Origin of the sequence: Actinoplanes campanulatus (assembly GCF_014647795.1) — a bacterium.
Taxonomy (GTDB): Bacteria; Actinomycetota; Actinomycetes; order Mycobacteriales; family Micromonosporaceae; genus Actinoplanes; species Actinoplanes campanulatus.
In genome coordinates this window covers 1-114922 of the sequence record NZ_BMPW01000009.1, presented here as the reverse complement: position 1 = coordinate 114922, position 114922 = coordinate 1, and the positions used below count along the sequence as shown (strand labels likewise).

Annotated in this window: 97 protein-coding genes, 1 tRNA gene and 6 pseudogenes (1 of these 104 cut by a window edge); 44 read left to right on the top strand and 60 right to left on the bottom strand. The window is 69.8% G+C overall.

What is annotated here, in order from left to right; genetic code table 11:
- The 4 genes from IEZ13_RS18725 to IEZ13_RS18710 form a co-directional block, all read left to right on the top strand.
- Positions 1 to 810, top strand: the 3' portion of a protein-coding gene (locus IEZ13_RS18725) for a thiolase domain-containing protein (protein WP_183219456.1). The gene continues 342 nt to the left of window position 1, outside the view; the window shows 810 of its 1152 coding nt (coding positions 343-1152); its start codon lies beyond the left edge, outside the window; its stop codon occupies positions 808 to 810.
- The gene (locus tag IEZ13_RS18720) at positions 786 to 2384 is read left to right on the top strand and encodes an FAD-dependent oxidoreductase (protein ID WP_183219454.1); all 1599 of its coding nucleotides are present in this window, start codon (positions 786 to 788) and stop codon (positions 2382 to 2384) included. The genes IEZ13_RS18725 and IEZ13_RS18720 overlap by 25 nt, the downstream gene beginning before the upstream one ends.
- Positions 2385 to 2583: 199 nt before the next feature.
- A complete protein-coding gene (locus tag IEZ13_RS18715; protein WP_183219452.1) occupies positions 2584 to 4383 on the top strand; it encodes a 3-keto-alpha-glucoside-1,2-lyase-like domain-containing protein in 1800 nt (599 codons plus the stop codon).
- A 65-nt stretch (positions 4384 to 4448) separates the two neighbouring features.
- Positions 4449 to 5660: an MFS transporter gene (locus tag IEZ13_RS18710; RefSeq protein WP_183219450.1), complete on the top strand. Its 1212-nt coding sequence runs from the start codon at positions 4449 to 4451 to the stop codon at positions 5658 to 5660.
- Here IEZ13_RS18710 and IEZ13_RS18705 read toward each other — a convergent pair.
- Entirely contained in the window at positions 5638 to 5862 is a 225-nt protein-coding gene (locus IEZ13_RS18705; RefSeq protein WP_183219448.1) for a hypothetical protein, read from the bottom strand. The two genes, IEZ13_RS18710 and IEZ13_RS18705, sit on opposite strands and share 23 nt — an antisense overlap.
- A 139-nt stretch (positions 5863 to 6001) precedes the next feature.
- Here IEZ13_RS18705 and IEZ13_RS18700 point away from each other — a divergent pair, with 139 nt between their 5' ends.
- Entirely contained in the window at positions 6002 to 6754 is a 753-nt protein-coding gene (locus tag IEZ13_RS18700; RefSeq protein ID WP_372441826.1) for an SIR2 family NAD-dependent protein deacylase, read from the top strand.
- A gap of 80 nt (positions 6755 to 6834) precedes the next feature.
- On the opposite strand, the gene IEZ13_RS18695 is transcribed toward IEZ13_RS18700, so the two are convergent.
- The 4 genes from IEZ13_RS18695 to IEZ13_RS18680 are packed head-to-tail and all read right to left on the bottom strand — an operon-like array spanning position 6835 to position 10526.
- Positions 6835 to 8310 carry an acyl-CoA synthetase gene (locus tag IEZ13_RS18695; RefSeq protein WP_183219444.1) on the bottom strand — a complete coding sequence of 492 codons (1476 nt, stop codon included), beginning with the start codon at positions 8308 to 8310 and terminating at the stop codon, positions 6835 to 6837.
- Between the two features lie 10 nt (positions 8311 to 8320).
- Positions 8321 to 8779: a MaoC family dehydratase gene (locus tag IEZ13_RS18690; protein WP_183219442.1), complete on the bottom strand. Its 459-nt coding sequence runs from the start codon at positions 8777 to 8779 to the stop codon at positions 8321 to 8323.
- Complete coding sequence (locus IEZ13_RS18685) at positions 8776 to 9648, bottom strand: amidohydrolase family protein (protein WP_183219440.1); 873 nt, start codon at positions 9646 to 9648, stop codon at positions 8776 to 8778. The genes IEZ13_RS18690 and IEZ13_RS18685 overlap by 4 nt, the downstream gene beginning before the upstream one ends.
- The gene (locus IEZ13_RS18680; RefSeq protein WP_183219438.1) at positions 9645 to 10526 is read right to left on the bottom strand and encodes an SDR family NAD(P)-dependent oxidoreductase; all 882 of its coding nucleotides are present in this window, start codon (positions 10524 to 10526) and stop codon (positions 9645 to 9647) included. The genes IEZ13_RS18685 and IEZ13_RS18680 overlap by 4 nt, the downstream gene beginning before the upstream one ends.
- Positions 10527 to 10635: 109 nt before the next feature.
- On the opposite strand from IEZ13_RS18680, the gene IEZ13_RS18675 reads away from it, so the two are divergent.
- On the top strand, positions 10636 to 11055 hold the full coding sequence (locus IEZ13_RS18675) for a MarR family winged helix-turn-helix transcriptional regulator (RefSeq protein WP_183219436.1): 420 nt from the start codon (positions 10636 to 10638) through the stop codon (positions 11053 to 11055).
- A gap of 32 nt (positions 11056 to 11087) precedes the next feature.
- Here IEZ13_RS18675 and IEZ13_RS18670 read toward each other — a convergent pair whose 3' ends face one another.
- From IEZ13_RS18670 to lexA, 3 genes are all read right to left on the bottom strand, one after another.
- Positions 11088 to 12113, bottom strand: a complete 1026-nt coding sequence (locus tag IEZ13_RS18670) for an aldo/keto reductase (RefSeq protein WP_221245398.1) — start codon at positions 12111 to 12113, stop codon at positions 11088 to 11090.
- A 34-nt stretch (positions 12114 to 12147) separates the two neighbouring features.
- On the bottom strand, positions 12148 to 13326 hold the full coding sequence (locus tag IEZ13_RS18665; protein WP_183219434.1) for an MFS transporter: 1179 nt from the start codon (positions 13324 to 13326) through the stop codon (positions 12148 to 12150).
- A 178-nt stretch (positions 13327 to 13504) separates the two neighbouring features.
- Positions 13505 to 14158 carry a transcriptional repressor LexA gene (gene lexA, locus IEZ13_RS18660; RefSeq protein ID WP_183219432.1) on the bottom strand — a complete coding sequence of 218 codons (654 nt, stop codon included), beginning with the start codon at positions 14156 to 14158 and terminating at the stop codon, positions 13505 to 13507.
- A gap of 125 nt (positions 14159 to 14283) precedes the next feature.
- Here lexA and IEZ13_RS18655 point away from each other — a divergent pair, with 125 nt between their 5' ends.
- The 3 genes from IEZ13_RS18655 (at position 14284) to IEZ13_RS18645 (ending at position 19059) form a co-directional block, all read left to right on the top strand.
- Positions 14284 to 14799 carry a hypothetical protein gene (locus IEZ13_RS18655; protein ID WP_183219430.1) on the top strand — a complete coding sequence of 172 codons (516 nt, stop codon included), beginning with the start codon at positions 14284 to 14286 and terminating at the stop codon, positions 14797 to 14799.
- Positions 14800 to 15035: 236 nt separating this feature from the next.
- Positions 15036 to 18011: an AfsR/SARP family transcriptional regulator gene (locus IEZ13_RS18650; RefSeq protein ID WP_183219428.1), complete on the top strand. Its 2976-nt coding sequence runs from the start codon at positions 15036 to 15038 to the stop codon at positions 18009 to 18011.
- A gap of 52 nt (positions 18012 to 18063) precedes the next feature.
- The gene (locus IEZ13_RS18645) at positions 18064 to 19059 is read left to right on the top strand and encodes an aldo/keto reductase (protein ID WP_183219427.1); all 996 of its coding nucleotides are present in this window, start codon (positions 18064 to 18066) and stop codon (positions 19057 to 19059) included.
- Between the two features lie 70 nt (positions 19060 to 19129).
- Here the strand turns inward: IEZ13_RS18645 and IEZ13_RS18640 are convergent, their stop codons facing one another.
- The gene (locus tag IEZ13_RS18640) at positions 19130 to 20026 is read right to left on the bottom strand and encodes a phytanoyl-CoA dioxygenase family protein (RefSeq protein WP_183223461.1); all 897 of its coding nucleotides are present in this window, start codon (positions 20024 to 20026) and stop codon (positions 19130 to 19132) included.
- 442 nt (positions 20027 to 20468) lie between these two features.
- Between IEZ13_RS18640 and IEZ13_RS18635 the strand changes: the two genes are divergently transcribed.
- The 9 genes from IEZ13_RS18635 to IEZ13_RS18595 all read left to right on the top strand — a co-directional run bounded on the left by IEZ13_RS18635 (position 20469) and on the right by IEZ13_RS18595 (position 35159).
- Positions 20469 to 20648 carry an MbtH family protein gene (locus IEZ13_RS18635; RefSeq protein WP_183223459.1) on the top strand — a complete coding sequence of 60 codons (180 nt, stop codon included), beginning with the start codon at positions 20469 to 20471 and terminating at the stop codon, positions 20646 to 20648.
- Between the two features lie 44 nt (positions 20649 to 20692).
- Positions 20693 to 23869 (top strand): non-ribosomal peptide synthetase, encoded by a 3177-nt coding sequence (locus IEZ13_RS18630; RefSeq protein ID WP_183223456.1) that lies wholly within the window; start codon positions 20693 to 20695, stop codon positions 23867 to 23869.
- Positions 23862 to 27791, top strand: coding sequence for a non-ribosomal peptide synthetase (locus IEZ13_RS18625; RefSeq protein WP_183223454.1), 3930 nt, complete (start codon positions 23862 to 23864; stop codon positions 27789 to 27791). Before IEZ13_RS18630 ends, IEZ13_RS18625 begins: the two co-directional genes overlap by 8 nt.
- The gene (locus IEZ13_RS18620) at positions 27788 to 28378 is read left to right on the top strand and encodes a 2OG-Fe(II) oxygenase (RefSeq protein WP_183223452.1); all 591 of its coding nucleotides are present in this window, start codon (positions 27788 to 27790) and stop codon (positions 28376 to 28378) included. Before IEZ13_RS18625 ends, IEZ13_RS18620 begins: the two co-directional genes overlap by 4 nt.
- Before the next feature lie 50 nt (positions 28379 to 28428).
- Positions 28429 to 29625 carry an MFS transporter gene (locus tag IEZ13_RS18615; RefSeq protein WP_183223450.1) on the top strand — a complete coding sequence of 399 codons (1197 nt, stop codon included), beginning with the start codon at positions 28429 to 28431 and terminating at the stop codon, positions 29623 to 29625.
- A gap of 223 nt (positions 29626 to 29848) precedes the next feature.
- The gene (locus IEZ13_RS18610; RefSeq protein WP_229794799.1) at positions 29849 to 31534 is read left to right on the top strand and encodes a 2-isopropylmalate synthase; all 1686 of its coding nucleotides are present in this window, start codon (positions 29849 to 29851) and stop codon (positions 31532 to 31534) included.
- 138 nt (positions 31535 to 31672) lie between these two features.
- Positions 31673 to 33178 (top strand): amino acid adenylation domain-containing protein, encoded by a 1506-nt coding sequence (locus IEZ13_RS18605; RefSeq protein WP_229794783.1) that lies wholly within the window; start codon positions 31673 to 31675, stop codon positions 33176 to 33178.
- A gap of 4 nt (positions 33179 to 33182) precedes the next feature.
- Positions 33183 to 33440: an acyl carrier protein gene (locus tag IEZ13_RS18600; protein ID WP_183223444.1), complete on the top strand. Its 258-nt coding sequence runs from the start codon at positions 33183 to 33185 to the stop codon at positions 33438 to 33440.
- Positions 33441 to 33500: 60 nt separating this feature from the next.
- The gene (locus tag IEZ13_RS18595; RefSeq protein ID WP_183223442.1) at positions 33501 to 35159 is read left to right on the top strand and encodes a DUF885 domain-containing protein; all 1659 of its coding nucleotides are present in this window, start codon (positions 33501 to 33503) and stop codon (positions 35157 to 35159) included.
- 338 nt (positions 35160 to 35497) lie between these two features.
- Here IEZ13_RS18595 and IEZ13_RS18590 read toward each other — a convergent pair whose 3' ends face one another.
- On the bottom strand, positions 35498 to 36793 hold the full coding sequence (locus IEZ13_RS18590; RefSeq protein ID WP_183223440.1) for an MFS transporter: 1296 nt from the start codon (positions 36791 to 36793) through the stop codon (positions 35498 to 35500).
- A gap of 126 nt (positions 36794 to 36919) precedes the next feature.
- On the opposite strand from IEZ13_RS18590, the gene nudC reads away from it, so the two are divergent.
- The 4 genes from nudC to IEZ13_RS18570 all read left to right on the top strand — a co-directional run bounded on the left by nudC (position 36920) and on the right by IEZ13_RS18570 (position 40373).
- Positions 36920 to 37828 carry an NAD(+) diphosphatase gene (nudC, locus tag IEZ13_RS18585; protein WP_183223438.1) on the top strand — a complete coding sequence of 303 codons (909 nt, stop codon included), beginning with the start codon at positions 36920 to 36922 and terminating at the stop codon, positions 37826 to 37828.
- Between the two features lie 198 nt (positions 37829 to 38026).
- Entirely contained in the window at positions 38027 to 38905 is an 879-nt protein-coding gene (locus tag IEZ13_RS18580) for a HalD/BesD family halogenase (protein ID WP_183223436.1), read from the top strand.
- A 14-nt stretch (positions 38906 to 38919) separates the two neighbouring features.
- Positions 38920 to 40062 carry a fatty acid desaturase gene (locus IEZ13_RS18575; RefSeq protein WP_183223434.1) on the top strand — a complete coding sequence of 381 codons (1143 nt, stop codon included), beginning with the start codon at positions 38920 to 38922 and terminating at the stop codon, positions 40060 to 40062.
- 53 nt (positions 40063 to 40115) lie between these two features.
- Positions 40116 to 40373, top strand: a complete 258-nt coding sequence (locus IEZ13_RS18570) for a hypothetical protein (RefSeq protein ID WP_183223432.1) — start codon at positions 40116 to 40118, stop codon at positions 40371 to 40373.
- A gap of 58 nt (positions 40374 to 40431) precedes the next feature.
- Here the strand turns inward: IEZ13_RS18570 and IEZ13_RS18565 are convergent, their stop codons facing one another.
- On the bottom strand, positions 40432 to 41049 hold the full coding sequence (locus tag IEZ13_RS18565; protein ID WP_183223430.1) for a hypothetical protein: 618 nt from the start codon (positions 41047 to 41049) through the stop codon (positions 40432 to 40434).
- Positions 41050 to 41110: 61 nt separating this feature from the next.
- Here IEZ13_RS18565 and IEZ13_RS18560 point away from each other — a divergent pair, with 61 nt between their 5' ends.
- A complete protein-coding gene (locus IEZ13_RS18560) occupies positions 41111 to 42097 on the top strand; it encodes an ArsR/SmtB family transcription factor (protein WP_183223428.1) in 987 nt (328 codons plus the stop codon).
- Between the two features lie 2 nt (positions 42098 to 42099).
- Here the strand turns inward: IEZ13_RS18560 and purU are convergent, their stop codons facing one another.
- The 12 genes and pseudogenes from purU to IEZ13_RS18505 form a co-directional block, all read right to left on the bottom strand.
- Positions 42100 to 42960 (bottom strand): formyltetrahydrofolate deformylase, encoded by an 861-nt coding sequence (purU, locus tag IEZ13_RS47950; RefSeq protein ID WP_372441828.1) that lies wholly within the window; start codon positions 42958 to 42960, stop codon positions 42100 to 42102.
- Positions 42961 to 42993: 33 nt separating this feature from the next.
- Positions 42994 to 44253, bottom strand: a pseudogene (locus IEZ13_RS47945) (methylaspartate mutase); the annotation flags it as partial.
- Positions 44250 to 44702 (bottom strand): cobalamin-dependent protein, encoded by a 453-nt coding sequence (locus IEZ13_RS18550; protein ID WP_203833634.1) that lies wholly within the window; start codon positions 44700 to 44702, stop codon positions 44250 to 44252. The gene IEZ13_RS18550 and the pseudogene IEZ13_RS47945, both read right to left, overlap by 4 nt.
- Complete coding sequence (locus IEZ13_RS18545) at positions 44699 to 45133, bottom strand: rhodanese-like domain-containing protein (RefSeq protein WP_183223424.1); 435 nt, start codon at positions 45131 to 45133, stop codon at positions 44699 to 44701. The genes IEZ13_RS18550 and IEZ13_RS18545 overlap by 4 nt, the downstream gene beginning before the upstream one ends.
- Positions 45134 to 45161: 28 nt before the next feature.
- Entirely contained in the window at positions 45162 to 46430 is a 1269-nt protein-coding gene (ectB, locus tag IEZ13_RS18540) for a diaminobutyrate--2-oxoglutarate transaminase (RefSeq protein WP_229794782.1), read from the bottom strand.
- A gap of 43 nt (positions 46431 to 46473) precedes the next feature.
- Positions 46474 to 47799: a phosphoribosylamine--glycine ligase gene (gene purD, locus IEZ13_RS18535; protein WP_183223421.1), complete on the bottom strand. Its 1326-nt coding sequence runs from the start codon at positions 47797 to 47799 to the stop codon at positions 46474 to 46476.
- Positions 47796 to 49106 (bottom strand): glutamate synthase-related protein, encoded by a 1311-nt coding sequence (locus tag IEZ13_RS18530; protein WP_183223418.1) that lies wholly within the window; start codon positions 49104 to 49106, stop codon positions 47796 to 47798. The genes purD and IEZ13_RS18530 overlap by 4 nt, the downstream gene beginning before the upstream one ends.
- Positions 49103 to 50110 (bottom strand): asparagine synthetase A, encoded by a 1008-nt coding sequence (locus IEZ13_RS18525; protein ID WP_183223416.1) that lies wholly within the window; start codon positions 50108 to 50110, stop codon positions 49103 to 49105. The genes IEZ13_RS18530 and IEZ13_RS18525 overlap by 4 nt, the downstream gene beginning before the upstream one ends.
- The gene (locus IEZ13_RS18520) at positions 50107 to 51360 is read right to left on the bottom strand and encodes an ATP-grasp domain-containing protein (RefSeq protein WP_183223414.1); all 1254 of its coding nucleotides are present in this window, start codon (positions 51358 to 51360) and stop codon (positions 50107 to 50109) included. Before IEZ13_RS18520 ends, IEZ13_RS18525 begins: the two co-directional genes overlap by 4 nt.
- Positions 51357 to 52700, bottom strand: a complete 1344-nt coding sequence (locus tag IEZ13_RS18515) for an ATP-grasp domain-containing protein (RefSeq protein WP_183223412.1) — start codon at positions 52698 to 52700, stop codon at positions 51357 to 51359. The genes IEZ13_RS18520 and IEZ13_RS18515 overlap by 4 nt, the downstream gene beginning before the upstream one ends.
- Positions 52701 to 52749: 49 nt before the next feature.
- The gene (locus IEZ13_RS18510) at positions 52750 to 54000 is read right to left on the bottom strand and encodes an ATP-grasp domain-containing protein (RefSeq protein WP_183223410.1); all 1251 of its coding nucleotides are present in this window, start codon (positions 53998 to 54000) and stop codon (positions 52750 to 52752) included.
- A 40-nt stretch (positions 54001 to 54040) separates the two neighbouring features.
- A complete protein-coding gene (locus IEZ13_RS18505; RefSeq protein ID WP_183223408.1) occupies positions 54041 to 55270 on the bottom strand; it encodes an ATP-grasp domain-containing protein in 1230 nt (409 codons plus the stop codon).
- Between the two features lie 442 nt (positions 55271 to 55712).
- On the opposite strand from IEZ13_RS18505, the gene IEZ13_RS18500 reads away from it, so the two are divergent.
- The gene (locus tag IEZ13_RS18500; RefSeq protein WP_183223406.1) at positions 55713 to 56708 is read left to right on the top strand and encodes a helix-turn-helix transcriptional regulator; all 996 of its coding nucleotides are present in this window, start codon (positions 55713 to 55715) and stop codon (positions 56706 to 56708) included.
- 346 nt (positions 56709 to 57054) lie between these two features.
- Here IEZ13_RS18500 and IEZ13_RS18495 read toward each other — a convergent pair.
- From IEZ13_RS18495 to IEZ13_RS18480, 4 genes and pseudogenes are all read right to left on the bottom strand, one after another.
- Positions 57055 to 58170: pseudogene (locus IEZ13_RS18495) on the bottom strand (MFS transporter); the annotation flags it as partial.
- A gap of 64 nt (positions 58171 to 58234) precedes the next feature.
- On the bottom strand, positions 58235 to 59581 hold the full coding sequence (locus IEZ13_RS18490; protein WP_183223404.1) for a hypothetical protein: 1347 nt from the start codon (positions 59579 to 59581) through the stop codon (positions 58235 to 58237).
- Positions 59578 to 60438, bottom strand: a complete 861-nt coding sequence (locus IEZ13_RS18485) for a hypothetical protein (RefSeq protein WP_183223402.1) — start codon at positions 60436 to 60438, stop codon at positions 59578 to 59580. The genes IEZ13_RS18490 and IEZ13_RS18485 overlap by 4 nt, the downstream gene beginning before the upstream one ends.
- Positions 60435 to 61490 (bottom strand): hypothetical protein, encoded by a 1056-nt coding sequence (locus tag IEZ13_RS18480; RefSeq protein WP_183223400.1) that lies wholly within the window; start codon positions 61488 to 61490, stop codon positions 60435 to 60437. Before IEZ13_RS18480 ends, IEZ13_RS18485 begins: the two co-directional genes overlap by 4 nt.
- A 234-nt stretch (positions 61491 to 61724) precedes the next feature.
- On the opposite strand from IEZ13_RS18480, the gene IEZ13_RS18475 reads away from it, so the two are divergent.
- The gene (locus tag IEZ13_RS18475) at positions 61725 to 62597 is read left to right on the top strand and encodes an alpha/beta fold hydrolase (RefSeq protein WP_183223398.1); all 873 of its coding nucleotides are present in this window, start codon (positions 61725 to 61727) and stop codon (positions 62595 to 62597) included.
- Here the strand turns inward: IEZ13_RS18475 and IEZ13_RS18470 are convergent, their stop codons facing one another.
- Genes IEZ13_RS18470 through IEZ13_RS18440 form a run of 7 tightly spaced genes read right to left on the bottom strand, consistent with a single transcriptional unit; the run spans position 62598 to position 67831 of the window.
- Complete coding sequence (locus tag IEZ13_RS18470; RefSeq protein WP_183223396.1) at positions 62598 to 62912, bottom strand: transcriptional regulator; 315 nt, start codon at positions 62910 to 62912, stop codon at positions 62598 to 62600.
- Positions 62909 to 63304 carry a type II toxin-antitoxin system RelE/ParE family toxin gene (locus tag IEZ13_RS18465; protein ID WP_183223394.1) on the bottom strand — a complete coding sequence of 132 codons (396 nt, stop codon included), beginning with the start codon at positions 63302 to 63304 and terminating at the stop codon, positions 62909 to 62911. The genes IEZ13_RS18470 and IEZ13_RS18465 overlap by 4 nt, the downstream gene beginning before the upstream one ends.
- 19 nt (positions 63305 to 63323) lie before the next feature.
- Positions 63324 to 64301: a branched-chain amino acid ABC transporter permease gene (locus IEZ13_RS18460; protein ID WP_183223392.1), complete on the bottom strand. Its 978-nt coding sequence runs from the start codon at positions 64299 to 64301 to the stop codon at positions 63324 to 63326.
- Positions 64298 to 65158 carry a branched-chain amino acid ABC transporter permease gene (locus IEZ13_RS18455; protein WP_183223390.1) on the bottom strand — a complete coding sequence of 287 codons (861 nt, stop codon included), beginning with the start codon at positions 65156 to 65158 and terminating at the stop codon, positions 64298 to 64300. Before IEZ13_RS18455 ends, IEZ13_RS18460 begins: the two co-directional genes overlap by 4 nt.
- A complete protein-coding gene (locus IEZ13_RS18450; protein WP_183223388.1) occupies positions 65155 to 65838 on the bottom strand; it encodes an ABC transporter ATP-binding protein in 684 nt (227 codons plus the stop codon). The genes IEZ13_RS18455 and IEZ13_RS18450 overlap by 4 nt, the downstream gene beginning before the upstream one ends.
- The gene (locus IEZ13_RS18445; RefSeq protein ID WP_183223386.1) at positions 65835 to 66671 is read right to left on the bottom strand and encodes an ABC transporter ATP-binding protein; all 837 of its coding nucleotides are present in this window, start codon (positions 66669 to 66671) and stop codon (positions 65835 to 65837) included. Before IEZ13_RS18445 ends, IEZ13_RS18450 begins: the two co-directional genes overlap by 4 nt.
- Positions 66668 to 67831, bottom strand: a complete 1164-nt coding sequence (locus IEZ13_RS18440) for an ABC transporter substrate-binding protein (RefSeq protein WP_183223384.1) — start codon at positions 67829 to 67831, stop codon at positions 66668 to 66670. Before IEZ13_RS18440 ends, IEZ13_RS18445 begins: the two co-directional genes overlap by 4 nt.
- 90 nt (positions 67832 to 67921) lie before the next feature.
- Here IEZ13_RS18440 and IEZ13_RS18435 point away from each other — a divergent pair, with 90 nt between their 5' ends.
- The 4 genes and pseudogenes from IEZ13_RS18435 to IEZ13_RS18425 all read left to right on the top strand — a co-directional run bounded on the left by IEZ13_RS18435 (position 67922) and on the right by IEZ13_RS18425 (position 71061).
- A complete protein-coding gene (locus IEZ13_RS18435) occupies positions 67922 to 68719 on the top strand; it encodes a PaaX family transcriptional regulator (RefSeq protein ID WP_183223382.1) in 798 nt (265 codons plus the stop codon).
- Between the two features lie 106 nt (positions 68720 to 68825).
- Positions 68826 to 69005 (top strand): annotated as a pseudogene (locus IEZ13_RS46600) (serine hydrolase); the annotation flags it as partial.
- A gap of 46 nt (positions 69006 to 69051) precedes the next feature.
- Positions 69052 to 69735 carry a serine hydrolase domain-containing protein gene (locus tag IEZ13_RS18430; protein WP_229794781.1) on the top strand — a complete coding sequence of 228 codons (684 nt, stop codon included), beginning with the start codon at positions 69052 to 69054 and terminating at the stop codon, positions 69733 to 69735.
- A 138-nt stretch (positions 69736 to 69873) separates the two neighbouring features.
- A complete protein-coding gene (locus tag IEZ13_RS18425) occupies positions 69874 to 71061 on the top strand; it encodes a cytochrome P450 (protein ID WP_183223380.1) in 1188 nt (395 codons plus the stop codon).
- On the opposite strand, the gene IEZ13_RS18420 is transcribed toward IEZ13_RS18425, so the two are convergent.
- The 11 genes from IEZ13_RS18420 to IEZ13_RS18370 form a co-directional block, all read right to left on the bottom strand.
- The gene (locus IEZ13_RS18420; RefSeq protein WP_183223378.1) at positions 71038 to 72750 is read right to left on the bottom strand and encodes a sensor histidine kinase; all 1713 of its coding nucleotides are present in this window, start codon (positions 72748 to 72750) and stop codon (positions 71038 to 71040) included. The genes IEZ13_RS18425 and IEZ13_RS18420 overlap by 24 nt on opposite strands.
- A gap of 76 nt (positions 72751 to 72826) precedes the next feature.
- Positions 72827 to 73522: an HAD family hydrolase gene (locus IEZ13_RS18415; RefSeq protein ID WP_183223376.1), complete on the bottom strand. Its 696-nt coding sequence runs from the start codon at positions 73520 to 73522 to the stop codon at positions 72827 to 72829.
- On the bottom strand, positions 73519 to 74664 hold the full coding sequence (wecB, locus tag IEZ13_RS18410) for a non-hydrolyzing UDP-N-acetylglucosamine 2-epimerase (protein WP_183223374.1): 1146 nt from the start codon (positions 74662 to 74664) through the stop codon (positions 73519 to 73521). Before wecB ends, IEZ13_RS18415 begins: the two co-directional genes overlap by 4 nt.
- Positions 74664 to 76802 carry an ATP-grasp domain-containing protein gene (locus tag IEZ13_RS18405; protein ID WP_183223372.1) on the bottom strand — a complete coding sequence of 713 codons (2139 nt, stop codon included), beginning with the start codon at positions 76800 to 76802 and terminating at the stop codon, positions 74664 to 74666. Before IEZ13_RS18405 ends, wecB begins: the two co-directional genes overlap by 1 nt.
- Positions 76799 to 78130 (bottom strand): glycosyltransferase family 2 protein, encoded by a 1332-nt coding sequence (locus IEZ13_RS18400; RefSeq protein ID WP_183223370.1) that lies wholly within the window; start codon positions 78128 to 78130, stop codon positions 76799 to 76801. The genes IEZ13_RS18405 and IEZ13_RS18400 overlap by 4 nt, the downstream gene beginning before the upstream one ends.
- On the bottom strand, positions 78127 to 78807 hold the full coding sequence (locus IEZ13_RS18395) for a PIG-L deacetylase family protein (RefSeq protein WP_229794780.1): 681 nt from the start codon (positions 78805 to 78807) through the stop codon (positions 78127 to 78129). Before IEZ13_RS18395 ends, IEZ13_RS18400 begins: the two co-directional genes overlap by 4 nt.
- Positions 78804 to 79352, bottom strand: coding sequence for a hypothetical protein (locus tag IEZ13_RS18390; RefSeq protein WP_183223366.1), 549 nt, complete (start codon positions 79350 to 79352; stop codon positions 78804 to 78806). Before IEZ13_RS18390 ends, IEZ13_RS18395 begins: the two co-directional genes overlap by 4 nt.
- Positions 79353 to 79426: 74 nt before the next feature.
- Positions 79427 to 80200: a slipin family protein gene (locus IEZ13_RS18385; protein ID WP_183223364.1), complete on the bottom strand. Its 774-nt coding sequence runs from the start codon at positions 80198 to 80200 to the stop codon at positions 79427 to 79429.
- A gap of 180 nt (positions 80201 to 80380) precedes the next feature.
- A complete protein-coding gene (locus tag IEZ13_RS18380) occupies positions 80381 to 81256 on the bottom strand; it encodes a DUF6929 family protein (RefSeq protein ID WP_183223362.1) in 876 nt (291 codons plus the stop codon).
- 20 nt (positions 81257 to 81276) lie between these two features.
- Positions 81277 to 81708, bottom strand: coding sequence for a PPOX class F420-dependent oxidoreductase (locus IEZ13_RS18375; RefSeq protein ID WP_183223360.1), 432 nt, complete (start codon positions 81706 to 81708; stop codon positions 81277 to 81279).
- Between the two features lie 317 nt (positions 81709 to 82025).
- Positions 82026 to 82361: a Trp biosynthesis-associated membrane protein gene (locus tag IEZ13_RS18370; RefSeq protein ID WP_183223358.1), complete on the bottom strand. Its 336-nt coding sequence runs from the start codon at positions 82359 to 82361 to the stop codon at positions 82026 to 82028.
- Between the two features lie 176 nt (positions 82362 to 82537).
- Between IEZ13_RS18370 and IEZ13_RS47940 the strand changes: the two are divergent.
- A pseudogene (locus IEZ13_RS47940) lies at positions 82538 to 82621 on the top strand (IS6 family transposase); the annotation flags it as partial.
- A gap of 85 nt (positions 82622 to 82706) precedes the next feature.
- Here IEZ13_RS47940 and IEZ13_RS48225 read toward each other — a convergent pair.
- Positions 82707 to 84008 (bottom strand): EAL domain-containing protein, encoded by a 1302-nt coding sequence (locus tag IEZ13_RS48225; protein WP_183223356.1) that lies wholly within the window; start codon positions 84006 to 84008, stop codon positions 82707 to 82709.
- A gap of 175 nt (positions 84009 to 84183) precedes the next feature.
- On the opposite strand from IEZ13_RS48225, the gene IEZ13_RS18355 reads away from it, so the two are divergent.
- Complete coding sequence (locus IEZ13_RS18355) at positions 84184 to 84444, top strand: bifunctional DNA primase/polymerase (RefSeq protein WP_183223354.1); 261 nt, start codon at positions 84184 to 84186, stop codon at positions 84442 to 84444.
- A complete protein-coding gene (locus IEZ13_RS47925) occupies positions 84441 to 84896 on the top strand; it encodes a hypothetical protein (RefSeq protein ID WP_183223352.1) in 456 nt (151 codons plus the stop codon). The genes IEZ13_RS18355 and IEZ13_RS47925 overlap by 4 nt, the downstream gene beginning before the upstream one ends.
- A 320-nt stretch (positions 84897 to 85216) precedes the next feature.
- Here the strand turns inward: IEZ13_RS47925 and IEZ13_RS18345 are convergent, their stop codons facing one another.
- On the bottom strand, positions 85217 to 85609 hold the full coding sequence (locus IEZ13_RS18345) for a hypothetical protein (RefSeq protein ID WP_183223350.1): 393 nt from the start codon (positions 85607 to 85609) through the stop codon (positions 85217 to 85219).
- Here IEZ13_RS18345 and IEZ13_RS18340 point away from each other — a divergent pair.
- Positions 85593 to 86906 (top strand): polysaccharide deacetylase family protein, encoded by a 1314-nt coding sequence (locus IEZ13_RS18340; RefSeq protein WP_183223348.1) that lies wholly within the window; start codon positions 85593 to 85595, stop codon positions 86904 to 86906. The two genes, IEZ13_RS18345 and IEZ13_RS18340, sit on opposite strands and share 17 nt — an antisense overlap.
- A 158-nt stretch (positions 86907 to 87064) precedes the next feature.
- Here the strand turns inward: IEZ13_RS18340 and IEZ13_RS18335 are convergent, their stop codons facing one another.
- On the bottom strand, positions 87065 to 87673 hold the full coding sequence (locus IEZ13_RS18335) for a hypothetical protein (RefSeq protein ID WP_183223346.1): 609 nt from the start codon (positions 87671 to 87673) through the stop codon (positions 87065 to 87067).
- Positions 87674 to 87884: 211 nt separating this feature from the next.
- On the opposite strand from IEZ13_RS18335, the gene IEZ13_RS18330 reads away from it, so the two are divergent.
- Together IEZ13_RS18330 and IEZ13_RS18325 are read left to right on the top strand one after the other, a co-directional pair.
- Positions 87885 to 88034: a hypothetical protein gene (locus IEZ13_RS18330; RefSeq protein ID WP_189285748.1), complete on the top strand. Its 150-nt coding sequence runs from the start codon at positions 87885 to 87887 to the stop codon at positions 88032 to 88034.
- Positions 88031 to 89143, top strand: a complete 1113-nt coding sequence (locus tag IEZ13_RS18325) for an ISAs1 family transposase (RefSeq protein ID WP_183223344.1) — start codon at positions 88031 to 88033, stop codon at positions 89141 to 89143. Before IEZ13_RS18330 ends, IEZ13_RS18325 begins: the two co-directional genes overlap by 4 nt.
- Before the next feature lie 1287 nt (positions 89144 to 90430).
- On the opposite strand, the gene IEZ13_RS18320 is transcribed toward IEZ13_RS18325, so the two are convergent.
- Positions 90431 to 90973 carry a DUF3592 domain-containing protein gene (locus IEZ13_RS18320; RefSeq protein WP_183223342.1) on the bottom strand — a complete coding sequence of 181 codons (543 nt, stop codon included), beginning with the start codon at positions 90971 to 90973 and terminating at the stop codon, positions 90431 to 90433.
- 459 nt (positions 90974 to 91432) lie between these two features.
- Here IEZ13_RS18320 and IEZ13_RS18315 point away from each other — a divergent pair, with 459 nt between their 5' ends.
- Positions 91433 to 92032 (top strand): hypothetical protein, encoded by a 600-nt coding sequence (locus IEZ13_RS18315; RefSeq protein WP_183223340.1) that lies wholly within the window; start codon positions 91433 to 91435, stop codon positions 92030 to 92032.
- A 107-nt stretch (positions 92033 to 92139) separates the two neighbouring features.
- Here IEZ13_RS18315 and IEZ13_RS18310 read toward each other — a convergent pair whose 3' ends face one another.
- Positions 92140 to 92580 (bottom strand): hypothetical protein, encoded by a 441-nt coding sequence (locus IEZ13_RS18310; RefSeq protein ID WP_183223338.1) that lies wholly within the window; start codon positions 92578 to 92580, stop codon positions 92140 to 92142.
- Between IEZ13_RS18310 and IEZ13_RS18305 the strand changes: the two genes are divergently transcribed.
- The 3 genes from IEZ13_RS18305 (at position 92570) to IEZ13_RS18295 (ending at position 94525) form a co-directional block, all read left to right on the top strand.
- Positions 92570 to 93046, top strand: coding sequence for a hypothetical protein (locus tag IEZ13_RS18305; RefSeq protein ID WP_183223337.1), 477 nt, complete (start codon positions 92570 to 92572; stop codon positions 93044 to 93046). The two genes, IEZ13_RS18310 and IEZ13_RS18305, sit on opposite strands and share 11 nt — an antisense overlap.
- An 84-nt stretch (positions 93047 to 93130) precedes the next feature.
- Positions 93131 to 94117 carry a hypothetical protein gene (locus tag IEZ13_RS18300; RefSeq protein ID WP_183223335.1) on the top strand — a complete coding sequence of 329 codons (987 nt, stop codon included), beginning with the start codon at positions 93131 to 93133 and terminating at the stop codon, positions 94115 to 94117.
- A gap of 132 nt (positions 94118 to 94249) precedes the next feature.
- Positions 94250 to 94525 carry a pectate lyase gene (locus IEZ13_RS18295; protein WP_229794778.1) on the top strand — a complete coding sequence of 92 codons (276 nt, stop codon included), beginning with the start codon at positions 94250 to 94252 and terminating at the stop codon, positions 94523 to 94525.
- 84 nt (positions 94526 to 94609) lie between these two features.
- Here IEZ13_RS18295 and IEZ13_RS18290 read toward each other — a convergent pair whose 3' ends face one another.
- The 6 genes and pseudogenes from IEZ13_RS18290 to IEZ13_RS47920 form a co-directional block, all read right to left on the bottom strand.
- Positions 94610 to 96904, bottom strand: coding sequence for a transglutaminase TgpA family protein (locus IEZ13_RS18290; RefSeq protein ID WP_183223333.1), 2295 nt, complete (start codon positions 96902 to 96904; stop codon positions 94610 to 94612).
- Positions 96898 to 98007, bottom strand: a complete 1110-nt coding sequence (locus IEZ13_RS18285; protein WP_183223331.1) for a DUF58 domain-containing protein — start codon at positions 98005 to 98007, stop codon at positions 96898 to 96900. The genes IEZ13_RS18290 and IEZ13_RS18285 overlap by 7 nt, the downstream gene beginning before the upstream one ends.
- 43 nt (positions 98008 to 98050) lie before the next feature.
- On the bottom strand, positions 98051 to 99025 hold the full coding sequence (locus tag IEZ13_RS18280) for an AAA family ATPase (RefSeq protein WP_183223329.1): 975 nt from the start codon (positions 99023 to 99025) through the stop codon (positions 98051 to 98053).
- Entirely contained in the window at positions 99019 to 101550 is a 2532-nt protein-coding gene (locus IEZ13_RS18275; RefSeq protein ID WP_183223515.1) for a fibronectin type III domain-containing protein, read from the bottom strand. The genes IEZ13_RS18280 and IEZ13_RS18275 overlap by 7 nt, the downstream gene beginning before the upstream one ends.
- 149 nt (positions 101551 to 101699) lie before the next feature.
- Positions 101700 to 102233, bottom strand: coding sequence for a fibronectin type III domain-containing protein (locus tag IEZ13_RS46585; RefSeq protein ID WP_229794804.1), 534 nt, complete (start codon positions 102231 to 102233; stop codon positions 101700 to 101702).
- A 984-nt stretch (positions 102234 to 103217) separates the two neighbouring features.
- A pseudogene (locus IEZ13_RS47920) lies at positions 103218 to 103448 on the bottom strand (tetratricopeptide repeat protein); the annotation flags it as partial.
- 173 nt (positions 103449 to 103621) lie between these two features.
- On the opposite strand from IEZ13_RS47920, the gene IEZ13_RS18265 reads away from it, so the two are divergent.
- Positions 103622 to 103706, top strand: a tRNA-Leu gene (locus tag IEZ13_RS18265).
- A 525-nt stretch (positions 103707 to 104231) separates the two neighbouring features.
- Here the strand turns inward: IEZ13_RS18265 and IEZ13_RS18260 are convergent.
- Entirely contained in the window at positions 104232 to 104522 is a 291-nt protein-coding gene (locus IEZ13_RS18260) for a hypothetical protein (protein ID WP_183223325.1), read from the bottom strand.
- A 155-nt stretch (positions 104523 to 104677) separates the two neighbouring features.
- Between IEZ13_RS18260 and IEZ13_RS18255 the strand changes: the two genes are divergently transcribed.
- Positions 104678 to 105295, top strand: coding sequence for a response regulator transcription factor (locus tag IEZ13_RS18255; RefSeq protein WP_183223323.1), 618 nt, complete (start codon positions 104678 to 104680; stop codon positions 105293 to 105295).
- Here the strand turns inward: IEZ13_RS18255 and IEZ13_RS18250 are convergent.
- From IEZ13_RS18250 to IEZ13_RS18240, 3 genes are all read right to left on the bottom strand, one after another.
- On the bottom strand, positions 105288 to 107834 hold the full coding sequence (locus IEZ13_RS18250; protein WP_183223321.1) for a tetratricopeptide repeat protein: 2547 nt from the start codon (positions 107832 to 107834) through the stop codon (positions 105288 to 105290). The two genes, IEZ13_RS18255 and IEZ13_RS18250, sit on opposite strands and share 8 nt — an antisense overlap.
- Positions 107835 to 108144: 310 nt before the next feature.
- On the bottom strand, positions 108145 to 109272 hold the full coding sequence (locus tag IEZ13_RS18245; RefSeq protein WP_229794777.1) for a tyrosine-type recombinase/integrase: 1128 nt from the start codon (positions 109270 to 109272) through the stop codon (positions 108145 to 108147).
- On the bottom strand, positions 109269 to 109820 hold the full coding sequence (locus tag IEZ13_RS18240) for an AbrB/MazE/SpoVT family DNA-binding domain-containing protein (protein ID WP_183223319.1): 552 nt from the start codon (positions 109818 to 109820) through the stop codon (positions 109269 to 109271). Before IEZ13_RS18240 ends, IEZ13_RS18245 begins: the two co-directional genes overlap by 4 nt.
- Before the next feature lie 386 nt (positions 109821 to 110206).
- Here IEZ13_RS18240 and IEZ13_RS18235 point away from each other — a divergent pair, with 386 nt between their 5' ends.
- The 3 genes and pseudogenes from IEZ13_RS18235 to IEZ13_RS18225 form a co-directional block, all read left to right on the top strand.
- A complete protein-coding gene (locus tag IEZ13_RS18235; RefSeq protein ID WP_183223317.1) occupies positions 110207 to 111721 on the top strand; it encodes a DUF2397 family protein in 1515 nt (504 codons plus the stop codon).
- Positions 111718 to 113019, top strand: a complete 1302-nt coding sequence (locus IEZ13_RS18230) for a DUF2398 family protein (RefSeq protein WP_183223315.1) — start codon at positions 111718 to 111720, stop codon at positions 113017 to 113019. Before IEZ13_RS18235 ends, IEZ13_RS18230 begins: the two co-directional genes overlap by 4 nt.
- Positions 113012 to 114922: pseudogene (locus IEZ13_RS18225) on the top strand (hypothetical protein); the annotation flags it as partial. The gene IEZ13_RS18230 and the pseudogene IEZ13_RS18225, both read left to right, overlap by 8 nt.

Below are 114922 nucleotides of genomic sequence, written 5' to 3'. Positions count from 1 at the left end.
CAGTCGGAGTCGAACGCGATGTGGGCGCTGTCGATCCAGCCGCCGTTCAGCGCGCCGATCACCGCGGGGGCGGGAGGCTACTTCGCTCCCCATATTCGCTCATATATCCGGAAGTCTCATGCTCCGGAGCACATCGGTGCGCTGGTGGCGGTGAAGGACCGCCGCAACGGGGCCCTCAACCCCCACGCGCATCTGCAGCAACCGGACATCACGCTTGAATCGGTGCAGCGGTCCCCCATGCTGTGGGATCCGATCCGGTACGACGAGACGTGCCCCTCCTCCGACGGCGCCTGCGCCGTGGTCATCGGCGATCAGGCGGCCGCCGAGGCGTCATCGCGGCAGGTGGCCTGGATCAGGGCGACGGCCATGCGGACCGAGCCGACGTTCTATTCCGGTAAGGACCACGTCAATCCGCGCGCCGGATCGACGGCCGCGCGCGCCGTGTTCAAAGCCGCCGGCATCGAGGACCCGCTCGACGATATCGACGTCGCTGAGCTTTATGTTCCTTTTTCATGGTTCGAGCCGATGTGGCTGGAGAATGTCGGATTTGTCGGACAGGGGCAGGGCTGGAAGCTGGTCGAATCCGGTGAGACCCGGATCGGCGGAGCGCTGCCGGTCAACCCGTCCGGCGGGGTCCTCTGCTCCAACCCGATCGGCGCCTCCGGCCTGCTGCGGTTCGCCGAGGCGGCCATGCAGGTGATGGGCCGGGCCGGAAAGCACCAGGTGCCGGGCGCGGCGACGGCGCTCGGGCACGCGTACGGGGGCGGGTCGCAGTTCTTCTCCATGTGGGTGGTCGGGAGGCAGCCGTGAAACGCCGGACTCTTCTGCAAGCGAGCGCGGCCGGGCTGTTCCTGCCCGGCCTGGCCCGGCGCAACCTCCAGGGCCGGACCGCCCTGGTGATCGGCAGCGGGTTCGCCGGCGCGGTGGCCGCGTACCGGCTGGCCCAGGCCGGGATGGAGGTGACCGTCCTGGAACGGGGCCGGCGCTGGGATCTGGACGGCTCCGGGAACACGTTCTGCACGATCAGCAACCCGGACTGGCGGTGCGCGTGGTTCGCCGACAAACCGCCACTCGGCCTCGACGTCAGCAAGACCATCGAGCGGGGCGCCGGGCTCATCCAGAAACACGTGGGCGACGGCATCCAGGTGATGTGCGGAGCCGGGGTGGGCGGCGGGTCGCTGGTCATCGGCATGTACCTGCCGCAGCCGCGCCGCGCCGACTGGGAGCGGGTCTATCCGGCCGAGCTGTCGTACACCACGTTCGAGGACGTCTACTGGCCGCGCGCGCGGCAGAATCTGGGCGCCGCGCCGATTCCCGCCGACATTCAAAATCAGCCGGGGTACGCGGGGGCGCGCGCGTGGCTGGAGTACATCGCGGAGTTCGGCCGCACGCCCGTACCGGTGCCGTTCGGGGTCGACTGGAACGTGATCCGGGATGAGCTGGCCGGGCGGGTGCGGGCCTGCCACACGATCGGTGAGGGGCCGTTCGGCAGCAACTCGGGCGCGAAGAACAGCGTCGACCACAACTATCTGGCCTGGGCCCAGCAAACCGGACATGTCACTATCTATCCGCTGCACGAGGTGACCGAACTTCGCGAGGTATCCGGATCCTCGATGATGGAGGCGGCCGCCCGGCAGATCGACGAGCGCGGTGGGGTCCTCGCGAGCAAGACGTTCACGGCCGAGTTCGTCTTCCTGGCGGCCGGCTCACTGAACAGCACATCACTGCTGCTCACCTCCCGGGCGCGCGGCCGTCTCCCCCGGCTGACCAGCACCGAGGTGGGCAAGGGCTGGGGCAACAACGGCGACTTCCTGATCGCCCGGCTCAACCTGCGCAAGGCGGTCGGGCACGCCCAGGGCGGACCGGGCAACGTGCGGTTCTTCGACGACGCGAACCCGTACGCGCGGGCCGCCATGGCCTGGGAGGCGGCGCCGATCCCGTCCTGGCTGCCGGCGACCACCGCGCATCTGATCACCACCCTGATCCCGGAACGTGGCGAGATCCGGTACGACGCGGCCACCGGCGCCGGGAAGGTCTACTGGCCGTACGCCGAGATGGAGACCGCCGGTGACAAGGCCGGGCGGGATCTGGCCACCCGGCTGTGGTGGCGTACCGAGGGCTCGAAGGGTTCGCTGCTGACCGGGCTGCCGTCCTACGACCGGAACACCGGCATGGGTCTGGGGTCGCGCAACACCTACCACCCGCTCGGCGGTCTGGTGATGGGCAGGGCCACCGACTTCACCGGAAAGGTGGCCGGATACCAGAACCTGTACTGCGTGGACAGCGCCCTGCTGCCCGGCTCCGCGTGCCTCGCCAACCCGGCCCTGACGGTCACCGCGAACGCCGAGCGCTGCCTGGACGAGTTCCTCGCCGCCAACGTCTGAAAGCATTACTGCAACAAACCTGCAAATGGATTCCGTTGACGGGCGGTAATGCCCGGTGGCAGATTCCAACTCGGAATCCGTCCCCAACGGTGCCCCCGCCGGAACATCCCCCACGCTGCACGTCCGCCGCCATTTAATGCGATCGCGGACGGCTGCACCGCGCCCGGCGGGGATCCCTTTGCGACAAGGAGAATCCCCCATGTCATCCCATCCACGGGCCCGCGGACTGCGCCGTTCGCTCGGCGCCGCCGGACTCGCCGGCCTGGTCGCGGCCGGTGTCTTCGTCACGATCGGCACCGCCGAGGCGGCCACCCTGTTCTCCGCCGACTTCGAGGCCGGCAGCACCAGCGGGTGGTCGAAATCGGGCGGCACCTGGTCGGTGGTGAGCGACGGCACGCAGGTGTTCCAGCAGTCGGACAGCACCAACACCAGGGCCCGGCAATTCGCCGGAACGACCTCGTGGACCAACTACTCGGTCCAGGCGAAGGTGAAGGCGACCACATTCGGTTCGACCTCCGGCGTGGTGGCGCTGACCGCCCGCGCCGCCGGGGCGACGAAGATGTACCGGCTGTCGCTGACCGGCGCCAACCGGGTCCAGTTGGAGACCATGAACGGCAGCAGCGTCACGGTGCTGGGCAGCCTGAGCCAGACGATTTCGGCGAGCACGTTCTACACGCTGAAGCTGACCGTCAACGGGACCACGATCAGCGGGTCGGTCAACGGCACGAGCGTCGGGTCGGCCACCGACAGCACCATCACGGCGGGCCGGATCGGGCTGCTCACCGAGTACGCGGCGGGCCGTTTCGACGACGTCCTCGTCGACGACGGAGTGTCGACGCCGACGTCGTCGCCGACCACCTCTCCGTCGACGTCGGTCTCACCGTCGGCCAGTTCCTCCTCCCCGCCGCCGTCGAGCAGCGCCCTCTACGTGGCGCCGAACGGCACCGACAGCGCGGCCGGGACGGTGGCGGCACCGACCACGCTCACCTCGGCGATCACCCGGATCGCCGCGGGCGGCACGATCTACCTGCGCGGCGGCACCTACGCGCACTCGTCGACGGTCACCATCGCGCCCGGCAACAACGGGTCGTCCGGTGCGTTGAAGACGATTTCCGCGTACCCCGGTGAAGTGCCGGTCTTGAACTTCTCGGCGCAGGCCGAGGACACCGCGGCCCGTGGTCTCGCGGTCAACGGCAACTACTGGCGGGTCTACGGCATCGTCGTCGAGCGCGCCGGCGACAACGGCATCTTCGTGGGCGGCAGCAACAACATCCTGGAGCGCACGATCACCCGCTTCAACCGGGACACCGGTCTCCAGTTGTCCCGGATCGCGTCGGACACCCCGGCCGCCCAGTGGCCGGCGAACAACCTGATCCTCAGCGCCGAATCACACGACAACGCCGACTCGGACGGTGAGGACGCGGACGGCTTCGCGGCCAAGCTGACCGTCGGATCGGGCAACGTCTTCCGGTACGCGGTCTCGCACAACAACATCGACGACGGCTGGGACCTCTACACCAAGACCGACACCGGGCCGATCGGCGTGGTGACCATCGAGGACTCGCTCGCCTACAACAACGGCACGCTCAGCGACGGCTCGCAGGCCGGCAACGGCGACCGCAACGGCTTCAAGCTCGGCGGTGAGGACATCGGGGTCAACCACATCGTGAAGCGGACCGTGGCCTACAAGAACGGCAAGCACGGGTTCACCTACAACAGCAACCCGGGATCGATGACGATCTCCAACAACCTGAGCATCGACAACACAGAGCGCAACTTCAACTTCGACGCCGGCACGTCGGTCTTCACCAACAACACCTCGTGCCGCAGCTCCAGCGGCACGAACGACCGCATCATCGGCACCGCGGACAGCACCAACCAGTTCTGGTCCGGCACGAACGGCGCCCGCTGCGCGAACTTCACCGGCGCGCTGGCCTGGTCGTTCGCCTCGGACGGCCGCCTGGCCATCACCCTCGGCGGCAAGGCCGTCTCACTCTGATCGGCTGACTCGCCCGCCTGCCACTTCCGGCAGGCGGGCGATTCCTTTTGTACGGGAAAGCCGCCATGCCATTGAACAACGCCCTGATCGACGTCTCCCCGCTGCGCACCTCACCTCACTTCCGCCGCTGGTGGATCGGGCGCGTGTGCTCCGGGCTGGGCGGCCAGATGGCGCTGGTCGCGGTCCTCTACCAGGTGTGGGAGACCACCCGGAGCCCGGTGTGGACCGGAGCGGCGGGGCTGGCGTCCGGGCTGCCGCTGCTGGTGTTCGGGCTGTTCGCGGGCACACTGGCCGATCACGGGGACCGGCGCCGCTTCTATCTGATCTGCGTCGCCGGGCAGACCGTGTGCGCGGGGCTGCTGGCTGTGCAGGCGTTCGCCGGCGGGCTGCCGGTGGGCGTGCTGCTCGGGCTCGTCGCGGTGCAGTCGTCGTTCGCGGCCGGGGCCGGGCCCGCGTCCCGGGCGATCCTGCCCCGGCTGCTGCCCGCGCCGGAACTCGCCGCCGGCCTGGCCCTGAACCGGATCGCCTTCCAGGCGTCGATGCTGCTCGGGCCGGCGCTCGGGGGGCTTCTCATCGCCTCGGCCGGGGTGGGCGGCTGCTTCCTCGCCGACACCCTGTCCTTCGTGGTGATGCTGGGCGCCGCCGCCACGCTGCCGCCGATGCCGCCGGCCGGCGAGGCGTCCCGGCCCGGGGTGCGGGCGGCGCTGGCCGGGCTGCGGTTCCTGGCCGGGCACCGGGCGGTTCGGGGCGCGCTGCTCACCGACCTCGCGATGACCGTGCTGGCCATGCCGGTGAGCCTGTTCCCGGTGCTGAACGCGGAACGATTCGGCGGCGATCCCCGTACCCTCGGATTGTTGTTCTCGGCCCTGGCCGTGGGTGGCGTCGCCGCCTCGCTGTTCTCCGGGGTCTTCACCCGGCGCGCCCGGCCCGCGCCGATCATGTTCGCGGCGGCGGCCGTCTGGGGCGCGGCGATCGCCCTGCTCGGCGTCGCGCCGCTCATATCGGTCGCGTTGCTGCTGCTCACCGTGGCCGGGGCCGCCGACACCGTCGCGGTGGTCACGCGCGGCACGGTCGTCCAGACGCACACCCCGGACGCGATGCTGGGCCGGGTGTCGGCCGCCGAACTGATCGTCGGCCACTCCGGCCCGGAACTCGGCAACCTCCGCGGCGGCCTGCTCGCATCCGTCACGTCGGCAACGTTCGCCCTGGTCAGCGGTGGCCTGTTGGGCGTGACCGCAGTGGCGGTGCTGGCGCTCAGGAGCGGGCGAACCAGATGACCAGCATGGCGGCCAGAAAGAGGATCCCGGCGGCCGCGGTGACCGCGCCGACCAGGGTGCTCATGCTCGACTCCGACCACTCCGGACGCTGCGGGCCCGGCGCGGTCCACTCGCCGACGACGGTGAGCAGACGGTCGCCGGCCGCGCGCAGACGGCGGGTGCGGTCCGCGCCGGGGGGCGGTTCGGTGGCCTCGTCACTCACCGGCATCCCACTTCGGACATTCGACCGACCACCTCCGCGCGCTCTCCGTGAGTCAACGACCCATCTGCTCCCGCGGTGATGCGACACTCGTTCGTGCTGGTAATACGTTCGGACGGCGCTGGGGGATCGAATGGTTGAGGTGCGCGAGGCCGCGAAGGTCCTCTCTCAGGCGCGACGGGTGGTGGTGTTCACCGGCGCGGGGATCTCGGCGGAGAGCGGCGTGCCCACCTTCCGGGACGCGCTGACCGGCCTCTGGGAGCGCTTCGACGCTCAGGCACTGGCCACCCCGCAAGCCTTCCAGGACGACCCGGACCTGGTCTGGGGTTGGTACGAGTGGCGCCGCACCGTGATCCGCCGGGTCCACCCCAACCCCGGCCACGAGGCGGTCGCCGCCATCGAGGCGCGCACCCCGCGCAGTGTCGTCATCACCCAGAATGTGGACGACCTGCACGAACGCGCCGGGTCGGCGGGCCCGCTGCACCTGCACGGCAGCCTGTTCGAGCCGCGCTGCGCATCATGCGCCCGGTCCGCCCCGATGCCCGACGGCGAGGAGCCTTCGGAGGGCCGGCGGCTGGCCCCGCCACGCTGCGAGCACTGTTCCGGCCCGGTGCGCCCGGGCGTGGTGTGGTTCGGCGAGGCCCTGCCGGAGCAGATCCTGGAGACGGCCGTCCAGGAGGCGACCGACTGCGACGTGCTCCTGACGATCGGCACGTCCGGCCTGGTCTACCCGGCCGCCGAGATCCCGAAGGTGGCGGCCATGTTCGGCGCCACCGTGATCCAGGTGAACCCGCAGCCCACCCCACTGGACGCGGTCGCCGGCATCAACCTGCACGGCCCCGCCGCCACCGTCCTCCCGGCCCTGGTCACCGCCGCCTGGCCCAGTCTTTCATAACCACGGTTATCATAACCGTGGTTACGAAAGAGGGCCGCCACCGCGGACACCGGCGTCGTCCTGATCGATCTGGCCACCCTCTATCGAGCGGGCTGAGACAGGGGGAGGTCGCGGAGGGGGCCCTTGCGGACCTTGCCGGAGCCGGTTCTCGGGAGGTCGGTGACGATGTCGACGTACACCGGGATCTTGTATCTGGCCAGGCGCCCGGCCAGATGGGCCGGGATGTCGCCGGGGTTGAGGCCGGCGCCGGGGACCGGGACCACGAAGGCGCGGCCGACCTCGCCCCACCTCTCGTCCGGGACGCCGACGACGGCGGCCTCGGCGACCGCCGGGTGTTCGAAGATGGCGGCCTCCACCTCGGCCGGGTAGACGTTCTCGCCGCCGGAGATGTACATGTCCTTGGTGCGGTCGACGATGCGGAAATGGCCGTCCTCCCCCACGACGGCCAGGTCGCCGGAGCGGAACCAGCCGTCGGTGAAGGCGGCGGCGGTGGCGGCCGGGCCGTTCCAGTAGCCGGGGGTCACGTTCGGGCCGCGGACCAGCACCTCGCCGGGTTCGCCGGGCGGGGCCGGGGTGAGGTCGGGCCGCACGCAGCGGACGTCGGTGAAGAAGACCGGCAGGCCGGCCGATCCGACGTGGTCGCGGCTCTCCCGCGCCTCCAGGAAGGTGGCGCCGGGCGCGGTCTCGGTCATCCCGTAGCCCTGGCAGAACGCGAGGCCCCGGTCCTGGTAGGCGCGGATCAGCGCCTCCGGGACGGCGGCGCCGCCGGTCATCAGGCAGCGCACCGAGGACAGGTCGGCGGTCGGCCAGCGGGGTGACCGGGAGAGGCCGGCGAACATGGTGGAGACGCCGAACATCCAGGTCACGCCGTACCGGGCGATGGCGTCGAAGCAGCCGTCGACGTCCCAGCCGGGCATGATCACCGAAGTGCCGCCCTTGAGGAACGTGGGCAGCAGGCACTGGTTGAGCGCCGCCACGTGGAAGAGCGGGGCGCTGAGAAGGGTGACCTCGTCGCCGGCGACGTCGACGCAGACGAGCAGGTTGTAGCAGTTCCACACCAGGTTGCCGTGGGTCAGCACGGCGCCCTTGGGGTGGCCGGTGGTGCCGGACGTGTAGAGGATGCAGGCCACGTCGTCGAGCGTGACCGGCTCGTCGAAGCGCGCGAGATCCGAGAGGAAGTCCTCGTATCCGGGGAGTCCGACTTTGATCGGGACTTCCAAGGACACCGGCAGGGCGTGGATCAACGCGACCGCCCCGCTGTGCCGGAGCTGGTACTCGATCTCCGGTTCGGTCAGCCGGAAGTTCATCGGCACGAAGACCGCGCCGAGCGCCCAGGTCGCGAACATCGTCTCGACCAGGGACGGATGGTTCGGGCCGAGGTAGGCGACCCGGTCCCCGGGCCGAACCCCGGCGGCACGCAGGGCCGCGGCCAGGCGCGAGGTGCGTTCATGCAGTTGGGCGTACGTCGTACGCCGCTCCTCGAAGATCAGGGCGGTGCTGCCGGGCGACATGGCCGCCCGGCGTGCCGGCCAGGACCCCAGCCCCGCGTTGCGCATGTCCGGTCCTCTAGGCGTAGTGGCGGTAGACGGGGCGGGCGACGCAGGCGGGCTTGTCCTGGCCCTCGACCTCGACGGTGAAGTCGAAGACGCTCTGCACGCCGTTGCCGGCCACGTCGTCGACGCTGACCACGGTCGCGGCCAGCCGGATCCGGGAGCCGACCTTGACCGGGCTGGGGAAGCGCACCTTCTCCAGCCCGTAGTTGACGCCCATCGTGATGCCCTCGACCACGAGCAGTTCGCCGAAGAGCGGGATGACCAGGGACAGGGTGAGGTAGCCGTGGGCGATCGGCGCGCCGAACGGGCCCTGCGCCGCCTTCTCCACGTCGACGTGGATCCACTGGTGGTCGCCGGTGGCGTCGGCGAACGTGTTCACCCGCTCCTGGGTGATCTCCAGCCATGCGCTGCGGCCGAGGTCCTTGCCGGCCAGGGACTTGAGGCCGTCGAGGCCGTTCACGGTGGTGGTCATGGGTTCTCCCGGAAGAGTAGGCGGGCTGCGTTGGCTTTGAGAATCTTGGGGCGGACCGTCTCCTTGAGGTCGAGCTTCTCGAAGTCGGCGAGCCATCGGTCCGGGGTGATCACCGGGTAGTCGGAGCCGAACAGCACCTTGTCCTGGAGCAGGCTGTTCGCGTACCGGACCAGTTGCGGCGGGAAGTACTTGGGTGACCAGCCGGACAGGTCGATGTGGACGTGCTCCTTGTGGGTGGCGACCGCGAGGGCCTCGTCCTGCCAGGGGAACGACGGGTGCGCCAGGATGATCCGCAGGTCGGGGAAGTCCACGGCCACGTCGTCGACCAGCATCGGGTTCGAGTACCTGAGACGGATCCCGCCGCCGCCGCGGACCCGGGCGCCGATGCCGGTCTGCCCGGTGTGGAACAGGGCGACCGACCCCAGCTCTTGAATCGTCTCGTAGAGCGGGTAGGCGATCGGGTCGTCCGGCGCGAAGCCCTGGATGCTGGGGTGGAACTTGAAGCCCCGGACGCCGTAGTGCTCGACCAGGCGGCGGGCCTCACGGGCGCCGGCCCTGCCCTTGTGCGGGTCGATGCTGGCGAACGGGATGAGCACGTCCGGGTGGGCCGCGCAGTCCTCGGCGATCTCCTCGTTCGGGATGGCCGGATGCCCGGTGGCGTGTTCGGCGTCGACCGTGAAGACGACCGCGGCCATCCTCCGCTCGCGATAGTAGGCGGCCGTCTCGTCGATGGTGGGCTGCCGGTGGCCGTGCGCCTTGAAGTAGTCGGCGGACGCGCCGAGCAGGGCGGGGCTCAGCGACGTGCGGCCGTCGCGGCCCACCTCGGCGTGCGTGTGCACGTCGATGGCGGTGAGCTCGTCGAGGTTCATCGCTTCGGCGCCGGGATGCCGTAGGTCTCCAGCGGGAAGTCCCACCCGGCGGCGATGGCCTCGGCCGTCCAGCCGCCCTCGGCGTACCGGATGGTCTTCTCGCTGGGGTGCGCCCAGAGGGCGAGTTTGTCGCCGCCGATGCCGATCGCCTGGCCGGTGATGCCGTTCGAGGCGTCCGAGGCGAGGAAGGTGATCAGGCCGGTGACGTCCTGGACGGTGCCGAGGCCCTCGTCGTGGCGCATCCAGGCCGGCAACGGCTGCCCGGTCCGCCCGGCCTCCTCGATGGCCGGCCCGAACGCCGGGATCGTCCTGGTCATCTCGGTGGCGGCGATCGGGATGACGGCGTTGACGGTGATCTCGCTGCGGGCCAGTTCGAGGGCCCAGGTGCGGGCCATCGCGGCGATCCCGGCCTTGGCTGCCGCGTAGTTGGTCTGGCCGAAGTTGCCGCGCTGCCCGGCCGGGGAGCCGATCAGGATGATGCGGCCGCCTCCGGCCTGCTCGCGCATCCGGATCGCGGCGGCGCGGGCGCAGGTGAAGGTGCCGCGCAGGTGGACGTCGACGACCGCGTCGAAGTCCTCGTCGGTCATCTTCCAGAGGACCCGGTCGCGCAGGATGCCGGCGTTGGTGATCAGCACGTCGAGCCGGCCGAACGTCCCGACCGCGGTGGCGACGAGCTTCTCGGCGCTCGCGGTGTCGCCGACCGCGGCCGCCACGCCGACCGTGTCCCCGCCTATCCCGGCGACCGCGGCGTCCACGACCGTCTGGTCCACGTCGTTGACCACGACCGACGCGCCCGCGGCGGCGAGCGCTTCGGCATAGGCGAGACCGAGCCCCCGGCCACTGCCGGTGACGATGGCGACCTTGCCGGTCAGATCCATGCTCTTCAACCTCTCACGAACGGCCGGGCAGGCACAATCAACAGGATTCTTGGCAATCAGGTTTCCTGTCAATGGCGTAATCTGGCCCCACCCGCGAGAGGAACCCGCCATGACGACCGGCCCATCCCTGCTCTACCTGGTGAAACAGCTCGAACTCGCGGTCCGCGCGGGCCTCGACGATCTGGTCCGCCCGGTCGGCGTCACCGCCCTGCAATACACGGCCCTCACCGTCCTGGAACGCCACGACGGCCTCTCCGCGGCCCAGCTCGCCCGCGACTCGTTCGTCACCGCCCAGTCGATGGCCGACATGGTCCGCGCCCTGGAGACCCGCGGCCTGATCCGCCGCGAACGCAACGCCGGCAACCGTCGCGAACTGCTCATCCGCCTCACCGGCGAGGGCCGGGCGCTGCTCGCCGTGGTCGCCGCCGACGTGCGCACGCTGGAGACGCGCATGCGGGCGAAACTCACCGACGAGCAGGCCGCCGACTTCCGCCAGTCGCTCATCACGGCCTGGCAGTCACTCAGCTGAGCCGTTTCCGGCACAGCAACGGGAGCCCGGGATCAGGCTCCGGCCGCGTCCAGCCGGGCCAACTGTCCGGCGTCCAGCTTGACGCCGAGCGCGGGCACCAGATTCTCGAACTGCTCCGGCGTCCGCGGCCCGATCAGCGGCACCACGGTCGGCGCCGTCTGGTGCAGGTGCCAGGCCAGCACCGTCTGATTGGGAGTAGCCCCGACCTCGGCGGACACCTCGGCCAGCGCCGCCAGCCGGGCCTCGCTGTCCGGACCGGTGTAGGACGCCATCATCCAGTGTTCGGCACGGCGGGCCGCGTCGTCGTAGACGCCCTTGAGGATCGGCGAATAGGCGACCAGGCCCAGGTCACGGTGCTCGGTCAGGTAGTCCCACTGCTCGTCGTCGACGATCGACGCGTGCTCCAGGCCGGCCCGCCGCCGCAGGTAGGTGTGCTGCTGCTGCACGGCCACCGGGGCGGGCCAGTCGTACCGGTCGCACAGCTGCCGGATCCGCTCCAGCCGCCACGTCCGTACGTTCGACCAGCCGAGATACCGCACCTTGCCGGCGGCGACCAGCCCGGCCAGCGCCTCCAGGGTCTCCTCCAGCGGCGTCGTCCGGTCGTCGACGTGCACGTAGTAGAGGTCGACGTGGTCGGTGCCGAGCCGCTGCAGGCTGCCGTCCAGCGCGTGCCGCAGCGTGTCCCCGCCGGCGCCGGCGAAGGTGCGCCGGGCCAGCTCCCAATCCGGGGCGCCGTCCGCCTGCCACAGGTCGGGCGAGTAGGCCGGCAGCGCGCTGCCCTTCGTGGCCAGGAAGATCTCGTCCCGGTTGCCGCGGTCACGCATCCAGCGCCCCAGCAGTTCCTCGCTCTCCCCGCCCCGGCTGCCCCGCCGCGACCACCACTCGTAGCAGTCCGCGGTGTCGACGAACGATCCACCCAGTTCCCGGTACCGGTCGAGAATCCGCACCGACGACGCCTCGTCGGTGGCGTTGCCCATCTGCATGGCCCCGAGGGCGACGCTGCTGACCTGCTCTCCGGTCCGTCCCAGTTCGACAGTGGCGATTCTCGTTGCGCTCATGTGGACGACGCTATGACCTGGAGCGCGCTCCAGGTCAAACCCTCACCCGAGCACCGAGGGTCGCCGCGGACATGGCGGCCACGGCCAGGAGGCCGGCGATCGGGGCGAACGCGAAGCCGTACCGGATCCCGTCGGAGACCAACGGGCCGGTGATCGCGGCACCCGCCGCGCTGCCCACCGTGAAGGCGGTGATGATCCACGCGAAGGCCTCGACCGCGGTGCCGGGCGGCGTGAGCCGGTCGGCCGCGAGGAAGACCGCGGTCAGCAGCGGCGGCAGCGACAACCCGGACACCGCGAGCAGCACCGCCATCGGCGCCGGGCCGGGAACCAGCAGCAACGGTACGAAACCGGCCGCGAGCGCCGCAGCGGTCAGCGGCAGCCGCCCCGGCCCACCCGGCGCGGCCCGTGTGTAGAGCAGGCCGCCGATCAGCGCGCCGGCCGCCTGCGCGGCCAGCAGCCAGCCGCTCAGCGCACGGTTCCCGGCCGCCTCGGCATAGCCGGTGACGGCGACCGGCAGGCTTCCGACCGCCGCTCCCGCACAGATCACCCCGGCCACGATCACGACGAAGCGGGGTACGCGCAGAGGCCCCGCCCAGTGCCGGGCCCCCGCCTCGCCCCGCCAGGTCCGCACCACCGGGGTCAGCGCGAACCCGGCCACCCCGGCGAGTTGCAGCACCGCGGCGGCGAGCAGCCCCGCGGACGGCCCGGCGAGGCCGACCGCGGCGAGCGTCACCAGCGGCCCGGTCACGTAGATGACCTCCTGCACCGCGAGGTCCAGCGAGTAGGCGGCCGCCACGTTCTCGGCCGGAACCAGGTTCGGCCAGAGTGCCCGCAGGCAGGCCTCCAGCGGCGGCGTCCCGAAGCCGGCGCCCACCGCCCCGGCCAGCATGACCGGCACGCTGTGCCCGCTGGCGGCGACCACCACGAAACCGGCGCCGGACAGCACCGCCGACCCCCACAGCACCGGCGGCTGCCGCCATCGGTCGACGATCCGGGCCAGCAGGGGCGCGCTCACCGCCATCCCGGCCGTGTAGGCGGCCACGACCAGGCCGGCCAGCGTGAGCCCGTGCTCCTCACGGGCGAAGAGCAGCAGGGCCAGCGGCGCGGCGGCCATCGGCAGGCGGCCGGTCTGGCTGAAAACCAGAAGCCGGCGTACGAACGGGGCGCGCAGAACGGTCCGCAGACCGGACGGCGCGGAAACGGCAGAGGACATGACGGATCGCTCCCTGAATCCGAGGGGTGATGGGCGCTTCATGGACCGTCGGACGGTCCGGCGCCGATCAGGGAGCGAAGTCGGACCGGTCGTGATCGTTGCCGTAGAGCGGCAGGTCAGGCGTGATCCACCGCGTGTAGGCGGCGGCGATGGCCTCGACCGGGATCACGCCTGCACCCTACAGGCGGCGGAGGACGCAGACGACCTTGCCCAGGATCACCGCGCTGTCGGCCGGGATGGGGGCGTAGGCCGGGTTCCGGGGCAGGAGCTCGGCGTGCTCACCGGTGTGGTGGAAGACCTTGACGGTGGCCTCGCCGTCGAGCATGGCCGCGACGATCTCACCGTTCTCCGCGACCGGCTGCTTGCGGACCACGACCACGTCGCCGTCGCAGATCGCGGCGTCGACCATGGAGTCGCCCTTGACGTTCAGGGCGAACAGGGTGCCGCTGCCGACCATGCCGGCCGAGACGGTCAGGTAGTCCTCGACGTGCTCCTCGGCCAGGATCGGGGCGCCGGCGGCGATGGCGCCCAGCACCGGGACGGTCACCACGTGCTCGGCGGGCGGGGTGTCCGCGGCGGGGCGCAGCTCGACCGCCCGGGAGTTGTTGGGCTGGCGACGGATCAGGCCGTGCTTCTCCAGGACCCGGAGCTGGTAGGACACCGAGGACGGGGAGACCAGGCCGACGGCCGCGCCGATCTCGCGGACGGTGGGTGGGTAGCCACGCTCGCGGACCGAATCGCGGATCACCGCGAGGATGCGCAGCTGCCGGGTGGTCAGTGGCGGCTGCCCGGGATTGATCGGGGGCTGATCTGCACCGCTGTCGATGCTCATTGCCGCACCTTACCCCATGATTAGATCAGATGTACGAAACGTGACCGGTTTCCGCCCGTTCGGGGGACGCCCGGCCCGACCCGATGACCGATGCCGATCATGTCACCGAGCGTGAAGATTTGCCGATGCCGACCATCTGGGAGTACGCGGACCAGGTCGCGGCGGGCGACACCGGCCTCTGGCAGGCCGCGACCCGGCGGGCCGCCATCCTGCTCGCGCCGACACATCCGGTGATCTCGCTGCCGTACCGCATGCCGGTGCACCAGGTCCTGGTGCAGACGACGGCGCTGGTGGTCTACGGCCGCACCCGGACGGCCGGCGCTCCCGGCCACGTGGTGACCGGACTCGAGCTCGCCGCGTGGGTGGCCGAGCACGTCCTGCCCGGCACGGACGCCGGGCCGGGAGCGGTGGCGGCCGCGGTCCGGCGGCAGCTCGACAGCATCGCCGGGATGCTCCGCTCCACCGGCCATCACGTGCCCGAGCCGGGTCCGCGGGCGCTGCACCGCTACTCCCCCGACCCGGTGGTCCGCCTGTGGCACGACCTGGCCGACGTCGACGACGCGCCGGGCCTCGGCGGTTTCCCCCTGCTCTGCCTGGGCGTGGCCGCCATGTCCGACACCTTCGGCCCCGCCATCGTCTGACGATCAGCGCCGAAGGTGTGTACACCGTCGTCGGCGCCCTGTGGGCGCTGACCGGTGGGCTCTGAATCACGCGAAACGCATCGACGGCAAACAGTGCAAGATCTGTACCATCGCGCTGTGAGCCTCTTGCGGCTCGTCGGTGAGTTCGGGAGCACGATGCGATGTCGGGGGTTGTCGGCGATACGGTCCGCTTCAACATCTTAGGCTCTCTGGAGTGCTGGCACGGACCACGACGGGTGAGGTTCGGCGGGCAGCTCCAGGAGCGTGTTCTGACGCTGCTCCTCCTCCACGCCGGCCATGTGGTGACCGTCTCCCGGCTGATCGAGGCGGTGTGGGAGAACACACCGCCGCCGACCGCGATGCGGCAGGTCCGCAAGACGGTGGCCGAGCTGCGTCGACGGATTCCCGGTGGCGCGGAGCTGATCGCGACCGAGACGGCGGGATATCGGATCGTCGTCGGTGGCGGACAACTGGACCTGAACGACTTCCGGTGGAAGGTGCAGGAAGCCACGACCGAGGTGGCCGAGGGCCGGCCGCATCAGGCCATCAGCAGGCTCGGCGTGGCGACCGCGCTCTGGCGCGGTCCGGTCCTGTCCGGACGCGGCGGTCCGGTGATCGACGTCGCTGCCACGGCCCTGGAGGAGCAGTACCTGGCCGCACTGGAGCAGCTCTGCGAGCTCCGGCTGGCGGTGGGCGAGAGTGCCGGCCTGGTCAGCGACCTACGCCGGGCGGTCCACGCCCACCCGCTGCGAGAACGGCTGCGCGGCCAGCTCATGCTCGCCCTCTACCGTTCCGGCCAGCAGGCGGCGGCCCTCGCCGAGTACGGCACGGTCCGGGACCTGCTCGCCGCCGAGCTGGGGATCGACCCCAGCGCGGAACTGTCCCGCCTGCACGAGGACATCCTCCGCGGTGGCTCCGAGCCGCCGGCCTCATCACGTTCGGATCCGGTACGGCCGGCCGCTGACCCCTCGGTCGTGCCGTCCGGCGCCGAGATCCGTCCCTGCATGCTTCCGTACGACCTGGCCGATTTCGCCGGGCGGGAGCCGGAGTCGCGCCGGCTGGTGCGGATGGGCTCGGACGGGCGTACCGGTGTGGTGGGAATCGACGGCATGGGCGGGGCGGGGAAGTCGACGCTTGCCGTGCACGTCGCGCACCAGCTCGCCGTGTTCTTCCCCGCCGGCCAGCTGTACGTCGACCTCCGCGGTTTCACCCCCGGTGAGAAGCCACTGCAACCCGACTTCGTGGCGGCGATGCTGCTGCGCGAGCTGGGAGCGACGGACACGCAGATTCCCGACGACGCGCAGGGGCGGCTGGCGCTGTGGCGATCCTGGACGGCGAACCGCCGACTGTTGCTGATACTCGACAATGCCGTCGACACCGCACAGGTCCGGCCGCTGCTGGACGGGATGACCAGCGGGTTCGTCATCGTCACCGGCCGGGGCCGGCTGGTCGATCTGGACGGGATCCACTGGTTGTCCATCGGCAGCATGGAGCCGGAGCAGAGCCTCGGGATCCTGACCAGGACCCTGGGTGAGAAGCGGGTGGCGGCCGAACCCGAGGCCGCCCGGGAACTGGCCGAGCTCTGCGGCCACCTGCCGCTGGCCCTGCGCATCGCCACCGCCCGGCTTCGGAACCGCCCCCGATGGACCCTGCGCTACCTGGTCGGGCGGCTGAACGACGAATCCCGGCTGCTCAAGGAGCTCTCGTCCGCCGAGCGGAGCGTGGCCACCACCATTCAACTCTCCTATCAGGTGCTGCCGCCCGCCCAGCAGCGCGCGTTCCGGCTGCTCGGGCTGCATCCCGGCACCGATATCGACGCCCATGCGGCTGCGGCTCTGCTGGGGATGACGACACAGGACGCCGAGGACAGCATGGAGGCGCTTCTCGACGTGCACCTGCTGCGACAGCCCGCCATCGGCCTGTATGCCTTCCACGACCTGGTCCGTAGTTTCGCCCGGGAGCTGTGGCGGACGACCAGCGGGGACGAGCGGAGCCTGGCGCTGGCGGGACTGCTCGACTTCTACGTGGCGGCGACGGATCAGGCATGCCGGCTGTTGTTCCCGGGCCGGACCGAGTACGACGTGACCGGCGCGGACCCGTGCCCGATCCTGCCGCCGACGGCGACGCCGGCGGAAGCCCGGCAGTGGTTCGACCGTGAGTTGCGGGCCCTGCCCGCGTTCGTCACGGTCGGACTGGAGGCGGGCTTCGCCCGGCTCGCGGCCTACCTTGCCCGCAACCTGCTGTTCCCACTGCACGAGCGTGGCGACATCCGGAGGTACCGGGAGGTCGCGGAGGTGGGGTTGTCCGCGGCCCGCCGGGCCGGTGACCCTGTCGCGATGCGGTTCAGCCTGCGCAATCTCGTCGTCGGCCATTCCATGCTCGGCGAATTCCACGCGGCCGCCGACGGCATCGAGGAGGGGTTGCGGCTTTCCGTCGCGGAACGGAATCCGAAGAGTGAAGGTGTCTATCTCAGTCAGCTCGGCTGGGTGCACAGCGCGCTCGGCCGCCTGGCCCAGGGGCGAGAATTCCTGGAGAGAGCGGTCGCGGTGTGCCGGGCCACCTCCAATGACATGGAGGAGTCGATCGCCCTGTGCAACCTGAGTTCGGTGTGCCGGTGGCTGGGTGACGACGTCGCGGCGGTGAATGCCGCTCAGCGGGCGGTGGCCCTGAACCGGAGAACGCCGATGGGAATGCATCAGGCCGGCGCCCTGAACGACCTTGCCATGGCACACATATCCAGTGGCGACCACAACGCCGCATTGGCGAGTCTGGGCCGGGTTCTGGGGCTCGACGAGGATTCTCTGATGCCCCGGGACCTCGCCCTCACCTACGTTCTGATGGCTGATGTCTGCCAATGCGCCGGTCGCGACGAACAGGCTCTGCACTTCGTCGGCCGGGCGCTCGCGCTCGTCGAGCCACTCGGGACGAAGCCGTGGCAGTCCGAGATCGAGAACATCGCGGGCCTGATCCACAGTCGGCGCGGTGACCATGCCCGCGCGCTGCGGCTGCACCGCAGAGCATTCCTGCACGCCACTTCGGTCAGCTATCGGGTTCAAGTGGCCATGGCCTTGGCGGGTTCGGCGCGGGCGTCGGAGGGAATGGGAGACCTCGCCGCGGCCGAGGGTTTCCGGAACCGCGCGTACGAGCATTTCGCGGCCATGGGAATGCCGGCGCCGCAAGAGTTGTCCCGATGTGTTGGAAATCACCGGTAAGAAGGGTGTTCACACCTTTCGGTGGAGTGGGCGCCCGCCGTTGAGTTCCACCATGGAGAATCGGACTCTCGGCCGTGACGGCAAGCATGTCGGGGTAATCGGAACTGGGGCCTGGCAACTCGGCGGAGCCGACTGGGGGCGGGTCAGCGAGAAGGACGCCCTGGACACGCTGTCCGCGGCGCTGGAATCGGGAGCCACCTTCATCGACACCGCCGACGAGTACGGCGACGGCCGGAGCGAGCAGGTCATCGGAACGTTCCTGCGGTCCCTGGCGCGGTCGGGCGCGGCGCGGCCCGTCGTGGCGACGAAGATGGGCCGCCGGGTCGAGCAGGCCCCGGAGAACTACACCGCGGCGAATTTCCGGGCGTGGCTGGACCGCTCCCGGCGCAACCTCGGCGTGGAACGGATCGATCTGGTGCAGCTGCACTGCCCGCCGCATCAGGTGTACACCGACGACGCGGTGTTCGACGCGCTCGACGCGCTGGTCGAGGACGAGGTCATCGCGGCGTACGGGGTGAGCGTCCGCACCTGCGAGCAGGCCCTGATCGCCATGCGCCGACCGCGGCTGGCAATGATCCAGATCGTCTTGAACATGTTCCGCCTCAAGCCGTTGGAGCGGGTGCTGCCGGCCGCGGCGCGCTCCGGAGTCGGCGTCATCGCCCGGGTTCCGCTCGCCAGCGGGCTGCTGTCCGGCCGGTACACCGCCTCCACCGTCTTCGAGGCGAGCGACCACCGCAGCTACAACCGGCACGGCGAGTCGTTCGACGTCGGTGAGACCTTCTCCGGCGTCGACTTCGCGACCGGGCTGGAAGCCGTCGACCGCCTGCGCCCGATGGTGCCGCCCGGCGCGACGCTGGCGCAGTTCGCGCTGCGCTGGATCGTCGACCAGGAAGCGGTGAGCGTGGTCATCCCGGGTGCCCGGACCGCCGCGCAGGCCAGAGCGAACGCCGCGGCGGCCGCGCTGGCCCCGCTGAGCGAGACCACGCTCCGAGCGGTCCGGAGCGTCTACGACGAACTCGTCCGCGAGCAGGTACACCACCGCTGGTGACCGTTTCGCTGCCGCCCGCCGGGCGAGCCGGGTGGTGCGGGTCCGCCGGGGGGCGGCGGACCCGCACCACTCAGCGTGCGACCGATCCCTCGCGAAGCCGCGAGATCATCCGCTGCGTGACCTCGATCGGCGAGGCTTCGGCCGTGCCCGCAGTGGTGTCGACGACGTCGGGCCGGGCGTTCCACTCCTCGTGCCCGGCGAACGGAATCGTCTCGCCGGGGATGTACCGCGGAACGGCGCGGTAGTTGTTGATCCCCGGGACGGGCTCGCCCCGCACCAGGACGGGATCGAGGTACAGGCCGTCGCTGCTGATGCGGGTCGAGGTGGAGATGTAGCCGATGTCCAGGCCGCACCGCCGGTGCGGAGAGGTGTTGGCCTCGGAGTAGTGCAGCAGATGCGGGTGGTGGATCGAGACGTCGCCGGGATTGAGCTCGATGTCGACGATGCCTTCCTTCTCCACCCACTCGTTCACGATGTCCTCGTTGGACGTCGAGTACAGCATGTTCTCCGTGTCGGTGCGCAGGGACGGCGCGTGCAGCGGCAGGCGGTGACTCTTCGGGATCATCCGCAGGCAGCCGTTCTCGGTCGAGCTGCGGTCCACCGCCAGCCAGACGGTCAGCGCCTGCATCGGCTCCAGCTTCCAGTACGCGCCGTCCTGGTGCCAGAGCACCGGCTGCCCGTCGAACGCCGGCTTGCAGATGTAGTGCGCGGTGAAACAGGCCACGTTCTGGCCCAGGAAGAACTCACCGATGTCCGCGAGCCGCGAATCCGAGATCAGCCTGACCCAGAAGGCGTCGTTGCGGATCAGCGGGTGATGCAGGTGCTCGGGACGGACGTCCGGGTATTTCTCGATGAGCCACGCGATGTGTGTGCGCGCCTCCTCGATGAGGTCCATCGGAATGACGTCACGAATGATGGCGAACCCGTTCTCGGAGTACTCCTCCGCAGCCTTGCTGAAGTCACGCACGAGATCTTTGTCCTCCACAATTCTGGTCGCTGATTTCTTCCGCCGTCGGCGCCGCAAGTGTCGAACAGAGTGGTACCGGCAAGGTTCCGCATCGGTACCCCGGATGTTCCGGATGCGGAATCCGATGCCTTGACCTGCCGAAACGTCCTCCCGGTAGGTGCCGAATCAACCCCGGCGCATCTCGGCGCGTGGACATGAACGGGAGCCTGGAAAACGTCTGTTGACATTATCTGCGAATACCGCCTAGCTTCAGGAAGCGCCTCGGCCGGCAGATCGGCGAGAGCCGAGAGATTCGTTTTCCGGCCATTGCCGGCCGGGCGCCGGGAACCCGGTCCCGGCTTCGGCGCGGCCGTTCGCTGATTCATCGGCCAGACGGTCGGAACATATTTCCCGGGTGAACGGCGAGCGTACCGGAACGGTGAACTCAGAAAGGAGTCCGGACATGGTGGGAAGCCCAGATTGGCACGTTGTGCGCAACGCGGAGGAGCAGTACTCGATCTGGCGAGCGGCCCAGCCGGTCCCGGCGGGCTGGGACGTCGTCTCGACCTTCGCGACCAAGAACGAATGCCTCGACCACATCGGTCAGGTCTGGACCGACATCCGGCCGGCCAGCGCCCGCTGACCGCCGCCCCCGGCGTCGACGACGTTCTCGCACAGGAGCTGAGCATGGATACAGAGTTCGTAGCGGCCGAGCCGGGCCGGACGCCCGCCGACCTGATGACCTGTCCCGCTTCCAGCGGCCAGGAGCGGATCTGGCTCACCGCGCAGGCGGACGGCACCTCCGCTCCGTATGCGGCGCCCTTCGGCTATCACATCGCCGCACGAGTGACCGCCGATCGGCTGAGGGACGCGATGGAGGTCCTGACCGCACGACACGACGCGCTCCGCACCGGCTTGCACTGGACGGGCGACGGCCTGGCGCAGCAGGTCCACGCCACCGTGCGGCCCGACGTACGAGAACTCACCTGCGCGAACACGGAAGAGTTCGTCGCCGCGCTCCGGCTGGCCGCCGAGTCCCCGTTCGACCTGGCCCAGGCGCCGTTGCTGCGAACCCTGCACGCGGAGATCGGCCCGGCGGAGACCGCCATCGGATTCGTGTTCCATCACGCCATCTGCGATTCCTGGGCGCTGGAGCTCTTCCTCCGGGACCTGACGACAGTGCTCGAAGGCGGGACGCCGCAGGACCCGCCCGGCGATCACGTGCAATGGAGTCTGGATGAGCGGCAGTGGCTCGGAACCGACGAAGCGCAGGACGCGCGCGTGTACTGGAAGGAACGGCTGCGGCACGGCGCGGCTCCGCTCCGGCTGGGCCGGTACGATCGCCGGCCGTCGCGCCGTGGCGCCGTGCACCGGTTCTCGGTACCGGCGCCCGCGGTCCAGGAACTGGTCACCGAAATCGCCGCATCGCCGTTCTCCATCCTGCTCGCGGCGTTCGGAACGATCCTCCACCGCTACTCGCTGAACGAGCGGATCAGCATCGGTCTGCCCATCGCCCAGCGTGACACCCCGGAGTCCGAGCGGGTCCTCGGCTATCTGAGCAACACCATCGTCGCGCTGGAGCACTACACCGAGGAGACCACCTTCCGGGACGCCGTGAACTCGGCCTTCGAGCACGTGGCCGGCGGGCTTGAGCACGGACGGTTGCCCTACCAGGAGATGGTGCGGCTGCCCGGCGTGCGCCAGGACGGCGCGGCGTCTCTCTACCAGGCGATGTTCGGCCCGCAGAACACCCCGATCGAGGCCGCTCCGACGATCGGCGAGCACGTCTGGACCCGGCTCGCCGTGCACAACGGCACCGCGAAGAACGAGCTGACGCTGCTGGTCGAGCAGAAGCCCGACCGGTTCGACCTCGAGCTGGAGTACGACACCGGCCTCTTCGACCGGCCGTGGGCGGAGCGGCTGGCCACCGCGTACGCCCGGCTTCTCGCCTCGGCCGCCCTCGATCCGGATCTCCCGGTCGCCGAGCTGCCGCTGCTCACCGAGCCGGAGATGGCGGCCGCCTTCGCCGAGCGGGCGGACGCCGACAGCTACCCGGACGCCGGGCCGGTCCACATCGACATCGGGGCGCAGGCCGGCCGGACGCCCGACGCCGTCGCCGTGCGCTGGGCCGGCGAGCGCATGACCTATCGCGAGCTCGACCACCGGGCGAACGCGCTGGCGGCGCGCATCGCCGGCGCGGGCATCGGACGGGGCAGCCGGATCGGCATCATGCTCGACCGTGGTCCGGACCTCATCTGTTCGGCCCTGGGCGTCCTCAAGGCCGGCGCCGCCTTCGTGCCGCTGGATCCGCGCTTCCCGGTCGCCCGGGTGGAGGCGATCGGCCGTGACGCCGGCCTGGCCGCGATCGTCGCCGACACGGCCAGGGCCACCGAACTCGAAGCCGTGACGCCGGTTCTGGTGCCGGACGGCGCAGCCACCACGACGGCGCCGGATGTCCCGGTCGGCCCGGACGACCTGGCATACATCTATTACACCTCCGGGTCCACCGGCGTCCCGAAGGGTGTGATGATCGATCACCGGGACGCCGCCAACCGGCTCGCCTACTTCAAACAGGACTATCCGATCGGGCCGGGCTCGGCGGCGCTGTTCAAGACGCCACTGGCCTTCGACATCTCCATCTGGGAGATCTTCCTGCCGCTGCTCGGCGGCGGCGAGGTGCTGGTCGCCGAACCGGGGCGGGAGACCGACCCCGAGTACCTGAGCGCGACGCTGCGCGCCGAGCCCGTGGTGATGGTGCACTTCGTGCCGGTGGCGCTGGAGGCATATCTGGGTGCGGCGCAGGCCGGCCCGTATCCCGGGCTGCGCTGGGTGATCGCGAGCGGCGAGGCGGTGCCGGCGAGTCTGCACCGCCGGGCCCGGGACCACTTCGGGTGCGCCGTGCATATCCAGTACGGACAGACGGAGACGGCCGAGGTCACCGTCGGCGACGTGCCCGCCGTGGACGGTCCGGCGTCGGCGACCATGCTGGGCAGGGAGGTGGGCGTCTATTCGATGCGGGTCGTCGACCGCGCCCTCCAGCCGGTGCCCGACGACGTGCCGGGCGAACTGTGTGTCAGTGGTCCCGGCGGCGTCGCATGGGGGTACCAGAACCGGCCGGCGATCACCGCGGAACGGTTCCTTCCGCATCCGGGCAGCCCGGGTGCGCGGCTCTACCGCTCGGGAGACGTGGTACGGCGGCTCGGGTCCGGCGACTTCGAATTCCTGGGGCGGATGGACCACCAGGTCAAGATCCAGGGCTGCCGGGTGGAGCCCGGGGAGATCGAGAATGTGCTGAGCACGCATCCCGCCGTCTCGGCATGTGTGGTGATGCCCCGCAAGTCGGCCGACCGCGGGGTCCAACTGGTCGCCTACGTCGTCGCGGACGGTGACGAGCCGTCCCCGCAGGAACTGGCGGACTTCGCCGGCCGGCAACTGCCGTCGTACATGGTCCCGGCCGCCTTCGTTCTGCTGCCGGAGATCCCGCGTACGACGAGCGGGAAGATCGCACGCGAGAGCCTTCCCGAACCGGCCCGGCAGGCGTTCCCGCTGGAGGACGAGCTCGAGGGGCCGACAGGTCCGGTGGAGACGGAGATCGCCGCCGAGTGGTCACGAGTGCTCGGCGTCCAGGACATCGGCCGCCACGACGACTTCTTCCAGATCGGTGGAACGTCGCTCAGCCTGATCCGGGTGCTCGGGGCAGTCGGCAAGCGGTTCGGCGTCAGTCTTCGCGTGAGTCAGTTCAACAGCCGTCCCACCGTGGTGGCCCTCGCCGAAGCGGTGCAGCGCGGCATCGAGGAACTGGTCGAGGGCCTCAGCGACCAGGAGGCCCTCGACATGCTGGAGGCGCTGCGCACCCATGGATGACATGTCTACCCGCCGCAAGGAGCTCGTCGAGCTGCTCCGGCAGCGGCACGGCGTCCAGCGAGCGCCGGCGACACCGTCCCTGGCCGCCACCCGGCTCAGCCGTGACCAGCAGCGACTCTGGTTCCTGGAGCAACAGCATCCCGGCACCGCGCAGAACAACATCGCCATTCAGCTCGACCTCGACGACCCGCCGGAGCGGGCCGAGCTGGACCGGCTGCTGTACCGCCTGCAGGAGGTGCACCAGGCGTTACGGCTGCGGATCACCGGGCCTGCGGAGAACCCCGTCCAGGAAGTGGCCGCCGCCTGCCCCGTCGCGCTGACCTGGCACGACCTGCGCCGGGACGCGAGCCGTGCCGAGCATCTCACCGCCCTGGCCGCACGCCGGCCTCTCGACCTGCGGAAGCCACCGCTCTACCACGCGACCGTGATGCTGCTGCCCGATCGAGCCTGGCGGCTGGTGCTGGTCTTCCACCACATGGTGGTCGACGGATGGTCGGTCGGTGTGCTGCTCGAAGACCTGGCCCTGCTGCTCGCCGGCAAGACGTTGACCGAACCCGCTGCGACCTTCGTCGACTGGGTGGCCGGAAGCGCCGGCACGACGAGCCCGCCCTGGGTGCGCGCCTACTGGCAGGACCGGTTCGCGGACGCTCCGGCCCCCGGCACGCTCGCCGTTCGCCAGGAGATCGGCACGGACTCCGGCCTGCGCGGCGGCGTGATCCCATTCGAGATCGACGCCGGTTTGACCAGCCGTCTGCGGGCCTGCGCCCAGCGGCTGGGGGTGACCACGTACGCGGTGTGCCTGGCCGCCCTGAAGGTGCTCCTGCGCAGGCTCGGCGACTCCCCGGTCGTGGTGGTGGGCTCGCCGACGGCGGGCCGCAACGATCCCGACCTGGACCGGGTGGTCGGCTTCTTCGTACAGACACTCGCCCTGCGTACCGACATCGAGCTGACGGACAACTTCGCCGACGTGGCCCTCCGGGTGCATCAGGGCGTGCTGGAGGCGTTGGACCACCAGCCGATGCCCTTCGACGAGCTGGTGGAACTGGCCGGAGTCAGTGGTTCCGGATCCGGCAGCCCACTGTTTCGCACCATGCTCGCCTGGCAGGGTCTCGCGGGACAGCAACCGGAGTGGAACGGCCGGCTCCGGGGTATGCGGGACCTCGACAGCGGCACCGCCAAGTTCGACCTGACCGTCGCCCTCACCGAGCAACCGGCCTCCATCGCCGGGCTGGTGGAATGGGCCGAACGGGGAGCGGACGAGCTGGCGGCGGCCGGAGCGCTGGAGGCGTTCCTGGCGATCCTGCGGTCGGTCGTCGACCGGGTGCTGATTCCGGTCGCCGAGATCCCGCTGACCGAGATCGAGCCGCCTCCGGTTGCCGCGCCGGCGGGGCGGGCCTCCCGGACAAGTCTCGCCGACGGGTTGTTCCGTCAGGCGCGGCGCACCCCCGGCGCCGTGGCGCTGATCGACCGGCACGGGGGCGTGACGACGTACGCCGAGCTCGCCGATCGGGTCGCCCGTACCGCGGAGACGCTGCGACAACAGGGCCTGCGGCCCGGTGACCGGGTGGCGCTGCTGCTGGAACGCTCGACCGATGTCGTCGTCGCCGTCCACGCGGTCACCGCGGCCGGAGGTGGTTACGTCCCGATCGACACGACCGCACCGCCGGCCAGGATCGCCGAGCTGCTGGACGCGGCCGACACGGCGCTGCTGCTCTGTCACCAGCCGACCCGGTCGCTGGCGCCGGACGGACCGTGGCGGATCCTCGACGCCGGGTCGGGCCGCGACACGTCCCTGCCCGTGCGGTGGGAGACCACGCCGGCACCCGCCGGCGACTGTGCCTACCTGCTGTTCACCTCCGGCTCGACCGGACGGCCCAAACTCGTCGCGTTCCCCACCGACGCGTCGCAAGCCTTCCTGGACTGGCTGGACCGCAGCATGCCGCTGACCGCCGACGACCGGGTCCTGCTCAAGACGCCGTACGGCTTCGACGTGTCCGTCTGGGAGCTGTTCTGGCCGTTGCAGCACGGCGCCTGCCTCGTCCTGGCCGAGCCGGGCGGTCACGCGAACCCCGCCTACCTCGCGTCGCTGATCCGGCGGGAGCGGGTGACCGTGGCGAACTTCGTTCCCTCGGTGCTTGAGTACTTCCTCGAGCAACCGGAGGCCGGGCGGTGCACCAGCCTGCGATACCTGCTCTCGGCCGGTGAGGCGCTCACCCCGGCGCTGCGGGACCGGGTCCACGACACCCTCACGGCCACCCTCGTCAACCTCTACGGCCCGACCGAGACGAACGCGGTGACCTCCTACGTCTGCCCGCGGGACCGGCAGGAGCGAACCGTGCCCATCGGGTCCGCTCTTCCGCATACCCGGCTGCACGTGCTGGACGAGAACCTGCGCCCCGTTCCGCGCGGCCTGCGCGGCGAGCTCTTCATCGGCGGCGAACTGGGCACCGCGGTCGGCTACTGGCGGCAGCCGGCCCTGACCGCGGAGCGCTTCGTGCCGGATCCGTTCAGCGCCGAACCCGGGCGCCGCCTCTATCGCACCGGTGATGCCGCACGGCAGTTGCCCAGCGGGGACTACGAATACCTGGGGCGCTTGGACCGTCAGCTCAAGCTGCACGGAGTGCGTATCGAACCGGCCGAGATCGAGGGCGCGTTACTGGCGCACCCCTCGGTCACCGCGGCCCGCGTCGACGTTCTCGGCCGGCGTCCGAACGCGGAGCTCGCCGCCTTCTGCGCGGTCGTGGAGGGCGCCACGGTCACCGCGGACACGCTACGAGGCTGGTTGGCGCAGCGACTGCCGCGGCAGTTCATGCCACAAACGGTGCTGATCCTGCCCCGGCTTCCGGTGACCACCAACGGAAAGACCGACGTCGGTGCGCTGGCCACGATCTGGCGGGACAACCGTGACCGGCGATCTCGCCGGCCGGCGGCGGTGCCGCTCGATCCCGTGCGGCAGCAGATCCGCGCCGCGTTCGAGGCGGTGCTGGGACACCCGGTCACCGACGACGAGCAGACCTTCTTCGATCTCGGTGGCAGCTCGTTGTCGCTGCTGCGGCTCGCGGCCGAGGTGGAGACCCGCACCGGGCTGCGGCCGGACATCGCGGACCTGGCCGCTCATCCCACCATCGGCGAACTCGCGGAGACGGTGCGTGCGCGCTCCACCGGAGCCGATCTCGTAGTGCCGCTGGCCAGCCTGCCGGGTGCGCCGCGACTCGTGCTCCTGCCTCCCGCATCCGGCCTGGCTCTGGCCTACCTGGGCCTGAGCCGGCTGCTCGCCCCCGAATTCGACGTGCAGGGCGTCAACGCGCCGGGATTCGGCCAGCACCCGCCACGCACGGTGCCGGAGTTCGTCGCGGCACTGACCCCGGTGGTGGCCGGCCTCGCCGCCGAGCAGCCGGTGGTTCTCGCCGGCTGGTCCTTCGGCGGGACCCTGGCCTACGAGATCGGTGTGGCCCTCAGCGCCCAGGGACGGCCGCCGGCGGCCGTACTGGTGTTCGACACCTGGATTCCCGGGCGCACCGACGAGACGCCGCACGGCGACGCCGACGCCGACGGCGTCGCCGTGCTGAGCGCGCACGGGCTCATCCCCGCCGGGTTGGCGCCATCCGACCGGCGAGCGCTGGCGGCCATGGTCAGCGCGGCCGCTGAGGCGTTCACGACGTATGAACCGAGCCAGGCGCCGGCCTTCCCGGTTCACGTGATCCGAGCCGGTCACGGCTATCCCGGCATCACGGACACCGGATACGACGAGTGCCGCGGCTGGGGGCGGGTGGTCCCCCAGGCGCGATTCGCGGATGTCGCCGCCGACCATTTCGGCCTGCTGGGCCCGGCCGCCATCGAACAACTCGCCGGTCACGTGCGAAGCGTCGCCGGCCGGGTGCTGTCCCCTACCCACGCCAACACAGAAGGAGACCCACGATGAGCTCACCGAAGGAACTGCTGCGTGACGAGGGCGTCGTGCTGCTGCGGGAGGGCGACCACCCCTACTCGCCGGAAGAGATCAACGATCTGATCGCGCTCTGCCAGAAGCTCCCGCGCCCGGGCGGAATCGGGCAGGAGAACCGGCTCGGGGTCGGGCGGATCCTGGTCGACCCGGTGGACATCGCCCGTGGCGAACGCGGGTACGCGCCCGCCACGGTCGAGGCGCCGGAGATCGCCCAGCTGATCCTCGACATCGTCGCCTCCGAGCGGGCGATGGCGTACTGGGCGGACTGCTTCGGCCAGGAAGAGGTGATCGTCCGGCGGGCGCAGACCAACTTCCTCCACCAGGGAGACCAGGTCGGTTGGCACGACGACCACGAGGCGAACCCGGAATACATGTTCAGCATCGTGGTGGGTCTGACCGACGAGTACACGGGCGGCGAATTCCTCGCCCAGATCACCCCGGACGACCAGCGCAGGTTCCGTGTCAACCGTGGTGACGTGCTCATCGCCCGGGCAGCGCTCCAGCACGCGGTGGACGTCGTCGAGTCCGGCCAGCGGATCTCGCTCGTGCTGTTCACCGCCTGACCCGGCGCAGACCGCGTCGTGTCGATGTCCGGCGATGAAGGGATGCCGAGATGCGTACGTATGGTGAGCTCTTCCGCACACCGGAGTTCAGCGCGGTGTTCTTCGCGTACTCCGGTCAGATCGCTGCCCAGACGGTCAGCGGTCTGGCCCTCGGCACCCTGATCTACACCGCGACAGGTTCGCCCCTGCTGTCCGCGCTGGCGATGTTCGGGCCGTCGCTGGCGCAGCTGATCGGGGCCTCGACCCTGCTGTCGGGCGCCGACCGGCTTCCGCCCCGGACCGTCCTGACCGGAATGAGCCTGGTCTTCGCGCTCAGCACCGCGGCTCAGGCCATACCCGGCCTGCCGGTGTGGGTGGTCTTCACCATCCTCTTCGGTCAGGGAATGATCGCGGCGCTCGGCGGCGGCGTGAGCTTCGGGCTGCTCAACGAGATCCTGCCGGGGAACGGATACGTACTGGGGACCTCGGTTCTCAGTCTCGCCACCGGTGTCATGCAGATCGGCGGCTACGCGGTCGGCGGCGTCCTGGTCACGTCGCTGTCACCGCGTGTCGCGCTGCTCATCGGTGCTGCTCTGCACGTCATCGCCGCGGTGGTGGCCAGGGCCGGTCTCAGCGACCGGCCGCCGCGTGCCTCCGGGCGGATCTCAGCCGGTGAGACCTGGCGCAACAACGTCCGGCTGTGGTCGGACAAGGGCCGCCGGTACGTCTACCTCTCCTTCTGGATCCCGTGCGGGCTGGTCGTCGGCTGCGAATCGCTGTACGTCTCCTACTCGCCCCGGTACGCCGGTGCGATGTTCGCCTTCGGCGCTTTCGGGATGCTGGTCGGCGACGTCCTGACCGGTCGGCTCCTCACCCCACGACAGCGTGGCCGCATCGGAGTGCCGCTGCTCCTGCTGCTCGCCGTTCCCCACCTGGCATTCGCCTGGCGCCTCTCGTTGCCGGCCGCGCTGGCGGCGGTCATGCTCGCCGCGATCGGCTACTCCGCCAACTGGGTGCTCCAGGAACGCCTGATCTCACTGACGCCTGCCGATCTGACCGGCCAGGCCCTCGGCCTCTACACGTCGGGCATGCGAGCCGCGCAGGGCTGCGGAGCCGCCCTGGCCGGAGCCGTCGCGGAGGTCAGCTCACCGTCCACCGGGATCGTGGCGAGCGCGGTGGCCGCCGTCCTGAGCATCCTGATCCTGGCACCGGCGCTGCGTGTCACGAGCTCGTTGCCGGTGGGCGCCGGCGACGACGGTGACCGGTGATCCGGGAAGTCCGGCGGTGGCGATCGTGCCGGGGAGCGCCGCCGAAGCATTCGCCGATCCGGCCGGCCCGCACCGGCCGGGTCCCCACTGGACATCTCTCAACCGGGAAAGAAGCGACATGACCGCGGCATCAGAAGACATCCTCCCCTCGTCGAGAATCCGCACCCCCACCGGCCCGCGCGGCGAGAGCCAGCCGTGGTGGAACCCGCAGAACGGATCGGCCATGCCGTTCCACCGCTATCGCCGGGCCGACCAACCCGGCCAGCGGCTGGTGGACCGTTCCTGGCCGGGCCGGACGGTTGCCGGCGCGCCGCTGTGGGCGTCCGTCGACCTGCGGGACGGGAACCAGGCGCTGAGCAGCCCGATGGACGTCGAGCGCAAGCAGCGCATGTTCGACCTGCTGGTCAGGATGGGATTCAAGGAGATCGAAGTCGGTTATCCCTCGGCGAGCGAGACCGACTTCACCTTCGTGCGCACGCTGATCGAGGGCGACCGCATCCCCGACGATGTCACCATCTCGGTCTTCACTCCGGCACGGCCGGAACTGATCGACCGAACGTTCGCGGCCGTCGAGGGAGCCGACCGCGCGATGGTGCACCTGTGCAACGCGACCGCCTGCCTGTGGCGGGATGTCGTCTTCGACATGAGCGCCGACGAGGTCGAGGCGATGGCGCTCGGCTCGGCGCGGCACATCGCCCGCAAGGCGGCGCGCGCCGGGCGGACGAGCCTGCGCTTCGAGTACTCGCTGGAAACCTTCAACGTCACCGAGCCGGATTTCGCTCTCCGGCTGTCGAACACCATCACGAACGTCTGGGACGCGAGCCCGGGGAGACCGGTCACGCTGAACCTACCGAGCACCGTGGAGACCCATTCGCCGCACGTCTACGCCGACCAGATCGAGTGGATGCATCGCAATCTGGACAATCGGGACGGCATCATTCTTTCGGTGCACCCGCACAACGACCGCGGCACCGCGGTGGCGGCCGCCGAGCTGGCAGTGCTGGCGGGAGCGGACCGGGTGGAGGGCACCCTCTTCGGCAACGGCGAGCGTACCGGCAACGTGTGCCTGGCGACCCTGGCGCTGAATCTCTTCAGCCAGGGAATCGACCCGCAGCTGGACTTCTCCGACATCGACGAGGTTCGCCGCACCGTCGAGTTCGCCAACCGCCTCCCGGTGCCCGACCGGTTCCCGTATGTCGGTGACCTCGTCTACACCGCGTTTTCGGGCACCCATCAGGACGCCATCGCCAAGGGCCTGGCCGCCGTCGAACGGCGCGCCGCCGAGACCGGCACGGCGCCCGGCGAGGTGCCCTGGGAGGTGCCTTATCTGCCCATCGATCCCAAGGACGTCGGGCGGACGTACGAATCGGTGGTCCGGGTCAACAGCCAGTCCGGCAAGGGCGGTGTCGCCCATGTCCTGCGCAGCGCCTACGGCCTGGACCTGCCTCGCGGGCTGCGTGTCGACTTCGCCCGGCAGGTGCAGCGGGTCGCCGACGAGGGCGGCGCGGAACTGACGTCGCGCGACCTGCACGCCGTCTTCACGCGTGAATACCTGGATGTCGGGCGGCCGGCGTTGCTGCTCAAGGACTTCCGGATCAGCGCCGCCGACGCGGTGACCGTCGTGGAGATCGTCGTCGCGGGAGTGGACGGCCGGGAGATCACGGCGAGCGGAGCCGGAACGGACGCGGTCACCGCCTGCGTCGCCGCGCTGCGGGAGGCCGGCTATGCCGGCGAACTCGTCGAGTTCACCGATCACGCGATAGGCGAGGCCCATGGCGCCGGTGTCGCCGCGTACGCGCTGATCGGTCTGGACGGCGCGCTCTCGTACGGCGCCGGAATCGCCGCCGACCGGGACGCCGCGTGCCTGTCGGCCGTGATCGCCGCCGTCGGCCGGGCGCTGATTTCGTGACCCGCTGTCCGAGCGGTGCGCCGGCCCGGCACACCGCGATCCGATCGACGGCATCCCTGGGAATCTGTAGAGGAGGGAACCCGGATGGTTCTCCAAGGCCGACAACGTGATCTTCCGGATGATCTGACGGTCCACCGGGTGTTCGAGGGCCATGCGCGGCGTGACCCCGAACGCACGGCTCTCACCTGCGGCGACCGGGAGATGTCCTACCGGGAGCTGAACGAGCGGGCGAATCGCTTCGCCCACTACCTGACGTCCCTGGGCATCGGCCCCGGAGCCATGGTCGGGGTGTGCCTGGACCGGACACCCGATCTCGTCGCCAGCATCCTGGGCATCATGAAGGCGGGAGCGGCCTACGTGCCGCTGGATCCGACCTATCCGGCCGAGCGGCTGCGGCTCATGCTGGCGCAGCTTGCGGGCGGCACGTTCATCGTCGCCTCCGCGGATACCCGGGACCTGCTGCGCAAGGTGAGCGGAACCGTTCTCCTCGTCGAGAGCCTGACCGGCGAGCTGGCCGCACAGCCGGTGTCGAACCCGGCGCCGAAGCTGAGCAACCAGGACCTGTGCTACGTGGTGTTCACCTCGGGGTCGACCGGGGTCCCCAAGGCGACGGCCGTCCGCCATGACGGCTGGTACAACCTGTTGGACTGGCTGCGTGTCGACTACGGGCTCGACGACCGCGCCGACGGGCTGACCGTCAGCTCTTTCGGCTTCGACATCAGCCAGCGGGGGTTGATGGCGCCGTTGTTCTGCGGGGCGGCCATCCATCTCCTGCCGAGTCGCATGTTCGATCCGGTGATGGCCTACCAGATCATCGCCGACCGCGGGGTACGGCAACTGCACTGCGCGCCGAGCACCCTGTATGTGCTCATCGAACACGAGACCGCGGTGGGCGACAGCGCGATGACCCGGGTGGGCCACGTCTTCATCGGCGGCGAGCCGCTGTCGGTGTCCCGGGTCGAGAGATGGGCGACCCAGGAGGGCAACACCTGCGTTCTCCTCCACCAGTACGGGGTCGCCGAGTGCACCGACGTCGCGACCTCCTACGAATTGCGCGACTATCCGCGCTATCGCGCACATGCGACACCGGTCGGCACCCCGGTCCAGAACACCGAGATTCGTATCCTGGACGACGATCTCCGGGAGGTGCCGGCCGGAGACACCGGAGAGATCTGCATATCAGGCCTGAGCGTCAGCGCCGGCTACCTCAACGCGTCAGCCGCCGACGTACGCCGCTTCACCGAACTCCCGAGCGCGGATGGGCCCCTGCGGATCTACCGCACCGGCGACCGTGGTTACCTCACCGCCGACGGGCACCTGGTCGTGGTGGGCCGGGTCGATGCCCAGGTGAAGATCCGCGGTATGCGGATGGACCTGGGTGACGTCGAGCGCCGTGTCCGGGAGCACGAGCTCGTCGACGACGTCGTGGTGGTCGCCGTCCCCGATCGCGACGGGGAACTGCGCCTGGTGGCCTACCTGCTGCCCGCGGCACCGGACCTGGACACCCGGCGGCTGTACGTGGACCTGCTGGACGTGCTTCCGCACAACATGATCCCGCAGGAGTTCGTCGTCCTGGAGGCTTTCCCGCTGAACGCGAACGGCAAGACCGACCGCCAGGCGCTGACCGCCGGCGATCTTGTGTGACCGGATGACCGACGAGCAGGAGGCGAACCACGCGATGTCCCTACCCACCGTGCGCGCGATCTGGAGTCGGGCGCTCGACTCCGACGACTTCTCCACCACCGACAACTTCTTCAGCCTCGGCGGCAACTCGCTGGCCATGACCCGTGTCCAACGGGCGATCCGGGCCGAGCTGGGTGTGACGGTCCCGATGGACGTCCTGTTCCGCAAGGCCACCGTGGCGGACATCTCGGCGTACATCGAAGCGGCCCGGCCGGTCGACTGAACGCAGCACGAGTAGTCCCCGGACACGACCATCGCCGCAACGAAACGAAAGACGAACCGTATGAGCACCGCACTCTCGCTCGCCAGCGACCTGCTCGACGTCATCGCCCGGGAGGACCCGCTGCACGAGTTCATCCAGGGTCTACCGGGCTACGACCACCTGCTCAGCGATCATGACGAGGCAGCGGAGCAGGAGCTCCGCCGGCGGGCCGCGGACCTCGCCGCACGTGCCGGAGAACTCGATCCGGACGGCCCGGACCGGGTCACCCAGGCGGTGGTGGCGCAGCAGGCCGACGCACTCGTCGACCGCATCGACGCGCGCCTGGTCGAGCACACGATGGCCGACTACCTGCTCTCACCGGTCGCCCGGCTGTTGACCATGGTGCCGGCGGCCCGGCCGATCACCGTGACGCAGGAGCAGAGCTATCTCGCCCGGCTCGCGGCGATTCCCGGCTACCTCGCAGGGGTGGCCCAGCGGCACCGTGCCGGCGTCGCCGCCGGTCGCACCCCGGTCGCGGAGCGGGTCCGGTACGCGACGTCCCGCATCGACATGTATCTGGCGGACCCGGCGGGTGACCCGTTGCGGCAACCGCCGCTGACCGGACCGCGGGTGGCCGAGCGGGACCGGTTGCTGCAGGAGGTGGTCCGGCCGGCGTTCGTCGCCTACCGTGAGGCGCTCGATGCCGAGATCGCGCCGCACGGCCGGCCGCCGGAGCAACCGGGGTTGTGCTGGCTGCCGCAGGGCGAGGCGAATTACGCCGCTCTCGCGCGGATGCACACCACGACGGGCCACACGCCGGAGCAGCTGCACCAGATCGGCCTGGACCTCGTCGAGCAGTTGGCGGAGGAGTACGTGTCGATCGGGTCCCGCGTCTTCGGGGTTCGGACCGCCGCGGAGGTGCAGCACCGGCTGCGAACCGACACCACGTTGCGATGGAGCGGCGCGGCGGAGTTGCTCGCTTCGGCCCGGTCCTCGATCGAGCGGGCCGAGCTGATCGCGCCGAAGTGGTTCGGCATGATGCCCTCTCATCGGTGCGTCGTGGAACCGACACCCGAGGCGGACGCCCCCAACGCCGCCGCGGCCTGGTACACCCCGGCCGCCCTCGACGGCTCACGTCCCGGAACGTTCCTCGTCAACACGTACCTGGCGACCGAACGTGACCGATACGTGTCGGAGGCGCTGACCTTCCACGAGGCGGTTCCCGGGCACCATTTCCAGATCACCATCGCCCAGGAACTGGCGGAGCTGCCCCCGCTGCGGCGCCTGGTGCTGATCAACGCGTACAGCGAGGGCTGGGGCCTGTACGCCGAGCGGCTGGCCGATGAGATGGGACTCTATTCGGACGACATCGCCCGGCTCGGCATGCTGGCGATGGACTCGACCCGGGCGGCTCGCCTGGTGGTCGACACCGGTCTGCACGCCTTCGGCTGGAGCCGGCAGCGCGTCCTGGACTATCTGCGGAACAGCACCGTGATGGCCGAGGTGGAGATCCGGTCGGAGACCGACCGTTACATCGAGATGCCCGGTCAGGCGCTGTCCTACATGGTCGGCCGGCTGGAGCTGCAGCGGTTGCGGACCCGGGCGGAGCGGGAGCTCGGCGCGGCCTTCGACATCCAGGCGTTCCATGACCTCGTCCTGGGTGGTGGGGCTCTTCCGATGGCGGTGCTGGACGACGTGGTGGCCCGATGGACGGCTCAGGTGCGCAACGGGCAACGATGAAGCGGCTGAAGCCGAGCGGCAGCCACCGACGTACGACGGGGACCTACGTCGGTGGCTGCCGGGTCTGGTGTCCGCCGGCCCGGATGGCCGGAACGGTCACGTCCTAGGCAGGGGCGATGCATGCCCCGCTGAAGGCCGGCCCGTTGGTGTCGCCGTACACGTGGCGGGCTCGGCAAGGGCCGGCGTGTCCAGGACCGTGACGCACGATCGGCCGGATAACGGATCTTTCAAGCATGTGATGCGTCAACTCCTACTTCTCTCGATGTGAAGGCACCCGAACCACCCGGCTCGCGAACGGGACACACCGATGGGCCCAGCCCGGCGGCCGCGGCGGCGAGTCAGACCGGAGCGCCGGCCACCGCGGCCTGATCCGGGCGCCGGCTGTTGATCAACCGCTCCAGGACGAGGACCGCCGGCGCCGCGACAACGCTGAGGACGGCGAGGAAGATCCAGGGCAGCCACGATTCCCGAGCCAGCAGGAAGGTGAGCAGGGCCGGCGCGGCGGTCTGCCCGAAGGTCCACGAGAGCTGGTAGACCGCGAGGTAACGGCCACGCGATTCGACCGGCGCCAGGGCCACGCTCAGGTTCTCGTACAACGGCGTCGCGGTGGTCTCGGCGATCGAGTAGAGCACCGTAGCGGCGATCAGGCCGGCCAGCACGAGCCACGAGGGCGCCATGCCCAGCAGCGCGAACAGCCCGAAGGCCGCAGCGTTGACCAGGCAGGAGACCGCGATGACCCGGGTGGCCCGGAAGCGCTCCATCCACCGGCTGACGACCGTCTGGGTGAGCGCCACCTGCGCGCTGTTGAGCAACAGCAGCGCCCCGGCGATCCACGGGTCCTCGTGCAGCGCTTCGATGACGTACAGACCGATCAGCAGGCTCAGCACCAGCGCCGCGAACACGAAGACGATATTGATGGTCGCCAGCAGCATGTACCTGCGGTCCCGCAGTACCGTCGAATACTTGCTGGTCGTCTCCGTCCGTTCGGCGGCCGCCGACGCGGGCGTCTCCGGTTTCTGCTCCGCCGGACGCCAGCGGGCCAGCAGGAACGCCGCCACCAGATAGCTGATGACGTTCGCGACGACCAGCAGGCGAAGCCCGAGGTTGTCTTCGCCGGAGCCGACCAGCAGCGCGCCGAGCGCCCCGCCCGCGCCGAGGCCGACGTTACGCAGCGTGTGCAGCATGGCGAACCAGCGAGTGCGTTCGGTGCCCTCGGCGGCCAGCGCGACCAGGCCGGTGCTGCACGTCCAATAGGTCACCGCGCCGACCTGCGTCAGCATGGTGACCGCGACGACCTCCCACAGGCTGTCGGCGGCCAGGAAACCGATGTACCCGGCGGCCGAGATCAGGTTGCCGGTGAGCGCCACCCGGCGCGTGCCGAATCGATCGATCATGGCGCCCACCACCATGGCGGTAGGCGCCGCGATGAACCGGGCGATGGTGATGGCCCCGCCGATCGCCGGCAACGACAGCGTGGTGGTTTCCGCGAAGTAGACGACCACGAAGGCGAGCAGCATGCCGGTGCCGAGGCTGTCGATCAGAGCAGCGGAGGCAAGGTTGCGGTGCCGCGCCATATTGGGCAAGCCGAACTTGTCCCGTAAGGACGACAGTGGGGAGGAAAGGGAAGCTGCCACGCAGGAATCTCCTTCGAAAGGGTAGGCCCCTTCCAGCCTCGGGGTGGCGCCGGCCGGCGGCCGAGACATTCGATCTGGATGGAATCGCGGCCCGCCTGCCCGGCCGTACGTGGTATGGATCCGGGCATGACGTTTGAGGATCTTGCGTACACCCAGACCCCGCAGAACCGCATGCCCGGCCGGCGTGGCGATGTCGCGTGGGTCGCATCCCAGCAGGCTCGCCCGGACATGCGGGTCATTCCGATCTGGCGGGATCGGTGCCTGGTAGGCGAGGGCCGGCCGGTCGAGATCGCCGGCAGTGCGGCTCACGCGGTGCTGCGGGCGTCGCCCGAATCGGTGCTGCTCGGCCTGGAGGGGGAGAAGCCGGTCTTCGCCGCGGATCTGAGCGAGCTCAGTGAGGGCGACGCGCTGCGCGCCTGCGGTGCGCAAGCGAGCGCCGAGGTGCGAAAGCTGGTCCCCGTTCTGCCGTCTCCGCAGGCCGCCACGCTGGCTTATGCCCGTGGGCTGCTGCACTGGAACCGGCACACCCGATTCTGTGGATCATGCGGTGCGGCCACCCGCGCCATCCAGGCCGGGCACGTCCGGGTCTGCACCGCAGAGAGCTGCGGCCGGCAGATGTTTCCCCGGATCGAGCCGGCCGTCATCGTTCTGGTGCAGAGTTGCGAGCCCGAGCCGCGTTGTCTCCTTGCCCGGCATCACGGCGCCGGGCCCGACGGCTTCTCGCTGTTGGCGGGCTTCGTGGAGATCGGTGAGGGTCTGGAGGCGGCGGTTCGCCGGGAGGTGGCCGAGGAAGCCGGTGTCGCGGTGGGCGACGTTGCCTACCGTGGGTCTCAAGGCTGGCCGTTTCCCGCTGGTCTGATGGTCGGGTTCACCGCTCACGCGCTGTCCGAGGCGATCACCGTGGACGGCGAGGAACTGATGGAAGCCCGCTGGTTCCATCGCGCCGAGATAGTCGAGCGGATCACCTCGGGTCCCGGACCGGGTCCGGAGGACTCGATCGGCGGCCGCCTGTTGCGCTCCTGGGCCGGGGCCTGAACAGCGGCGATCGTCATCAATCGACCCGGCCGGGACCGTGCGTCATCGTGCGATGCGAATTCGTGCATTGTGTAGAGCCTTTAGCCGACCCACGCCAAATGCGACAGTCGGATGGCCACGAGCGCCGGTACGGCGATGAGGCAGAACGCGATCGCGTCATTTCCGCCCTACCCGTACACACGGCGATCGGGATGCACCGTGCCTGGCGGTTTCGGCATCGAAGCATTACCGCCGGCCGCCACGAATCCGGAAAGGAATTTTATGGACGCCTCCACCCTCGAGTCCACCGCCGCGACCGAGGTGTTGCCCGATGCGGTAGCCAGCCTGATGGCCACCCACCTGGCCGAGAGCTTCTCCGCCGAGCGTCGGGCCGAGCTGGCCGCCAAGTTCGCTGACGAGCACATCGTGACCCTGCCGGGTTTCTGTCCGCCGTCGCTGCTGGAAGCGATCAAGGATGAGGCTAACGGCATCATGGGCCGGCACGGCGCCTATCACGATCTGACATTCGAGATCACCGATGGCACGCCGCGCCGGATGCGTACCGTCGGCCAGCCGGTGATCCGCGACGAGGGTCCGCTGATCCACAACTTCTACTTCGCCCCGGTGCTGCTCGACTTCGTCGCCGGCCTGGTCGGCGAACAGGTGCATACCTGCCCGTACGCCGGCGAGCACTACGTGATCAGTCGCCTGGACTCCTCCGGCGACACGCACGGCTGGCATTGGGACGACTACACCTACGGCATCATCCTGGTGATCGAGGCTCCGCACTACACCGAGGGCGGCTTCGTGCAGGCCGTGCCGAACACCTCATGGGACAAGTCGAACCCGGACGTCTACGGTGCGCTGATCTCCAGCCAGGTCCGGTCGTACGCGCTCGAGGCCGGCGACGCCTATGTGGTCAAGACGAACACCACCATGCATCGCGTGCACCCGATCCGCGGCGAGGGGCAGCGCACGATCGTCAACATGACGCTGGCCAGCACACCGGATCTGGATCGCCCGATGACCCACGAGACGAACGATGCGCTTTTCGGTGGCGTCCGCGACCCCCGTGAAGCTACCAGCCAGGCGCAGTGACGAGGAGAGGATCGATGCAACCACGCGAGACCATGCGCGGTCTCCCGCGTGCCGTCCAGCCCTTCCTGACCTGGGTGACCGGTGTTCCGCTGGCCGGCAGCCGGCCTCGTGTCCTGTGGCGGCCGGTGCTCGCGTTGATCGCCGGCATCACGCAGACGGCGGTCGGCGTCGCCGTCGGCGCGGCCGGTTTGCAGCAGCGATGGTATTTCGCGGTGCCCCTGGTCCTGCTGGCGTGGCCGGTGACCGCCGGCGGGATGCGCCGGCTCGACGTCGTTGTGGTGCACCAGACCCTGCACCAGATGTACACCCGCGCCACCGCCGGTAACCGGGTGGTCAGCGAGATCGTGACGACCCTCCTGTGGCGTCCCCCGTACGACGAGAACCGCAAAGAGCATCTGGTGCACCATGCGCACCCGTGCTCGCTGCGGGACGGAGACACGCTCTACCTGCAATCCACCGGCGCCCGGCCGGGTATGACGCGGCGGGAGTTCCGCAGCTACATGTGGCGGGCCCTGCTGTCCCCGAAGCATCACTGGGGCTTCTTCGCCAGCCGTGTGCGGGGCAACTTCTTCTCCCGGCCGCCGGCCTACCGCTTGGCGATGAGCCTCACCTGGCTGGCCGTCACGATCGTCTTCCTGGCCGCGACCGGCTGGTGGCTGCAGTGGGTGCTGCTCTGGTTCGTTCCGGCCACCTTCTTCTTCCAGAACCACACGTTGCTCTACACCCTCAGCGAGCACCGGTGGTGGTTGTTCGACAACGCCGAACGACTCACCAAGCCGCAGCGGGACCAGCTCACCTTCGGCCGCTTCTGCGGCACACCGGTACCGGACAACCGGCACAGCGGACTTCTCCGGAGCGGACTCGCCTGGGCCGGGTGGTGGGCACGAATGGTGCTGCTCTACACGCCCTATCGGATGTGCATCCTGGTCGGCGACACGGTGCAGCACGATTTGCATCATGTCCGTCCCAAATGCGACTGGGCGAACTCGTCCTGGGTCCGCAACGACGATCTCGGCACCGACCAGGCGGGACGCTACTTCGAGGTGTGGGGCGGTCTGCTCAGCCATGTGTACGTCGGCAACAGTGTCGCCGACTTCACGACGGCGGAGCCGTCCCGGCCGCTGCAGCCCGCCACGGCCGAGCGGGCGGCGGCGTGAACCCGCGCACTGAGCGACTGGATTCGGCAGCGGTACGGGCCGCGGTACAGGGTGTGATCGAGGCGCCCCGCCACGATGCCTGGCTGATGGAGATGCCGGACGAGATGCTGGTCCGGCTCGCGGCTCCGCTGGAGATGCTGCAGTTCCAGTTCTATGTGGATCCCCCACTGGAACGCCATCTGGTACGGGCGGCGCGGGTTTGCTGCAACGCGTGCGTCACCGGGCTCGAGGATTGTCCGGCGGACATGCGCGCCGCCTTCCGCGTGCTGGCGGACGTGGTCGGGGTCCGGCTTTCGGTCACCGCACCGTAGGGACCCTGGGTAACCGAAATGGGCGCGACCGGGATTGCCGGTCGCGCCCATGGCCGTCTCAGATCATGCCGCAGCGGGTGGGTGGGCGGCTCTCGTTCAGGGTCTGTTGCGACGACTCGGCGAGGACGTCCATCCAGGACGTCAGGCCCAGGTCGATCAGCGGGCGACCGGATGCCGGTTGCCGGGTGGCCACGAACCACCGGCAACCCAGGGTCGGCGGCACGGCCACGAACGTCACACTCATTCCATGCTGACCGAGCAGGCCGGAGAGCATGTGCCGCGACGGTTCACCGCGCGGAACGGCGCCGACCCACGCCCCTCGGGGGGCCAGCACATCGGCGATCTGGCCGACCGTGGTGGCCAGTTGCGACGGCTCCACCAGAGCGTCCAGCACGAAGTCCCATGGGCCGGCCGAGCTGAGGTCACTGACCTGTATCGCAATGGGATGGCGGACCTTGGCCGATCGCCGGCGGGCCGCCGGCACGGGCTCGTCCGCCAGCCGATAGTAGTGGCCCGGCCGCAGGTAGGCGAGGCCGAAGGGGTTCGCCTGGGCAGGCGCCGGAGTGCGGTCCAGCACCCGATGATCCTCCCGCAGGCCGATCCGCAGCAGCATGACCAGCTGGAGCGCCTCGGCGAGTTGGTCGGCACGCTGCTGAGGGGACGTGATGGTGGACAACTTGCCTCCGCGGTTGATAGATGATCAGCGATCGGGTGGATGAGCGACGCGAGAGGAACGCATGCTGAAGCTGGAGTTCTCGGCACAGGACATGGCTCAGACCAGGTTCGCCCGGTCGCCGCTGTGGGAGGTGGTGACCAGCGTCCAGGCGCTCAAAGAGCCGAAACGGCATGTGCTGCACGCGACCTGGTCGCGGTCGGCAGGCCGGGAGCTCAAGGCCGCAGGGGTGGAGTTCGCGCTGCTGAGCGCGCTCGTTCCGATCCCCAGCTTCTACGTGCCGGACTTCTTGACCCCGGTGCCACACACCGCCGCCCCGTCAATCGAGGAGGAGTTGGCGGGTGTGGCGGCCACCCCGCCGGCGGTGTTGCGCGCCGACGTGGAGCGCCTGCCCCAGCCGTGGCATCCCTTCGTCACCGCACTGCACCGGCACCCCGAGGCGGGCCTGAAACGGCTGATCACCGAAATCCAGGACTACTGGCGGGTGGCCCTGCTGCCGCACTGGCCGCGGATCACCCGCCTGCTGGACGGCGAAGTGCTGCATCGGTCCTGGGCCCTGGCCCAGGGCGGCGCCGCGGCCCTGTTCCAAGGGCTGCACGCGCAGGTGAGCTGGGAGCACGCCACGCTGCGGGTGGCGCATCCGGCCTACGAGGCGACCCGCGTGCTGGACACGGGTCGCGGCCTGGTGCTGGTGCCCAGCGTCTTCGTCTGGCCCGGAGTGTTCACCCAGAGCAACCCGCCGGGCCAGGCCGGCCTGGTGTATCCGCCGCGCGCGGTCGGCGAGCTGTGGAGTCGCAGCGGGCAGCCGGTGGCGTCGGCGCTGACCCGGGTGATCGGCCGATCCCGCGCGCGGCTGCTCACCCAACTGGCGGTTCCGACGTCGACCTTCGAGTTGGCGGATCGGCTCGGCATGTCGGCGCCCAACGTGTCGCACCACCTGACCGTCCTGCGTGAGGCCGGCCTGGTGACCGCTTACCGTGCCGGGCACAGCGTGTTGTATCTGCGCACCCCGGCGGCGGACACCCTGATCGCGGCGGGCGAGCCCGGCTGAGGTCACGAGAACACGACCGTCCGTATTCCGTCCAGGATCACCCGGCGCTCGGCGTGCCACTTCACCGCCCGGGCGAGTGCGCTGGCCTGCAGGTCGTGATCGAGGGTGGCGAGTTGCTCCGGAGTATGCCGGTGATCGGCCCGGACGAAGTCCTGTTCGATGATCGGGCCCTCGCCGAGATCCGCTGTGACGTAGTGGGCGGTGGCGCCGATGACCTTCACCCCACGCACGTGGGCCCGCTGATACGGATCGGCGCCCTCGATGCCCGGCAACAGAGTGCGGCGAATGTTGATCAAGCGTCCTTCCAGCCTGGCACAGAGCTGTGGGGAGAGAATCCGCATGTACCGGGTGAGCACCACGGTGTCCGCGGAGTACAGCTCGATCAATTCCGTCAGCTCGGCCTCGGCCGAAGGTTCGGTGTCCCCGGTCACCGGGATGTGGTGGAACGGCACACCGTGCCAGCGGGCCATGTCGGCCAGATCCGGGTGGTTCGACACCACCGCCGGCACCTCGATGGGCAGGGCGCCGGACCGGACCCGGAAGAGCAGGTCGTTGAGGCAGTGACCGTGACGGGACACCATGATGATCGCCCGGTGTGGCACGGTCAGATCGTGCAGCTGCCATCGCATCCCGAATCGGTCGGCGACCGGCTCGAATTCCTTACGCAGTTGCTCCACCCCGGCCACGCCGCATTCGCCACGCATCTGAACACGCATGAAGAGCTGTTCGGAGGTGACGTCCGCGAACTGCCGGCTGTCCACGATGCTGAGCTGCTGCTCGGCCAGAAAGCCGGTCACGTCACGCGCGATCGCCCGGCGATCCGGGCAGGTCAGGGTCAGGACGAAGTCTTGCTCGGCCGGCACGGTGCGGCTCCCTTCCGGTCCGGTGGTCCGATCTGCGGCCACCGCAGCGTGGTCGTACTCGTCAGCGGTGTGGCGCAGCATGCGCAGCAGATGCTGGGAAGCGACCTGGATCGACGTGCGGTGTACCGCCGGGGGCAACGGCATGCCACCCCGATCGGCCCAGGCCAGGCGCCCACCCGGCTCGATCAACGTCCGGGTCCGGCCGAGATTGTCCCGGTGCAGGCAATACGGCACGTCGAGCAGGCCGACGGCGAAGGCGTCACGCAGTGCGGTACCCACGTCGTCGGACAGGGCGAGCACGGCGTCCACCAGCGCGGTCGCTTCGGCCAGGACCTCGGAACAGTCCACCTGGGTCAGATCCGGTAACCGGCTGTGCACACCCGCTACCGCCGCGGTCCGGGCGGCGCCCCGCAGGGCAGCCACGTTCTCCGCCACGGTGGGTAGCCGCAGCGATTCCACCGCCGTCTTCACGATGAGGCGATCGGCGCCTCCCCGCGCCGCAACCTGTGCGCTGCGCTCGGTCAGCAACACCGCGCCGGCCGCCGTCGAGGGGAAGACTCCCATGTAGCCGTACAGCACCACGTGCCAGTCCACGCCGGGCGGCAGCAGGAGCCCGGCCAGCCGGCGCAGCGCCGCCATCGCCTCGATGTCCTGCACCGGATCGGTCTGTTGCGCATAGCTCAGCGAGATGCTGCGCACTCCCTGCTGAACGAAGAACAGGCCTTCCAGCACGCTCATCGCCACCAGCAGCGATGGCGGACAGAGTTGACCCAGCAGGCATCCACCGAAGGTCTCGAGGTGAGCGCGGCGCCCACCGGCCTCGCATCCTTCCTGCAACTGCTGGGAGGCATCGCGCCAGTGAGCGACCGACTCGGCGAGCGGAGTCCGGCCGTACGGCAGACAGTACGAGACCGGGCCGCCCTCGCTTGCGGACAAGCCGGCCTCGATCAGGGTGCGGAAGATCTGTTCCGGCGCGGCGGATCCGTGTCGTACCTGCACCGGCAGCCCATCGGCCACTGCCGCCACCTCGGCGGTCACCGCGGGTCCGTGGGTGACCAGCGGGAAGCCGTTCAGCAGGGCGCCGCGGCGCAGTGCGTCCCGGGCGCCCTCCGCATCGCCCACCCGGGTGTAGCTGTCGACCGTGATGGTGGCGACCGCATCGACTCCGGCTCGAGCGACGGCACGGATCCCGGCCGCCATCCGCGCCGGGTCACCGATCCCCATCCGCGGCTGCACCACCAGCCGGCCGGCGGCCCGTACGTGTGCCGCGAGGTCGCCGGTCGGCCGGATCACGCCACCCTCGCCTCGTTCTGCTTGCGTCCGCGTGCCACCAGTGCGGCCAGCTGAGCGGGAAGCTCGCCGGCATCGGCGCCCTGGGGGAATACGAGGTCGAAGCCGGCCTCGCGCAACGGCTCGACGTACGGCCGGTCATCACCGGTGACGCCCAGCTTGCCACCGATCACCGCGGCCAGGCGGCGGGTACGCGGGTCTGCCCGTACCCGGCGGATCAGACGCGCCCCGTCGAGGTGGCCGTGCCCGTTCACCGAGCTGACCAACAACACGTCGGGGCGTGTCCGGGCCGCCGTGTCGATCAGCAGGTCGTCGGGGACACAGGCCCCGAGGTTGGTCACCACGAAGCCGGATTCCTCCAGCAACAACTGCAGGTAGACCAGATTCCAGGTGTGGGAGTCGGAGGAAACGGTGGACAGCAGCACATGACCGGCCACCGGTCGCGCGGTCACGGCGTGCTCCGGGCGATCGGATAACCCTGACGCTGCCAGTACTCCAGGCCGCCCATCATCTCCTTGACCCGGAGGCCGTACTCCGACAGTGCGATCGCCGCGCGTACGCCGCCGTTGCAGCCGGGGCCCCACCCGTACGTCACGTACACCTTCTCGGGATCGAGCCCGGCCAGCACGTCGGGAGTCATCAGCTGGTGCGGGAGGCTGCGCGCGCCGGCCACGTGGCCGGCCTCGTAGGCCTCCCGCCGTCGTACGTCCAGGACGACCAGGCCGGTCTCCCCGGCCTCGATGTCGTGGTGGACGTCGTACGGATCGGTCTCGCAGCGCAGCCGGCGCCGGAAGAAGTCCAGCGCCTCGGCTTGATCAGCAGGCGCGACGCCCAGCACCCGGGAGCCGGTGTGCGGCGGGGCGCTCGTAGCCGTGTCAGTCATGTGAGGTCTCCTTGTCGCCGCCGCCGGGTCAGGCCGCGGATGTCCCGTCAACGGCGCACTGCAACACGTCGAGCAGGATGTCGAGGCCCTGCGAGAGGTTCTCGTCCGAGATGGTCAGCGGCGGGAGAACCTTGATGACCTCGCCGTCACGGCCACAGGTCTCGACGATCAGACCGCGGTCGAAGCACAGGTGGGACACCTTCCCAGCGGATACGTCGGGGACCGCCGACAGATCCAGGCCCCACATCAGCCCCAGTCCACGTACCCGGGCGCCGAGCTGAACGGCCGTCGAGGCGCCGAGCCGCCGGGCGACCTCGCGGCCTTTGCCGCGCACCGCGGTGACGAACGCGCCGTCCGGACCGTCCGCCCAGTACTCGCGCAGCACCGCTGCCGCGGCGACGAAGGCGAGCTGGTTACCACGGAACGTGCCGTTGTGCTGGCCGGGACGCCAGATGTCGTACTGGGGCTTGATCAGCACAACCGCCATCGGCAGGCCATAGCCGCCGATCGACTTGGAGAGGGTGATCAAGTCGGGCTCGATCCCGGCCCGCTCGAAGGAGAAGAACGAACCGGTCCGGCCGCATCCGGCTTGGATGTCATCGACGATCAGCAGGATCTGGTGGCGGTCGCAGAACTCACGCAGCTCGCGCAGGAAGTCGGTGGGGGCGACGTACACCCCGCCCTCCCCCTGCACCGTCTCCAGCAGCACCGCGGCCGGTTTCGCCGTACCGGCGCCCGGATCCTCCACCAGGCGGCGCAGCAGATCCATGGTGTCGTACTCGCCCAGCGGAGAGTCCGGGTAGGGCAGGTGGGTGGTGCCGCCCAGAGTCGTGTGCAACCCGGAGCGGTAGTAGTTCGACGCGGTAGCGGCCAGCGATCCGGTGCTGACACCGTGGAAGGCGCCGCTGAACGCGATCACATTGGTCCGGCCGGTGACCAGTCGCGCCAGCTTGAGGGCTGCTTCCACGGCGTTGGTGCCGGTCGGACCGCAGAACTGCACCCGGTAGCCGAGGCCGCGTGGTTCGAGCACGCAGTCGGTGAACGCGTTCAGGAATTCCAGTTTGGCCGAGGTGGTCAGGTCAAGGCCATGGGTCAGCCCGTCGCTTTCCAGGTAGTCGATGAGACGGCGCTTGACCGTTTCCGGGTTGTGGCCGTAATTCAAGGTCCCGGCGCCGGCCAGGAAGTCGATGTACGTGGACCCGTCATGGCCCCGCAGCACATCGCCTTTGGCGGCGGTGAAGATTGTCGGAAAGGACCGGGAGTAACTCCGGACCTCGGATTCGGTGGTTTGCGGCATGGTGCTGAGGTTCATCGTCAGGGTCCGCTCGGTGAGGTCGGGATCAGCCGACGGCGGCTAGGATGCGGTCGGCGCCGATGTCGCGGCGATACCGCATGCCGGGGAAGGCGATGAGCTGAGCGGCCCGGTAGGCAGCCGTACGCGCATCGGCCAGTGTCTTTCCGCGGCCTACGGCGTGCAGCGCACGCCCACCGGTGGTGACCGGCACACCGCCTGGCCCGCGATCCAGGCGGCCGTAGAAGAGCTGGGCGTCCGGTGACAAGGCAGCGGCCGCGAGCCCGGTCACCGGCTGACCGGCGACGAAGTCACCGAACGGCCAGCCGGGCGGAGCCGCCGGATCGTCCGGATCCAGACCACCCTGCGTGAGCGCGACCGTGCAGCGAGCCAAGCCGTCGAAAGCGATCCGCTCGCCACTGAGCTGCTGAGCCAGCACCGCCCGGCAGACGTCGGTGAAGGAACTCGTCATCCCGGGCAGCACCACCTCGGCCTCGGAGTCACCGAACCGGGCGTTGATCTCGATCACTCGCAGTCCACGATCGGTGATCATGGCGCCCAGATACAGGAAGCCGGTGAAGTCGAGGCGTTCCGCTCGTAGCCCACGGATCAGCGGGTCGAGAAGGTCGGCCCGTATGCGCGCGCGCAGCGCGTCGTCCTCGGCCGGGTGCGGGGCGATCGACCCCATGCCGTCACAGTTGCCACCGAGATCCCCGTCGAGGGTCCGCTTGTAGTCCCGGGCGGTCGGGAGCAGCACATACGACGCCCCGTCGAGCAGGGCGAACACCGAGATCTCGTCACCGGTCAACCGTTCCTCCACCACCACCCGGAACGCTTCGCCGTGCTCGGCGGCGAAGCGGCGGACGGCCTGGTGAGCATCGGCCTCGGTGTCACAGACGACGGCGCCGTCGCCGTTGGGCGTCAGGCCGTCCAGCTTGACGACGCACGCGTACGGCCGCGACGAGATGTACGCCTCAGCGGCGACCGGGTCGGTGAAGGACTGATACTCGGCGGTCGGGATCCCGTGATCGACACAGAATCGCTTGCCGGTGGCCTTACTGGACTCCAGCGCCGCCGCCGCCTGCGTGGGCCCGATCACCGGATAGCCGAAGCACCGCAGCACATCGACGAAGCCGCGTGACAGCGCGTCGATGTTCGAGACGAACACGAGGTCCATCGGGTTCTGCTGGAGGAATTCGACCGCCGTGCGCGGATTGTCCAACGATACGCCCGGCGCCGGACGGATCCGATCATGTTCGATGACGCCGCACCCGGGTCCGTAGAACACCGTCACTTCCGGATCGGTGCGGACGAACAGGTCACAGATGGCATGCCCCCGCCCGGTCCCGTCGACGACCAGGACCCGTGTACTCATCGACCTGCCTCCATACTCTCCATTGATGGACTAGCTCCCTCGTGCTGGCGTGCCGGTCCAGCGACCGTTCGCCGGGTCCGGGGCGACCAGAGGTCATCCCGATCGAGGTCGGCTATGTCGTACTTGCCGAGCGCACTGGCGATCAGCCTCAGCTCGAGCGCCATGGCTTCGATCAACCGGACCAGGCCGTGTCGCGGGTCCTCGTCGACCGCGATCAGGGCGGCACGCCCGAGCCCCACGGCCCGTGCGCCCAGCGCCAGGCACTTGGCAGCGCGGGCCCCGTCGAGAATCCGTCCGGACACCAGCAGGTCGCGGTCACGCGGATCGACACGGGCCAGACACTCGGCCAGCGGCAGGCCGACATGCTGCAGGAATGCCGCGGGCGCCCAACCGGTTCCGCCCTCGGCGCCGTCGACCGTGACCGCGTCGGCGCCGGCTCCCCAACAGATCTCCGTCGCCCGGCTGATGTCGCGCCCGGGTGGCAACTTCACCCAGATCCGGCACCGGGGGTAGTTGTTGCGCATCAGACGGATCTGCTGAGCCAGGATCTCCTCGGTGAACGTGCCGGGAGTGGCACATCGCAGAACCGCGTCGGTGCCGGGTTCGTACAGCTCGGCCAGCGTGAACCGGTCGGCGAGCCCGGCCGCCTGCTCGCGCCGCAGCAGGGTCTGCCCGCCCAGGCCGGGCTTGGCGCCCTGACCCACCTTCAGCTCGAATGCCAGGCGGCCCTGGTCGAGCAGCGCGGTCGCGGTCGGGTCGCTGTAGACGACGTTCCACACCTCCGCGTCGGCGTCCTGGGTGCTCTGCTGCACCACCACGCCACCGTGGGCCCCCGCACCCGACAGGTACGCCTCGATCCGGCCCAGCAACGCTCCGCGGGTTCGCTCGCCGAGCCGGCCGAGCCCGGCCGTCGGTACCAGGTTCTCCCCGATCACCATCGGGATGCCGAGCACGCCGGCCTGGCGGCTCAACGCTGCGGCCAGGCCCGAAGCGGACACATCCGTGGACCCGAAGGCGCTCACGTACAACGGGTAGGGCGCGGCGAACCCGCCCACCGCGGTGTCCAGCAGGACGTCGCCGGGCATCGGCTCCTCGCCCAACTCGAACAGGCGCGTCAACCGGCCCGGCACGAACACCGGCGGAACCAGCCGCAGTTCGTCGATCTCATCACCGGCCGGCGCGGTGGGATCCTGCCCGAACACCGTGTTGCCGTACCCGTCCGGATGGGGAAAGACGGCGCCGGCGCCGAGCCGGGCCCGCTCTCGCACCCGCGCCTCGTCGAATCCGGGAGCCGCCAGTGATGTCACGGCGACACCACCCCGGGAATCTTCGGGAAGGCGCTGGCCTGCCAGACCGCCGCGTGACCGGCCAGGTATCGGGTCAACCGCTCCAGCCCGATGCCGAAGCCGGCACTCGCCGGCAAGCCTTCTTTGGCGACGTCGAGATACCAGCGGTACTTGGCCGGGTTCTCGGCCGTCTCACGCATCCGCATGATCAAACGGCGGTAGTCGTGCTCGCGCTCACTGCCGCTGATCACTTCGCCGTATCCGTCCGGGAGAATGAGGTCGAAGTTGCGCAGCACCCCCGGCTGGGTCCGGCTCTCCCGGTCGTAGAAGCCCCGCGAGCCCTTGGGGTAATCGGTCACGAAGAAGGCCTGCTGATGCCGGCGTGACAACAGTTCTTCGCCGACCCAGTCGAGCTCGGCCGCGCTGCTCTGCTCATGCCCGAGACTCTGCAACTCGGCGACGGCGTCGCGATGCGCCATCCGGCCGAAGCCACCGCCGGCCACCGCCTTCAGGTCGGCCGGGTTCCGGCCGAGCACCTCGAGGTCGGCGCTCTGGTGCTCGCACACGGCGGCTGCCGCCCCACTGATCAGGCGCTCGGCGACTCGCATCACGTCATCCCGGGAAGCTCCGGCGAACTCCACGTCGATCTGGTGGAACTCGGCCAGGTGCCGGTGGGTGGTCGCCGTCTCGAGCGGTTCCAGCCGGACGTTGGGAGCGATGTTGAAGATCTTGTCGAAGGCCAGCAGCGACGCCTGCTTGTACAGAATTCCGCTGGTCATCAACTTGTACCGGTGACCGTAGTAGTCGATGTCGACCTGCTTGGCGCCACGACTGCCCGGGTCGGTCACCGGCCCGATCGTCGGGGGCAGCAGCTCGACGAACCCATCGGTGTGCAGAAGTTGCCGGACGGTCATCAGGATCCGCTGCTGAATCCGCAGGGTGGCGCGCATCTGCGGAGTGGGCAGCCGCTGTTGAGGCGGCGCAACAGCGACGGGAGGGGACGTCAGCATGGCCTCAGCCGTCATTCGCTGTCCTTCATCCGGTACGAGATGGGCTGGTAATCGGCCAGGCGGTAGAAGTCGTCGTAGAGCACCTGGTAGTCCTTGTTCGACACCAGCAGGGTTCCCCCCGCGGTGAACAGCGAGTCGGTCTCCTCGACCACCTCGCCGGGACGCACCTTCCAGGTGACGTCGACGTCGCTGTTGAGTTCCGGCCGGTGCAGGGTCTCCACCACGCCGCTCCGCAGCGGCATCACCGCGTCGAAGCAGTAGACCTGCTCCTCCAGGTACGCGTCGCTCTCCAGGCCGGCCTCTATCTGCAACGCGGCGTTCACGAAGGCGATGCCGTAGTTGCGCTGCATGGCGGCGAGCCCGGCGAGCCCCTTGAAGCGGGCACCCACCTCGAGGAAGACGAGTTCGTCATCGCTCGTGTGGAACAGCTCGAGGTGCGAGGCGCCGTCCGGCCAGCCGAGGGCCGCCATGGCGGTGGCGGCGAACGCGACCATCCGCTCGACCCGCGGGTCGTCATCGGCCAGGTTGATGTCCGCATTGACCTTGCCGCGCCGGACGTCGAGGGTGTTCACCAGGTATTCGGTCACTCCCCCGAAGATCACCTGGGAGTCGTGTGACAGCAGGTTGACGCTGTACATCGTTCCGGCGACGAACTCCTCGTACTCGTATCCCGAGCCGATCAGCGCGTCGGCCGCGGCCAGCTCCTCAGCAGTGCCGATGAGGTACACACCGTGACTGCCCGCCGCATCGACCGGCTTGAGGATGAACGGAGCGCCGACCTGATCCGCGATGGTGGCGAAGGCGCGTCCCGGGTCACCGTCGATCGGCCGGTAACGGCCGAAGCGTGGGACCCGGACGCCGGCTGCGACCAGCCGGTCCTTCATCACGCACTTGTCGCGGAACGGCACGATGTCGGCCGGCCGCGGGCCGGGCAACCCGAACTCGGCGCGCAGCTCGGCGGCGAACTCCATGCTGAGCTCGTCGAAGCAGTGCAGCGTGACCGGGCCGTCCGCTTCGGCGAGGACGGTACGCAGCGCCGCCCGTGCGGCGTCCGGTTCCACCGCGGAGGTCAGCAGGGCGCCACCGTCCGGGGCGCCGCACGGCACCACCTGAACGCGATCCAGCCAGGTGCGCGTCTCCGGTGCGACGGTCGCCCACTCCGCCTCGGAGATGATCAGTTCGAAGCGGACCTGGTCCCGTTCCCGGACCAGGTCCGGCCGGAACGCGCCCAGTGCGCGGAAGGAGAGAATCACCAGCGTCTTCATCGCACGCCTTCCCACAGGCTGAAGCACTGGGACGCCTCCTGGCGGCGGTCCGGTAGATCGATTCCGATATAGGGCGACCACGCGAGCACGTTGTTCACGTTCTCGCCCAGCGGGCGGCCGTTCACTCGGGTGTCGCGCCGCGCCCGCAGTGCCGCCTCGTGCAGTTCCGGGGCGCTCGCGGCGGTGATCACGAACATGCCGACGCTGTCCAGCTGATCAGCGCGCCCGGACAGCTCGGTGCCCGGCGCCTTCGGCAACCGGTGGCAGATCGTTCCGTCGGCGAACTCGATGGAATCGAACCGGGTGGCTTCCGGCGGCGGAAGCAGCAGCATCTCCCCGGCGAAGCGCCGGGTGGCGGCCAGGAAGGACAGGTCCGGTTGTTGCCCGCACCCGATATCCGTCAGGACCTGCTCATACCGAGTGTCGTAGGCCTGGCTGAACAGCACGATCGAGGCGGTGCCGGCAAGCCGCGGGTTGAAATCGATCAGTTCGATCGGCCCGGACTCCGGAACCATCATCTCGATCTGGGTAGCTCCGTGCCGGAATCCGAGACACTCGTGCACCTGCTTGGCCTTGGCGAAGATCTCGAGCAGGCGCGGATGCGGATAGGGGAACTGGAACCCCGCCTCCACCACCGGATCGCTGGCCAGGACGTAGCGGCCCATGAGCCCGATCGATCGCACCTCACCGCGGACCACCACCGACTCGACACTCAGCAACTCGCCGTGCGCCTCCGCCTCCACCACGAAGTCGTCGGCACCCTGGATGTACTCACGCATGAACGGGTTGGCGATGGTCACCTGGCCGGCCCGCGCGACCGCCGCGTGCAGTTCGTCGAGCGTGCCGACCAGGAAGCACAGGGCGCTGCCCGTGCCGTTGGCCGGCTTCATCACGGCCCGGCCCCGGAACGGCCAGGCATCCCAGCTCAGCGCCTCGGCCAGGGAGGCGGACCTGAGCTCGCTGAGGCCGTTGTCGAAAAGCCGCCGACGGACCCACCGCTTGTCCAGGATCCGCCGCAACTGGCCGGGATCGTTGTGCGGGAGTCCGGCCAGCTCACGCAGCATCGCATCGTAGGGCAGCGTCGGCTCGGCTCCGGCATAGGTGCCGGCCACCTCGTACCGGTCGTGCACATCCCGGACGATCGCCTGCACGGCAGCATCGTCGGCCCAGGACTGAATGTGGATGTATTCGTCCACGACTCCGTCCGGCACGGCGTACGGGCCGACGGTTTGCAACGGACTGTGGTTCAGCACCACGATCTTCATCCCGCGCCGCTTGGCCTCCTGGGCCACCAGCAGCATCGGGTTCATCATTTCCATCAACACGAACGATGTCGTCATGGGTCTTCCTACGGTCGGATGGTGGGATCGAGAGGGTGTACCGCTCCGGTCAGACAGCAGCCGAGACCTCGACCTCGCGATAGCTGACCTGCACCTGCCCGGCCGCGGCCTGCGCCCGGCCGAGCGCCACCTCCGGATCAGGGCCGACGGCGATCACATGTCCCAGTCGATCGGAGTTGCTCCCTGTAGCAGCGAGCTCGGCACCCTCGCCGACGTAGAGGCTCACGGTGGACACGCCAGGGCCGGCCAGGGCCTGCGACATTCCCTCGATACGATCGACCACGCCCTCCCGGCTGGGCAGGAAGACGATCGCCGCGGCGTCGCTGCGATCCGGGGTCAGGCGTGGCGCCCGGCCCAGATGCATGTCGATCAACTCAGCGACCAGGTCCACCCCACTGGCCAAGGTAGCCAGGTGAGTGATCAGGTCACCCGCGGGCCGGCAGTTGATCTCGATCAGCTTCGGACCTGCGGCGGTCACCCGGAGCTCGACATGTGCCGCGCCGAACTCGTAACCGATCGCGGCGAGCGCGGCGCGCACCAGGTCGGCGCAGGCCTGCCAGGTCGGTTCGGGAAGGGCGGCGGGAACCACATGCCCGGTCTCGAAGAACAACGGCGGCGGCGAGAGCAACTTCTGCGTGATCGCCACGACGTGCGTGCGCCCCTGGTAGGTGAGCGTCTCCACACTGAACTCGGGGCCGACCAGGTACTCCTCGATCAGCACCGCCGGCGTACGGCGTTGGCCTCGCTCGTTGGGCTCGGCACACTGGTCGAGCAGCGCCTGGGTGTGTTGCCGAGCCTCTTCGCCCGTCCGGCACAGCTTCACGCCGCTGCTGAGCGCACCGTCGACCGGCTTGATGACACACGGCAGCGGAAAGGCCGGCGGCAGCACAGCGTTCGTCAGCCGATGGTATGCCGGAATCGGCACGCCGGACGCGGAGCAGAGAGCGCGGGTACGCGACTTGTCGCGAGCCGCCCGGACCGCGTCCGGGTCGGCCCCGACCAGACGGAGGCGGGCTGCGGCCTGGGCCGTGACCACGACATGCCACTCACTCATGGTCAGTAGCGCGTCAGCGCCACCGTGGCGGGTCACCGCCGAGGCCACCGTCTCGGCATCGTCCGTGTCGCAGATGATCACCTGGTCGATCAGGGCTTCGTCGAAGCCCCGGCCGGCCTGGCGGTAATAGTCCAGGTCCCGGGTGATGAGGGTGACATGATGGCCGAGACGCTTGGCGGTTCTGATGGCCTCATTGCCGGTTCCGCTGAGGCTGCTCTCCAGGAAGGCGATGCGATTCTGCTGCACAGTTGTCCCCTGTGGTGGCGTCGGCTTGCGGTAGGGAGAGTCAGTGAAGTCCACCGGGCGTGGTACGCACGGTGATCTTTCCGACCAGCAGGTCGCAGGTTTCGAGCGCCGTCGTGGTGTCCGGCCCGGTCACCAGGATCTGACCGCTGCGATCGAAGTTGTCGGTGACCGGCGCGGTTCGGTCACCCTCCTTGACGAACAGATCCAGCTCGATCAAGTCCGGGTGTTCCGCCACGTCCTCGATTCCCTCGAAACCGGTCACCAAGCCCGGCTCGGCGGTGATGAATCGGGTTGCTGTCGCACGCAGCGGCACCGGCCGGTCCGGCAACTCGGGTAGTAGCCCGAACGGAGCGGCTACCGCGTACTCCTCGAGGTCGATCTCGTAGGCGTTGCGCACCAGGTCGCCGATCCGATCACCGGCGATCCGGTCATGTGACTCGATCACGAGTGGACCGTCCGGAGACAGTTTGATCTCGGTGTGTGCTACGCCGTCCCGGAGGCCCATCGCACTCAGAAAGTCCCGCACGTACGACGCGACCCCGGCTTCGTCCTCCGCACTGAGCCGGGCCGGCACCGCATGTGCCGTCTCCACCATCCCGTCGGTGTATTTCTCGGTGATGGCGACGACCGAGTGCCGGCCGCCGAACGAGAAGGTCTCGACGCTGTACTCCGGTCCGGCGATGTACTGCTCGACCAGCAATCGACCGATCGGGAAGAACTGGCCAAGGATCAGGTCGGGGCGATCGCGCAGGTCAGCGACGGCCTGCCAGGCGTCGGCCACATCGTCAGCGCTCCTGATCACGTGCACGCCACGGCTGGCCGTGTTGTCGATCGGCTTGAGGACGAGCGGATACCCGTACCGCTCGCCGAACGCGCTGACCGCCGACGCGCTGTCGACCTCTTCCGCCGCCACCGTCGGCACGCCCGTGGCCGCCATATGACGACGCATCGTCAGCTTGTCCTTGAACCGGACGGCCACCTCGTGCGACGTCCCGCCGAGGCCGAGCAGATCATTGATCCGGCCGACCGTCTCCATGGCCTGCTCGCCGAGCGAGATCACCCGAGTGAACTCATAGGACTCGTGCGCGGCCAGGACGATCGGTCGAACCAACTCCCAATCGGTGTAGTCGACCATGAAGAGGGCATCGGCCACCTCCACGTATCCGGGCAACATGCGATCGCGGTGCTGGAGGAACAGCACCCGCAGACCGTGCTTCCGGGCCTTGGCCAGGGTCTCCACCCGTCCGCCGACGATGAGAATCGTTTCCAATTACTTCCACTTTCATCGTTTGGTCACGACAGTTCGGCGGTCTGCGAACGAGTGACCGCTAGGCAGTGAAGTTGCGACAAAGTTGCGCGCAAGCGCCGTTACGCAGTGACGAAATGCCGACACCGGACTCCGGCGCCAACCGCAGGTCGAGGAGGCCGTCGCCATCCTGGAGCCGAGTCCTCAGCGCTGGCCGCCCCGGCCCCACCCGTGGTCAGACCGACCGTGAGCAGCGCAATCCTTCTGCCGGGCAGAGTCAATCATGTGATTCACCCCCGTAGCTGTCTCTAATCTCTTATGCCGCGGCTCCGGGATCTACCACCGGCCGCCAGAACGGCTTCATAACACTGTCCGATATCCGAGGGTGCCAGGCCTTCTTGGCGACGAACAGAATCCTGATCTAGCATCTTTGCGCAACGCACGATCACGCGACGGGGAGACGAGTTTGAACACAGACAGTAGGGAGTGCTCGGCTGAAGATATCTGTGATGGATGCCTCGATTTCTTTCACCGAGCCGTCATCGAACACCAGGTGCTGGCCGACCAGGCGCCACCGTGTCTGCTGTCGCTGGGGCTGTTGCAGCCGATCGTCGACGAGCCGGGGCAACTGACAGTGATCCCACCCTCCAGCGCGGCGGCCGTGGCCCTGGGTCCGTACGAGACGGCAGTGGCCGAGACCACTCGCCGCATCGAGTCGCTCAGCGCGGCTTATCGCCAGGCTGAGGCGGTCTTCAACACTGCTCATCAGGGATTGATGCCCGAGACGGTCGTCCTGCGCGGATCGTCAACAATCAATCGAGTGGTGGACCTGGCAGTCGCGGGGTGCACGAACGAGCTGATGACGATGCAACCTGGCGGCGCACGGCCGACGGAGCTGCTGGACGCGCTCGTGGCTCGCAGCCTGGAGACCATCCGGCGTGGAGTCCGCCAGCGAACCATCTATCAACATGCCGTTCGCTCGCACCGTCCTACACTTGATTACGCCATTCGAATAATGTCGGCCGGCGCTGAGATCAGAACCGTGGACAAGGTATTCGACAGGCTTATCATCTGCGATCGGAAAGTCTGCTTCATCCCGTACCTCGGCGATGATGAATCAGCGTTGGAGATTCGCAACGAGGGAGTGGTGAATTTCCTTGTCAAGGTTTTCGAACACACCTGGGATCGCGCTATCGCCATCGACCCGTGCAGCGGTGTACGCCCTATCGGCGTACTGTCGGATATTGAGCGAAGCGTCGCCCGCATGATCGTTTCAGGCAGTACCGAGGACAAGATCGCCCGCAATCTGGGCATCAGCCGCCGAACCGTGGCGGAGTACGCCAGCCGTCTGGCCCGGCACCTCGGTAGCAGCAGCCGAGCCCAGTTGGGCTACCTCATCGCCACCCACGGGCTGCTGGACGAAGACAAGTTGGCGCCGATGCAGCGAGTGATGATCGGATGAAACCAAGATCCCATTAGGGGCTACCAGCCGGTATTCCCTGTGTACGGTGCGCTAGCAGCATTTGGCTGCATATCAACGAAGCGGGTCGATACCGTCCGGACGTGCCGGGCGGTAGCACGCCGTGATCGAAGTGGACATTGAGCCATTCCGCGCAACCGGTTGATCGCTTGTGTGGCCATCCGATGCGTGATCGGTACGTCGCCGAACGATTACGGCGGCGACAATTCCGCCGATCTGCCACGGGGCTTGGACCGATCTTCCGGACCCCCTTGAAGGTGGTCTTGAGCAGGGGTTTCCGCCCGTGGCACGGAGGTCCCGGGAAGCGCCGGGCCGGGTGGGAGCAGGCTCAACCCGGCGGGCGCGTCGCGGGATCGAGTGCGGGCGGAGTCTGGTCGGGGACGGCGTCGTCCGTACCAGGCAAGGGGTTTGAATGTCGGATCGTCGGGCTGATCGTCGCGGCAATCGCTGTGGTCAGCATGATCGCGGAGAGTGCGCCGATCGCGCCGACCGGGCCGACGGCGGTGAGCAGGACGCCCGCGCCGAGGGAGGCGATCGGCATGACGCCCCAGGTCAGCGTGTTGGCGGCGCTCATCACTCGGCCGAGCAGCTCGTTGGGGACCGTGATGCCGGCGTAGGTGAGGATCATGACGTTCCAGATCGGGCCGACGAAGGCGGTCAGGGCGCCGATCGCGCCGATCTGCCAGGGGCTGGACGTGAGGGCGAAGAGGGGCAGAAGGACGGACCAGATCCAGTACGTGCCGATGAGCACCACACGGAGCGACAGCCGGCTGTGGACACGCGCGGCGATCAGGGCGCCGAGCAGACCGCCGGCGCTGTAGAGGCCGAGCATCAGGCCGATCCGCGCGGGGGTGGCGCCGTGATCGCCCGCGTGCACCACCAGGACCAGGATCAGGGCCTGGAAGACCAGGTTGCTCACCGCGATGAGCAGCAGTGACGCGCGGATGAAGCGGTTACGCCAGACGTAGCGGAGGCCGGTCAGGGCGGAGGTCCACAGGGGTTCGGCGGGGCCCTCGGTGGCCGGGCGCAGGTCGCGGCGCAGAAAGAGGATGCTGACCGCGGCCAGCAGGTAGGAGAGGCCGTCGACCAGGAACGGGAGTGCCCGGTCGACCGTGAAGAGGAAGCCGCCCAGCGGTGGGCCGGCCAGGGTGACACCGCGACTGCGGGCCTCGTTGGTGGCGAACGCGGTGGCCAGTTGACTCGGTGGCACCACCATCGGCAGGGCGGCGTGTTCGGCGAGTTCGAAGAAGACGAGACACAGTCCCTGCACGAAGACGACCGCGCACATCTGGGCGACAGTGAGAACGCCGGACCAGATGGCGAGGGGCACGGTCACAAGCGCCACGGCGGCGACGAGTTCACTGACCAGCAGGATGCGGTGGCGGTTCCAGCGGTCGACCAGCGGGCCGGCCGGCAGGCCGGCGATCAGGTGCGGGAGGGTCCCGGCGGCCCCGACTTCTTCTCAAGGAACTGTCAGTGCGAAGTCAGTTTCAGCTCCCCAGCGGACCTCAGCGGACGAAGAGCAGGAACAGTCCGGCCCAGGTGCATCCGATCATGAAGAGGACCATCGGGAACTCGTCGGCCAGGACGGCGAGCAGCGGGCGGCCGGGGTGTTCGGCCAGGGCACGGTCGTGGGCCACGATCACGCCTACCGCGTGTCCGATCAGGATCAGAGCGATCTGTACGGCGGAGATCAGTTGCGGGGACGGGGTGATCGTCCCGGTGATGTCCGAACCCGCCAGCAGGAGAAGACCGCGCGGGCCCTCGGTGATCAGCAGGGACAGGTAGTGGGCGAGGGTGTAGCCGGCCGCGATCGGGATCAGCGACATGGTCACGTCCAGGCGGCCCGCGGTCCAGCGGACCGCCAGGAAGACCGACGAGCAGAGGAGTACGAGGCCCGCGGTCCCCGAGAGCGGGTTCCGGGTCAACGTGGTCCAGGCCGGGGAGCTGGAGGCGCTGTCGAAGACGGTCGAGCCCCACCAGACGGCGATGAAGGCGGCCAGACCGGCGGTGGCCAGCGACTGGCGGGCTCGCGTCGAGACGGCGACCCCAGCGGCCGCGCTCGGCGCCGGAGCCTCGGCCGCGCCCGGCATCGGGACCGGATTCGCGGGCGCAACCGACGTCGGGACCGGATTCGCGGGTGCGGTCGACGTGGACTCGCCGGCCGCTGGACCGGCGAGGCCGGAGAGCAGTGGGCGCCAGCGGAAGGGGCTCAGGCGGCCGGCCAGGTCGGAGTAGACCTCGAAGCTGTCGCCGCGCGCGAACCACTCCTCACCGCGGAGGGTGGCCAGGAGGAGTTGGCTCACGGCGTACGCCAGAAGGAAGAGACCGACCGCGACCGGATCGCCGTGATGGGGCACCACCAGCTCGAACCAGACGAACGCCAGCAGGAAGGCGGCCGCCGGCCAGGCCGAGCCGGAAGTGCCGGGCGGAAGCGGGCGCAGCCCGCGACGCGGGAGGCCGAGCAGGGTGAAGAGGGTGCGCAGCGGGTTGACCGTCCGCCAGACCGGGCCGACGATCATGCTGACCGGCACCAGGCCCACCCAGAGCAGGACGAACAGGGCGTGCGGGGCGGGGTTCTCCGGGCCGCGCGGGCCGGCGACGGCGTAGCCGGTGACGTAGAGGGCCAGTAGGAGGACCGGATAGCGCAGGTAGCCGCCGAGGCCGAGGGACCGCGGGACGGACGGTTCGAGGCGTGGTTCCCGCCACCAGAGGCCGGCGATCAGGAAGGACAGCACGAGGGTCGCGGCTCCGGCCTGCAACACCAGATCGAGCGGAAGCGGCAGGTCCGCGGACTCCCCCACACCGTGCGCGAGCGGCAGGTCCGCGGAGCGGTGCCCGACCGGCGGAGTCACACTGTTTCCTCGGCTCTACGGGCCAGGTCGCGCAGCACGCCGGCGCCGGCCACCGCGACGCCCGCGCCGAGGCCGAGCGCCAGGACGACCAGGATGCGTTCCAGGTCGGCGGGACCGGCGAACGGCAGGACCGCACGGTGGAACGAGGTCACGTCGGGCAGGACGAACACCGCGGTCAGGGCCGCTCCCCCGCAGACCGCGAGGATCCCGGCGGCCCGGCCGCGCAGAGCGGCCACCGCTCCGCCGACGATCAGCGGCCAGGCGAGGAGGTTGATCCCGGCGGCGCTCAGGAAGGTTCCGGCGAGTGGCGCGGATTCGACGGCCAGGGTGGATCCGGTCACGTGCACGATCGAGGACAGTGCGGCGACACCGCCCGCGGCGGCCAGCAGCAGGTCGGCGCGGCGCAGCCTCCGGGCGAGAAGCACGAGCGCGGCGCCGGTGAGCGCGGCGGCGGCCCACCACGGGGCCGCGGGTGGGCGCTCCTCCCCGATCAGTACGCCGTCGACCGTGACCGGGGTGCCGTCGGCGTCCAGGGTGATCGTCCAGGGGACGGTCCGGCCCGCCGCGACGGTGCGGCCGTCGGGGGTGGCGCGTTCGTCGGCCCAGGTGTGCTCGGCGCCGGGCGCGACCGTGGCCCCGCCCGGGATCGTCACCGGTCCGCCGGTGCCGTTGCGCAGGCGGAGCCGGGCACCGTCCTCGATGGCGACCACCTCCAGCCCCGGCAGGGCGGGAGTGACGGAGACGACGCGGCCGCGGGAGTCGGTGGCGGTCAGGCCGCCCGCGTGCGCGGCGGCCGGCTCGCCGGTCACCACCAGCGTGCAGACGATGGTGACCAGGACCGCGACGATCCGCCTCACTCGGCGAGACGGTGGATGCTGCGGGCGACGAGCACGGTGCCCACCCCGGTGAAGGCGGTCAGGACCATCAGCCCGCTCACCATGTGGATGTTGAAGCCGGTGGTGCCGGTCTGGATCTTGCCGACCAGCAGCACCGCGCCCCACACGGCCGGCGGCGTGATCAGGCCGAAGAGGATCCAGCGGGCGTTGGCACCGAGCCTGACCAGCGGGTTCACGGCGCGCAGCACGATCTCCAGGGCGATCGCGGCGGCGGCCACGGTCAGCGCCGGCCACCAGGCACGCTGCGAGTCGAACATCAGGTGCATGAAGACGGCGATCAGGCTGACCAGCGCGGCCGGCAGCCCGAGCGGCAGCGGCCAGCGGCGGCCGATCGCGAGGAACGGCACGAGCAGCAGGACGGTGCTGAACAGGTAGCCGTGCACGAGCTGCGAGTCGGGCGAATACACCGGCACCGGGTCGAGGTCGGCGCCCAGATGGCGGAAGCCGAGGGCGGTGGCGTGCAGCGAGTAGATGTGCACCGGCAGAGCCGCGAACAGGGTGGAGATGCCGACGAGGAGACCGCCGGCGAGGCCGAGCCGGTCGCCCGGGTTGGCGGCGAGCATCAGCGCCGGGCCCATCGCGACCAGCACCATGCCGAGGATGATGAACTCGTGGCTGGGGCTCACGAAGATCTCCATGCCCTGCTCGATGCCCCAGATGTTGTGCCAGAGCGTGTCGACACCACCGCCGACCAGGAGGAACGCCATGCCGGCGAGCGGGATGCGCAGCGCGTTGGGCAGGGCCAGAACACTGGAGTACGTGGGGATGCCGGGCAGTCGGGAGCGCATGATCCACAGCAGAGTGAAGCCGGAGGCCGCGATGCCGGAGTAGAGCACGCCGTGCCACGGCGTCCAGAAGGTCTCCAGCTCCGGGGTGGTGGCGTGGGCGTACGCGTCCAGTTGCAGCCCGATGACCAGCCATGCGCTGGCGACCAGCAGGATCCACCGCTCACGCGCGCTGAATGTCACGGTGGGCGCTTGCACCGGCACTGCCCGTTCCACGGATGTTGTCACGATCGCTCCCCCTCTGATCGACTCGGCGACCGTAACCTACATCGCTGTCCTTACATGGTTCGATCGGACACCGGACGATGTGACGATGGACAACGACGGAGATCTCCGTCGATCTCGCGGGCGGCCAGAACCGGCGCGGAATCGTTCACGCTGGTGCGGCGGCCGGCCGACGGACACGCCGGGCAGATCACGGTGGAGCCGTGGTCGCCCGGTTACGGCGGATAGTGTCGGGTCATGACCGAACCCGTGACGCACACCCTCGAGGTTCCCGGCGCGGTTCTGCGCTACGACGTCCGTGAGCCGGCCACCCCGGCCACCGCTCCCCCGCTGTTGTTGATCGGCTCGCCGATGGACGCTTCCGGCTTCGTCACCCTGGCCGGCCACTTCACCGACCGGACCGTCATCACCTACGACCCGCGCGGCACCGGCCGCAGCGTTCGCACCGATCCGGCGCCGGAGTCGACGCCGGAGCAGCACGCCGACGACGTACGCCGGGTGATCGAGGCGGCCGGCGGCGGCCCGGTCGACCTGTTCGCCAGCAGCGGCGGCGCGGTCAACGCGCTGGCCCTGGTGGCCGCGCATCCCGGCCTGATCCGGGTGCTGGCCGCCCACGAGCCACCGACCACGCGGCTGCTGGACGACCACGAGACCGCGGTGGCCGCGGTCAACGGCATCCGCGAGCTGTACCAGAAGTCCGGCCTGGGCCCGGCGATGGTCAAGTTCATCGAGATCGTCTCGTTGAAGGGCCCGGTCCCGGCCGATTTCGTCTCGCGCCCCGGCCCCGCCCCGGCCGCCTTCGGCCTGCCCGCCGACGACGACGGCTCCCGCGACGACGTGCTGCTCGGCCAGAACCTGGTGACCTGCTGCCTTTACGAGCCGGACTTCGACGCCCTGCGCGCCGCGTCGACCCGCATCGTGATCGGGGTGGGCGCCGAGTCCACCGACGAGCTGGCCCACCGGGGCGGCCTCGCGGTCGCCGGCCGTCTCGGCCTCGAACCCACCGTCTTCCCGGGCAACCACGCCGGCTTCCTCGGCGGCGAATTCGGCCAGCACGGCGATCCGGGCCCGTTCGCCGCCACCCTCCGAGAAACCCTCGACAGGGCCTGATCAGGCAATCTGCCGAAGATCGTCGCCGTAGTCGAAGATGATCCGCATGCGGGCGCCCAACGCCCGGGCATAACGGCTGAGGGTGGCGACCTCGTTCACATCGAGGTCGCCGTTCTCGATCTGGCTGACCCGCCCCGGCGTCACCCCCATCAACTCGGCAACCTGCCGCTGCGTCATCCCGAGGCGCTGCCGCTCCTCCGCGAGGTGGTACGCACTGACCCAGGCCTCGGTCCGCGCGCGCTCCCGCACAAGGGCCTCGTCATCCCCGTCGTGCAGCTCCGCCCGAATGTCGTCCCAGTCGTGAAACTCAGTCATGAGTCACCCCGCCTCTTCCGCTCTTCCGCAAGCCAGGCGTCATACGCCACCTCTGCCGCTGGTATCGCCGACCGATACCAGCGATCCCAGTTACCCGCCTTGTTTCCCGCGATCAGGAGCACCGCCTGCGACCACGGGTCGAACACGAAGATGATCCGGATCGCGACGTCACGGCCCGACCTGGGACGCAACTCCTTGAGGTTACTGATCACCGTTCCGGTCAGGGTGTCGACCAACGGGCGTCCCAGACCCGGTCCGATCTCGGCGAGCATGTCAACCGCGATGTTCACGGATCGGTAGGTCTGCTGGTCTGCCTGCCGTAACGCTCTGAGCCAGTCACGAACCTGACCTGTGGTGCGAATCGACCAGCGGCGGCTCTGCGAGTCCGGCATTCAGCGACTATAGCTCGAGCTAAACATGATCGGGGGCCGGTGTTGCGGGCCGAACGGAAAGGCGGTCACGGATGGGCGGAACCAGGCCCTTCGGGAGGTAGAGGACGCAGACGATCAGGACGATGGCGTAGACGGCGTAGGAGAGGACGGCCGGGGCGTAGCCGGGCATGCCCGGCTGGGTGCCCAGGGTGTTGAGCGCCTGCACCAGCAGGACGATCACGGAAGCGCCGACCAGCGGGCCGGCGATCGTGCCCAGGCCGCCGACCACCGCCATCACCACGAACTCGATGGACAGCAGCACCGGGAACGAGCCGGGCGCCAGATATCCCAGGTAGAAGGCGTAGACGCCACCGGCCAGGCCGGCGAAGGCGGCGGACAGGGCGAACACCGCCAGCCGATAGCCGCCGATCGCCACACCGCTGGCCGCGGCGGCCGTCTCGCTCGTGGCGGCGGCGCGCATGCCGCGGCCCGCGCGGGACTCGATCACGTTGCGCGCGATCAGCACGGCGATCATCAGGACGAACCCTGCGGCGTACGCGTAACCGAGGTCCTCACGCAGTTCGAAGCCGCCGATCGAGAACCGTGGGATGCCCTGGAGGCCGATCGCGCCGCCCGCCCAGTCGGCCTGGGCGAGCAGGGACAGCAGGATGAGCTGTACCGCCAGGGTGGCGAAGGCCAGGTGGTGGCCGCGTAGCCGGAGCAGTGGCGCCCCGAGCAGGGTGGCCGCGACCGCCGCGATCACCGGGGCGGCGAGCAGGCCGAGCAGGGGCGGGACTCCGTGGACGGCGAGCAGGCCGGCCGCGTACGCCCCGATCGCGTAGAAGGAGGCCTGTCCCAGCGAGACCTGTCCCGCGTACCCCATCAACAGCGAGACGCCGACGGTGACCGTCGCGGCGAGCGCGAGCAGCACGAACGTCGCGAGATGCCGTTCCGGGAGGAGCGGCGGCAGCAGGGTGAGCACCGCGAGCAGCAGCACGGCCGGGAGCCGGCGCCTCATCGGGCGGTCTCCGCGACCGGCCCGGTGCGGGCCGCCTGGACGATCATGACGGTGAGCATCAGCACGAGGGCCACCTCCACCTGGTAGGCGCCGCCGCCGTAGCCGGCGGCCAGGGTCTGTGCCACGCCGAGCAGGAGCCCGCCGGCGAGGGCGATCACCGGCCGGGTGAGGCCGCCGAGGACGGCGGCGGCGAAACCGTTGACGATCAGAGCGACGTCACTGTCGAAAGTGACCTGCTGCACCGGTGTGGTGAGGACTCCGGCGAGGCCGCCGAGGGCGCCGCCGATGGTGAAGGCGAGCAGGCCCATCCGGCGTACGTCGATGCCGACGACCTGGGCGGCGTAGCGGTTGGAGGCGCAGGCGGACAGCGCCCGGCCCAGGTCGGTGCGGGTGAAGAACCAGGCCATCAGGGCGAAGACCGGCGCGGTCACCGCGATGATCAGCAGGTAGTGGGCCTGGAGCCGGGCGCCGGCCAGGTCGGCCACGCCGGGCACGCCCGGATAGGAGCGTGGCTGGTCTCCCCAGATCAGGATCTCTACGGCGTACGCCAGCACGCCCAGTCCGAGGGTGACGATAAGCGAGGTTCCGGGGCTGGTGCCGGGGCGCCCGATCGCGACGGCGCCGACGATGAGGCCGGTGAGTGCGCCGAGCGTGACGCCGCCGAGTTCGGCGAGGCCGTGCGGGACGCCGGCGCCGAGCAGGGAGGCGGCCAGCATGGCGGCGAGCACGGCGAACGCGCCCTGGGCGAAGTTGACCACCCGGGTGACCCGGTAGATCGCCACGAGCCCGCTGGCGACCAGCGCGAACCCGGCCCCGATACCGAGCCCGGTGACCAGGTACCCGATCAGGTCGCTCATGAGGTCACCTCGATGTGGCCGCCCAGGTAGGCGGCGGCGACGCGGGGGTCGCGGGCCAGGGCGGCGGCGCGGCCGTGCAGGGCGATCCGGCCGGCTTCCAGGACGTACGCGCGGTCGCACAGGTCGAGGGCGAGGCGGGCGTTCTGTTCGATGAGCAGGACGGCGAGGCCGCGGTCGGTGTTGAGGGCGCGCAGATGGCCGACGAGGGTGGTGACGATCAGTGGGGCGAGGCCGAGGCTGAGTTCGTCGATGACCAGGATGTCGGGGCGGGCCATCAGGGCGCGGCCGATGGCGACCATCTGCTGCTGCCCGCCGGAGAGCGCGCCGGCCCTGCGGGTGCGGATGCCGGCCAGTTCGGGCAGCAGTTCGTAGACGCCGGTGGTGTCGCGCCCGCCGCGGCCGTTGCGCCAGCCGCCGAGGCGCAGGTTGTCGTCGACGGTGAGGTCGCCGAACATCTCCCGGCCCTCGGGGACCTGGGCGAGGCGGCCGGAGACGGTGATCGTGCCGGAGTCCGGCCGCAGCAGCCCGGAGAGGGCTTTGACCAGGGTGGACTTGCCGGCTCCGTTGGCGCCGATGAGGGCGACCATCTCGTGGTCGTGGACGGTCAGGTCGACGCCGTCGAGGGCGGTGGCGCCGGAGTACCGGACGGTCAGGGCACGGGTCTCGACGACGGCGGTCACGGGTGGACACCTCTGTCGCCGGATCGGGGCGCGGGTGGCCGTACCATCGCGGGGTCGGTCTTGATCTCGGAATTCTCGGCCGTGGGACCCAGGTAGGCGGCGATGACCCGGGGGTCGGCGCGGACCTCGGCGGGGGCGCCTTCGGCGATGACCCGGCCGAGGTCGAGGACGGTGATCCGGTCGGCGAGGCGCATCACGAAGGCGACGTCGTGTTCGACCAGGAGGATGGTGCGGCCTTCGGCGCGCAGGCCGGCGATGAGGGTGGCCAGGTGTTCGCGTTCGGCGGCGCGCAGTCCGGAGGCGGGTTCGTCGAGCAGCAGAAGGCGGGGCTCGCCGCAGAGGGCGCGGGCGAGTTGGAGGGCGCGCTGCTGGCCGAGGGGGAGTTCCTCGGCGGGGCGGTGTGCCCAGGCGGCGAGGCCGGTGCGGTCGAGGCAGGCGAGGGCGCGGTGCCGGATGTGGCGTTCCTCGCGGTGGTGGCCGGGCAGGCGCAGGGCGGCCGAGAGGAAGCCGGACCGGGTGGTGGCGTGCGCGCCGACCATGACGTTCTCGAGGGCGGTCATGCCGTGGAAGGTGCGGGCGGCCTGGAAGACGATGCCGACGCCGCGGGCGGCGCGCCGGTGGGCGGGGAGGCGCTCGACGGGTTCGCCGTCGAGCGCCACGCTTCCGGTGTCCGGGGCGAGCTGGCCGCCGATCAGGGCGAACAGCGTCGACTTTCCGGCGCCGTTCGGTCCGATGACAGCGCGCAGCTCGCCCGGTTCGACAGTGAGGCTCACGTCGCGGACGGCGTAGACGCCGCCGAACGCGCGGGAGACCCCGTCGACGGTCAGTCTCACCGGAATCGTCCCTTGGAGAAGTCGGTGGGGACGAACTTGCCACCCTCGATCGTGTTGATCGAGATGAACTCGGTGGTCAGGCCGGAGTGGTCGGTGGCCGAGTATCTGTAGGTGCCGTTGGGGGTGGTGAGAGTGAGACCAGCGAGGGCGTCGCGGACCTTCTTCGCATCGGTGCCGCCGGCCTTCTCGATGGCGGCCGCGAGCAGTTTCACGCCGCTGTAGCCGTCCTGCGCGAACTGCGGCGGCGGGTAGCCGTACCTGGTGGTGAACGCGCTGGTCAGCTCGTCGACGGCGGTCTTCAGTTCGCCGGCCGGGAGGTGTTCGCCGACGACGCCGACGCTGCTGGCGATGGTGGCGCCCTCGGCGGCCGGGCCGGCCGGTTCCAGGAAGAGTCTGCTGGCCTGCGAGCCGGTCAGGACGAGTGGGATGGTGAGGCCCGAGGCGGCGTACTGCTTGGTGATGGCGACGGCCGGCGCGCCGGTGGCCCACAGCATCAGGGCCTGGGCGTCGGACGACCGCACGTGGGTGAAGATGGCGCCGAACTCGGTGGCGGTGGTCTGGAACTCCTCGATCGGGCCGAGCGTCACGCCGTACTGGGAGGCCTTTGATTGAAGGCCTTTGAATCCGGCGACCGCGTAGCTGCTCTTGGTGTCGTAGGCGACGGCGATCCGGGTGAGTTTCCGGTCCTGGAAGTACTCCAGGGCGGCCTGGGCGTAGGTGCCGGACAGGGCGGGGACGACGAAGACGTACGGATGAACCGGGTTGACCTGCTCGTCCGCCGGGGTGAGCGAGATGTAGGGGATCTCCTCGCGGTCGACGAGCGGGATGGTGGCCAGCGCCGAGTTGCTGAACGGCGAGCCGATGATCGCGTCGGAGTCGTCCTTGAGCTCGTTGAAGGCGAGGACGGCCTGGTCGGGCAGGCTCTTGTCGTCACGGACGGCGAGTTCGATCCGGCGGCCGCCGATGCCGCCGGCCGCGTTGATCTTCTCGACCGCGAGGGCCACCGATTTCTGGTTCTCGCTGCCGAGCGGGGAGTAGTTGCCGGTCAGCGAGACGATCTGACCGACCTTGATCACGTCGTTGCTCTCGTCGCCGGTTTCGCCGCCGCAGGCGGCCGTGGCGAGGGTGAGTGTCAGGAGTAGGGATCCGATTCTGCGCACGATGACCTCCACGGGTTACCGGTGCGTTACAGGACATCGAAGTTAGGCTTTCCCTACACAGCCGTCAAGAATGTGCCTAACATCTAGCCCATGCCGTCGAATCCACAGACGCTGATGCTCATGCTGCTCGGCGATTTCGTGCTGGACCGGGACGTGTGCGTCTTCTCCGGCAGCGTGATCGACGTGCTGGACCGGCTCGGCATCTCCTCGCACGCCACCCGGTCCACCCTCACCCGCATGGTCAACCGCGGTCTGCTGCACCGGCAGCGCGACGGCCGCAAGATGTATTTCGGTCTCACCCCGCGCGCCGCCGAAATCCTGCGCGACGGCCGCGCCCGCATCTGGGAGACCGGCGCCGTCAACGACCGCTGGGACGGCACGTGGACGCTGCTCTGCTTCTCACTGCCCGAATCCTGGCAGCGGCAACGCCACGACCTGCGCTCACAGCTCGCATGGTCCGGGTTCGGGCCCTTGCAGGGCGGGCTGTGGATCGCGCCCGGAGCCGTCGCGGCGCAAGACATCGTGGACGGTCTCGGGCTGTCCGCCCACGCCCGCGTCTTCCACGCCCGGGCCGCGGACCTGACCGACATCGGACAGATGGTCAGCGACGCGTACGACCTGGCCGGGCTGGCCGCCCGCTACCAGGACTTCCTGGACCGGTGGGAGGGCCCCGCGCCGTACCCCGACCCGCTGGCCGCGCGGCTCAGCCTGATCGCCGAATGGCTCGGCGCGATCCGCCGCGACCCCCGCCTGCCGGTCGAGCACCTGCCGGCCGGCTGGCCCGCCGTCCGCGCCCAGAAGCTCTTCCGCGACCTCGACGCCGCCTCCCTCTCCCCGGCGCGCGCCCTGGCCGCGGACCTGCTCGATCTCAGCGATGTCCACTATTGATCGCCACAAGGACCCTCTCGAATCCTGAGAACACTTAGGACACTCACCCGAGAGGAACTCTCCGATGACTCGATTCTCACCGGCCGGACTACAACGGTGACGTGACGTGCTCGCGCGGCATGTCGACTCCGGCCGGATCCCCGGGCTCGTCGCACTGGTCAGCCGGGGCGACGAGACCCACGTGGAGGCGCTCGGCACCATGCGTCACGACGGTGGCGCGGCGATCCAGCGGGACACCATCTTCCGGATGGCGTCCACGTCCAAGCCGGTCACCGTGGCGGCCGGGATGATCCTGCTGGACGAGTGCCGGCTGCGGCTCGACGACCCGGTCGATGCACCAGCCCGGCGAGCGCTGGCAGTACCACATCGCCAGCGACCTGCTCGGGGTGCTCGTCGCCCGGGTCACCGGCCAGTCGTTCGAGTCGTTCCTGTCCGAGCGGGTCTTCGGCCCGCTCGGCATGACCGACACCGGCTTCCACGTGCCCGCCGAGGACATCGACCGGCTGCCCACCCTCTACGCCCCCGACCCGCAGACCGGCGAGTTCCTCGTCTGGGACGAGGCGAAGGGCGGCCGCTGGTCCTCCCCGCCCACCTTCACCGGCGGCGGCGGTGGCCTGGTGTCGACGGCCGACGACTACCTCGCCTACTTCCGGATGCTGCTCAACGGCGGCGACGGCATCCTGTCCCGCCCGGCGGTCGAACTGATGACCACCCCGCGGCTCACCACCGAACAGAACACCGCCCGCACCGCCATGGCCCGCGACAACGTACACATCTCCTTCGGCCAGGGCCAGCACGGCGGCTGGGGCTTCGGCATGGCGGTGCGCACCTACCGCGGCGACTACGCCCCGGTCGGCCAGTTCGGCTGGGACGGCGGCTCGGGCACCTCCACCTACGCCGACCCGCAGCACGGTCTGGTCGGCGTGCTGCTCACCCAGGTGGGCGCCTCGAACTCGGCGTCGGCCCACGCCTTCCACGATTTCTGGACCACCATCTACCAGGCCATCGACGCCTGACAGCCGTTCCCGGGTGGGCTGATCGATGCCCGGGCGCCGCCTCCGGCGGGATGTCGCCCGGGCACGATCGGCTTCCGCTCTTGGTAATCGGCAGGGCACACTCGGTGACGTCTGTCTGACCGGCCGAGGGGGTCCCGCATGCCGTTCCTCAATGTCGTCGATCCGGCGTTCGACTTCGCCGCACCGGAGGTGCTGGCCGCACAGGACGCCGGCTGGTTTGCCGACAGTCCACTCGGGCCGATCGTGCTGCGCCACGCGGAGGCGCAGGAGATACTCCGGGACCGGCGCCTCGACCACGGCGGCGACGGCTTTCTGCGGCGGGACGGCATCACCTCCGGGCCGATCTACGACTGGTGGGTGCCGATGGTCGTCAACCACGACGGCGCCGACCACCGCCGTTTGCGCGGTATCGTCGGGCGGGCCTTCACACCCCGCACCGTCGACGGGCTGCGGCCGTTCATCCGGGCGACGGCCGAGGCACTGGCCGACGAGATCGCCGAGGCCGGTGAGACCGAATTCGCCGGCGCGTTCGCCGATCGGCTGCCGCTGGCGGTGATGAGCGAACTGCTCGGTGTGCCCGCCGCCGACCACGACCTCTTCAGCACCTGGTCCAGCGACATCGGCCTGATCTTCGCCCTGGCCGCCGGCGGGGACACCGCGGCACGCGTGGAACGGGCCGTGGTGGGGCTGAGCGGCTACATCGACACGCTGATCGACGAGAGGTCGAAGCATCCGGCCGACGACCTGATCTCGCACATGGTCGCCGCCTGGCAGGTCGACGCGACGGTCACCCGGGAGGAGCTGCGCAACCTGCTGGTCACCCTGGTCTTCGGCGCCCACGACAACACGAGCCACCAGTTCTCCAACGCGATGGTCTGCTTCACCGACCACCCCGGACAGTGGACGCTGCTGCGCGACCGGCCCGAACTGGCCGACCGCGCCGTCATCGAGACGATGCGCTGGCGGCCGTCGGCGGCGAGCGTGTTCCGCCGCGCGACCGAGGACTTCACCTTCCATGGGCTGCCGGTCACCACGGGGACCTTCATGACCATCGCCGTGCCGACCGCGCAGCGGGATCCGCGCGCCTATCCCGGTGGACGGTCCTTCGACATCACGGCCGTCCGCGAGGCGCCGCTGCTCCAGTTCGGCGCCGGTCCGCACTACTGCCTGGGGTCGGCGCTGGCCCACGCCCAGTTGCGGGAGGCGCTCCCGGTCCTGACCCGCCGTTTCGGGCCGCCGGTCGTCGCCGGCGAGGTGAGCTGGCGGCCCCCGATCGGCACCCAGGGACCGGACCGGTTGCCGCTACGATTCGCGGTCGCCGGCTGACCCGCGGCTGGTCACCGGACCTCGGTCGGCGGCGCCCGCCAGTGGCGGTGACCCGGCGCCGCGGGTCTCCGGGCTGTGCTGCGCGTGGGGCAGGCCCAGCACGAACCGGCTGCCGTGGGGGACGGCGTCCTCGTACCAGACGCGGCCGTGGTTCGCCTCGGCGAGCAGCCGGGACAGGTAGAGACCGAACCCGGCGCCGGTTCTCTCGCCGCCGGACCGATCGGCCTGGGTGAAGCGGTCGAAGAGGTGCTCGACGAAGTCCGGCGGCACCCCGTCGCCCTCATCGGTGACGGCGAACAGGACCTGGCCGTCCGCGTTGTCGAGGGTCGCCGACACGTGGATGTCGCCGGGGCTGTACTTGACCGCGTTCGTGACGAAGTTGGTCAGCACCTCGTGGATGTGCACCGGGTCGGCCCAGACGGCGGCTCCGGGCGGCCCGGGGTCGACGCTGACCCTCGTCCGGGCCTTTCGCGTCAGGTTGTCCTTGACACGGGCCAGCGCCTGCTCGACCGGCAGGACGACGGGCCGGGTGTCGATCTCGCCCGGCTCGGCGCGGCAGAGGGCGAGCAGGTGGGCGGCCATGTCGAGCAACTGGTTGACCCGCCTGCCCAGCGTCTGGACGGCCGCGCGGCGTTCGCTGTCGGTGGTGGTGTCCCACTCCTGGGTCAGTTCCTCGGAGTAGGCCGAGATCACCGCCAGCGGCTGGTTGATCTCGTGGGTCAGGGTGGCGATGATGTCGCTCTTCCAGGCGCCCGCGGCCTCCAGCTCCCGATTCATGACGGCCAGATTCCCGGCCCGGCGGCCCAGTTCGCGATGCGCCCGGTCGAGATCCTCGTGAGCGGCCGCGAGCCGGCGGTAGAGACTCGCGGTCTCGGCTATCAGGGCCACCAGCACCACCCCGGAGGAGACCAGCAGAGTGATCCGTGCCATGTAGTAGGCCAGCGTGTAGCGATGCGGAGCGGCCAGGAACAGGGTCTCGGTGGCCACGGACGCGCTGATCGCCACCACCACCCATCCCTCCACCGGCGGCCGGTAACGCAGGCCTCTGATCACCGTGATCAGGGCGGCGATCGTGACCAGCATCGTCGCGGCCACCGCCCAGCGGACGGCCCCGGTCGGTGTGCCGCCGTGATAGATCCGGGGCAGCCACTCCGCCGCACCGACGACGACAGCCGTCACCACGCCCACCAGCGTGACCATCGCACCCGCCGCGACCACGGCGGCCACCCGCCGCCGTCGCCGGGCCACTTCGCTCCACCGGGCCGGCAGCGCCGCGACGACGTACGGTTGCGCCGCCACCAGCGCCGGGAAACCACCCAGGACCAGCAGGAACAGCCACGGTCCGCAGACCTCGGCCCAGATCGAGTCCATGCCCTGGTGCTGGATCCGGGTGAAGACGACGGCGTAGGGAACCATCATCAGGGTGGAGTAGAGGTAGGCCGACGACAGGCCGAGCGTCGCCAGCCGGCCGGCGGCCAGGAACTGCTGCATCAGCAGGTGCGCGGTCAGCAGGTCCGCGGACGCCATGAGGACGAAGAACGCGTTGATCAGGTTCGGGTGAACAGCCATGCGATGGCCGGCGACCGGCGCCACGGCCAGGGTCACCGCGATCACCGTGGCCGCGCAGATCCACAGACCCCGGCGTACCGGGGCAGCCTCCGGCCGTCCCGCGATGCTTACCGGGTTCACGGCCATCGCCCCCAACCCGCCGCAGACTCCCAGGTGAAGGCTACCGGCGAGCACACCGCTCCCGGGGCCGAAAGAGTCAGACGCCGAGGAGGGTGGCGGCGGCGGTCAGGTCGGGGACGCAGGCGGTGGCGGGGGGCGCGTCGGGGGCGTCGGCGTACTCGCCGGTTCGGACCCGGATGGAGCGGGCGCCCAGGGCCGCCGCCACGGCCATGTCCTTGCCGGGGCGGTCGCCGATCACGACCAGGTCCGAGGGGTGTACGCCGAGCGTCTCGGCCACCTGGCGCAGGCCCTCGGGGTGGGGTTTGCGCAGCGTGCGACCGCCCAGCTCGTCGGTGATGACGATGGTGGCGAAGGCGTCCGTCAAGCCGGTGGCGGCGAGTTTGGCGCGCTGGATCGCCGGGTTGCCGTCGGTGAGGCAGGCTACCGGGTAGCGGGCGCTGATCGCGGCCAGCGCAGCCTTCGCGCCGGGGTAGCTCGGCAGGCGGCGGGGGCGGTAGGCGGTGAACGCCGCGACCAGCGTGGGGATCAGGTCGGCGGCCAGGTCGGGGCCGATGCCGTAGGCGGCCAGGGCCCGGTCGATGGTGCCGCCCCGGTCCGAGCCCGCGACGAGCTGGCGGCGGACCGCACGGCTGAGGCGGATCTGGTCGAGGCCGGCGGCGGCGCCGGCCCGGCCCACCGCGCGGGAGGCCCCGTACAGGTAGGTGGACTGTGGGTAGAGGGTGTCGTCGAGGTCGATGACGACGGCCAGCGGGGGCTTCTCGAAGAAGGTCATGACGCGAGTTCCCAGGGGAGAGTGCCGTCGGTGTGGTCGGGTTCGTCGAGGGTGAGCAACGCATCGAGGGCCGGGTCGGCCAGCAGGGCGGCGACCCGGGCGCCGGTGTGGCCGTCACCGTACGGGCAGGGCAGCGCGGCCACCCGGGACAGCTCGGCCGGGGTGCTCAGGTGGTGGGCGGCGGCTACCGCGCGGTCGGCCTCGGCGTTGCTGGTGATTCCGGTGAGGACGGCGGTTCCGGCCTCGACGCCTTCCCAGCGTGGAGTGGAGCGGCGCAGCACCACGACGGGCACGCCCAGGTAGGCCGCCTCCTCCTGGAGGCCGCCGGAGTCGGTGACCACCACGCGTGCGCGGGCCAGGGCGGTCAGCAGGTCGTCATAGGGCAGCGGGTCCTCGCAGGTCACCCCGGTCAGTGCGGCCAGCCGGCCGGCCAGGCCGTGTTCGTGCAGGCGGGCGCGGGTGCGCGGGTGGACCGGGAAGCGGACCGGGCCGATCGCGGCGAGGCGGCCGACGACGTCGACGAGGCGGGCCAGCCGGGCCGGGTCGTCGACGTTGGACGCGCGGTGGGCGGTGACCAGCACTCCGGCGCGGTCGGCGGCCGGCACCGGCCGGACGCCCTTCGCACGCAGGGTGTCGATCACCGGGTTGCCGACCACGAAGATCCTTTCAACGGGTACGCCCTCGGCGCGCAGAAACGCGGCGGCCCGGTCGGTGGGTGCGAAGTGGAGCTGGGCGGTGGCCGCCGCGACCCGGCGGTTGACCTCTTCGAGGCTGCGCGGGTTGAAGCTGCGCAGGCCGGCTTCGAGGTGTGCGAACGGGATGCCGGCCCCTCGGGCGGCCAGGGCGTAGGCGGGCACGGTGTGCGTGTCACCGAGCGCCAGCACCAGGTCGGCGCCCTGATCGGGGAGCACCGCGGCGGCCGCGGTGACCAGGGCGCCGAGGCCGTTCGGTTTCGGCAGGCGCAGGTCCGGGGCGAGGCCGAGAGTGCGCTGGATGTCGCCGCTCATCACGGCGTCCTGGTGCTGGCCGGTGTCGACGGCGGTGACCCGGTGCCCGGCGGCGCGCAGGGCGTGCACGACCGGGGCGAGCTTGATGACCTCGGGCCGGGTGCCGAAGGGCACCAGCACGTGACGCGTCCTCATCATCCCACCGCCACGAACATGCCCTGGTCGATCGCGGGAGCCTGCTCCGCCCGTACCGGGGAAGGGGTTTGAAGGGACGCCGGGCCGGAGGGTGAGTGGGCGATCGGCCTGGCCGCTCCGAAGCCGGGAACCGAGCAGGTGACCGGGTCGAGCGGGTCGGCGACCGGCGTGCCGTCGGCCGTGTAGTAGACCTCGGCGAAGTGGCGGGCCATCCGCACGCCGGGCCGGAAGCCGAGCGTGGGCAGCGGCGCCGACGGGTCGAGGATCGCGGTCAGGTAGGCGCCGACGACGTCGGCACCGGCCGCGAGGGTGAGCGGCAGGCCGCCGGAGAAGCGCGGGTTCACCTCGACGACGGTGACGTCCCCGGAGTCGGCGACGAAGCCCTGCACGTTGGCGGGCCCGGTGTGCCCGACCGCGCGCAGGGTGGCGGCGACGATCTCGGTGACCGCGACCGACGTGAACGTGGTGCCGCGCACGGAGACGCCGCCGCGGGTCTCGTCACGCCACCGCGGTACGCAGGCGAGCAGCGTGCCGTCCGGCCCGACCAGGGTGTCCGCGGTGAATTCGCGGCCGGTGACGCGGGTCTGCACGACGGCGCCGGGCACCGCGGCGAAGGCACGGCCGAGATCGGCCGGGTCGTCGACCAGGACCACGTCGCGGCTGCCGCGGCCGCGGGCCGGCTTGACGACCCAGGGGCCGGGGACGAGGCCGAGGGTGGCCGGGGTCCAGGCGGTCGCCGGGTGCGGCACACCGGCGGCGTGCATGGTCCTCGCGAAGGCGATCTTGTCGATGCAGCGTTCCGCGGCGGCCGGGTCGGGCAGCCAGGTCTTCACGCCCAGCTCGTCCATGGCGGGGGTGAGCGGGGCGAGGGCGGCGTACTCCTCGGCGACCGTGCAGACCAGCGCGGCCGGCCGGTGCTCCTCGAGGACGGCGAGCAGGGCTTCCGCGAAGCCGGGGTGGCCGGCACAGGGCAGTACGGCGCTGCGGCCGGCCAGGCGCAGCCCGGCCGCGTCGGGGTTGGCATCGAGGGCGAGCACGTGGTCGCCGGCCGCCTGGAGGGCCTTGACGACGGCGACACCGGCCGGGCCGCCCGCTCCGGTGACGGCGACGAGGCGGCCGGTCTCGGCGATGGACCGCTGCCCGGGTGCGCGCATCAGCCAGGCGCGGGCCCACAGGCGCAGCGCGATGACGTCGCCGCCGGCGACCGGCTCCCACTGGCGGGCGGCGACCACACCGGCCAGGGTGTCCAGAACCAGAGGATCCGTTTCGTACGAGGCGACCGCCAGCAGGGTGGCGGTGTGCACGCCGAGGCCCTTGCCGGCCAGCTCGCGGATGATCTCGGCGCGGCGGGCCGGGGTCTCGTGGCCGACCCGGTAGTCGATGCGGCGCTGCTCGCGGCGGCGGGCCAGGCGGCGCGACACCGCCTTGGGCAGGATCCGCCGGTGGACCACGGCGGCGATCTGCACACCGGGCTCCCGGGTGTCCTCGACGGGCACCCGGTGGCCGAGCCCCGGGCGGGCCCAGGCGGCCGGGCGATCGGCGGTGTGGCGGCCGGTGCGGTCCTGTTCGGCGCGCTGGGCGTCGTACATCGTCAGTCCGATCATGATGAGGAGTCCGATCAGGGTGTAGGCGAAGTTGAGGACCGCGCCGATCCAGTCGTGGAAGAAGACCAGCGCGTCGACGGCGAAGTAGCGGCCGGCCAGCAGGGAGCCGAGCAGCCGAACCTGGTTGGCGGCGAGGACGAAGACGGCGGCCGCCAGGAAGCCGGGAAGGGCCTGCGGGCGCTGCCGGAGGGCGACCACGGCCAGCGCGGCCAGGGCCAGCACACTGCTCAGGATCGAGCAGGATCCGGTCATCTCGGCGACGACCGGTTCCAGGTTCGGGCCGAAGACGATGAAGCCGTCGCCGAGCGCGCCGGAGACCCGGTCGACGCCGAGCAGGTCGATGATCCGGGAGGCCAGGGTGACCTCGAAGCGGCGTACCGGGTCGATGAAGAGCAGGTAGCCGCCCACACAGCCGACCACCGCGCCGATCAGCTCGAGCAGCACGAGCTGGCGGCGCAGCGGTGTGGCGGCGGGCCTCCAGCGGCGTTCCCGCCGGGCGAGCGCCCGGTTGAGCCGCTCCTCGACCCGGCTCATGTCACACCCGAGCGGGCCGTCTTCGACCAGGTGTAGAGGGTGCCCCACATGCCGTCGAGGTAGGCCTTGGTGGCGGTCAGGATGGACATCCCGAACGCCGGGATGAACCCGATCAACATCCACACCGCCCTTCGTTCCACCCGGCCCAGCACCAGCCCGACCGCCAGCTCGGTGAACGGGCCGGCGAAGAGCAGCGCCGACAGCGACACCATGGAGACCGCCGACTGGTCGCCGATCCCGAGGGCGCGCAGGACGATGAGGAGAAGACCAAGACCACACAGCACCGGTACGTGGTAGACCCAGAGGAAAAGCATCGTCTCGAGCTTCTCCATCGGCGACAGGTGACGGGTCGTGAGGATCGGCCGCCAGTAGTCGCGCAGGCACTTCTGATGGCCGCGCGCCCACCGGTAGCGCTGCTTCCAGAACCGCCGCGAGGAGAGCACCGCCTCCTCGAAGTCGACCGCCGACGGGTCGTAGCGGACCCGCCATCCGTCGAGCAGCAGCCGCAGGGTGAGGTCGGTGTCCTCGGTGACGGTGTGCGGGTTCCAGCCGCCGAGCGCCCGGATCAGGTCGGTCCGCACGGCGCAGTTCGCCCCGCCGTACGCCGGGAGTTCGAAGAGCGCCTGCCGGCCGTACTCGTTGACCAGGTAGCCGGACAGGTAGTCGATGAAGATGGTGGAGGCCAGCGACGACTCGACGCCGTTGCGCACCACGCACCGGCCCATGACGGCCCCGACCCGGGGGTCGCGGAAGTGGCGTACCAGCCTGCGCAGCACGTCCGGTTCGGGCTGGTGGTCGGCGTCGAAGACGACCGCGATCTGGGCGTCGTCGACGAGGGCGAGGGCGTCGTTGAGCGCACCCGACTTGCCGCCGCCCGCGCCGGTCCGCCGGTGCAGCACGCGCAGCCGCGGGTCGGCGGCCGCGAGCGCGTCCAGGCGGGCGCCGGTGCCGTCGGTGGAGGCGTCGTCGACGACCACGACGGTCAGCGCCGAGTGCGGGTAGTCCAGCGCCAGCAGGGCCGCGACCATGCCGTCGACGACGAGTTCCTCGTCCTTGCAGGCGACCAGCACGGCCACCGGCGGGGTGAACGACTCGGCGCCGACGAGCGGGGCGTCCAGGTCGCGTTCGGTCCAGCGGGCGGCGGCGACCGCGAACCCGAGGTGCCGGAAGAAGAACAGCAGAAAGACCACGTTGAGTACGGTCGCGATCCAGCCGAGCGTGGAGTCCAGCCCGAGGACCGCGACGGTGACCGCGAAGACGGCGAGGTGGGCGAGCAGACCGAGGCGGTGGTGCGGGGACACCGCCCGGCGGCGCCCCCGCCCGGTCATGCCGCTGTCCTGGCCATCAGGTAGTCGCCGGCCCCCACCAGGTCGTCGGGGAGGACCGGCAGCGGGGCCAGATCCCAGACGAAACGGCCGGGGACGAACGCCTCGGCGTACCGTATGCGGGCCTGCGCCCCGAAGTGGCGGGCCGACGCGGCCACCACCTCGGGGTCGACCATCGCGGAGCTCTCCACCTGGCTGCGGTGACACGACAGGGCGTCGAGCTTGCGGTCCAGGTGGGCGGCGATGTCGACGTACACCGACGGCTCGAACCTCGTGGTGGACGGGCTGCGGTAGTGCAGCACCCGGCGGATGTGCCGGGCCGCCGAGACGGTGGCCGCGGCGACCGCCCGATGGTCCTGGTGCGAGTCGTCGGGCGCGTGCACGTAGACGACGTCGGCCCTGGTCCGCTCCAGGGCCCGTTCGATGAGGGCGATGGTGGCGGCGTCGGCGCTGACCGCACAGTCCACCAGGTTCCCCCAGATGAGCAGGCAGTCGAGGCTGCACGCGGCGGCCTCCGCCTCGGCGCGCCGGCCGGCCGTGGCGCCGGGGCCGCTCTGGCCACCGGTGACCACCAGCATCGTCACCGCGTCCCCGGCGGCCCGGTGGGCCGCCAGGGCTCCGCCGCAGCCGAGCTCGATGTCGTCGGGGTGCGCCCCGACCGCCAGCACGCTGCGCGTCACGAGACCCGGGCCCCCCGGCGCTTGCGCCACACCGTCACCGCGACGGCGACGACACCGGCCGCCAGAAACGCCAGGATCGGGCCGAAGCCGTTGCCACCGGCGGGCAGGCTGACGTCGTTGCCGCAGGTGGGGCGCTTCCAGTTGGCGGTGACCTCCTTGCCGCCGACCTTCCAGGTGACGCTGGTCTCCTTGGTGACCCAGCCGGTGGTGAAGGACGCCTTGTGGGTGCCCGGCTGGAAGACGGTGGTGACCTTGGCGTCGGTGGACATGGTGCCGCCGTCCAGCGTGAGCCTGTTGTTGTCGCCGGCCGCGATGGTGCCGTTGGCGGAGGCGTTGCTGACGTAGCCGAAGACCGCCCGGTACTTCCCGCTGCCGCTGTCCTTGACGACACAGTCGCAGGTCGGGGTGCCGGACAGGGTCTTCCAGGTGGCCGCGGCCGGGCCGCCGTTGAACAGAAGTGCCGCCGCGACGGCCGCGACCAGGGCGACGGCGCCGGCTGCCAGCGCGGCCCGGGGCCGGCGTAGCAGGGGTGGAACGAGACGCATGACAGATGACCTCCGGGGTCCGAGTGATGGCGCGACGTGTCTGATCGGTCGCGCCGTCACCGGCTTGAGGAGGTCTAGTCGTTCAGTTGATCACTGTGCTTGTCGAAGCCGATGTACAGACGGGCCGCCGCGTTGGCGCCGAGCGCGCCGAGCGTCTCCAGTTCGCGCAGCCGCAGCAGGGCCGGATGCTCGGCGTACGCCTGGGCCGCGTCGGCGAGCCGGCGCAGCGCGTCGACCTCGGCGTCGGCGCGGATCCGCTTCGCCTCGGCGTCGGCCTCGGCGGCGAGCCGCTCCCGGTCCGCCTTCGTGCGCGCCTCGATCATCTGCGCCTCGGCGAGCCGCTGGGCGGTGAGCACCCGGTTCATGACGTCCTGGAGGTTGCCCGGGAAGATCAGGTCCTTCACGTCGGCGCGGATGATCTCGACGCCGTAGCCGGCCGAGACGCCCTCGACGTCGCGCAGGATGTCCTCGCTGAGCTGGTTGCGGTTGGTGAGGATGCCCTCGAGCGTCATGGACGCCAGCGAACGCCGGGCGGCGAGCTGGACGTCGCTGTAGACGCGGTCGCCGTAGTCGGCCACCCGCTCCACGGCGGCGACCGGGTCGACGACCCGGAAGTGGGTGATGATGTTGACGCGGACCGCGACCTTGTCGACGGTCAGGATCTCCTGGCCCTTGATGTTGAGCTCACGCTCGCGCAGGTCGACGATGAGGATCTCGACCTTCGGCACCCGGCGGCCCCACCGGCTGACCGGCACGTCGTACCGGCCGGGATCGAGGACCTGGTCGAACCGGCCGTCGACGTAGCGCAGGCCACGGAATCCGCTACGAATGATCACCTCACTGGACATGGGCACACCTCTGTACTTCTACGAGAAAGGGTGGCCCCGTAGCGGTTCCGATGTGAAGGATCGGTCGCGGAGGATGGCAGCGAACAAGCGTGGTTTCATCGCCAGTGCGCACGCTGCTTAGGCGCTTTCTTCTGAAGCCGCCGGGGCCGCACCGAGCATGGCAAACCCCCGGCGGTACGTTCAACGCAATATCAGCCGCAGCGCCAGCCGCCGTGACGGCGCGTCGTAGTCGTCGGCGTCGACCACCGCATGGAGGCGTACGCCGTCGCCGGTGACCTCCCGGATCGTCAGCCCCTCCACCTTCTCGGCGCCGGGAATCTCCACGAAACCGCCGTCGAGCAGGGCCAGCCCGGAAGCGAGGACCGGGCCGTCGTCGACCGCGTTCGGGGTGTCCTCGGCGGCGGCGCTGACCAGCACCCGCCCGTCCGGCAGGGTGACCGCGTCGGTCACCGCGAAGGCCACGCCGTCGACATCGCCGAGGTCGTGCACCCGGACCTCGCCGACCCGGACCAGGTCGGGCGGGGCCTCACCGCGGACCGCGGCGAGCAGGGCGGCCGCGTCCACGTCGGCGGAGGCGCTCGGCGCGCCGGCCGTCAGGTTGCCGCGCTGGAACCAGCGCAGCCGGTCCCCCACCAGGCAGGCGCCCTCCAGGTTGAGCTGCTCCTCGGCGAGGCCGAGGGCGGCGGCGACCGCGAGGTAGAGCGGCCGCAGGTCGGCGACCGTGTAGCCGGACGAGCCGACCAGGGAGGCGCGCATCCGGTTCGGTGAGGAGCCGGAGCCGAGCAGCAGCACCTGCCCGCCGGCCAGGGCGCAGGCCGCCTCGAAGTCCGGTTTCAAGTGTTTGGTGCCGGCCGCCGCACTGAACTCGTCCAGCCCGCCGATCGGATCGATGACGCGGACCGGGGTAATCGAATCCGGTCGCCACCAGGCGGCGTGGGTGGCGTCGTCCTGCACCACCAGCCAGCCGTCGCCGAACGACGCGATCGCCGACGCGGACCGCACCGGTGAGCCGTCGTCGAAGGTCAGTGTCGCGCTGTCCTCGATCTCCAGTCGCACGACCCTGATCCTGCCACTGTTCAGCGAAGTTTCGCGCCGTAGACGCGGTTCACCCGGAGAGCCATCAGCACGCGCCGGTCGGAGACCATGGCCTGCCGGTACTCCTCCCAGTCCGGGTGCTCACCGGCCGCACTACGGTAGTAGCCGACCAGGGCCTCGACCTCCGGCCCGTACGGGTCGGAGCCCGGCCCGGTGAGCGTCACCGGCCCCTCGGCGGTCGCCCACGACCAGCCGTCCGCGCTGGTCACCTCGATGGCGGCCCGTGGATCACGGCGCAGGTTGGCGGTCTTGGCCCGCCCTTCGACGATGGACACGTAGATCGTGTCGGCGTCCCGGTCGTAGTAGGGCGTCACCGGCGACAACTGCGGCAGGCCGTTGGCCTTGATCGTCGCCAGCACTCCGAGCCGGGCGGCGGCAAGCAACTCACGAGGATCGAACTGGTCAGCGCTCATAACCCTGCCAAGCTCTCCTGGTAGGCCGGGTATTCCGGTTGCCGCATGACCATCCGTCGCGCCACGGCGACCAGGTGATCGTCGTACAGCGCGTCCTCACCGAGTGGACGAAACGCTCCCGGGGCGTGGGTCCTCAACGTCGCCGACCTGCCCGGCCCCGCCCCCAGCGATCTGTTCCTGGCCGAGCCGCCCCTGCACCGCGACGACCTGGTCCGGCTGACCACCCCGACGCGCTCCCGCCAGGAGATCCGCATCCGCTGATCGGGGGCGCTGCCACGTTCCCGGGTAGGCGCCGGGCGCCTACCCGGGGCGCGCTGTCAGGCGGCGGTGGCAGGCGCGTCGGCGGTCGTCGCGTCGGCGGAGCGGCGGCGGGCACGCAGCACGAACTGGGTCGCGCCGACGAGCACCAGCACGCCGCCGACCCCGGCGAGGATGTAGCTGCCGGTGACGTCGTTCTCCTTCTGCTCGTCGTAGGAGCGCTCGGTCGTGGAGCCCCGCCTGCTCGTCTCGCAGATGTCGCCCTCCTGCATCACCTGGCCACCGCAGGTGACCTGGTCCGTCGAGGTCGCATTGAGCAGCCCCAGCGGGATCAGCACCAGGCCGATGATCAGCGCGGCCCAGCGGTTCTTGGCGATCGTGAACAGCAGATTCATGTCTTCCTCCCCGATTTTTCGAACGGCACCATAGCGCCAGGAGGGCAACCCAAGATCACATCAATCCGCCACATCACCACAAACGACACCGACATGTGACCTGGATCACGACAGCGGGGCACCGCCGTTCCGGTCATCGATGCCTCATCGGCACCAGTCGCGGACAGAACGGCGCCATCCGGCCGGCGCCGTTCTATCGCGACGTCGAGGAACTGCTCGCCGAACGCGGCATCCACGTCGATCACGTCACCGTCTACCGGTGAGTACAGCGGTTCACCCCGCTGCCAGCCGAAGGGGACAACCGGCCCGGGTTCGCCGGACCGGTGCCGTCCGACCCGACCAGAGCTATTCGTCCTCGACGGCGCGGGTGATCAGGTGGCGTAGCAGTCTGGTGGCCACGTCCCGGTCCCGGCTGAACCGGTAGGTGTAGAAGTCCTCGCTGTCCGGGACAGCCGTGGCGACCAGGGCTGCGGCGGTAGACGGGGTGATCATGGCGATGGCGGTCTGGTTGAACAGCGGGTTGTCGTTCGACAGGGCCGCCATGTGCACGCGTCGGATCGGGCGTAGATCCGCGTCGGGGGCGAGCAGAACGGTCATCGCGCTGTTACGGGCGAGCTGGTTTGCGGTGGCCAGCGGTGCCCCGGAGGGGAACCGGCCGTTCGGGCAGACGATGGCCATCGCAGCGGGGATGTCACTGCTTGTGGCGGTGCTTTCCAAACGCGCGGCGAGTTCCCGCACCAGGGCTCCCGGCGCGATGATCTCCTCGCCGGGCAGCACGAGCGGGTCGGAGTCGTCGTCATCGGCCGTGACCATTCTCGGCAGGGTGATGCGGTCGACGCCTTCGCTGGACAGCTGGGGGACCGTCGCGCCTGCCCCGAACAGGTAGCCCTGCCCGAGCCGGGCGCCCAGGCTGGTGGCGACCGGAAGTTGATTGTCGTATTCAACGCCTTGGGCGACGACGAGCGCGCCGGTGGCCTGGCGGTAGCCGGCCACAGCGTCCAGCACCATCGCGGTGTGCGCGTTGGGGGCATTGGCCAGCAGAGCCATGTCGAGTTTGATCACGTCAGGTGCCAGGATCGGAAGTAACGCGAGCGCGTCGGTGCTCGCGCCGAAGTTGTCGATGGCCACCCGGACGCCGAGGGCACGGACCCGTTCGGCTGCGGCCAGCGCGGTGAGCGGGTCGCCGGTGAGCACCGCATCGTCGATCTCGGCGACGACCGTGTGCCGGTCGACAGCCTCGCGCAGCTGGGCGACGAACTCGTCGGGGGTTTCGGCGAGCAGCCCCTGGGGCAGCGCGTTGACGAACAGCAGCGTCTTGTCGGGCAGGGCCACCTTCAGGACGGCGTCCGCGGCGACCGCCCGGGCGAGCATGTCGAGTTCGGCGAGCAGGTTCGTGGCCGCCGCAGCGGTAAACATCGCGGCGGGGGAGGCGAACGGGGTGTTCACCGGGCCCCGGGCGAAGGCCTCGAAGCCGACCACGTGTCGGTTGTCCAGGCTGACCACCGGCTGGAACTCAGTGGTCAGCAGCCGCTGGTCCACGATCTTCTCGATCGTCGTGCTTTCGGTCGGCCGTGGTGTCCTCAACCGCCCGGCCACCGTAACCACCGAGGTGGGCAGTGGCGTCTCGCGCAGGAACAGCATCGTCATACGGTCTCTCGCCTTTTCTACGGATCACGGAGCCGCCCGGCCCCCCTCTAGCGCCCTTCTATCGGCGGCATACCCCGACTCGCTTTACGACACAGATGTATGACGTAGGGCACCACGCACTGCCGGCCGGCTGCTTGGCATCGACATCAGCGGCGCCACCACATGGCGGCAAGCCATGGCCCGGCGCACGCCGAGCACCGGGCATTCGCCGCGCTGGGGCCGGGCATCGACACCGGTGCACCTCGGCCCACCGGGCGATGTCCGCCGTCGGCGTGGCGCGTGCGAGGGCTACCTGGTAGGCCCCGGCTCGGTCATCGACGGCCTGCCGTACACCGTCACCCACGACCTGCCGATCGCACCGCTGCCCGCATGGCTGACCCGCAAGCTGACCGGCCGCGGCCGCGCCGGCGTAACCGCCGCGGGGGTGGCACCGTGATCCGCCTATGCCTGGTCGCCGACGACGTCGACGAGCTGCACGCCGCGGCCGCCGCGGCGCTGCTGCATTGGGTGATCGGGTGCTGTGGTGCCGGTTGGCCAGGTGATCAGGCATGGTGGGCCGGTGAAGTCCGTAGCCCGTTCCGGTCCGCGCTCTTCTGCTCGATCAGCGTTCGCGGGGTTCCGGTTCCCGCCGGCGGTGATCGTGGTGGCGGTGCGCTGGTACCTGCGTCACGGCCTGTTCTACTGACGGCCCGCCGCGACGCGGTGGCGGCTCTCAAACACCACCTCCGGCCGATGCGCGGGCTACGGACCGACCGCACCGCCCAGACCGTGATCACCGGACATGCCTTCGTCCAGAACCTCCGCCGCGGACACTACGAACTCGCCACCGAGACTGCACCCATACGGCGGGTCGCCGCAGCGTTCACCGAACTCACCCACGCGATCTGACCCATGACCGGGCCAGGCTGAACGCATCTCCCAATCGCCCAAGGCAACAGCGCCCTTACGGGCATCCTCATCCCGTTCCCAGCCGCCCAGACAGCCGGCGGCCAGTGGGCGGAACCGGTCGAACCGGCCGGCGACATCCCGCAGCCAGGTGCACCACTCGATCAATGCGGCGCCGATGGTGGCGACGGTCCGCTCCGGGGCGGTGACCGGAGACGAAATGCGTCGATCTTGGATGTGGTGCACGTCACCGGAGCGGCGGATTCCGGGCCCCGCTCCCGCCGGGCTGTGATCGCATGATCACCTGTCGTTTCCGCCGCAGGTCAGCGACCGAGAGGGGCACGCAGATCGCGCCAGCGCGGGTGGTTCACAGCCAGGACACAGACGAAGACCGATTTGACCGCGCGCGCGACAATCCCACCGATGAACACCGATAAGCGCGCCGCGGCGTCCCAGGACAGCATGTCCGCTGAACCTGCCAAGGTCGATGAGTCGGCTGAACCCACGGTCGCCTTGACGGAACCCGGCGAACTCGGTGACGGTGAGCTGACGGTCGCGTTGCCGGCCGAGGAGATCTCCGAGACGACAGTTGGCTTGTCGTCTTCGGCTGGGTCCGAACCGACGGCTGATCTGTCGGCGGTCCCTCCGGCCGCGAATTCCGTCTCGGAAGGGACTGAGTCCGAGCCGACAGTGACCTTGTTGGCGGCCGAGATCACCGACGCGACGGTCGCACCCTCAGCGTCGGAGGCTGCCGAGGACACGGTCGCCCTCTCGGTGGAGGAGGCGGCTGAAGAGACCATCGCCCTCCCGATAGAGGATACGGCCGAAGAGACCATCGCCCTCTCGGCAGGGGAGGTGGCCGCGGCAGTAGCCGCCGCGTCTGCGGTGGATGAGTCCGAGCCGACCACAGTGGTCTCCGCCGAATCGGAGCCGACGATCGCGCTGCCCAAGCCCCGGAGCTCACCGGAATCGACGGTGGCACTGCCGGTCAGCCGGGAGTCCTCGCCCGCCCCGGAGCCGACGATCGCCCTGCCGATCCCGCCCAAGCCGGCGCTCCAACCCACGTCGGAGTCGACGGTCGCCCTGCCGTCCGTGCCGGCCCCTCGGTCCGCGCCGACCGTCACCCCGCCGCCCGCCGAACCGACGATCGCCCTGCCGGCCCCTACCGTCGTACCGCCGCCGGGGAAACCCGTCGCCCGCCGCCGCCTGCTCTGGGCGATCCCGGCAGCCGCCGGCACCGCCCTGATCGGCGGCACGATCGCCGCCCTGGCCGGTCGCGGCGAACCGGAAGCGGCCAACGCCCCCAAAGCCCCCAACCTGGTCGTCAGCGAGCCCGCCCCCTCGCAGAGCCCGACCCCGGCGCCCACCACGCCCAAGCCCACGACCCCGATCATCAAGGTTCCGGTGCACACGCTGAAGGACTTCCGCAAGCTGGTTCCGGGCGACCCGTTCCCCACCGACGCCATCGCGCTCACCATCGACGACGGCCCGCACCCGGTGTGGACGGCCCCGATCCTGCGCCTGCTGGAGAAGCACCACGTGCCGGCCCTGTTCTGCATGATCGGCAACCAGGTCCTCGGCCACGAGCCCACCGCCCGTGACGTCGCCGCCGACGGCCACCAGATCGCCAACCACACCTGGAGCCATCCGCTCAAGCTGGCCAAGCTGCCGCCGCACGTGATGCTCAAGGAGATCCACCGCGCTCAAGACAAGATCTACAGCACCACCGGGGTCGCCCCGAACCTGTTCCGCTCCCCCGGCGGCGCCTGGTCCAACGGGCTGGCAGAGTCGGTCTCCAAGAGCGGCGTGATCCCGATGGACTGGACCACCGACCCACGCGACTGGGCCCGCCCCGGCGTCGCCCACATCACCAAGCGTCTGCTCGCCGCCAAACCCGGCCAGATCCTGCTCTGCCACGACGGCGGCGGCGACCGATCCCAGACGCTGGCCTCCCTGAAGACCGTCATCCCGGCCCTCCAGGCCAAGGGCCTGAAGTTCGTCGCCCTCATGTGACCGTCGACGCGCCCGGCCTGGGACCGGCTCTGGCTCACCCGCGGTCTCGCGGCTCAGGTCGCCGCGCGGCGGTGCGGCGGCCGCGACTGGGCACGGCGCCACCCGATGGGTTCATCGCGCCGGCCAGGCTGCTCGCCAGCAGGGCGCAACGATGTTCGTCAGTCGATGCGGCACTCGCTCGGGGCCGGTGGGCGGCCGATGTCGTCGCCGACGAAGGTGATCGGCAGGTCCAGGGCCAGTTCACGGGTGGTGGTGAAGCCCCACCAGCTGACCTCGAACGGCAGGGTGGTGATCTCCCGGGTACCGCCTTCCGGCATCGCCGGCTGGCAGGCCATGTCGAGCGACCAGAAGACTCTTGCCTCGTCCCCGGCGCTCAGCGTCACCTCGCGGGCCGGTGTCGCGTTCCCGTCCTCGGCGTCGAGCCCGGGCAGGAACGTGACCTGCTGCCGGTCGAACCAGGTACCCGCGTCGGCGAGGTCCAGTCCACGCACCGTGAAAGGCAGACGGCCGTCGTTGCGGATGCTGAAGGTGGCGGTAACGGTGTCGACGGGTCTCCCCCGGATCAGCATCCGGGCGTCCTTGACCCCGTCGTTCGCCCAGGTCATGCCGTTCCCTAGACCGACGAGACTGCCCGCGCCGAGTCGAGGGCGCCCCCACCACACGACGGCGGCGAGGAGAACGAGCGCGGCGGCGACCAGCGCGGCCAGCTTGCGCCATGGCCGCCATGGCTGAGGGCCGGTCCTCGTTGCAGCCACTTTCTCACGCATCGATAGCATTCTTGCCTTCCCACTGTGCCGCTCTGGAGTGCGGCCCGGCAATGATGCCTTACCCCGGCAGATCTGTCTCGGCCGTCGATCTGCCCCCAGGCCGGCACCCAGGGCCGTTGCGTTCTCGTGGGCAGACGCTCTGAGCTGGGATGATGTCGAGTGATCGGCCTATATGGAGGCGGATGGAGCGGGTGAAGCCCTCAAGGTGATCATGGAGTTCTTCACGCTGCACGATCACCGAGGACTCCACCCGCCGATGGCATCATCTCTGATCTCCGTACTGACCGTGACAACCCCTGGCATCGACACGCCACCACCGCCGGTCACCGACGGTGAACGCGGCGGGCTCCTGCCGCCGTGAGCCTTGTCCCGGACCCGCGCAATCCTCGCGGGGTGCGCTATCCCCTGGCAGCGTTGCTGGCGGTCGCGGTCTGCGCGGTCCTGGCCGGCGCCACCTCGTTCACGGCGATCGCCGACTGGTTGTACGACCTGGACGAGCCGGATCAGCAACGGCTCGGGTTCGACCGGGGCGTGCCGGCCGGCACCACGGTGTGGCGGCTACTGACCCGCCTCGACGACGCCCTGGTCAGCAGCGTCCTGGCCGGCTGGCTCCGGGCCCGCACACCGGCGCCGGTCGCCGGTCGGCCGCGCCGCTACCGGACCGTGATCGCCGTTGACGGTAAAACGCTGCGGGGTGCCCGGCCGGCCGATGGCCGTCAGGTGCACCTGCTGTCCGCGCTGGACACCGGCACCGGCATCGTCCTCGCCCAGGTCACGGTGGACACCAAGAGCAACGAGATCCCGTCGTTCACGCCGCTGCTCGACGCCGTGGAGAGCCTGCTGGGCAGCCTTGCCGGGGTGCTGTTCGTCGCCGACGCACTGCACACCCAGACCGGCCACGCCGAGCAGATCACCCGCCGCGGTGCGCACCTGTTGCTCCAGGCCAAGGGCAACCAGCCCACCCTTCATGCCCAGCTCAAGGCCGTTCCCTGGGCGCAGATCCCGGTCGGTGACCGGACCCGCGACCGTGGTCACGGCCGCAAGGAGACCCGCACGGTCAAGGCCGTCACCCTGCAGATCCCGGGCGGGATCGCGTTCCCGCACGCCCGGCAAGCAGTCCGGATCACCCGGACCCGCACCGTCGAGGGCAAGACCAGCCGGGAGACCGCCTATCTGGTCACGTCCCTGTCCGCGGCCGATGCTCAGCCCGCTGACCTGCAGAAGTGGGCCAGATCAGAATGGTTGATCGAGAATCAGGTCCATAACGTCAGAGATGTCACGTTCCGTGAGGATCTTCATCAGGCCCGGACCGGCACCGGACCCGCCGTCATGGCAACCCTGCGTAACACCGCGATCGGCTGGCACCGCATCAACGGCGAAACGAACATCGCCCGCGCCAACCGACGCGCCGACCGCCGTTCAAACGACCTCATCACGGCCGTGACCAGCAGCTACCCGAACACGCAATGACCCTGGGCCGGCACCGCCGTCACGAGCCGGGGCCGAGCGTTCCAACCGCGCCTTGTCGTGCCGATGTACGCGCACAGCGTCGCGGAGCGCCAGCCACCCACGATCCGGGTGGCGAACAATTCTATTTCGAACATCTCCCCGGTTTTGCCGGTCCATTAAGAATTGATCGGATACCGGTTGTATTCGGTGGTTCTTCCGTTCTTTTTGTGTGGTGGGCTGAGGTGAATGCGACAACGCCGGAGCGCGGGGCGCCGCTGAGGCCGTGATCGGGTGCTGGTCAGGCTCATTCGTGACGATGCCACCTCGAACAGTGGGTCGTCGGGGCGGCCTCGGTGGCCGTGCCCGGAACCGAGTTGCCGGTTTGCGGCTCGAGCTGTCAGCGGCCGGCAAGCCGAGGTGAGGGATCCCGGTAGGGGTACAGCATCGCCCTTGCAGCCCGTGGGCCGGTGTCGCGGGTTTCGATGGCGCCGCGACGGGGGTCGCGCCAGTAAAGCCTGGGGAACCGATTCCAGCGGCCAGCGTGGCGGCGACGCCGCGCGCAGTTGCCTGACCTGTGCAGACGGACTCGCTGTCGGGCGCGTCGGCGAGTTCGCGGGGTACGGCGTCGAGGGCGCTTCAGTCGTGCGTGGCGTGGGCGGTGCCGGCGGTGTGGTTGCGGTCCCGCAGAGGGACTCGGTTGCGGCAGGCGGTCTCCGGTTGTCCGGTGCACACCGTGCGGCAGCCCGTGGCCGCGGAGCGGCAACGACCGGCGGCACGGTGGGCGCGGCGGACGGCGCGACAGGCACAGCAGGCAAAGCAGGATTGCCCGCGTCGGCAGGCACAGCAGGATGGTCCAGGCGGGTCGGCGCGACAGGCACAGCAGGATGGTCCAGGCCGGTCGGCGCGACAGACGCGGCAGGGTGGCCCAGGCCGGTCGGCACCGGTTCGGCGGCGCCGTCGCGACGGAGGCGGCGGAGCTTCTCGGCGTGGCGGCGCTCGAGACCGAAAACGCGACGCCGTTGTTGCGCGCGACGGAAATCCTCCCGCTCGGGAGAATGGTTACGCGCTTTCGCAGGGTTGCGCATCTCCGCTATATGCGCCCTGCTGAACAGCGACCCTTGCCTCATAGATGAATTCTTTCGCACTTCGATCACGAAGTGTAAGCGGATGATCATGCCATTCTATTTTCATCCGCCAAAAACAGTTGAACCACGATGGCCGAAGCCGGCGACGGCAAGCCGTAAACGTGCGGGCGATGACTAATCATGCCGCCGAGAGCGCATCCCTGTCATCAGGTCATTGCCGGTACTACGGTGTCTCGAGGTCGCCGAAGTCGAAGTCGAAGTCGGGGTCTGAGACGTCAACCGAATCGACGGAGCTGCCGAAGTCACCGAAGTCACCGAACGCATCCAGTACCGCGGTGATCGCCGGGTAGGCGCATATGGCGAACACCAGGAAGAGCATGCCGACCACCACCGTGGTGACGAGCCGTCCGCCGCCTTTTTGCGCCGGTGTCGCTTCGGAAGGCTTCTGGGGGTCGTAGATCACGGGGACTTCGGTGCCGATGATGTGGGATCGGAACCCGTCCAGGTCGGCGAGTGCTGTCGTCACTTCCTGGCCCGAATCGGTTTGGAAAGTGACCACCGGGCGGAAACGGGTCTGGCCGTCCGACCAGGATTCCAACTGGTTGTCGACCACGCGGGCGGTCGTCTGCCGGCCTGAGGCGGTGAGGGTGCGCAGCTTGCTCCAGTGCCTCACCGCGGCGACGATCAACCCGGCGCCCACCAGGGCTGGGACGCCCGCGAAAAGGGCCGTCACAACGTAATGCCACCAGGGCGACTCACCGATCATGGCGTGACTGTAGAGCACGCTCGCGAAGGGCTGGGCTGCCGAACACGGGGGCGAATCCGGCCCTCTCCGACGCCGCAAAGAATGTGGCGATTCGGCAAGGCATTCGTAGGCGCTGGTGAACGGCGTCACGGGTCGACGGGCGAGCGACCGGACAGCGTCGAGGGAGGTCTTCGGCAGACGCGCTTCAACCGGATCGAGGTTCGCCAGTGCCGCCGCCAGAGGGCTTTCGCCGCAAGTGGGCGTCTTTGAACCCGTTTCCGTAGGTGAAGCCGACCTCGCTCCTACTCGACCAGACGGAGACGTTCGGTGTTTGGTCACGGTGACGGGTTCCCGAACGGCTTGCAGATCTTGATCACCCGGGTGGCGCGGTCACAGGACAGCGTGAACGGCCGGAGCACCATGCGAACGCGGATGGCCCCATCGCCCATCCGCCCTCACCGTCAGTGAAACGATGGATCGATGCTCTGGCCGGTCCTACTCGACACTGCTCCGCGCGACACCACGTGGTCACTGGGCGAACAGGTCTCGACCCGCCTCAGATGGCTCGACGCCCCGGATCTCCCCGAGGACCTGCTGCTGCACCAGATCGTCGTACGGGCCGGCACGTTGCTCGATGTCGACGGACAGCCCTGGGCGCAACTCATCGAGGCCGGCGACCTGCGCGCGATCCGGGAGGGCGATCATCGGGCGGGTGACGTCACGCTCGACGGATGCCTGGGCTTCGACGCCTTCCTGAGCATCATCGGTGATCTGCCCGTCACGGTGGGCATCGTCCGGCGGGTCCGCGTTGTGCATGACCTGCACGATCGCGGCACCAGCGAGTGGATCCGCCGGCCCGGGGGCGCGCGCCTGACCGACGTTCCTGATGCCTGCCCCACCCGTCTGCGCGACGAACCGTCCTTCGGCGAACCCGTGCCGGACGACTGGGAACCCGAGCCCGGCACCCTGCAGATCATGAGCCCCGAGGAGTACTTCCGGTCGGCCCGCGAGCACCTTCCTGCAGAGCAGTGGCAGGCCCGGGGCTTTCTCGTCGACTTGGAGGTCGCCGGGCCCGCCTGATTCGGGCAACGCGGCCCACCACTGATCCGACGAAGACGGCTGCGCGGCGACGACGGGTGCCATGACCGTCGTTTTCGCTCACCGGGCGGTCCTGCAGGGACGGAGGGTCAGCCGATGGTGAGCAGGAGTAGCTCGTCGTCGGCGAGGCCGGCGATCGCCTCGCGCAACAGCGACAGCGTGTCCTCCACCGCGTGACGGGATTCTTCGGCGTCGAGTTGCAGGTCGATGGGGCCGTCGAGCAGGTCGTCGATCTCGTGGGCGGCCGGGTCGAGCCGGTCGAGGAATTCCTTGGCGTTGCTGGTGATCAGCGTGGTGTGGCCGAAGTCCGCGCTGATCGCCTCGGCCGATTCGTGGAGGTCGGGGTTCTCCAGCGTTACGTCCAGGTTGTCCAGGATGTTCAGCATGACGTAGCCGGACCAGCCGTATTCCTCGCCCGTTTCCCGGCCTGAATGCTGGATCGCCTCCCACACACGTTCCTGACCGGCGGCGCTGACGATTGCCGGCAGATCACCGAGCTTGACGATGTGCAGCGAGGCGATGGACGACATCGGCGGATCGTATATGGCGGGTGAGTGGGCAGCTAAGCCCGGCGGGCGCGGCAAAGGCGGGAGTGGGCAGCGGCTTGCGGGTCTGGTACGGCGGGTTCGGGTAGCCGTACCGGAAATGGGGGTTGAAGTGATGGGTGAGAATGTCGCCATGATCGGGGAAGAGCGGGGTCTGCGGGTTACCGCATCGGTGTTCGGCAGGACGTTGTGGGTGATCGCGGGTGCGATTCCGTTCTTCTATCTGGCCGCGAGGGCCGAGGTGGCGTGGATGGAGGGGCTCAGCGACAACGGGACGGGTTCGGTCATCGGGACTGCCCTGACCTGGGCGGTTCTTCTGGCGTTGTTCCTGGGGGCGATGCTGTACCGATTCCGGGGGGCGAAGATCGCGGCGGCTTCGGGGTGGGCGCTGAGCCTGCTTCCGGCGGTGGGGTTGTTCGCTTTGCTCTACAGCTGTATGTACGTCGGTTGACGTCCTCATCGACTTTGGTCGGTTCTGGGCTTCCGGACGGTTCGCGAGAGTTGAGGTCTCGCGGACTGGACGGGAGGCGACGGGATGGAGCGTGCGCGCTGGGCGCCGGTGGTGGCGCTGCTGGTGCTGGCACCGTGGGCGGCGGAGGCGTCGTGGGGTGGTTTTCCGGTCACCTGGTATCCGCTTCTGATTCTGTTTCTGGGGCCGCTCTACGGCGGTGCGGCGGTGCTCATTCGGGAGGCGGCCCGTCGTAGTGGGGGCGGCTGGCCGGTGATCGTGCTGCTCGCGGCGGCGTTCGGGGTGGTGCAGGCGGGGCTGGTGGATCAGTCGCTGTTCAATCCGGGGTTTCTGGACGACACCGAGTTCGCGGGGTCGGCTCCGGGGTTCGCCGAGAAGGCACTCGACTACGTCGGTAATCACGTTCTGCTGAGCATCTGTGCGCCGATCATGCTGGTGGAGGCGTTTCTGCGTACGCCGTACCGGCACCGGCCCTGGCTGGGTGGACGTGGCCTGCTCGGTGTCGGTGTGCTCTACCTGCTGGGCAGCCTGATGATCTTCGCGGATGACGAGGACGGCCGGAAGGGGTTCGTGCTGTCTCCGGCGCAACTGGGGCTCGCCGTGGCGGTGATCGTCGCGCTGGTCGGTGTGGCGTTGCTGCCCCGGTGGCGGCGCACGCCGCGGCCGGGTGTGGGGTGGGTGCCGCATCCGCTGCTGTTCGGGTCGGTGCTGCTGGCCGTCCACATCGGTTTGTGGTTCGCTACCGGCCGGCTCGGTGTCGGGGTGCGGGTGGCCGTCGTCGTGGCGGCGGTCGTTCTGGTGCCGGCCTGGTCCCGGAGGGCCGGGTGGTCGCCCCGTCATGTGGTCGCCGGCTGGTCGGCCGGGTTGATCGCCGCCGCGGCCGGGGCCGCCTTCGCCCCGGCCTATGTGCCGACGTCGACCGTGCTGGGCGTGGTCAGTGACCTGGCCGTCGTCGTGCTGGCGGGGGCACTGGCCGCGGGGGCGTACCGGCGGGTTGTCAGTGAGCGGAGTGATGGGCGGGATGTCCGTGCGGAGTACGGCGACGCACCTTAATTGATCCTTAACTATGCGACCTGGAGGAAACCGCTTTCCATCAGGATCCGTGCCTATGGAGTGAAACCCGTCCCTGCTACCGAAAGGCACGTGATGGCGCAATTACGGCATTTCAGAAGCAGAGTGATCGGGATGGCCGTCGTCGCTCTCGGGCTGGGCGCCGCGGTCGTCTTCACGAACTTCGCCTCGGCCGCGGTTCCGGAGGCCACCGGCGAGCAGGTGGTGACCGAGACGATCGAGGTCACCGGTGTGTTCGACGGCGAGAACCAGCGGTTCGTCGGTGGCGGCGCGCTCGGTGACGGCGGCCAGGACGAGGGCCAGGACCCGCTGTTCCAGTTGGCCGACGGCGCGACCCTGCGCAACGTGATCCTGGGCAGCCCGGCACGGCCTGTGTCGCGACCGGGGTGACCGGCCCGTAGACGCTCGCCGGGGCGGCCGCCCCCAGCCGCTTCGCGGTCGCCCCGGCGAGTCCTCCCTTTGTGAAGCGCGACCTCAGCCAGGCGATTTGCCGCCGGGTGAGCGATTCCACCGCAACGGCCCTGGGCGTACGGCCCACAGCATCCGTTGCCACCGGTTGCGACGTTCCCGCAGCGCGGTGGAGTAGGCGACCACCTGCTCCCCCGCTCGGTCCGCCTGTCCCGCGTCGGCGGCCTCCGGCGCGAACCCGGCCGTGTTGACCGCGTCCACCAGCGCATCCAGCGGCGGCAGTGGTGTTGGTTCCGGCGCCGGCGCGGGTGGCGTGACCGGGACCGCCCGGCGCAGCAGACCGGTTCGTTTCGGTGGCGATGGCAGCACCGACGCGTGCCCGGCCGCCTCGGTGGCCGACAGATGCGACGGAACCGGATGCCCGGCCAGCCGCAGCGCGTCGGTGAACTCCAGCCAGGCCCCGGTGATCCGCTGAGCCGGATCCCCGAAGGTGAGCCGCCGCCGCCGTTGGGCGGACCGCAGCGCCACCACCGCCAGAGCCGCACCCACCAGCACGAACACCACACCACCCGACACCCCGGAAGCGACGAGCACGGTGGACGGCCCACCCGCGGTCGGCGCGGCCACGACCGCGGACGGCGGAGCCGACGACTCCTCAGCGGTAGGCGCCGGGGTGTCCGACGGTGACGGCGGCGGGGTGGGCTTCGGCGGGGTGTAGTCCTCCTCGACCGGCCGCACGGTGTCGCTCTTCGGCATCGGGTCGAAGGCCACCCACCCGACCCCGTCGAAGTACACCTCCGGCCAGGCGAGCGCGTCACCGGCGGTGACCGGTCCACCGGCGGCGGGCGCCGTGAACCCGACCACCACCCGGCTGGGCAGACCGGTCAGTCTCGCCAACAGCGCGTATGCCGCAGCGAACTGCTCCGAGGTGCCCTTCTGGCCGCCGAGGTCGCGCCGCCCGAAGAGGAAGTGGGCGAGGTTGGGATAGGCGTGCCCGCTCGGCGCGTCGGCCACGTGCCGGTAGTGCTCGGCCAGGAACTGCTCGATCACCACGGCCCGGTCGTAGGCGGCGCTGTACCCCTCGGCGAGATGCTCGGCGAGGCCTTCGATCTGCTTGGGCGTGTTCTGGCCGACCTTCAGGTAGCGGACCCACGCGTCCCCGGACGGCACCTCGGCGATCGGCAGCAGATTGAGGTCGGGCGTCTGCGTCTGGGAGATGGCCGTGTAGCGGAGCCCGTCGGTCAGTCCTTCCGGCCGGATCAGGGTGCCGGTCGCCGCGTCGTAGGCGACCCGCGCCCCGGTGATCCGGGTGGGCGTCGGCACGGCCGGAAGTAGCCGCCCGGTCAGCCCGGTGATCGTGATCTGCTGCTGCGACTCGCTGACCTGGGCACCGGCCGGCGTGGTGGGCGGGGGCAGCACGCGCCCGGCGTTCCGGTAGATCCCGCCGACGCGCCAGGTGACCCCGTCGTAGTCGGAGAGCACGGCGAGCCGCAGCCGAACCTCAGGCTGGGCGGCGGGCTTCTTCGCAGAGGCGGACGGAGCGGCCGCCGGCACGAAGCCCGGCCGGAACTCCAGCAGCTGCTGCGTGGGGTCGAGCGCCCACCCCGAGATCCGGTTGAGCGGACTCTCGTCCAGGCTGTCGACGCGGGGCGGCTGCACGTACCGTCGTGGGTCGACCGGCGTCGCGGTGACCCGGCCGGCAACCCACGGACCGGTGGCCGCGATCAGGCCGAGAACGACCGCCAGCCCGGCGGCCGCGCCACCGAGCGCCCGCGCCCGCACGGCCGCGTGCGTCTTCGCCCCGGTCACCGACGTGCTGGCGAGAGCGGCCACGACCAGCCCCGCGAAGGTCAGCGTCCAGATCGTCGCCGCCGAGGCGTTGGGCCCGACCACGTAGAGCGCCCCCGCGTAGACCAGCGCCGGCGGCAGACAGCCGAGCAGCACCCGCCCACCGCGTACCGCGATCTCGGTGGCGGCGAGACCCGCCACCCACACCGCGCCCACCGCGATGATCACCGTGTCCGGCGTGGGCTCGATCGGGATCATGGCCGTGAGCAGGCGCGGAATCCCGTTGGCGAGCGCGTCCCGGGCGACCGTGAGCGTCAGCCCGCCATCCCCGGCGGCCAGATACAGGGCGAGCGCCGCATACCCGCCGAGGAGCACGGCCGAGATCGGCGCCACCGTCCACGAGGGCAGCCGCCGGGCCGCGACCCCGACCGCCACCGACCCGATCGCCGCGCCCGCCACCAGACGGAACAGCAGACCGTCGGCATAGATCCCGCCGAGCGCCGCGCCGGCCAGCATGAGCATGCCGGCCAGCGCGACCGGCACGACGGCACGCCGCAGCACCCGGGTCACCATCCGCGGACCCCGTCCCAGGCGGCGGCGAACTCGGCGCCGTCGGCGGCCTCGATCACCAACAGGCGGTCGGTGGGCGCGGCGGGCGAGGAGTCGCGGTCGCCGAGGATTCCGGCCAGAGCGATGGGGTACGCCGAGCGCAGTCCACTGAGCGCACCGAGATCGTCGCGCCCGCCCGGCCCGGTCAGGAAGATCAGTGTGTCGCCGAGTTTCTGCGCCCGCAGGTGACGCAGGGTGGCGTCGAGGTCCCCGTCGCCGAGGGTCGCCTCGGTGAGCACGTCGAGGTGCGGCCCGCTGAGCGTGGCGGCGACCAGGTGCAGGGTGACCGGCAGGTCCTCACGCACCGCGGCGACGACGATCGACGCGGCCGCCTCGCAGGCGTCCTCGAAACTGTCCCCGCGGTGGGCGGTGGCCCGGTCGTCGAGCAGGACGACGATCTGCGGCTCGGAGGTGTCGAGCTGTTCGCGGACCATGAGCTCGCCGACCTTGGCGCTGCTGCGCCAGTGGACCCGCCGCAGTTCGTCGCCGGGCACGTACTCCCGCAGCGTGTCGAAGGTGATCGAGCCCTGCGGCACCTTGTCGACGCGCCCGTCGAGGCTGCGGGTGAGCCCGGCCGGGACGGCCCGCATCGGGTGCACGCGCGGGTAGACGCGGACGATCGTGGTGCCGCCGTAGGCCCGGTTCAGGGTGATCAGCCCGAGCGGGTCACGGCGGGTGACGTGCAGCGGCCCGATCGGTACGAGCCCACGCCGATGGGTGGGCACCGGATAGCTCTCGACGGTGTCGTGCCCGGCCCGCAGGCGCAGCAGCGGCACGTCGACGGTCGCGGCGCCGCAGCGGTCGGTGGCGATCAGGCTGGCCGCCCGCACCTTACTGGTGTTGCTGATGGTGAGGGTGACGTCGGCGGGTTCGCCGCGGGCCACCCGGTCGGGTTCGGCGACACGGGCGACGCCGAGGCGGGGCCGCCAGAACGCGAAGACCAGCGCCGCGACGACCGCGATCCCGGCGGCCGCCCCCAGCAGCGCCAGGTCGGGGTAGCCGTAGCGGAATCCGGTGCCGAGCAGGATCCCGGCGGTGGCCGCGAGCGCGATGCCGCGGGCGGTCATCCCACTGCGCTGATGTTTCGGGTCGTGAGGGCCGCGCAACGGATCAGGCCGGGGAATGCTGGTGCTCGGGCAGCGGGACGGGCACCGACCGCAGCGCGTCGGCGAGCACGTCGGCCGCGGTCACCCCGCGCAGCTGGGCGTCGGCGGACAGCAGCACCCGGTGGGCGAAGACCGGCTCGATCAGGTCCTTGAAGTCCTCGGGCAGCACGTACGCCCGGCCGCTGATCAGCGCATATGCGCTGGCGGCCCGGGTCAGCGCGATCACCCCACGGGGGCTGACACCGACGCGGACCTGAGGATGGTTCCTGGTCGCGGCGGCCAGGCGCACGGCGTACGCATAAAGGGGGTCGGCGATGTGGACGGCCGCGACCATCCGCGCCATCTCGCCGATCATGGTGGTGTCGGTGACCGGTTCGAGGGTGTCCGGGGACCGGACGGCCGCCCCGCGCAGCACCTCGATCTCGACGTCCTCGTCCGGGTAGCCGACGGACAGCTTGACCAGGAAGCGGTCGAGCTGGGCCTCGGGCAGCCGGTAGGTGCCGTCCATCTCGACCGGGTTCTGGGTGGCGACGACCAGGAACGGCTGCGGCACCGGGTGCGGCACGCCGTCGACGGTGACCCGGCGCTCCTCCATCACCTCGAGCAGCGCCGACTGGGTCTTCGGCGACGCCCGGTTGATCTCGTCGGCGATCACCAGGTTCGCGAAGACCGGGCCCGGGTGGAACTCGAAGCCGCGGCTGGCCTGGTTGAACACGGTGACGCCGGAGACGTCGGAGGGCAGCAGGTCGGGGGTGAACTGGATGCGCCGCCACTGCCCGCGGATGGACGCGGCGAGCGCCCGGGCCAGGGTGGTCTTGCCGACGCCGGGCACGTCCTCGAGCAGGACGTGCCCCTGCGCGAACAGCGCGGTGAGGGCGAGCCGGACCACCTCGGGCTTGCCGAGGACGACGGTGCCGATCCGGGTGGCCAGTTCCCCGGCGACGTCGGCGAATCCCTGTACGTGAGCGGGCGTCAGCACGTCGGCAGGTCCGCCAGGTCGTCCCCGCCGTCGAGGTTCAGCCACGCCCACGGGATGTAGGTCTTGCCCTCGTAGTTCACCTGAATCCACCACGTGCTTCTCTTGTCCTTGTTGTAGACGTACGCGTAGACCTCTTCACCGGTCTTCTTGCAGTACGCCTGGAGCCGGGTCCCGTTCTTGACCCAGCCCGCCTGCTGGTCGTCGTCCTGCCGGGTGCCCTTGAAGATCTCGTTGCCGTTGCGGCCGGACACGTCGGAGTCGCAGTACGTCCTCTGGTCCCCGCTGTCCCCGTTGATGCAGGTGGCCGTGCCGTACAGGGCGTCGGTCGTCTTGGCCATGTTCTTCGCGGCGCTGCCGGCCGCGTTCTTGGCGGTGACCGTGAACGTGTAGGCGGTGCTCGGCTTCAGCCCGCTGGCGCTGAGGCTGGTGCAGCTGCCGCTGGAGCCCTTGCCGCCACCGGAGACGGTGAGCGTGCAGGTGGCCGTGCCGCCGCCGTTGTTCACCGTGAACGACACCTTCGCCGTGTTGAAGGTCGGGTCGACCCCGGTCATGGTGACCGTCGGCGCGGCCACCGTGCGGGCGGTGGCGGTCGCCGCGTCGCTCGGGCCGGCCTCGTTCACCGCGGTCACCTCGACCTGCACGGTGGCGCCCGTGCCGAGCCCGGTCAGGGTGACCGAGGTCTCGGCGACCTTCGTCTCCTTACCGCCGGCCTTCACCACGTACTCGGTGATGGGGCGGCCGTTGTCGGCCGGCGCCGTCCAGGTGACGCTGATCGCGCCGGCCTGCGCGGCGACCGTGGCGGCCTCCACGTTCTCCGGCTTGGCCGGCTTGCTGAACGGAACGATCGTGTTGCTGACCGCGGAGGCCTTCGAGCCGGCGCCCTTGTCGTTGACCGCGACGACGGTGAACGCGTACTGCTTGCCGAATTCGAGCTGACCGGCGGCCACCGCGAGGGTGGTGGTGGTCGACTCGCCGATCGGGGAGCTGACGCCCTCGGAAATGGCGGTCACCGCGTACCGCTGGATCTTGCGACCCTGGCCGTTGGCGGCCGGCCAGGTGACGCCGACCGTGCCGTCGGTCTTCGCCTCGGCGACCGGTGTGCCCGGCGGGTCCGGCACCTCGGCGGTCGGCATGACCGCGTTGCTCATCCGGCCGGGCCCGTCGCCCTTGCGGTTCACGGCGTGCACCTCGAACCGGTACGTCTGCCCGTTGGTCAGCCCGTCGATGACGAGCGACCGCTGGTCGGCGCCGACCGGGAAGGTGCGCCCGGCGCCGGCCACCACGTACCGGGTGATCGGGGCGCCGTTGTCCGCCGCCGACTGCCACGACACGCGGACCTCGGCGTTGCCGGCGGCGGCGCGGACACCGCGGGGCGCGCCCGGCTTGGCGGCGACCGGCTTCTTCGGCTTCTCCTGCTTCGGCGGGGCGGGCGGCGTCTTCACCTTCGGCGGGTCGCCGCCGACGACGTCGTCGCGCTCCTTGTTGACCGGGCGGACCGTGTGGTTGCCGTCGACGACGCGGGCCGTGGTGGCGCCGGGCGCGTTGATGAACAGGTGCTCCTCCCGCACCTCCAACTCCAGGTCGCCGCCCGGCCGCTCGATGTCGATCGGCTGCTCGGGCTGGCCGTCCTGGTTGATGACGTGCACCGTGCCGTCGTCCTCCGGCACATACAGATAATCCTCGTACGGCACGGCCGGCCCGAGGTCGCCGCCGTCGTCCGGGACGGTGACGTCGCGCACCCCCTGCCCGTCGGTGCCGACGGTGTAGACGCGCCGCTCGTCCGGCACGGTGATCGCGATGATGTCACCCTCGGTGCGCTCGGGCAGCTCACCCGGCCCGGTCAGCGGCAGCGTGGTCGGCCGGCCCGGCCCGTTCTCCCCGATCACGGTGAGCGCGTTGGTGGTCCGGTCGAGCACGGCGATGCCCTTGTCCAGGGCGGAGACGGCCAGGTCGTGGCTGGCGGCGGCCACCGAGTCGGTGCGAACCCGCACCGGGGCGGCCGCACCCGGGTCGATAGCGGTGACGGTGCCCTCACTGGGCGCGGCGATCCACAGCCGGCCCGCCCCGTCGAAGATGCCACCGCTGATGCCCGGCGGGAACTGCAACGACTCCCCCACCGGCTGCAACGAGGCCGGGTCGACCTGCTGAACCTTGCCCTGAACGGCGTCGACGATGAAGGCGCTGTCGTCGTGCAGGGCCACGCTCACGCCGATGCCCGGCTCCGACTGCTGATTCCAGTACGCCATGAGATCGGTGAGGTCCATCGAGGCGATCGCACCGGTGTTGACGTCACGAAGCAGCACGAACCGGTCACTCTGGCTCACCTGCAACGCGTGCCCACGAGCCTGGTTGACGTCCGCGCGAGTGTCGATGCGGGCGGCCGTGCCGTTGATCCGGGCCAGCTCGCCCTTGCCCTTGCTCCACACCCAGGAGGCGGCGTCGAAGCTGGCCAGCGCCTTGTCAGCGGTGCCGAGCCCCCTCATGGTGAGCCCGAGCCCGGCCACCAGCACGAGCACGGTGGCCATCGTGACCAGTTGCCCCCGGCTGGGCAGGCGTCGCCTCCGTACCGCCTCTGCGCTGGTCACCGCAGCTGTCCTCCTGTCGATTCCGGTCAATCCGCCTCAAGGACGCAGGCCATCATAGGGAAAGCCGCTCGCCCGCGGGTACCCGTGTCTCATCGCTGTGGACGAGCGGTCCCCCGCTTCGTGCACACCTGGACAGAACTGGAGACCTGCTTGGTCGAATAGACCGCCACCACTGCGAAGCAGTAGTCGAGGTTGGCGTTGAGCCCCTGCTCCACGAACTCCTCCGTCCCCGGGTTGACGTGCCCGACCGTCCTCAACTGCTCGCCCCGCTTCGCCATCGTGATGATGAACGGCGCTTTGCCCTTGGCCGGATCACCCCAGGTCAGCCCCACACTGGTCCCGCGGTCGTCAAGCGTCAGCCCGGTCGGCGGCGCCCCACCCAGAACGGGCACGCCCGGCGGAACGGTCCCCTCGGTCTCCTGCGCCACCGGCTCCTGCGACCGGTCCGCGAGCACCACGACGAGCGCCCCCACTGCGATGACGGCGACAAGCGTCGCGAGCACGGTGAGGGCCACCGCGATCGCGCGGCTCCCGCTCTTGTTTCCTTCGATGGGGTACGGGCTGAGCGCACCCGCCGCAGGCTGCCCCGCCCCCGGGTACCCCCCGGGCAGTTGCTGCCACACTCCAGGCTGCCCCGCCGCATACCCCGGATGGCCCCCGTTCCCCGGCCCCGGCTGCGCCCCCCGGTGCGGGGCCGGCGTCTGGCTCGCAGCGCCGCCGTTCGGATGCCTACTCGCCTGGCCCGCTTGCGGACCCGCATAGCCGGCGGGCGGCTGACTCCCGCGCGTCCCCGGAAACGCCGGACCCGGATACCCCGGCCGGCCCTGACCCGCGTGTGTGCCCGCGTGCGCGGACGCCGGGTCCGGGTAGCCCGGCTGCGGTGCCGGGTGACCCGCCCAGCTCGCCGGATAGCCATGCGGCTGGCCCGGTTGGGACACCGGCGGGACCGCAGGGCTCGCCGTCGCGTTGCCCGGGAAGGAGGCTGGGTGCGCGTGCCCGTCGACGCTGGGCGCGGGAGCACCGATCCACGGTCCGGCGGGCGGCGTCTCCGGCTGAGGCGTGACCGGGTCAGGCCGTGCGGGAACCACCGACTCCGGACGAACCAGCGGCAACATCTCGGTCGCCCGCTCCATCGCCCCTTGCAAACCCGGCGACGGGGTCGGCTGAGGGCCACGAATCGGCGCTGGCCCGGGCCCGGACGCAGGCAGTGATCCCGACCCCGGACCCGGAGCAGGAGCGGGAGCCGGAGATGGCCCCTGGCCGTGGACCGGACCGGGCGCTGGGGCCGGGCTGGGCACGGGAGACGGCCCTTGACCGTGGACCGGGCCGGGCGCCGGAACCGGCGGAGTGGGCGTGGACGCGGGTGGGGGCGGTGCTGTCGGCCGTACCGTCGCGGTTGAAGGATCTTCGGAGAGATAAGCCTGCGCCCGGGCGACCAGCCGGTCCCCCCCACCGAGAGCCGCCGGCCCGTGCTCGGCGACACGCCCGAAGGCTTTGCGCGCTTCATGCCGGTTCCCGAGCTCTTGAGCGACGACGCCCAGATCATGGGAGATGTGCAGCAGGAGCGGATCAGCGTCCCCGAGCCGCCACTGCCCGGCCGCGTAGGCGTCCTCCAGCACCCGGCGGGCACCCATCGGATCGTCGGCCCGCAGATAGACCCCGGCGAGCTCCCGCTGAGCGGTGAGCACGTCCGGTTCGTCCTCCCCGAGCTTCTCCCGCCCGAGCTCGACAGCCCGTTCAAGCAGCACCTGAGCCGCGTCGAAGTTGCCCGCGGCGATCAGACCACGGGCCCGCTCGAGGGCCGGAGTGAGAGGCGACGGCTGCGACACGTCCGCCATGCTGCCCGCTCATCCCGCCCAACGCCACATCCGATCCCAGTGACGGTCCCGACCCCCGCTTCGACCCCGCCCGGGAGCCGTATATAGTTCTCACCTGTGCGGCCCGCTGGGCAGCCGAAACCCAGGTGAAAGCCACGGTGACGGCCCCGGTAAGCTGTACAGAGCAAGAGCAGGTCCGGGTGGCGGAATGGCAGACGCGCTAGCTTGAGGTGCTAGTGCCCTTTATCGGGCGTGGGGGTTCAAGTCCCCCCTCGGACACTTTTAAGTCGCATTCGTGCCCCACATTGGTGTCAATGTGGGACATGATAGCCGCAGGCGATATCGCTTGACCAGGCTGAAGTAGAAGTAAGTATCGAATTCAGTTTGGACGCTTACTTCTAGGTGCACACAGGCCTCTGGCCTGCATCTTTGCCGATTCTGTGATCCCAGTCACGCCCATGATGCGTGGCTTCCTCGTCGGCGTGTGGAATGAGGTGCCGCTGGCACTTTCGCAACGTTGCCGGATTCAGAGACGCGCTCGACATCGCTGCCCCGTGCAACCTTGGGCAGCCGAAGGACGTGATTGTCGGCGAGCGTTGCGCCCTGCTGGACGGTCTGCGGCATTCGCGTTGCGCCGCGCCTGTCCCTGACCTCACGCTTACGCGTTGCCGGTGGAACTGCCCGGCTCAGCGGTGCGCGCGAGCGGCCAGGCGGCGAGCGTGTCGATGAAGTTGCGTACCAGCGTTTCACTTCCTGAAGCGGTCCCCGGCCTGTGGTGTTGCCCGGGCCCTCGGCGGCGGCTGATCAGTTGTTGACCTCCGCGTGTCGCCACTGCGCCATGACGACCAGCACGCGCAGCCCCCACTCGGCCTCGTCGACGCCGTAGTCGACGATCAGGGTCTGCATGACCAGGTCCTCGTGGTCCTCATGGGTTGCCGGTGCGGAGTCGGCTGTCTGCTCGACGACGTCCCAGATCGTCGCATAGTCGTCCGGGTGGACTGTGATGCGCGCGCGACGCGCCTCTTGCAGGATCTGCTCGTCGCGATCATTGATTGCGGCGAAAGGTGGAATCCCGAAGTCGCTGTCATTGCCCAACGTCGGCCCTCACTTTCACGCTCGTCCCGGTCAACGCTAGGACGGCTTCGGCGTGACAAACCATGACGGCGTCGCGGGAGTCTCCGACGGCTTGTGGCGGTGTTCTGCCTGGCGTCCGCGGGCTGAGATGACCATGTCCTCTTACGCTCATCGCCATGTTGCTCGCGGTCGTCGATCCACTACCGATGTACTGCCGCGGGATCGCCACGGTGCTGTCCGCCGCGGGCCACATCGTGGAGCAGCCAGGTGAGCCGCTGGCCTGGGGCCGTCGGGACGACAGGATGATGCTGCTGACGCTGGACGCGGTATCGAGCTGGGATCTGCTTCATCAGCTGGGTTCGGCTGGCGACGGATGCCCGGTCATCGCGGTTCTGACCGACGACTCGGTGGCTGCCGGCCTGACGGCGGTGCGTGCCGGCGCACAATCCGTGGCCGCCCGGCAGATGGATGAGGCAACGCTGGTCGCCACCGTCGACGCCACATGCGCCGGGCAGGCCGTGGTGCCGGCTGAGGTGCTGGCTGCTCTGATCGGCGGCGCCGATCCGGAGACCCGCCAGCTGACCGCTGACCAGCAACGCTGGTTGCGTCAGCTGGCCGCTGGGATGACGGTGGCGCAGCTCGCGGACCGGGCTGGCTACTCGGAGAGAGCGATGTTCCGGTTGTTGCAGGCGTTGTACCGCCAGCTCGGCGTCCGCACCCGCATCGAGGCGGTCATCCGTGCCCAGCAGCAAGGCTGGCTGCTGCCGACCAGTGAGCAGCCGGGCGTCACCTGACCGAGGGCAGTACCGAGTCCGGGATCAGCGAGTTGAGTACCGGCTGCAGCCGGGCGCGGTCGGTCCGGGGCCCGGCCATCGTCGAGACCAGGAAGGCGAGGTAGCGGGCGTGGCCTTCGGCCGGGACTTTGCCGTTCTGCCGCAGGGCCCCGAACGCCTCCACCGCGCCGTCGATGGACGGGCCGCCGGGCTGCAGCGACAGCCCGCACAGCGCGAGGCCGACGAGTTCCCAGGCGGCGGCATCGTTGGGATCCTGCTTGATGCGCAGTTTCGCGCTGAGGAAGACTCGGTCGAACGCTTGACGGGCTTCAGTACGCCGTTTCATTCGGTGCAAGGCGACTGCGCGCAGCGCGGTCGCCATGAGTGACCGTTCCGTGTCGCGGTAGCGTTCGGCCAGGGTCGCTTCGCGCCGCGCGCGGTGCCACTGCTGCTTGCGTAGCCGTACGGTGCAGATCGTCAGGCGTGCCTGCAGCGCGGTGAACGCGTCGTGATTGCGCAGCGCCAGTTCCAGGGCTTGCCGGGCGTACGAGAGCGCATCGTCGTCATGCCCCTGGGCGAAGCGGACGTCGGCGAGAGCGTCGAGGCTGATCGCCCGCAGTGCGTCGTCGCGATGCCGTTCGGCGAGCGCACGGGCCTCGTCGACGACACGCTGAGCGGCGTCGGTCTGCTGCGTGTCGAGGTATAGGCGGGCGAGCCGGCCTGCCACCGAGACTCGTTGCGGAGACAGTTCCTCCGTGGCGTCGTAGGCCATCTGCATCGCGGTGACCGCTTCGCCGAATCTGGCCTGCCGGCGGGCGCATCGTGCGAGGCCTTGCCACGCGCTGGCCTGTACGACCGGATCCTCCGGCGCTAGGTCGCGGGCTTGGGTGAACGCCTCGGCTGCGCTGTCGGCTGTGCCCCGGGACCAGGAGATCCAGCCGAGGTGCAGCCGGGCCTTGGCCTCGATCGAGGCGATGCCACCGCCCAGTTCCAGGACACTGCGAAAGTGTGTCTCGGCGCGGGAGAGGTCACCGGCTCGGTGGCTCAGATAGCCGAGGACGAGGTAGTTACGGGGCCGTAGGTCGAGGCGGATCCGCTCGGCGACCTGCTCCCGGCGTTCGTGCAGCCGCTGGTCGGGCCGACCGGTGTCGGCGCCACGGTCGATGGCGCGGATGGTGCGATACGCCGTCCCGAACGAGCCGGCACGCAGGTGTGCGTCCACCTCCGGGAAGAAGGCCACCGGGTCGATGTGCGGGGCTTGGCCGAGCCGCCGGCGCCGGTTCTTGAGCTGGTCGGCGGCGTAGAGCAGCAGCCACCTGATCCGGGCGGCCTCGTCCGGGGCGGTGTCGTCACCGCAGCGCAGGGCGCGTAGCGCCTCCTCGTGTGGCAGAAAGTACCGTCCGTCGACGCAGCGCACCACGTGACGGTTTAGCCGGTCGAGCTCGTCCTGGATGTCACCCGGATCGACCTTCTCGGCCTTTACGTTGTTGACCACGGCCGTGATCTCGTCGACGTCCACGGGGCAGGCGAACGCGGCGAGAGCCTCGTACACGCGCTTGCCCGCCGGGGTGAGCGCGGTCAGGAGCTGATCGAGTAGGCGTTCCCGGATGTGAGTGACGGTGTCGTCGTCCTGCACCCAGCCGTGCACCTTCTGCTCAAGCTCCGGCGCTGGTACCCCTTTCGCGGGGTCGGCGATCGCGTCGAAGATCTCTGCCAGTCGCAGCTGCCTGCCCAGGTTGCGCCACAACCGGCGCAACTGGTCGTCGCCGAGTGACGCAGCCATCCGATGCGCGTTGCCCGGCCGTTCCAGCGCGATCGCCTTGAAGAAGTCGAACGGCAGCCCGAGTACCTTGATCGGCTTGCGGGGCAACCACTTCTCGTGCGTGCCGGCACTGCGGGGCTGGATCTTGGTCACCAGAATGATCTTCACGCGATGGCGGCGGGCCGTGGCTACCGCCTGGAACGCCTCGTCCAGCGCGAGATCCACCACATGCCGGTCCTGGTCGAGTAACAGCTCCGCGTTGTCCAGAACGATGATCGCCCGTTGTTTGCGATAGCGGGTCAGGGTCTTCTCCAGCCGGCCCAGCGTCGACTCGTCGAAGGGCGGGCCCCAGCTACCTGAATCATCGCCCCCGGCATCGAGGTCGCGCAGCAGAGTATGCGCCGAAGGGTGGTACGTCGTGGTCACCTCGTGTGGGTGAACGGTGAGCTTGAGCTTCGACTCCCACAGCACGCGGTTGACCAGCTGGGTTTTACCGACTCCCTCGTCACCGCTGACCACGATCACCCGGGTCCGTGGACTGCGCAGAGCCCGGTGCAGCTGGGCGCGATTGTCGGCGCGATCCACCAGGTGCGGGCCGGAATCGGTTGTCGCCCGCCCGGGGGTGCCGAGTGCCGGTATGGCGGCGCGAACGGGTTTCACCACGGTGGACACGGCGACCAGCGCTGCCACGATGCTGCCGAGCTTGTCGCCGACGTCCAGAAAGGCGTTCAGGGCGTTCCCGGTGGTCTCCGGCAGTAGCTGCGCGACGCTCGACAAGGTGCCCGTCCACAGTGCCATCGCGATGATCAGACAGACGCTGCCGATGACAAGCCGTATCTTGTATCGCCTGGCCCAACCCACTCCGTCATCATGAGGTTACGGCGAGTGGCACGGAATGGGCTTACCGGATGATGGCATCGATGGACATGGTTCGGGTCTGGGGCTCCGCCTCGGCCGCATCGGGGAGTTTCCACTGACCGCCAACACCGATTTGATTCGGTGAGTGCCTGGTGAGTTGGTGGGCGCCTCGAGCGGGGTTGTCGAGATAGTGATCGGTCTGTCCCGTTCGGGTGGCCCGTCGTCGAGCGTGTTCGCCGCTGTCTGGATATCAGCGGGGGCTGGCTTCTGCTGATGTGGTCGCGCCGTCGTGTGCGGTTTGTAGGAACCTGGCAGTCAGCAGCGCCGTCATGTGTTCGGCCGTCGCCAGTGGATGTGTCTCGCCGGTGAGTGCGGACAGTGCTTGGGCGACTTCGGCTTGGGTGGCTTTGGTGTACACGCTGATGGTGGCTTGGCGGCTGGAGTCGGTGTGGCCGGCGTAGCGCTGGGCGATCGACTGCCCGAAGTGCCGTTCGACCCAGGTGAGGGTGGTGTGGCGTAGCCAGTGGGCGCTGATCTGGTGGGTGTCGGCCCAGCGTAGGTGGGTGCGGATCCGTTTCCAGATGTTGTCGTAGCGGCGCTTGCCGACGGGTCGGCCGTTGCGGTAGCGCAGGATCTGGCTTGCGGGGTTGCCGTCGCCGCGGGTGTCGAAGTGGGCGACGAGGGCGCGGGTGAGTGTCGGGGAGATCGGTTGCCAGCGTTGGGTTTGGCCTTTTTCATGGAGCCGGATGAGGCATTGGTCGGTGTCGAGGTCATGGCGGTGGGCGTGGAGGGCACCGCCTTGGCGGCAGGCGGTCTCCAGGTGCAGGCGCAGGATGAGTAGGTCGAGCTCGGGGTCGTTGCCGGTTTCGGAGGTGACCTTGACGATGTCGGCGATCGCTCGTTCGGGTAATGCTTCACGCAGGCTCGGCTGTCGGCGGGGTTTGCGGACACGGGCGGCGGGGTTGTCGTTGGCGCCGAGAAGCCGGTCGTTGATGGCGTGTTGGTAGATGCATCGCAGTGCGGCGATGAGGTGTTCAGCTGCGGAGCCGCCGCCGCGGGAGTTGCGGCGGGTGATGGCGTTCTGGCGGGCGAGTTGGGCGAGTTCTTTGATTTCGGTGGGAGTGGGTTCGTTGAGGCGCCGGTCGCCCCAGTGGGTGCTGATGCGCTGCCAGTAGGTGTCGTAGGCGCGCAGGGTTCCGGCGGTGACGGCGGCTCTGACTTGTGGGATGTATTCGGTGAAGGTGGGAACGGGCCGGATCGGGGTCATGCCGGCGCGGTCGAGCTGGTCGCGGGTGACGTTGAGTTGGGCCATGAGGGCGTTGACCAGGGCGATGTTGGCTTCGTTCGGATCAGTCGAGTCGGTGTCCGGCTGGTTCATGGCTGCTGTTGGGTGAGGTAGGGGTGCAGGATCCGGGCCACGAGTTGGGTGGGGAAGATCCGGAGGGTGCCGGCGTGATCGGCGGTCAGCAGTAGGCGGTCGCCGGCGGAGATGGCTGTGCGGTGCCGGATGTTGGCCGGCAGGTAGAGGTGGCCGCGGCGGCGCAGGATTCGGCTCGGGGTGGTGTCTTCAAGTCGGGCGGCGACGCGGCCGGCAACGATCAACTGTTCGGCGTTGATGGTGAAGGTGATGATGTCGCCTGGATTCCAGCCCAGTGATTGCAGGAGTTCTGCCGCCGCAATGCGGCCGTGGTTGTCGACGGCGGCTACGGCGTAGTGGTGTGGGCGGACGCGTTGGTGTTGAGTGGCGCCGGGTATCGGCATGGGCGCGACGGACAGGTCTGCCGCTACTCGGTCGGGGGTTCGCGCGGTGGTTGCTGGCGCTGGGTTCGCCCGGTGGTCGCGCATGGAGCGCACCTCCTCGCGGTGTGGGTGGATCGGGTCCGCTGCCTGGTTCTTCGGCGGATTTCGATCTTTGTTCCAGAACACCTGAGGCAACCCTTGATGGCTAGTTGGCTGGGGTTGTCTTCGGTTGTCCGCGGCAACCAGTACGCGACAGGGCCGAAACACCTGAATGATCACCAGAGGGCTGCGCTCCATACGAGCCGACCCGGAGACCGGCGCGACAATCTAAAAGCCACCAAACGGTCACCCCCTCGATCTCGCAATACCCTTTTCGAACATATGTTTAAGAAGGATTACCTACACCGGTTGCGATCTTGAAACCAGGCTGCGCTATCTCTTCAGCCCTGTGAACTGCTCTTCCGGAGATCTCAGCGCTTCACTGGAATAGCACATATGTACGCTATTACATTTTTGTCGTACCCATCTGCCAACATGCTGGCGACAACCATGAGCGGTGTCCTGGGAGGAACATGAACGCGGACTGGTGGCGGGGTATCGAGCCGGACATGTGGAGATTTGCCGGGGAGCCTCGGGGCGATGCCCGCGAGGACTACGCGGCTGTACTGTCTGCGCTACTCCGGCTCAGCGGCACCTCTGCGATGTCCACGATGCAGGACATCGCGGCGCAGATGGCCGACGAGGGCTACGGGGAGCCGATGACCTCGGAGCTTCTTCGTGATCGCCTTGACGAGCTGGTTCAGATGCGTCTTGTTCTGGCGTTTCTTAGCCCGACGGCCGCGCGAGAGGACTTGCGTGACGGGCATCGCAGGCAGGAGGCGTGGTCACTTAGTAAGAAGGGCCGCATTATCGTGCGGTCCGTCCGGGACGCAGTTAATGATCTTAACCGTGTACTGGCTCTGCCGCCGCGGTTGATCGATTCCATCCAGGAGACGCTGCGTCAGCTGCTCTTGCATTTTCACGACGAGCCGGAGCGGCTGGCATTGGATGTTGCGACGGTGCGGTCGCATGTCGCGCAGCTCCTTAATGCTGCTGGTGATTACTACGAGGCGACTCGCATGCTCAACCAGCATGACGTCACCGACGATGAGGTGTTCGGCGAAAGCCGGCGCCGAATCATGACTGTTTTGCGGCAGTTCGTTCAGCACACGCAGGCAGCATTGAATCCTTTACGGCGCATCTTGGACGACGTCCGCCTGACGGGATACGAAGTCATCGCCGAAGCTGCCGCTCCGGGTGCCGGCGCCGTGTTGGCTGACACCACGGCGTGGGTCGATGACGCCGTGACGCAACTGAAGAGCCTGGACGCATGGTTCGTGCAGGGCGGCAACATCGATAAGATCATCGACTCGGCGAATTTCGCCATCGACGCGCTGCTGTCTGCCATCATGCGTCGCTATTACGCCGCTCACCGCGCGAGTGATCTTGCCGCAGACTTCCGGCAGCTGGCTTACATGATTCACGCCCAGGAGAACGACTCCGACGCGTATGCGGTGTTTGCTGCGGCGACGGGGCTGTGGGCTGCTCAGCATCCCCGGGGCAGCAGTGACGAGGACGACGTGCGGCCGGCGGAATCGTCCGAGCACACACCGGGCGTCGCCACGCCCGTCGTGCTCGGCCGCCGGCCGAGCACTGCGGCGCCGGGCCCGCGTGCCGCGCGGCAGTTGGAGAATCTTGCGCTCAAGCGGGAAGCGGAAGAGCAGGCTGCCCTGGCTGAGATGGCGCGTTGGGCCGACTTGTCTGCCGGCCTGGTGACCCCGGGGGTCGTGGGCCTGGACTTCTTCACCGGTGTCGACGACGAGCACCTTGAGATCCTGGTCGAGTTGATGGAGGAGGCGATGGACGGTTTCGACCCGGATCTTGGGTACGGCGAGGCGTTGACTCTTCGATGTCGGCTTCGGCTGGCCGCGGGCCGACCTGGAGTGGTGCACCGGGTGCGCGCAGGTGATGGATTCCTGACGGCGCCCGACGTCCGGATCGAAATCTCGCAGATCGGCCATGAACCCGTATTGACAGGTGCCAAATGATCGATTTGGACACCGCGTTCGATCTGCCTGAAGATCCGCACAGCAGCGAGCTGACGCCGATCATCTCGGCCCTTCTTCACGAGCCGCTGCTGACGGAGGAGTCGCGGCCGGACGTCTACCGGCTGGCTCGGCACAGCGAGAAGGAACTGCCTCGCTGGTTCCAGAGCAACGCGGGATGGCACGTCAAAGTATCGGAGTTCGGGCGTTACATCAGGCTGTTCAAACGCCGGGAGTCGCCACCGCGGGACCGCTGCGTGCTGGCCGGCCCCGGCGGTGGCCCATCATCGCCGCTGGTCCTGGTTCTGCTCAGCTTGATCGGAGAGCAGCTGTGGCGTCGACCTGTGGCCACCTACGGCGACCTTCAGCGCGAAGTCATCCGGGTATGCGCCGGCGAGTCCGCGCGAGCCGCCCTTCCCCGGTTCAGAGTTGTCACCGAGGCCGGCGAATCGAAGGCTGGCGCCGACCAGAACCGGCGGGCGTTCGTCGAAGCGCTGGAGCTACTGCGGTACTGGCATGTCATCAGCACTGATCGGCCCCTGTCAGCCGGCGAGCACGACGCCAGCAATGACGTGGTGATCACTTGTGACCCAGAACGGCTGAACGACTTCCTGGCGGTGACGGCTATCTCCCAGATGCCTGTCGACCTCGATCAGCCGAGTTCCCACGTCGCCGTGCTCTGCCAGGACCAGCAGGATCTTTCCGAGCATGCCTCCGAGAGCCAGCATGATCTGCAGCGACGCCACCGGGCGCTGCGAGCCGTACTGGATGACGCTGCCGTTGCGCTGAACCACGATGGCCCGGTGGCCCGGTATCTGTCCACCTCGGGTGGGCGGCGGCAGGCCCTGCAAACCGCGATGGTAGCCGGGCTGAATTGCTTCGTACGGCGCAATGTCTGGCTCACCTGCGACGCGGATCGAGCCACGACGGATCTGGACTTCCCGCAGTCTCAGTCGATCCGAGGGCAGGCGGCGCTCCTGATCGTGCACTGGCTGGGCGTCAACAGGCCCGAAAGCGTGCGTACCGAGCAGTGCCAGGCCGTGATCGAACAGGCGATGTCCGATCACAGTGACTGGGCGAGGAGCCACCGTGCCGCCGGCTCGATCCAGGTATTGACCAAGGACGCGCTGATCACGCTGGTACGGGCGGGTGTTCTTGCCCGTAGAGCCGACAGTTGCGACGAGTGGGTTCCCACCGGCGCTCACTTCTACTGGCAGGTCCGCCTGAGCAGCCCCGAGCGGCATGTCTCGGCACCCGCCATCACCGACGACCTTTTCACGCAGGACGGTAGCCATGACTGAACAGCCCAAGCGGCCCTCAGAGGTCACCTTGTTCGACGGCCTCAACTCTTCTCGCCCGCTCAGTGTCGAGGCGGAACCGGGTGCTATCGGCCGCTGGCAGCCGGTCCGGGCCGGCGTCGTGAACTCCTGGGCGTGGATCGACGAACAGTTCTTGTTCCGCAACGGCTGGACCGCACTCGTCGGCCCCAACGGGTCCGGCAAGTCGCTCACCAGCGGTCAGTGGTTTCCGACGATGCTCGACGGTGATGTACGCCCGTCCGCGTTGTCGATGTCACAGCGCGGCAGTGGGACGTTGGCCGAGCGTCATCACAACCGCAACCCGGATCGGGAGAAGACAGGTCTGTGGTGGCTGGAGTTCGGCTTGCGCGGCACCAACGAGGTGACGCAGTGGCTCACGCTCGGCTTGTGGATCAGGTGGCGCGGCGCGAATTCCGACCGAGCGGAGCTGGCATGGTTCATCGTGCCCGCCCGCGTCGGCGGCGAACTCATTCTTCAACGTGACGCCGTACCCGTCGACATCGACGGGCTGACTGAGCAGCTCACTGCCCTCGACGGCCAGATGTTCACCTCGCACGATCGCCTGTTGAAGGCCGCCAACCGGCAGCGCACCAGAGTTCAGGACGACGCGGCCTATGCCGAGGCCGTACGTGCTCAGCTGTTCCCGAAGATCGACAGCGATCAGATGGACGCGATGACCAGTGTGCTACGGGCGCTGCGCAGCGTGCGCGTCAACGACCGCATGACTGCGAACGAGATGCACAGCACGCTGACTTCCGCACTGCCGGCCCTTCCGTCCCAATACACCGGGCTTCTGGCGAACAACCTTGGCCAGCTCGAGGATCTACAGGGCAAGGTCGACAAGGCTGGTCAGGAACGGGACCTGCTGGTTCGGCTCTCCGGTTTGTACGTCCGCTATGCCGACAACGCTGCAGCAGTAATCGCTTTCGCCGTCTTAGCTGCGGCCGCTGAGCTCGGCCGAGCTGAAGCCGCTGCCGCTGACCTGGAACGCGAGACGGGCGAGGAGAAGCTCCGTCAAGCCGCGGCGGATCAGGCACACCGTGAGGCTGATGAGGAGCTGGCGAAGCTTCGCATCAGCGCCGAGGTGCTGAGGGGCCGAACCCAGGGTCATCAGGGCCGCCATCTGCCGTCCATGACCGAAATGGTAAAAGCTGCCCACGAAACGGCGAGAGTAGCTGCCGCCCATGCAGACCAACGGCGCCGGGAGTCCGACCGCGCCCAAGACGAGCTAGACACGGCCACCGAAGTCTTTACCGCTAGCGCCCGGCATGTGTCAGCACTTGCCGAAACGGCACGCCAGCACGCCCAGGTCGTCAAGGCCGAGGCGTTCTGTGAACCCCTACGCCAAGTGACCAGCCTACTGGCCGCAGAACTCGATCAGGATGCGCAGCTTGAAGCCGACGGCGTTCAGGCCGCCGCCGAGCCGGTATCGACCTGGGTCCACCAGCGAGACACCACTGTCCGCAAGATTCGCACGGCGAATGCCGACGTCGAGGCACTCATACGCGCGCAGGAACAGGCCGAAAATAGACACCACTCCGCCGCGACGGAGCTCGCCGATGCCGAACGGCAGGTCGAGACAGACCAGCAGCTCGTCGCAGCGCGAGACGCCGAGGCCCGGCGAACGCTGGAGACGTTCAACGCTGATCATGGCGCCGTACTCGGACGCGCCCCCATCTCCCTGCTGGCATCGATGCCCCTCAACCCCGGTGATGTCAGTCGATGGGCAGACCACGCGCTTCAGACCGCGATCGAAGAGATCAATCTTGCGAAGGTCGAGGCCGACGCAGAATTGGCTTCTCGACGCGCGGACGAGGCCGCCCAGTCTCTCGCGGCCGCCGACAGCGCCGCGGCCCGGGCAGTCGAGGCCGCGCAAGGGTCAGGA

What these genes read in the sequence shown, in the direction of transcription:
- IEZ13_RS18430 (WP_229794781.1), top strand. Translation starts at nt 69,052, where the DNA reads ATGCACCAGCCCGGCGAGCGCTGGCAGTACCACATCGCCAGCGACCTG.
- IEZ13_RS18290 (WP_183223333.1), bottom strand. Translation starts at nt 96,904, where the DNA reads ATGGTGACCCGGGTGCTGCGGCGTGCCGTCGTGCCGGTCGCGCTGGCC.
- IEZ13_RS18635 (WP_183223459.1), top strand. Translation starts at nt 20,469, where the DNA reads ATGGTGGGAAGCCCAGATTGGCACGTTGTGCGCAACGCGGAGGAGCAG.
- lexA (WP_183219432.1), bottom strand. Translation starts at nt 14,158, where the DNA reads ATGAGCATCGACAGCGGTGCAGATCAGCCCCCGATCAATCCCGGGCAG.
- IEZ13_RS18645 (WP_183219427.1), top strand. Translation starts at nt 18,064, where the DNA reads ATGGAGAATCGGACTCTCGGCCGTGACGGCAAGCATGTCGGGGTAATC.
- IEZ13_RS18310 (WP_183223338.1), bottom strand. Translation starts at nt 92,580, where the DNA reads ATGTCGTCCATCGCCTCGCTGCACATCGTCAAGCTCGGTGATCTGCCG.
- IEZ13_RS18285 (WP_183223331.1), bottom strand. Translation starts at nt 98,007, where the DNA reads ATGACCGCCCGCGGCATCGCGCTCGCGGCCACCGCCGGGATCCTGCTC.
- IEZ13_RS18295 (WP_229794778.1), top strand. Translation starts at nt 94,250, where the DNA reads ATGGCCGTCGTCGCTCTCGGGCTGGGCGCCGCGGTCGTCTTCACGAAC.
- IEZ13_RS18575 (WP_183223434.1), top strand. Translation starts at nt 38,920, where the DNA reads ATGCAACCACGCGAGACCATGCGCGGTCTCCCGCGTGCCGTCCAGCCC.
- IEZ13_RS18320 (WP_183223342.1), bottom strand. Translation starts at nt 90,973, where the DNA reads ATGATCGGTGAGTCGCCCTGGTGGCATTACGTTGTGACGGCCCTTTTC.
- IEZ13_RS18300 (WP_183223335.1), top strand. Translation starts at nt 93,131, where the DNA reads ATGGAGCGTGCGCGCTGGGCGCCGGTGGTGGCGCTGCTGGTGCTGGCA.
- IEZ13_RS18630 (WP_183223456.1), top strand. Translation starts at nt 20,693, where the DNA reads ATGGATACAGAGTTCGTAGCGGCCGAGCCGGGCCGGACGCCCGCCGAC.
- IEZ13_RS18695 (WP_183219444.1), bottom strand. Translation starts at nt 8,310, where the DNA reads ATGCGCAACGCGGGGCTGGGGTCCTGGCCGGCACGCCGGGCGGCCATG.
- IEZ13_RS18335 (WP_183223346.1), bottom strand. Translation starts at nt 87,673, where the DNA reads ATGCGTGAGAAAGTGGCTGCAACGAGGACCGGCCCTCAGCCATGGCGG.
- ectB (WP_229794782.1), bottom strand. Translation starts at nt 46,430, where the DNA reads ATGCCGCAAACCACCGAATCCGAGGTCCGGAGTTACTCCCGGTCCTTT.
- IEZ13_RS18595 (WP_183223442.1), top strand. Translation starts at nt 33,501, where the DNA reads ATGAGCACCGCACTCTCGCTCGCCAGCGACCTGCTCGACGTCATCGCC.
- IEZ13_RS18405 (WP_183223372.1), bottom strand. Translation starts at nt 76,802, where the DNA reads ATGAGCCGGGTCGAGGAGCGGCTCAACCGGGCGCTCGCCCGGCGGGAA.
- IEZ13_RS18475 (WP_183223398.1), top strand. Translation starts at nt 61,725, where the DNA reads ATGACCGAACCCGTGACGCACACCCTCGAGGTTCCCGGCGCGGTTCTG.
- IEZ13_RS18470 (WP_183223396.1), bottom strand. Translation starts at nt 62,912, where the DNA reads ATGACTGAGTTTCACGACTGGGACGACATTCGGGCGGAGCTGCACGAC.
- IEZ13_RS18400 (WP_183223370.1), bottom strand. Translation starts at nt 78,130, where the DNA reads ATGACCGGGCGGGGGCGCCGCCGGGCGGTGTCCCCGCACCACCGCCTC.
- IEZ13_RS18625 (WP_183223454.1), top strand. Translation starts at nt 23,862, where the DNA reads ATGGATGACATGTCTACCCGCCGCAAGGAGCTCGTCGAGCTGCTCCGG.
- IEZ13_RS18610 (WP_229794799.1), top strand. Translation starts at nt 29,849, where the DNA reads ATGCCGTTCCACCGCTATCGCCGGGCCGACCAACCCGGCCAGCGGCTG.
- IEZ13_RS18355 (WP_183223354.1), top strand. Translation starts at nt 84,184, where the DNA reads ATGGCCCGGCGCACGCCGAGCACCGGGCATTCGCCGCGCTGGGGCCGG.
- IEZ13_RS18560 (WP_183223428.1), top strand. Translation starts at nt 41,111, where the DNA reads ATGCTGAAGCTGGAGTTCTCGGCACAGGACATGGCTCAGACCAGGTTC.
- IEZ13_RS18235 (WP_183223317.1), top strand. Translation starts at nt 110,207, where the DNA reads ATGAACGCGGACTGGTGGCGGGGTATCGAGCCGGACATGTGGAGATTT.
- IEZ13_RS18525 (WP_183223416.1), bottom strand. Translation starts at nt 50,110, where the DNA reads ATGACGGCTGAGGCCATGCTGACGTCCCCTCCCGTCGCTGTTGCGCCG.
- IEZ13_RS18675 (WP_183219436.1), top strand. Translation starts at nt 10,636, where the DNA reads ATGACGACCGGCCCATCCCTGCTCTACCTGGTGAAACAGCTCGAACTC.
- IEZ13_RS18465 (WP_183223394.1), bottom strand. Translation starts at nt 63,304, where the DNA reads ATGCCGGACTCGCAGAGCCGCCGCTGGTCGATTCGCACCACAGGTCAG.
- IEZ13_RS18460 (WP_183223392.1), bottom strand. Translation starts at nt 64,301, where the DNA reads ATGAGGCGCCGGCTCCCGGCCGTGCTGCTGCTCGCGGTGCTCACCCTG.
- IEZ13_RS18710 (WP_183219450.1), top strand. Translation starts at nt 4,449, where the DNA reads ATGCCATTGAACAACGCCCTGATCGACGTCTCCCCGCTGCGCACCTCA.
- IEZ13_RS18690 (WP_183219442.1), bottom strand. Translation starts at nt 8,779, where the DNA reads ATGACCACCACCGTGAACGGCCTCGACGGCCTCAAGTCCCTGGCCGGC.
- IEZ13_RS18375 (WP_183223360.1), bottom strand. Translation starts at nt 81,708, where the DNA reads ATGAGCGCTGACCAGTTCGATCCTCGTGAGTTGCTTGCCGCCGCCCGG.
- IEZ13_RS48225 (WP_183223356.1), bottom strand. Translation starts at nt 84,008, where the DNA reads ATGACGATGCTGTTCCTGCGCGAGACGCCACTGCCCACCTCGGTGGTT.
- IEZ13_RS18515 (WP_183223412.1), bottom strand. Translation starts at nt 52,700, where the DNA reads ATGACGACATCGTTCGTGTTGATGGAAATGATGAACCCGATGCTGCTG.
- IEZ13_RS18545 (WP_183223424.1), bottom strand. Translation starts at nt 45,133, where the DNA reads ATGACTGACACGGCTACGAGCGCCCCGCCGCACACCGGCTCCCGGGTG.
- IEZ13_RS18370 (WP_183223358.1), bottom strand. Translation starts at nt 82,361, where the DNA reads ATGAATCTGCTGTTCACGATCGCCAAGAACCGCTGGGCCGCGCTGATC.
- IEZ13_RS18620 (WP_183223452.1), top strand. Translation starts at nt 27,788, where the DNA reads ATGAGCTCACCGAAGGAACTGCTGCGTGACGAGGGCGTCGTGCTGCTG.
- IEZ13_RS18425 (WP_183223380.1), top strand. Translation starts at nt 69,874, where the DNA reads ATGCCGTTCCTCAATGTCGTCGATCCGGCGTTCGACTTCGCCGCACCG.
- IEZ13_RS18230 (WP_183223315.1), top strand. Translation starts at nt 111,718, where the DNA reads ATGATCGATTTGGACACCGCGTTCGATCTGCCTGAAGATCCGCACAGC.
- IEZ13_RS18390 (WP_183223366.1), bottom strand. Translation starts at nt 79,352, where the DNA reads ATGCGTCTCGTTCCACCCCTGCTACGCCGGCCCCGGGCCGCGCTGGCA.
- IEZ13_RS18305 (WP_183223337.1), top strand. Translation starts at nt 92,570, where the DNA reads ATGGACGACATCGGCGGATCGTATATGGCGGGTGAGTGGGCAGCTAAG.
- IEZ13_RS18655 (WP_183219430.1), top strand. Translation starts at nt 14,284, where the DNA reads ATGCCGACCATCTGGGAGTACGCGGACCAGGTCGCGGCGGGCGACACC.
- IEZ13_RS18255 (WP_183223323.1), top strand. Translation starts at nt 104,678, where the DNA reads ATGTTGCTCGCGGTCGTCGATCCACTACCGATGTACTGCCGCGGGATC.
- IEZ13_RS18670 (WP_221245398.1), bottom strand. Translation starts at nt 12,113, where the DNA reads ATGAGCGCAACGAGAATCGCCACTGTCGAACTGGGACGGACCGGAGAG.
- IEZ13_RS18600 (WP_183223444.1), top strand. Translation starts at nt 33,183, where the DNA reads ATGACCGACGAGCAGGAGGCGAACCACGCGATGTCCCTACCCACCGTG.
- nudC (WP_183223438.1), top strand. Translation starts at nt 36,920, where the DNA reads ATGACGTTTGAGGATCTTGCGTACACCCAGACCCCGCAGAACCGCATG.
- IEZ13_RS18615 (WP_183223450.1), top strand. Translation starts at nt 28,429, where the DNA reads ATGCGTACGTATGGTGAGCTCTTCCGCACACCGGAGTTCAGCGCGGTG.
- wecB (WP_183223374.1), bottom strand. Translation starts at nt 74,664, where the DNA reads ATGAGGACGCGTCACGTGCTGGTGCCCTTCGGCACCCGGCCCGAGGTC.
- IEZ13_RS18715 (WP_183219452.1), top strand. Translation starts at nt 2,584, where the DNA reads ATGTCATCCCATCCACGGGCCCGCGGACTGCGCCGTTCGCTCGGCGCC.
- IEZ13_RS18415 (WP_183223376.1), bottom strand. Translation starts at nt 73,522, where the DNA reads ATGACCTTCTTCGAGAAGCCCCCGCTGGCCGTCGTCATCGACCTCGAC.
- IEZ13_RS18275 (WP_183223515.1), bottom strand. Translation starts at nt 101,550, where the DNA reads ATGGCCACCGTGCTCGTGCTGGTGGCCGGGCTCGGGCTCACCATGAGG.
- purD (WP_183223421.1), bottom strand. Translation starts at nt 47,799, where the DNA reads ATGAGTACACGGGTCCTGGTCGTCGACGGGACCGGGCGGGGGCATGCC.
- IEZ13_RS18680 (WP_183219438.1), bottom strand. Translation starts at nt 10,526, where the DNA reads ATGGATCTGACCGGCAAGGTCGCCATCGTCACCGGCAGTGGCCGGGGG.
- IEZ13_RS18250 (WP_183223321.1), bottom strand. Translation starts at nt 107,834, where the DNA reads ATGGCACTGTGGACGGGCACCTTGTCGAGCGTCGCGCAGCTACTGCCG.
- IEZ13_RS18315 (WP_183223340.1), top strand. Translation starts at nt 91,433, where the DNA reads ATGCTCTGGCCGGTCCTACTCGACACTGCTCCGCGCGACACCACGTGG.
- IEZ13_RS18520 (WP_183223414.1), bottom strand. Translation starts at nt 51,360, where the DNA reads ATGAAGACGCTGGTGATTCTCTCCTTCCGCGCACTGGGCGCGTTCCGG.
- IEZ13_RS18435 (WP_183223382.1), top strand. Translation starts at nt 67,922, where the DNA reads ATGCCGTCGAATCCACAGACGCTGATGCTCATGCTGCTCGGCGATTTC.
- IEZ13_RS18685 (WP_183219440.1), bottom strand. Translation starts at nt 9,648, where the DNA reads ATGAACCTCGACGAGCTCACCGCCATCGACGTGCACACGCACGCCGAG.
- IEZ13_RS18245 (WP_229794777.1), bottom strand. Translation starts at nt 109,272, where the DNA reads ATGAACCAGCCGGACACCGACTCGACTGATCCGAACGAAGCCAACATC.
- IEZ13_RS18455 (WP_183223390.1), bottom strand. Translation starts at nt 65,158, where the DNA reads ATGAGCGACCTGATCGGGTACCTGGTCACCGGGCTCGGTATCGGGGCC.
- IEZ13_RS18330 (WP_189285748.1), top strand. Translation starts at nt 87,885, where the DNA reads ATGGAGTTCTTCACGCTGCACGATCACCGAGGACTCCACCCGCCGATG.
- IEZ13_RS18665 (WP_183219434.1), bottom strand. Translation starts at nt 13,326, where the DNA reads ATGTCCTCTGCCGTTTCCGCGCCGTCCGGTCTGCGGACCGTTCTGCGC.
- IEZ13_RS18385 (WP_183223364.1), bottom strand. Translation starts at nt 80,200, where the DNA reads ATGTCCAGTGAGGTGATCATTCGTAGCGGATTCCGTGGCCTGCGCTAC.